The organism is Lacrimispora brassicae (genome assembly GCF_054772055.1).
The window spans coordinates 115,344-216,902 of record NZ_BRYH01000020.1; the positions used below are offsets into that span (position 1 = coordinate 115,344).

Here is a 101,559-nt window from a genome sequence, read left to right on the forward strand (position 1 = left end):
GAAGGTTTAAAAACGTGGTTTTTCCCCTTCCGTTTCTCCCTGTAAAGCCCAGCTTCCAATCCGTATCGATCTGAAAAGAAACGCGTTCAAATACGGGGCTGGGACTTCCATCGTAGGTAAATGATAAATCAGTGACTTGTATTAATGACATAGATATTCCTCCAATCAGGCAGGAAATGAAATTTTCCCACAAAAAAACGACTGCAAGAATTATTTTTCTCACAGCCGCCTGCATTAAAATAAGCCCTTTGGGCAATCTTTCCGCTTTATCTATGTCATGTTGTGACATAAAAAGGTATGAGAATGAAATAATATTCTTGCAAATACAGGCATGAAAAATAAGGGCAATATCCCCTTTTTACTCATCATGCAGTTACTTCAGCAAGAATCATTAATTCATTCTTTCACCTCATTTCGTCTCATATGTCCGTAGTCTATCATAAATATATAAAATTGTCAAATAATAAAAACGTCAAATGATTACAAATAATTACAATAATAAAAACGTCAAATAATTACCCTTTGATCAGTTTAATAAAATCCAGTGCCTCATCGGCCGGGACCATCTGGGCCGTAATTGTAACTCCCTGTTCTGACAGATACAGAAAATCTGCAATATCTTCTTCTGATACACTGACGGCTTTTTTCAGCATCCGGGTGTTCTGTTTTCCTCCCATATTTCCCACATTCACCCTATCCATGTGGAAGCCTGCATCGTAAAGCCTGCATATGGTTTTCGGATTTTTGGCAATCAGGAAGACCTTTTCCCCTTCGTAGTTTCCGGCGCACAGATTGGCGGCTGCCTTTTCTACAGTGAGAATTGACAGCTTGCACTGCTTCGGACAGGCCATCTTAAGAGCCTCCTTATTTATTGTATCCTTTACAACCTGATCATCTACCACCATAATCCTGGTTGCACCTGTAACCTGGCTCCAGACAGTTGCTATCTGTCCGTGAATCAGACGGTCATCAATCCGGACATTTACAATCTCCATCATCAAATAGTCCCCTTTCATTTGTCTTTTACGGTTATAAATACAGGTGAGGTCCAGGCGGCATCTCCATTTTTCTGCCAGATGCGAAGCCGTAAGTTTCCGCTTTGTTCCATAGGGATCTTTCTTTTTCCGGTAAGTTTATAAGAGCTTTCAGGCTGTGCCTTGCCTATGCGGATTTTATAGGCATTGTGCCACCATGGGTCATTCCGGTAATGAGTGATGTCTCCCCAATGCTCCTTTGTCAGGCAGTTCACTTCATCCCAAAGGGCCATGACTTGGGAGCTGTTAAGCATTTTCCTCACCGGAAGGAGATATTCCTTTCCATTGATGACCAGTCGCAGAACGCTGTCCACATCCGCTTCCACTTCAAAGATAAAGCCCTCTGCCACCGTCTTCTCCGACCCCATCCATTTACCGGAAGCCGGAGACTGGTATGTGGTCATGGTAAAGCTGCAGCTTCTGTCATCATTTCGAAAAATTTCCTGGCCATAATGATTCCAGCACGGTTGGGCGGAAAGCAGTTTCCCATCCGTCTCCAGACGTCCTTCCCAGTTTTTCATAAGATGGTCATGGTAAACCCTGGTATCCGGTCCCCAGCCAAGCTCCAGACGGAATTTGAACCGGATCAGTCCAACCTGCTTCTCCCGTTCCCATGTACCTGAATGCACAACCATTTCCTCTAAGACATTATCTCTTAAAATCTCCACCCTGTCTACCGCTCCGGTACCTTTTATATGAAATTCCACTTCTACTTCTTTGCCTGTTTCAATTTCAGATCCCATTGGTGCTGAATTCACATAATAGTCAACTTCAATCCTGCTCCGGGATACCCCGTAGGTTCTCCGTCTTCTCAATCCTTCCCAAATGGATTCCTTTGTACCGTCCTCAGCAAGCACACACATGCTTCCGTTTTCAAACACTCCGGGAATGCTGTGGTTATCACCTGCTGCAATGACACCGATTTTATACCCCCGGTCAAGGCCTTTCTCATAGGTCGTCTCTCCTGCCCGCGGCCCCATATGAACATGACGGTCCATGGACAGAGGCCCATCGTCATTTTCACTGGAACCGTGGCTGGAGTAAATTTCTGCTATAGGAGAAAACGTTTCGTTATGGGTATCCCAATTTTTACCTCTGGAGCCTGGCTGGTATGCCAGATGGTGAGGGATTCCAATGACCTCCTGCCCTTCATAGGCGGCGGCCAGATCCTGGTACCGCATGGGATGCTCCTGCCTCCCGTCATTGTGAAGGAAAAACACATTGTGATCTCCATCCAGCCCGGCTCCCTGCCATTCATAACCCATGAACATGGGAAATCCCTGTCTGTTGGCTTCCTCGGTAAAGCTTCTTAATAATTCCCAGTCCCTGGCAACCGCATCATCATCGTATCGGTCCTCCACCCCAAGCCCTGACGGTGTGGGGCGCATGTAAAACGGATAATAAGCCACCGGCCAGAAATCCATCTGCTTTTTTATATGTTCATACCACACCGGGAGCTCATTCATTTGCTCATGATGAATATTACTGTGCATGTCTGTCCAAAACTTATTGTATTTCATGGAATCCTCCCAACTACTCTCTTGGATTTATGAGTGTGTTTTTATCTATTTTCATGGTTGCCCATTCTTCTGGTTTTTTCGCCTGTCCCCAAGCCTTCAGCCGTCTCTGCCCGTCTCTGGCCTCCCGCTCCTGTTCAGACAGATATTTAAGCTCATTTTCACTCAGGAAGCCGCCGTTTTCTTCTATCTGTTTCATAAGCTTTTTCAATAAGCCCTCTCTGGTCATTGACAGGTCATGTTCTTCATGGGGATCTTCCTGTAAATCATAAAGACATATGGTTTCATTTCCTAACTTAACTATTTTGTATTGCCCCAGAACCACCGCTTCTGTCAGCAGCAGGCTGTCATCACTTCCCAGCATCTGCTGGATTCTTACAAACCCGGAATTTTCGTCCTGGGAACCGCTGAAATCAAGCCGCTTTCCCTGATGCCAGGAATAATCTTCTTTCCTTCCCGTCTCTTCCAGAAGCGTGCGGGATACATCCAAAAGCCCCACCGGTCTTCTTGAAATGCCTGAAGATATCCCTGTGCCTGCTGCCAGAAGAGGAATATGAACCGCAGCTTCATACATGGTCTGCTTTCCGAACAGTTTCCGTTTTCCAAGCTGCTCCCCGTGATCAGACGTATAGAGGAACAGATATTCCCGTCCGGCTTCCACAGACTGGATTTTATTATAAAGTTCCCCTACATACCGGTCCAACTGCTCCACCAGACCGCAATAGGCGGCCTTGGAGTTTCGTACATGTTCTGGCGCGCATTCCTGCAGGAGCTCTTTATAAATAGAAAGAGAAGGGATTCTTGCTTCTTTCTCACACTCCTTAACAGAAAAGCGGCTTTGGTACTTTTTGTAATCCTCATTTTTGCAAGTAAAAGGAAAATGAGGGCCATAGAATCCAATCACCAGAAACAGCGGCTTTCTATTTTCCTTTTTCTTTCTCCAATCCTCAAGAAAATCCATGGCTGACTGAAATACCATTTCGTCATAAACCATAACCGGGGAAATTCCCCCTCCAACTGCATCCAGGCAGTTTTTCCGATTCGTAGTCCCTGCATACACCCCAAAATCCAGACGGTTTTTCCCACCGGTTCCCCAGAATTGAGAGGTAATATCTCCGCAATACCGTTGATCAAATCCATGCTTCTGATCTTCCCCTTTAAAATGCATCCGGCCGGCCAGAACAGTCTGGTATCCCATACGTCCCATCTCATGAGCAATGGTAGGCACATCGCCCCCAAGTGCGGCATCATTATTAAAAATACCCAGTTGTGACGGTAATTTTCCAGTTAGAAATGACATACGGGAAGGGACACAAAGGGGCGAATTACAATAGCAGCGTTCAAACAGCAGACCTTCCTCTGCGATCTTTTTAAGACCCGGTGTATCAATCCGTTCATCTGTAAATCCCGTGTAATCCCAGCCGTGCTGGTCTGACATAATTAAGACCATATCTTTCATAAGAGAATCTCCTCCGGTCCGGTTGATTCCGGTTATACTGCAATTACATAATTCCCAGAAATACCATAACAGCCGCAAACCCGGCGATGCCGAGAATAATCTTTGTAGCGGACCATTTCTTCTTATCCATCAGATACCATACTGCCAGTGTAAGCAAAAGGGGAAGTATCCCGGGCATTATTTTATCAAAGACCTGTTCCTGTAAAGAAAGAGACATTTCACCGCTTACAAACTGGTAAATCACACTTGCTTTAACGGTAGTTGCAGCGACTCCGCCTATTACGATCAGGCCCATCATGGTCAGCCCGGTAGTAATTTTATCCGCAAGCGTCCGGTTGGTGAAAAATAAGTTTGCCGCACCGATACCCATATTATATCCTTTATGAAACAGATACCACTGCATGCCAACTACACTGGTAATCCATACTGCACAAAAGAACAAGGGACCAACCGGATTTCCGTCACTAATGCACATGCTCATGGCAATACTTAGTAGAATCGGACTATAGGTGCCGATTAACATGGAGTCTCCGATTCCGGCAAAAGGCCCCATAAGCGCATTTTTGGTATTTACAATCAGCTCTTCGCTGATATCTTCTCCCATGGCACGGGATTCCTCCATGGCAATGGTAATGCCGGGGATCAAGGCTCCCAGTTGAGGCTCTGTGTTAAAAAACTGCATGTGGCGCTGAAGGGATTTTTTGTATTCACCGGAATCATTTTTATAGAGTTTCTTTAAAATCGGTTCCAGCACATGACAAAAAGCAAGTCCCATCATACGTTCAAAATTCTGGGTTGCCTGAATAAAGAAAATATAAGACCAGGCAGCCCTGTTAATATCCTTTTTGGTAAGCAATGAGTTTTCTCTTTTATTCTTCATAACAGTCATCCTCCTCTGTGCTATGTACCGGAGCCGGTACTGCTGCTTGTGCTCCGCCCTGGGCCATAACATAGATAAATGCAATTGCAGTTGCAAATACAGCCAGTGCAGTAACAGACATGTTGGTAGATCCGATCAGAATCCAGCCCATGAGAAACAATACAAGCATCCATCTTTTTGAAAGGGACTGCTTAAGCAGCATGGCAAATCCAATGGCCGGGAGCATCTTTCCGGCCACCTCAAAAAAGTGCAGGATTCCCTGAGGCATACTGTTGATCAAAAACTCTGCCAGGGGCGTACCAAGGTAACAGATCAGCATGGCGGAGCCTGCCCGGAGAATAAAGCTTGGAACGGCTGCCAGATAAGTAGCACGGTGAATTCCGGCCCCGTCTCCCCTCTCTGCAGCCCGATCTCCCATATGAGGAAAATATGCATTAATCGTCATGATAAAGTTAAAAAGCCCAAGTCCCAGCATGCTGAGAGGAACGGATAAGGCCACTGCCTGTTCGCCGGTGCCTCCGGCTGCCAGAGCCAGCGGGATACCGATATAGGCTGCCCAGTTCACATCTGCAGGCATCGCGCCTCCGGGCGTGATCTGTCCGATAAAAAGTGCCTGAACCATAGCGCCTGCAATGACACCGTTTCTTACATCCCCCAAGATCAAACCAACAATCAAACCGGCTACAAGAGGACGTCCGATCATATTCCATCCTCCCGTCACCCCAAAAAACCATGGCGTACGTTTACTGCCCAGATAGGCAAATATCCCAATTAATAAAGCCTGTAAAAAAGTCATACCTTTTTCCTCCATTAATTATTCTTCGTAATCCCCTTCTGCTGCATCAGATTCTTCAAACTGTACCATTGCATTTTTTCCGGCAGTCAAACTCTCTGCGGCAATTGCAGAAGCACTGTCAATGGATACTCTTGACATATATCCTTCCAGTACTGCCGGAAGGTTTGCTCCGCCGATTACCGCGATTTTGTCAGGCTGTTCCATTTTCATACGGATTGAGACATTAAAAGGGGATCCTCCTGTCAAATCCGCATAAATCAAAATTCCGGTGCACAGGGAAAGCCGCCCGGCAGCCGCAGCTAATTTTCCGGTCAGAATCTCCAGGGAATCTTCCTGCAGGAAATCCACTGCCTCGTAATACTCCGGCTCTCCGGCCAGCAATTTCAGCCCGCTTGTAATTCCTGAAGCATAACTTCCATGACCGGTTACTATCATACCTACCATCTTTTACCTCCTTTCATTTTCCAAAGCTGACATAATCCTCTGGATTTTTTGAACTTGCAGCGCTGCACTCCTTTCTGTTTACTTTCCATTCTGGTTTTATTGTAATTTCACCTTTCAGAATGGGATCCTCTGTCTTTTCCTGATAAGCCAGTAACCTCTGGCTCATTTCTTTTAAAACCAAAGCGTATTCCCGGTTATATGCCAGATTATTGCGTTCTCCCGGATCATAAAGAAGATCGTAAAGAGCTTCTTCATACTTTGTCTGATTTTTCAGATCCTGCTTCTGAAAATAATCTTTTGTCAAAGATTCATCAATGTTGGACTGGTTTATTTTTAAATAAGATTTATCATAATAGCGGATATATTTATAGCGCCTTGTACGAACACAGCGGGCCGGCTCATAGGACGTGTGGAAATTGATTTCAGCAAAAACATCAGACCTGATTTCTTCCATCTCCCCTGTCAGCAGAGGAACCAGTGACCTTCCTTCCAGATATTCCGGTTTCTCCAGTTCAAGGAGCTCACAAAGTGTAGGAAATACATCCACGTGGGAGACAAGACCGTCTGCTACAATACCATTCCCCAACGCTCCCGGTGAACGAAGCATCAGACTCACTCCGATTCCGCTATCAAACAAAGTACATTTTGAAAAGGGATTTGGCAGACCGTGATCTGTTGTAAAGAGAATAATGGTATTTTCCCACAATCCCTCTTCTTTCAGACATGAAATCACCTGGCCAAAACAGGCATCCGCGCATTTAACACTCATCAGATAACCTGCAAAATCTTCCCGTGTATCTTTTGTGTCCGGAATCGGATAGGGGGGAAGGGCGTATTCAGGGCCAATATCTTCATCAATCTTATGAGGAAACCGCCGATGGGTCGCATACATCCCATAAGAAAGGAAAAAGGGCTGTTCCCTGTCGTAATTCTTCAGCCACCGGCAGACCTCATGTGCATTTTCCTTATCCCAGTCCACCAGCTCTTCCTGGGAATATCCGGAATTATCTGTGGTCAGTTCTTCCTGATAGCCAATCTCGGCCGCCCCCTGTTTCCTGTCCAGATACCAGCCTGCTTCATGCTGGATTCCGCAAAGAGCGGTATAGTAACCATTCTGGTTTAAATAGTTCACCAGATGCCTGCTGTAATCCATGACAAAGCCTCTCTGGGCCAGACCCAGCATACCATTCTGATGTGGGTACGTACTGGTCAGCATTGCCGCACGGCTGGGTGAACAAGTCGGGCCTGCGCAGTACGCATTCCGAAACACTGCTGCTGTCCTGGAAAAGGATTCCATATTGGGCGTGGGAACCTTATAACCATAAGGACTCAATACCCGGCCGGAATCATGAGTATGAATATACAATACATTTTTCACTAATTGTACCTCCTGCTGGTCAAGCGGATATTCGCAATCCGCTTCGCTGCTTGTTCATAACCGAATAGCGGCCAGGGCTGCTTGATTCGGTTGAAATGTATTTATCATTATGCAATATGTATTATCATTGTTATAAACAATATACTATAGACGCATTTTAATGTCAATACATTTTGTTTAAATTGTGTTATCATATACATACTGCAATATCTAAAATGTATTTCTCGGTTTATATATTGACTCAAAAATGTATTGTCATTTACTTCAAAGTATAATACAATTAAAGAACTGGTTTTATAAGAAAATGAGGAGATAATTATGTCAGAGAAAAGAATTGCACAATATAAACAGATTGAAAATGATCTGCTTCAAAAAATAAATTTAGGCTATTATAAAAAAGACGATCTTATTCCCACAGAGCTGGAGCTTTCCAATACCTATCATGTATCAAGGGTGACTGTCAGAAAAGCAACTGATAATCTGGTAGCAAAGGGACTTCTCACAAGGGTTGCCGGGGTGGGGACATTTGTATGTCACCCTTCTGTTACTTTAAACCCCAGCTCCATCCAGGGATTTTCAGAAGTGATGCGTGAACAGGGGATTTCCGTCCGGACAGAGGTTCCTGCCTTTATGGTCCAGAAAGCACCTTCAAATATTGCTTCCATCTTAAAGATTGAGACAGGAGAACCCATTTATTTTATTGAAAGAATCCGGTATGCAAATGATGAAATATTTCAGTTTGAAACAACCTATATGTCCAGCCGCCTATATCCTGATATCTCCATGCAGGTGTTGCAGCAGTCAAAATATCAGTACTTTGAACAGGTAAAGGGAATGAAAATTGCATACAGCGATCATACTGTAACCCCCATTCACCCCTCAAAAAATATCGCAGATATGTTTGGCATATCTTTGGATACCCCTATTCTGAGAGTTGCCAACACCACTTATCTGACTAATAATCAGATTATGGATTATACAGAATTAACCCTTAACTCACCAAAATACCAGTTGACCTACGTCAAAAGCTGATCTCCATAAGCTTTCTGATTGTCAATCTCACGAAACCAACGCCAAGAGCCAGTCTGAATGGCAGGACACCATATCAACTGGCTCTTGAATCATTTTCTCAAAAACATTTTCCCTATTATTTTCGGATGGCTGCAATCACCATCATACACATACCTTCACCGGGGACGATCCGGTATTCTCCCACCCTTGCAGGTACGATGGCCGTTTCCCCATAGTGGATTTCAAAGGGTTGGAAGGCTCCGTCTGTACTTTCGATTCTGGCGGATTCTCCCTCCACCAGGTTCATCATTTGAACGGAATCCTCCATCTTCACGGAAACCGGTTCCGTGAAGATATAACGGAATGTATTGATAAATTCCTGATTATGAAGGCCGGTCCGTTCCAGCTTCATACCCTCCCGTTCTTCCAGAGTCTGCTCCTGATGGACGATTTCCTTATAGATCCAGTCCTCATCCCGCTCCCACCGGATATTCTTTAATCCATGGTCCAGGTGAGTTGGACGGGGTATTCCATCCAAACCTACTCTTCCCCAGTCCCACAGCTTAAAGGTGAAGATGTAGGGCGTGGCGCTGATCTCCAGTACCATGGTATTCTTACCGGAACAATGAATGGTTCCCGCCGGGATCAATATATGGTCATGCTTTTTCACCGGTATCTGATTTACATACTTTTCCGCCGGAAACTGAATTTTGCCCATCTCTGCCTCACGCAGATCCCGCGCCATGGCCTCTTTGTCCACTCCCTTTTTTACACCTAAATAAACGTATGCATCCTCGTCTTCCTCAGTATCCAGCAGGTAATAACTTTCATCCTGGGTGTAGTGCATTCCAAACGTATCCTGGATATATTCCGTCAGCGGATGAACCTGAAGGGACAGATTTCCACCTCCCATGGTGTCTAAAAGATCAAAACGGATAGGAAATTCCGCACCGAAACGGCCATGCACCCGTTCTCCTAAAAGTTCTTTGGGGCAGTAGAATACCAGATCAATGGCAGGGAGTTTTACCTTTACATCTCCAAAGGCCAGATTGATGGCATTCTCTTCCGGAACCCCGTCAAAGCTCCATGCGAAATTTTCCTTCTCTTTATCCAGATTAAAGTGCTCCTGCATCCAGTGGCCGCCCCAAACCCCCGGATCAAAGTACGGCTCCAAACGGAAGGGGCGTCTGCTCAGTTCCTTTAGGCCCGCCCGGAATGCCTCACCGGTGATCAGCTTTGGATTGTCCCTTTCTTCTGTTTCCAGTATGTAATCAAAGCTTTCAAACCGTTCCTTCTTATACCGGTCGGCCAGTCTCCATTCGATGAAAAACCCTCTTTTATACTTTTCCAGATTGGGTGCATCATAATTGGTACAGTGCCAGTTAGGCATACCTTCACGGTAGCGAAGCTGGATCTCCCATCGGGTGATATCACAGTAAACCGTGATATCACCTTCTTTTAAAAGTCCTGCTCCAACGCCTGCAATCACCACAAGCCCGCTTTTATCCGTGGAAAGCTGCTGCCTGACTGTTGCCATTTTTTCCGGGTCAAAGAAATCTTCCAACCGCTTGTGGCACATGATTCCAAACACCCGGTCGTCCGTAATGAAATCATGGAATTCCCGGTTTAAGTCCTCCTCACTTTTTGCCAGTTCTTCCATATCAATGAGAACATCCGGCTTTAATTCCTTTGCCAATGCAAGGATTTCTTCCTTATTCACACCGGGATAGAAGTCAAAGCATACTACGGCAGATTCTTTTTCTTTGATATTCTGTTTCAGTTCAGATACCACCGAATGGTATTCTCCCCACCCTTGGTCATCGTACCCCTTGATCTCAGTATAGGGATGCAGTTCATAATTGTTATATTTGTTTTTAAGTTTCATATTTTGCCTCCTAAAGAATCAAGCGGAATCCAGTTGACGCCCGGTGAAGCGGGGCGCGCTGTTCACAAATTCAAGGTTGAAAGATGCTTTTCTCTCCACCTTCTTATAAGTCCACCGTATACTTGTACCGGTTTCCTGGATAATAACAGTCAGAATATTCAAATATTTCTCCATCCGCCAAAAATGTCTTTCTGACCCTCTTAAACAAAGGCAGTTGTGGATCTACCTTCAAAAAATCCTGGATTTCCTTTGTGGACAACACGGCTTCCAGGGTATCCTGTCCTCTGGCAATGATGATCCCATAGGTTTCCTGAAGATATTTATATAAGGATTCCATATAATATTCCTTTTCCATAGGCAGTTCCACGATATCCTTCAAATATGTGACAGAATAAACCATAGGGATTTTATCCACACATCTGACTCTGGTAAGGCAGTAACACTGCTTTGCCTCAGGAATTCCAAGTACCATGGCCACTTTCTTCCCTGGCCTGACTTTTTCCATTGTGCAGTAGGAGGTGCTCATGGTGATGTTATGCTGCTTCATCTCGTCTGTAAAGCTGATGACGCTCTTTAAATGTTCGTCAATTTTCTCATATATTACCGTGGTTCCGATTCCCCTGGAGCTTTTGATATACCGGTCCAGGGTCAGCGCAGCTAAAGCCTGACGTACCGTGACCCGGGATACATCGTACTCTTCCATCAGCATCTTTTCCGTGGGAAAAATATCCCCTTTATTGAATTCTCCATGCTCAATCTGCTTCTTTAAAATTGTTTCCATCTGCGAATATAAGGGCTGCGCCCCCTTTTCGTGATTCAGCATTTGCTACACTCCTTCCTTCATGGAAACAAACAGTCCCAGCATTGCCAGTCCCGATGTGTCGTCTTCCGTGAAAATCTCTATATTTCTGTCCAGGCATTCTTTTCGGATGCCATCTCCAAAGAAGGAGAAACTCTTTGATATCTGCCCTCCCATAACCAGCGCATCAGGTTTAAACCTGTCTAAAAACGGCACCATGGCGTCTTTTAAATCCTCCCCAAATGCCTTAAACGTAAGCAGCGCTTTCTCTTCCCCATGGCAGGAACGATGATAAAGCTCCTTACCGGAAATTTTGCTGCCATAAATTTCCCTGGCCAGTGCCGCCAGACCTCTGACTGATACGTAATCATCAATTACCCCGTCCCGGTACGGAGTATTGTAAAGCCAGCCATTTTCAGGCACCCCGTCCTTTTCTTCCTTCTGCACCATCTTTGCTTTTACGAAAGCGGAGCCTGCTCCAGTGCCAATACAGAGACAAATAATTTTCTCCTTGCCTGCTGCCTTTCCAAACCGGCTTTCCCCAACGGCAAATGCCTCTACATCATGAAGGAACTTAAACGGGATATCTGCCAGCCAATCCAGACGTTTTTTCAGTTGGGGAACAAGAGGAATTCCATAGATGGAATCGTACTTATCCAGTCCCTTCATCAGACTGATTCCAAAAACGTAATGGAAAGGTCCAGGAAACGCCATGGCCACGCCGGCAATGGGTCTTGCCCCGGCCAGCCTCTTCATCTCATCAATCAGGAAAGCGAAATTGTCAAAGATAACCCCGCTTTCTTCCTTTGCCAGAGCCGGAAAGCTTAACGGTCCTTTCTGAAGCAGATGTCCCGTCTGGTCTGCAACTGCGCATTTTATCAGCGTACCGCCTACATCCAGTAGTATATAACTGCATTCCGCCTTCACGTTCACCTCTCCTTTGTTAATCCGCATAGCAGGCAATCAGGCCCTCATTTTCTGCTTCACATTCTGCATACATTTCCGCCTCGCCACATGGCTCGTGAACCATCAGGGTATAGGAAAACTCATAAAATCCGCCCAGATTTACCTTAAAATTAGTCTCCCAATAGTTGTTCATCACCCAGGAATAAAGTGGGGAACGATTTCTTTCTTTATCCTCGCCGTCACATAAAACAATTGGTCTGGCTTCCAGCCCGCCAAGGCTGATGAGAGGCGCATCTTTCGTGATAATAGCAAGATTTATGGCATCTGATTTTAATACCACCCCATTCTGTATCAGATAAAAGTCCTGACAGCTTCCAGGAAGCTGGTCGATTCCCGGACGGATAATACAGCCTGTTTTATCGAAATACACCGTCGTGTCTTCTCCGGCAGTAAAGGGAAGGGCTACGTATAGGTTCTCCGGCTCCCACACACTCTGTTTATGGACTCTTACCATGGCCTCCAGCTTTGGCCGGTGCTTATACGCCTTTATGTATACGGTATAGAATCCGGTTCCTTCCAGTTGATAATCCAATTCAACCGCTGCGTAAACCGCTCCGTCTTCCACGATTCTCCGGTTCTTTAACACGCTTTTGTATCTTCTGGTGGCTGTGGATTTCCGGTTGCGTCCCATTCTCCTTCTGGTTTCACAGGCGGATCCCGTCATATCTGTCACTTCATACACACCGGCAAATGCGCCGTCCACACTGTCTTCACGGATCAGCTCCCTGTTATCCGCTTTATTTATAATGGAAACGATTCCCTTTTTCCCGTCTAAGGTAAGAATCATATGGTCTGTCTCGATCCGGTCCCCATCCACCCTGTTTTCCTTTGGGGCAAGGAGGTCCTCAATGCCTTCCGCCCCGATGTGGGCGTGATTTTCAGTGGTCTGATACTTCCGTTCATCCAGGGTGATCATCACCGTCTTCTCTTCTTTCGGTTTCATGGTGATTTCGATCTCCACCTGGGTAGCCCTGGCTATCCGTTTTACCTGGCTTGGAACCGTCCTTCCGGTTTCGCAGTCCACCACCTGGATGGGAATGGTCTCATCATAGCGTACTCCTTGGATATACTCCCAGAACTCAATGTAAAGACAGGCCTTTGTGTGCAGTGGCACATCGTGGGGATTGATGACCAGATACCGCTGAGGCTTATCCTGGCGGATTGTCACTTCTCCTTTGGCTGTCAGGATCTGATCTAAATTCTTTGCCGCATGAGTATTGGAATTAGTGGCATAAGCGCCTTTTTTCAGTTCCAACATCCCTACCAGACTTTCCCACGGTTCTGAAACGCTGGAGGAATATCCCCAGGTATGCTCCGCATACAGCATCTGCTCCTTTGCCGTCTTCTCCATCAGTTCCTGATTTCCAAGCAGGCCATGGGGATCCAGCTTCCTGCAGATATCATATTTTCTCATAGCATCGCGGTAGACCTTCACCTCAGCCGGTGTTGAGCCGATTCCGTCCGCCCACCAGTCGGTCCAGTCTCCGCGAAAGACAGGGATATCGCTGCAATGTTCCCTTACGGCATCGAAGAACTGCTCCAGGGTCACCATGCAAAAGGATATACGGCCTTCATAGATTTTGTTCAATTCATTGACCCGTCTTGCAATGCCGGCGTTTGGCGGTGCATTGTCCGTAATTGCTCCGGAAACCATGAACGGTACGATATCGTAGGGATAGCCTTCCTCATTAAGATTATCAAGATACCGCTGGATTCTGGTCTTTACGATCTTCATCTCGGTCTCGTACGTATCCTCTGGATTCTGGTTCAGAATGAAATTATTCCGGATTCCCGGTGAAAATTCATCATTTATCATGTATGTTGTTCCCCCGTGAGGAGCTAAAAACATCTCATTTCCCAAGTGGTAATGATCTCCGTTCCAGACTAATAGCTGGTTCCCTTTCGGGCTTTCCCAGTAGAACGGAAGCACTTTTTTATAGAGAGGGAACATTCCGTGATGGGGATGGAGGCAGGAGTAAAAATCCCGGATCCCATTGTCGTAAAGCGCATCGGCATATCCCCAGGCCATTCCATTGATATCAGCACACATGCCGGCCGTAACCGGGTGGCCGATTGCTTTCCCATACTGCTGGACTTTTTCTATGGCGTGTTCCAGAACCGGCATACTGACCAGCTCGGTCATATTTAAATAGTTGCCGCTTAAACCGATTTCGCCGCTTTTTACGTAGGTCTCGAATTTTTTTATGGCAGCTTCATCTGCCATTTCATAGAAATTCTCCACCTGCCAGTAATTTTCACACTGCCATACAAAGCCGTCAGCCCCTGTAATTTCCCCGCTGTGGATTCCATCCAGAATATCCATGGCCTGGCGTATGAAGTCGTAATGGTACCGTATAATCTTATCCTGGCGTTCCGTATAGCCAATATCCGTATGGGAATGCTGGATCAAATAAATATTCCATTTTTTTACCGTATTCGTATTCATTTTCGCCCTCCGCGTTTCTTTTATTTACTGGTGTAAGCCATACCTGCCTCAAAATTATTCTGAAGAAATATGAACAGGATAATGGTTGGTATGGATACCAGGATACATGCTAAAAACAGTGCCGGTGCATTTCCCTTGCTTAACATGGACATGCTTGCCATGACCGGCCTGACATGGGTTGATTTTGTAAAAGTAAGGCCAAACATCAAGTCGTTCCAGGACCAGGTAAACTGTGACAGGAACAAAATGGATAAGGGAGCCTTTGCCATTGGTACGAAAATGTGTAACAGCGTCTTCCACTCTGATGCCCCATCAATCTTTGACGATTCGCAGATCTCTTTGGAAATGCCTAAGAAAAAGTTGCGAAGCACAAACATACAGAAAGGAATACAGATCGCCGTATAGAACAGTACCATGCCCAGACTCGTATCGTAAAGTCCCAGCTTGAAGTATCCTTTATAAATAGGAATTAAATAAACCTGGAACGGAAAAATCGTTCCGCTGTAAATGAAAAGGAACCAGAACATCTTTCCCCGAATCCTCAAATGGGTAAGGCCGTAAGCTGCCAGAAGGCCGATAAAAGCGGAAAATCCAGATCCTAAAACAGCATATAAAAGGCTGGCTCCCATGGAACTTAGAATCCCGCTTTCAATCACATTTTTTATATTATCCACCAAATAGAAGCCTTCCGGAAGCTGCCAGAAGCTTCCCATGTTATATTCCTGCTTTTTCTTCACGATATTTAATACCGTAAAGATCAAAGGGGTAATCCATACAAGGCCAAGAACCGACAGTATGGCATTAACAATGACTGTTTTATGTATTTTCTGTGCCATGATGGCCTCCTTGTCTAATCTTCCTTGAATGTATTCCTGATATTAAAGTAGGATACTATGAGGATCACAATTGTAAGAACAACTGCCACCGCAGCGCCCACGCCGAAATTGTTATAAATAAAGGATTCCTCGTACATGGTAAGAGCCAGGGTCTCCGATGTCCTGTATGGACCGCCTTTGGTCATGACCCATATGCCGTCAAATACTTTAAAGCTGTTTACAAGGGCCATTAAAAGTACAACGATGATGGTCGGTTTTAAAAGCGGCAGGATCACCTTTGTGTAAAGCTTGATGGAACCTGCGCCTTCAATTTTGGCGGCCTCGATGGGAGAAGAATCCATGTTCCTGATTCCCGAAATGAACAACAGCATATTTAGGCCGATGCCCTGCCATACACCGGTCAGGATCATGATAAAGGTATTCACATAGGGAATAGCCAGCCAGTCTCTCGCCAGTTCCGGCTTCCCAAGCCATAGGAAAATCTGAGGAAGGCCATAGGTGGATAAAAGGGTAGCCATGATCAGACCTCCCACTGTGCCGGAAAGTGCGGTTGGAAAATAGAATATATTTTTAAAGAGTGTTAATGCAGAACTCCTTGTAATCAAAATCGCAAACAATAATGGAACAAGCACTGACGTAACCATGGAAGATATGACCCAGATGAGGGTATTCATCACTGAAATCTTGAAATTTTTATCCTGAAACAGATTGATATAATTGTCCAGACCTTTAAACGTCATTTTTGAAAAGCCATCCCACTCAAAGAAGCTGAGCCGGACCGTATAAATTATGGATGATACAAAAAAGATGCCGATAAAAAGGACTGCCGGAAGTATGTATAAATAATCCTTCCAATATATTTTTTTCTTCTGCGTTTCTACCGTCCTTGCCATACCATATGCTCCTTTCTGATACCAGACTCGGAGAACGGATATCCGCTCTCCGGTTCCTGATCTTTTTCTGACTATTTTCCAAATACTTCTGATGCTTTCGTCTGGATTGTATGTAATACTTCATCCACACCTGCATCGCCAAGTTCAAACTTCATCAGTTCGTCCAGCGCCACATTACGAATTTCTTCCGGTGTATTTTCGTAGTAGCGGAGAATCATCTGGTAATTGTCTGAATCTGAACTAAATGCAAGCGTATCCTGGATGCATTTGTTATCAACCTGTACTTCGCTGGTATTTACAAAGTTTGCAACTTCTGTCAGGACTGTCTGGTGCTCTTTCTTAAACCAGGACCGTAATACTTCTTTTGCAGTCTCTTTATCTGCGCTGGCCTTGGCAACGCATAATGGAGTCACTTCATAAAAGATAACCTTTTTGTGATCATTCATGGAAGGAAGGACGAATACACCGACATTTTCTCCGGCTGTCATGCCGTACTCTTTAATCAGGGAACCCACTTCATAGTTTGGCTCCAATTCCATGGCTACGGTACCTTGCGCTAAGGATTTGTCCATATCCTGAATCTTCATGGGCATGGTGAAATATCCCTTATCCAGCATGTCCTTCCAGATATTCATGACTTTTACCACATCCGGATCCGTATAGTCTTTTGTTCCATCACAGATATCCAAGTAAAGCTGCGGCTCGTATGCGCCAATCAAAGCCTGGAACCAGATAAAGCCTGCCCATGAGTCGTTCTTCAATGCGATAGGAGTGATGCCGTTGTCTTTTAATGTCTGGCAGACAGTAAGGAACTCGTCAAACGTACCGGGGACTTCCAGGTTAAACTGTTTGAAAATATCCATATTGTAAACCATGGTATTATAGATAACGCTGTATGGCACTGCATAGACCTTACCGTCCACGGTAAATGCATCTGCCAAATCCTTTGATACGCCGTTTGGAACAATCACTTCATCCCAAAGGCCTGATAAGTCTTCCAGCAGATCATTCTTGGCAAGTGTTTCTAACTGAGGGCCGCTCCACCAGGTAAATAATCCCGGTGCTTTCTTATCGCGGATGGACTGCTGCATGGCCGTCTGATATGCTGCTGTATCCGGATAAGCAATCTGTTCTACTTTAATTCCGCTTAATTCCGTGATACTGTTCATGATCTTATCCACATCAGACTTTTCCGAATTAGCAAATTTGTCGTTCCAGAATTCTACTTTCGTTCCTACTGCTGCGTTTCCTTCTGCCGCCTCTGTTTCTTTCCCCTCTGTTTTCGCCGCCCCGTTGTCAGTTTTTCCATTTGTACTGCTTCCACAGCCAGCCAATGTTCCCATAACCATGACCGCTGTCAGCGCCGCTGCTACAAACCGCTTAGATTTTAACATAACGATTGCCTCCTTATTTGCTTCCCCTGTGACTGGTGCACAGGCATGTAAATGTTATAACATTACAATATACTAATATTATTAATAAATCAATTCGTTTCAAGCAATTAGCACAATTTTAGTAATTCTATTCAATACATTTTGTGCATTTTGTACACGATTGTTTCATTACAGGCCCTAACGGTGGATAAATCCTGTATTTCCAATCATTTTTCTTTTATTTTATCCTGTAATGCCTCCTTAGATAATACATTTTGATTGGTGATTTGTAATTTTTTACACAAAAAAACAGGGGGCATACATTTCTGCAGCAAACTCCCTGTTTTCCTTTCCAGTGTCATTTCTGATATTTAAATTACAATGAGATTTAATTATGGTTTTTATATCTGCAAGCAAAAAAATCCAGCTACGGACGAATCTGTCCATTACCATAAATGATATATTTGGTGGTTGTCAGTTCCTTAAGCCCCATAGGGCCTCTTGCATGGAGCTTCTGGGTACTGATTCCGATCTCAGCGCCAAAGCCGAATTCATATCCGTCGGTAAAGCGGGTGGAGGCGTTGACATAAACCGCCGCCGCATCGATCTCATTTAAAAACTTCTGGGCATTGTTGTAATCCGATGTAATAATAGATTCGGAATGCCTGGTGCTATAACGGTTAATATGGGAAATAGCTTCCTCCACAGAACCAACAAGCTTTAAAGACAGGATATAGTCCAGGTATTCACAACCCCAATCTTCCTCAGTGGCAGGAACAAATCCCTCTGCCATGGCACAGGCTTCCTCGTCTGCGCGAATCTCAACGGATTTCTGAGAGAGCCGCTCCTTTAATAAGGGCAGGAATCCAGGGGCAATCGCTCTGTGAATGACCAGGGATTCACAAGCGTTGCAAACTCCGATTCTCTGAGTCTTTGCGTTATATATGATATCCAAAGCCATATTAAAATCAGCAGTTTCGTCGACAAAAATATGGCAGTTTCCGGTTCCTGTTTCAATGACTGGAATGGTGCTGTTATCTACAACGGTTTTTATTAATCCGGCACCGCCTCTTGGGATCAACACATCCACATATTCCCTAAGACGCATGAATTCCTTTGTCACTTCCCGGTCAACATCGGCAATGAGCTGGATGGCATCCTCCGGAAGGCCGGCATTCCTAAGGCCGGTGCGGAGCCATTTTACAATGGCTTTATTGGATTCCAGGGCATCGCTTCCACCCTTTAAAATCACGGCATTTCCCGATTTAAAGCAGAGCCCAAAGGCATCGGCGGTCACATTAGGCCTAGCTTCATATATAATACCTACAACACCCAGGGGAACCCGCTTCTGGCCAATGGTAAGGCCATTGGGGCGGACCTTCATGGAAAGTACTTCTCCCACCGGATCATCCAGTGCGGCCACGGACAAAAGTCCGTCAGCCATGGCTTCGATTCTCCCAGGAGTCAGTTCCAGGCGGTCAATCAGCCCGGCGCTCATTCCGGAGGCGGCTGCTTTTATCACATCCTCCTGGTTTGCGGTGAGGATTTCCACCTCTCCTTCCAGCAGGGCTGACGCCGCTGCCTTTAAGCCTTCATTCTTTTTTGCCGAACCCAGGATCCCAATGATTCCGGCTGCTTCTTTTGCTGTCTTTCCGATCTCAGTAATCGTCATAAAAGAGTCCTCCAATCTTTTCCTTATTATCGCCCGTGTATTTTGGGCATAAAGGTATACCCGAAGGGTGTATCCTTATTATTGCCCATGTACTTTGGGCATAAAGGAGTGATAATCCGATCCACACGTTTGTCATGAGGTTCCGTGGGAATATGGTCAAATATTTGAAAGCCGTAGGCTATGGCAATGCGGGGATGGTCTGGTTCCCTCTCAAATAGCCGGTCATAATATCCGCCCCCGTACCCGATCCTGTTTCCGATCCTGTCAAAAGCAATCCCCGGAACAATAACAGGAGCTCCCGGGTCGTGGATTCTTAAGCAGGATGGCTTTGGTTCCATAATTCCCATAACACCTTCCTCCAGATCTGTTTTTCCGGATATGGCATAAAACTCCAGTTCCTTTCCAACGACCTTTGGCACGGCTACACATTTTCCCTGCTTTACTAAAGTTTCTATAAACCTCCAGGTCCCTGCTTCCCGGTGAAAGGATACATAGCAGTAGACACAAAATGCCCTGCGGATGTCATCCATGTTTAAAAGCTGTTCACAGATGGAATCGTTCCAAAGGCTTTCAGCGGCTGACTCCAAAGACTTACGCTGCTCCTTTATAAATGTCCTGATATCATTCTTCTTTGACTTTTCCATATTTTTTACCTAAATCCGTTACGGTACCATCTTTCTCCTGAATGGAAATATTGTTTAAATTTCCTCGTAAACTATTGCGGATGGTTTCAATGTATTCCCTCCGCAAAGCAGTCTGCTCTGCCTGTTCTTCTTCCGTTAATCCTGTTGATTTTAATTTATGATAAAGTGTATTGATCCGGTCGATCTTTTCCTGATTCATAGGTATCTCCTTAATACTCGTGATTGATATAGTCCATTAAGTCAAAGTCATGGTTTGGATGAGCCAGGAATAAGGTTCCTTTTTCTTCTCCATCCACGATCTGCCCAATGACATCTACCTGGTCCCCGTTGGCAATGACCATATCGGAACCGCTGTCCGTAGCAATCCGGGCGGCTGCCAGCTTTGCTGCCATACCTCCGGTGCCCACATCGCTTCCGGAGGTGGATTTCCCCATATCAAGAAGCTTGGGTGTGATTTCCCTTACCAATCCGATAAATTCTGCGTCCGGATTTTGCCTGGGGTCATCAGAATACAGGCCGTCAATATCCGATAATAATATCAGAAGATCTGCTCCGATCAATGCGGCCACAATGGCGGAAAGCCGGTCATTATCTCCGAAATTATCAACAAGGGGAATTTCGGAAGTGGATACGGTATCATTTTCATTGACAATGGGGATGGTCCCCAGTTTTAAAAGCTCGTCAAAGGTGTTCTGGGCGTTGTAACGGTTGCTGTCATTAACCATAGTATTTTTGGTTAATAGGACCTGTGCAGCTATTTGATTGTATTCTGCAAAGAGCTTCTGGTAAACCATCATAAGCCTGGCCTGGCCTACGGCTGCGAATGCCTGCTTTTCCGATAAGGTAACAGGCCTGGTACGGTATCCCAGAGCCTGGCGTCCTGCTGCAATGGCACCGGAGGAAACCAAAACCACCTGTTTTCCCTGTCCTTTTAAATCGCTGATTACCCGGACCAGCTTTTCGATTTTCATCAGATTCAAATCCCCGGTGTAGGCGTGGGTTAAGGATGAGGATCCAATCTTTATTACAATCCTTTTTTTATCTTTTAGTTTCTCTCGTTCCTCAACGTTCATCTTCATCATCATCTGCTTTCTGGTATTCTTTTTGCTTCATATCTTACATCATTTTTGCGGTTTCGTCAATTTATAAAGAAAACCTTTCAAATCTGGAAGCAACGGCTTCCGCCACTTTCAGGCCATCCATGGCCGCAGAGGTGATCCCCCCTGCATATCCGGCACCTTCTCCACAGGGATAGATCCCTTTTATGCCGCATTCAAAGGTCTCGTCTCTGGGGATGCGGACCGGTGAAGAGGTCCTGCTTTCCACTCCTGCCAGAATGGCATCAGCCATGGAAAAGCCACGGATCCGGCGTTCAAAGGCTTCTACTCCCTCAAGGAGAGATTCTGATAAGTATTCTGGGAGAAATTCTCTTATATTGGCAAATTCATAGAGGCCTTTAAATGCAGGTTCCACACTGCCAAAGGCTTTTGAGGGCTGATTCTTTTTAAAATCTCCGTAAAGCTGGACCGGAATCTTTCCGCAGCCGCTTAAAAAGGCCGCCTCTTCCAGCCGTCTTTGATAAGCGATACCGGCAAGAGGAGATTGGCCCTCAAAATCCTCCGGCGTTACGGTGACGATCAAGGCGCTGTTGGCATTCACGCCATCCCGCTTGTGATAGCTCATCCCATTTACTGCAAGCCTTTTTTCCTCGGAAGAGGCGTTGACCACATATCCTCCGGGGCACATGCAGAAGGTATAAACCCCTCTTCCGTTTGCGCACTGATGGGTCAGTTTATAATCCGCAGGGCCAAGTATGGGGTGGTTTCCGGTTCCATACTGAGAGCGGTTTATGCTTTCCTGGGGGTGCTGGATCCTTAAGCCTACTGCAAAGGCCTTTGCTTCCATGGGGACCCCATTTTTGTTCAGAATTTCAAAGGTATCCCTGGCGCTGTGTCCGATGGCCAGCACAAGGATCTCTGCCGGGATCTGTTCCTTTTCATTGACAATGACTCCCTTAAGCCTGTTATCCTTCATTATAAAATCAGTCACAAGGCTGTTGAAACGAACCTCTCCTCCAAGGCGTATGATTTCCTCTCTCATCCTTTTTACAATACCGCTTAAAACATCGGTGCCGATATGAGGCTTATTTACATAGAGAATAGAGGGGTCTGCTCCAAATTCCACAAAAAGCTCCAACACCTTCCGATTCCTCATAAGAGGATCCTTTACAAGGGTATTCAGCTTTCCGTCGGAAAAGGTTCCTGCTCCTCCCTCTCCAAACTGTACATTACAATCCGGCCTTAATATTCCGCCCTTCCAGAATAAGTCCACAGCCGCCATGCGCTTTTCCACGGACTCTCCCCGCTCCAGAAGAAGGGGACGGTATCCGTGCCTTGCCAGCATGATCCCGCAGAAAAGTCCCGCAGGCCCGGTTCCTATGATCACCGGCCGGTGGGCCATCTTTTTTGTTCCAGGCTTTGGAAACACATATTCCTTTTTCTCCGATATCCCCATGTCCCCGCTCTTTGCTTTATGTATCACAATCTCTTCTTTTTCAACCTCCACATCAATGGAGTAAGTAAAATGAATGTCCTCTTTTTTTCTGGCATCAACAGACTGCTTTATTATTTGAATAGAGCGGATTTCATTTACCGGAATTTTTAATGCTTTCGCTGCCTTTGCCCATAGGGCCTCTGGCTTGTGATCCACCGGCAGCTTTAATTGATTGATTCTGATCATTGTTTTCCTCGTTTTCCTTATTTCTGCCCATGTTTTCCGGGCGTTCCTCTTCCTGCACAAGTACCTGCCAGTATGCCGCAAGACCAGGCCCACTGCAGGTTATAGCCTCCGCAGATGCCGTCTACGTCAAGTATTTCCCCGGCCAGGTAAAGACCCTTAATAAGTTTTGATTCCATAGTATCCGGATCAACTTCCCTTGTATCAATGCCTCCGCTGCACACCTGGGCCTGATCAAAGGAATTGGATGCAAGGATTACGGTTTTCAACCCCTTTAAGGCAGAAGCCAGTTTGTTGATCTGGGAAGGCGAGATGTCTTTGACAACGGCTTCGTTCATGATACCGGCTTCCTTTAAAAGGATCCGTGCCAGCTTATGATTTAATACACCGTTTAAAAATTCCTCTGCCGGCCGGTACCCCAACCGCTTCACCCTTTCTGAAAGGAGCTGCCGGGTACTGTTAAAATCCATGGAAGGAAGGAAATCCAGGTCCGCTGTCACCTGTTGTCCTGCATCGATTCCTCTGGCGGCGAACCGGCTAACCTGGAAAACCGGAATGCCGGAGATCCCATAATCTGTAAACTGCAGCTCTCCCCTATCGGCTGCCACTGTTTTCCCGTCTATTTTAAGGGTCACAGAAGCCTCTGTCCTGACTCCGGCCGCCTGCTTGTACCATTTTCCCCTGCACCTAAGCTGTACCAAAGCCGGCAGGGGTTTAATAATTTTGTGGCCCAAAGTCTTTGCCAGTTCATAGCCGCTGCCATCGGAGCCTGTTTTGGGGGCTGCCATGGAGCCTGCCGCTAAAATAAGGGCATCTGCCCGTTTCTTTCCCTTGGAGGTTACGAGGGATAAATCCTTCCTTATCTCCTCTACCTGACAGTCGGTAATAATGGATACTCCCAGGTGATCCAGTTCAAATAACAATGCTTCCAGGACGGAGGCAGCCTGTCCGGAATTTGGATAGACGTATCCGTTCCGGTCTGTAAAAACAAGGCCAATATCCCGGAAGAATTCCAGAGTCTGTTCCACGGTGACATTCTCCAGCACCCTTTTTATAAACGACTGCTGGCCTCCCCGGTAAGCACCCTCAGGAAGTATGAGATTGGTTAAATTACATTTCCCGTTTCCCGTGGAAAGAAGCTTTTTCCCCGGCTTGGCCGTATGTTCTAAAACGGTAACAGAAGCGCCCTGTCTGGCTGCCTGGATCGCCGCTGTCAGACCGGAAGCTCCTGCTCCTATGATGATTACCTGTTGTTTCATAAAATCCTCCTGTATCCTCAGTCAGACCTATTGTATCCAATTTTCCTCTTCATGTAAAGCGGACATTCACATTCCCCTTTCCTCCATGCTTATGAACGCAAATCCCTTCGCTCCTTATCCGTGAGGATGGTTCTTTATCAAGTCCTTCTTTAACTTGTATAGGATTCCAGGTAATTAAATACCTCGATCATGGAAGAAAACCATATGCCATCCATTAATTTCCCCCGCTCTTCCTCGGGGAAATCAGTGATCGGCATATGGGTATAAAGACAGATGGTGGTTTTATCCTGGTAGAGGACGAGCAAATATCCGTCCTCTGAAACAAGATAATATTTTTCCTTGCTCTTTGCATTTACAGGCTCGGCCTCTACCTCTTCCTGGTTTATTACGATCTGCGCTTCCGTCACAGTTTCTGTTTCTATGGTTGCCCCCGGAAGGGCCTCCTCAGGCCTTACGCTGTCCTTTGTAATGGCAAAACCTATCCCCAGGCAGATGGCGGATGCCGCTACGAACAAAAGAAAGCAGAACATATACTTCTTCATGAGATGATACCTCCTTCAAGTAAGTATAGTATCTGCTTTCTTCTGGGTTTTAATCACAAAAGATGGAATTTTCTTGCAATACCCGCCAGCTTTCTCCCGCCCGGCACGCTTAAAAGCTCTGATTCGTTCACACAACGCAGCTTTAAAAGGAGGATTCCGTAAACAACCACCGCTACTGCTATGGCGGAAAGAACACCAAATACATTGCGCTTTAAGGTTAAATGCACCACAAAATAGGTGCCGTAAGCAGCCGCTCCCATGATCCCCGATGCCAGGATGGGAAGAATGAATGTTTTTTTCATTTCCTGCCTGTAATTTAAAAATCTTCGGATCGCACCTCCGTTTAAGATACACATGGTAAACGCAAACAGGATGTTGGAATACACCACGCTGTAGATTCCCAGCCGGAATCCAAAAAGCATAACGCACAGGATTATAACATGGAGGATCAGGGAAATGATCGCATTCCTTAATGGGATCTGCATCCGGTTGATGCCCTGCAGCACTCCGTTGGTCACTGTGGAAAGGGAGAAAAATACCACTGCCACAGACCCGTACATCATCATCTTAATAAGGGCTGAGTTGTCATTCCTACTGAACAACAGATTGCAGATGGGCCCTGCCAGAACCGTAAGGCCCACCGTAGCCGGTATGGCGATGAGCATGGAAAAACGGATCACCATGGAAACCTTGCTTTTTAACTGCCCCCTCTGCCCTTCTGCCATTGCTCTGGAAAGGGATGGGATGAGGGCAGAGGAAAGGGAATTGGCAATTGCCACCGGAATATTAAAAAGAAGCTGGTACTTTCCGATAACTCCCCAGTTGGAAGCGATCTCTGATGCTCCCATGCCCATGGCTGTCATGCCGTTTCCATAGATGCTGTTGTCTATGACTGTACTGATGTTGTAGGCCACACTGCTTAAAACAATGGGAAAAACGGTCATTAAAAGGGCGCTGGAAAGCTCCCCATAGGATTCCCGGCGTCTTGTCCTGTCCCTTCTTGCCTGCCTTTTCACGATGGGTAAATAGCCAAATAAAATGAAAAGGAGAAACAACAGGGCAGCCACGGCCCCTGCTCCTGTTCCAATGGTTCCTCCCGCCGCTCCAAGGGCAAAGGAGTATTCTGTGGATCCGTGAACCAGATTGGATTTAAGTCCTGCCTGAAACAGCCTGGAAGCCGCATAGACGCTGATGACCGCATTGACGATCTGTTCAAGCACCTGGGATATGGCTGTGGGAAGCATGGTTCCGATTCCCTGGAAATAGCCCCGGAACACGCCCAGATAAGCGATCACCCAAATAGTAGGAGCCAGTGTTTTTAAGGCATAGAACGTATAAGGCATTTTTAAAAAGCGGCTGGCAAATATATCCGCCCCAAACCAGAGCACAGCAGCCCCCAGCCCTCCTGCCACGGTTCCGTAAAACAGGGCGACATTTAACACCCGTACGGAGTTACGGTACTCCTTTCTTGCCAGCCTGGTTGCGATCATTTTGGACACTGCTGTCGGCAGGCTGTAAGATGATATAATCAAAAGAAGGGAATAAATCGTAAAAGCAGAGCTGTAATAGCCGTTTCCTTCATTTCCTAAAATATCCGCCAGAGGGATACGGTAAAACATGCCGATGACCCGGACGATGATTCCTGCCACCGCAAGGATGGCACCCTGGACCAGGAAATTGGAGGTTCCCTTCTTTGTTGGTTTTCTGCTTGTCCTATTCTTTTCCATATAATTTCACATTAGGAGAATCCTGCGCGGAAACAATGCACACCCAGGTTTTTCCCTGGTTCAGGATAATCTCGTTATTCTCCATGTCGTAATAATGTGTTGGGCCGAATTCCCCATCCTTGGTCCATTTTATGGGGATGGAACGGCCTTCCGTCACGTAACAGCCATAAGAGTCATCCTGTACGTTGATGTTTAAATATTCTGTCGTTGCATAATGGGCGGAAGGACAGTACTGCAGGATGATATTTTTCACTTTGATCTGTCCGCCATCCCCCTTGTGGGGCGCCCCATACTGGTACCTGTAATAAAGCCCGTCATCCTCATGGTATTCAAACCATGGCTTGTTGAGCACATAGCCGGGGTAGACCTTATAGGCATCGCTGACGCCGTTGGCTCCTTCCAGGGTCACCTTATGGCCGTCTCTTGCAAAGCGGTAGTGGCCACGGTAAGACGGGTCGTAGGTTTCTGAATAGCCAAGCTGAAGGATGGCTTTGTTTAAACGGTCCCCGCTGGTGTAAGCATTGTGAGGGGATTTCCGGTCTTTGGAACGGAAATACGCCACTGTGCCGATGGCATCCAGCCCGTTGATATGATCCACATTGGCAAGATAAGGCTTTGCAAAGGTGCTCTGTCCGTAATGGGCATAAATAGCGTCAAATTCACGGGCAAAATATGTATAATAGGTGCGGCAGCTCCTGACAGAGCCGATCCTGTCCAGATCATCGTAATTTTCTAAAATAGCCATGTAACGGTTCATTCCCCCTTCTGCCGGCGCTTCATAAACCACTCCGGCCTGGTTGATCCCGTATTGGGGAAGAGCTTCTTTGTCATTGCTCATCATAACTGCTACCGGCCTCCGGTTCCCCATGGCAGAACTCACCATCTCCCCGGTAAGAAAGCTTCGTATCAGCCCGTCTTTTTCGGTACGTTCTTCAAAGGTATAGTATTCACCGGAATTCGCCTCCGGCTCCTGGGCCGCTTCCGTGTTGCTGTTGATTATGATCTCTTTTGTTTCCGAGGCATTGGAGGTTTCCGCCGATTGTTCCGTGACCCATACTTCCTCATATTTTTTACTGCAGCCGAATAAAAAAGCGGCAGACAGCATGACGCCAGCGAATCCTAACCATACCTTTTTCATCATCTCGTATATCCTCCCCGGCTTAAGATTTCCTCCTGCTTCTTTTCCATGATCTCACGTTCTTCTTCTTCCATGTGATCATAGCCGCATAGATGAAGCATGCTGTGAGCAACTAAAAAAGCAAGCTCCCTTGTTTGGGAATGGCCGTATTTTTCTGCCTGTTCTTCTACCTTATCTACAGATATCACAATATCTCCCAGCAAAAGCTCTCCTGTTTCCGGATGAAAGCAGTCATCTCCTGTTTCTTCCAGATGCTCAAAATCAGAAGGCCTTTCATATTCGATCATTGGAAAGGAAAGGACATCCGTAGGGCTGTCAATATTCCGGTACTCCTTATTGATCTGGCGGATATCCTCATTAGCGGTAATGAGGACATTGACCTCCGCCTCATAAGGGCAGTCCTCATAATCCAGAGATGCTTCCACCACCCTTGCAATAATATCTTCATATGGGATGTCCAGCTTTTTTTCAGCCTCATATTCAATATTAATCGTCATAATGTGCCTTTCTGCCCCCAATGGCTTTTGTCTTTCCTTCGCCGGCCTTTTTCTTTGACTCAAAATCTTCATAAGCCTGTACAATCTTCTGTACCAGAGGATGACGGACCACGTCGCTGCTGGTTAAGTGGCAGAAACCGATGTCGTCAATTCTCTTTAATATCCGGGCCGCCATGTCAAGTCCTGATACGGTACCGGCAGGCAGATCTTTTTGTGTCTGGTCTCCTGTTACGATCACCTTTGATCCAAAGCCGATTCTGGTGAGGAACATCTTCATCTGGGCCGGAGTGGTATTCTGGGCTTCGTCAAGGATGATATAGGCATTGTCCAGGGTACGGCCTCTCATGTAAGCCAAAGGGGCCACCTCAATCAGACCTTTCTCCGCATTGTGAAGATAGCTTTCCGCTCCCATGATCTGATAGAGGGCGTCATATAAGGGCCTTAAGTAAGGATCTATTTTGCTTTGTAAGTCTCCTGGAAGAAAGCCCAGCTTTTCTCCTGCCTCAATGGCAGGCCTGGTCAGGATGATCCGGCTCACCTCTCCGTTTTTAAAAGCCTGGATGGCCATTGCCATGGCAAGATACGTCTTTCCGGTTCCTGCAGGCCCGATGCCGAATACGATCATCTTTTTTCTGATCTGATCCACATACTGTTTTTGTCCGAGAGTCTTGGGCTTTACCGGTTTTCCTGTAATGGTTCTGCAGATGATGTCCTTGTCGATTTCCAGGATCTGGCTGTCGCTTTCAGAAAATGACAGAGAGAGGGCATAATCTACATTTTGCTCTGTAATGGCATTTCCCCGTCTGGAAAGCTCGATCAGGTTATTGAATACGCTTTTTGCTTTCTGGACCATCTGTTCCGGACCTATGATCTTAAGGGCTCCATCCCGTCCGATCATGGTAACATGAAGGGTCCGTTCTATTTTCTTTAAGTAGCTGTCAAATTGTCCGCATACGTTTTTCTCGTGTTCGGCTGGGATGTCTATGATTGTCTCAATTACGCTCATTTAATGATTTGTCTCCTCCGGTTCCTCTGTTCTTTGTATCTTCAGCGCTGACCGCCTGCCTACAGGCTCCTCGGTTACAAAATCTATGGCAACCTGGCATAAAGATTCATTATCTAGTATTTTAACATGATTTTCCAGAATTTGTACCCCTTTTTCTAATAAATTTTTTTTGAACCTTTCGTTCATATCCTCGGCCAACTGTTTTTTCTCTTCCTCTGTATAAGGCCGCTCATAGGATATGTATTCTTGCCCTGTTATTTTACCGACATAAATAGGGAGATAGAAATTCTCGAATAAGTGAAGCTGGTCTTCTTCCATGGTTTGTTTCCATGAGGTTCCCTCCGGCCGCGGCCGTATGAGAAGAAAGGAAACATGGAAAGCTTTTATGTAATACCCTTTCCTGCTCTTTCCTGTCTCCACGTCGACTTTCCGGAAAAGGGGCATCTGTCTGGTGAAATGATATTCCGTTCTGGCCCTTATGTCCCCGTCGGAACGAACGTAGTGGGTGTTGACCACCTCTTCGCTGTCGCCGATAATGGGAATGATTCCGCTGACCAGAACCTGACCCTGTTCTACCGTATCGCCTATGGCTACCATTGGAACGCCGCTGCGCACAATCATGGAGGTAATTATCCCGTCTTTTTCCGCTACAATGTCACAGGGGGTTTCATCCTTTGCAGGGATTTCCGACAGCACTTCATTTTCTTTTATTTTAACCAAAAGGCGGGTTCCCGATACCCTTGCCGATACCCAGGTTATTTCTGGAAATTTGGAACGAAAGGTTTCTTCCAGAACATCACAATCGATTTTTGACTTTCTCATACCATATCGGATTTCTTCCGATTCACAGAATTTCAAAAGAGTGTCGTATGTATACATCCGGTTCCCGTCAAATTCAATGTCCCAGATAAACAGGGAAAGGGAATAAAGGATCAAAAAAAAGCTGGCAAACCCTGCTGCATATAGTTTTCTCCTTTTGTTCCTGTATAAAAAAAAAGGAAGTCCAAACTTTTTTAAAATCTTAAGTCTGACCTTCGATTTACGTACAAGAGGCTTCACTTTCCGGAACCCTTGTACCGTCATGAAAAGCTGGTAGGAATGCCCGGAATTTATGACTTTCCATAATTCAATTTCATGGACGCTGCACATATTAAGAAAACGTTCCGGGGAAAAGCCGGTCATTTCTATAGAAAGATAACCGAATAAATAATGATTCAGCCAAGCAAACACGTTATTACACCTCCAGTTTCCCTTTTTATTCAAATTCCAGGGATTTGATAAAACCGTTGATTTTCATTTCTTCATTGGTGTAATATTCAATCATCAGCCTGCTTCCGCCAATGATCACGCGGCAGTTTTTGGCCTGGAGTTTGATGGAACAGTCTGTATATAGGATAATGCTTCGGTAATTTTCTATTACAACGCTATGACGTCCCAGAAAAGATACAAGCACTTCTCCCAAAACCACATCTTTGGGGAGTTTTAAGGCGGAAGCTGCTTTTTCCTTTGATTCCTCAAACATAATCCCTTTTCTGCCCTTCTCTTTATATTCCTTTATACTATATGCAAATCAGATGCGGGAAATTCGTTGCAGTTCAGCCATGCCATTCATAATTTGGCGTGCAGAACGTATTTTTAAAGGAATATAGCTCTGGCATGACTGAATTGTAACAAAATTCCACAGCCTTAAAAGTCGAAAAAACCCCCGGTCACAGGGAATGGGACCAGGGATTCATCTTTAATTATTAGTTAAATTTACGTTTTCTTGCAGCTTCAGACTTTTTCTTACGTCTTACGCTTGGTTTTTCGTAATGTTCTCTCTTACGAATTTCCTGTTGGATACCTGCTTTTGCACAGTTTCTTTTGAATCTGCGTAAAGCACTATCTAAGGTCTCGTTGTCTTTAACGATAACATTTGACATAGCTCACACCTAACCTCCCTCCAGTTGTGTACTTGTGCATAATACAACTGTTTGGGTATTTTATAGCACTGATATGATTATAGCATAATTTTGCCATACGTCAAGAAAAATTTTCATTTTTGCGTATCAGTTAAGCTGCTCAGTAACAACTTCCGCAACTTTTTCAAGGCACGCATCCACTCCTGCCGGATTCTTTCCGCCTGCCTGAGCCATATTGGGACGTCCGCCGCCGCCACCGCCGACTAAGGACGCAATGGCTTTGATTAAGTTGCCTGCATGGGCTCCCTTTTTCTGGGCTTCATCCGTAACAGCAGCCATCAGATTCACCTTATTCTCCTGAATGGAGGCGATTACAATGACTCCTTCGCCTAATTTATCTTTTAGCTGATCACCAAGATTGCGGAGTCCGTTCATGTCAACATCCAGCACTTTAGTGGCAAGGACCTTTACTCCCTTTACCTCTTTTACCTGATCCATAACATTTCCAAGAGAGTCCTTGGCAAGCTTGCTTTTTAATTTTTCATTTTCAGAATGCAGGGTCTTTATCTCATCTAAAAGAGATTCAATTTTTACTGTCAGGGCTGAAGGCGTTGTCTTGACAGCCTTTGCCGCTTCATGAAGTTCTCTTTCGGTTTCCTGATAATAATGCATCAGGCCGTCTCCTGTCAGGGCTTCGATTCTCCTGACTCCGGCTGCGATGCCGGTTTCGGACAGGATCTTAAAGGAGCCGATGACTCCCGTATTATTAATATGGGTACCGCCGCAAAGCTCCGTGGAAAAATCCCCCATCTTTACTACGCGGACCGTATCGCCGTATTTTTCCCCAAACAGTGCCATGGCACCGGATTTTTTTGCGTCATCTAAAGACATGATTTCCGTTTTTACAGGAAGCGATTCCTTGATTTTCTCATTTACAAGAGTTTCCACCTGATGGATCTCCTCAGGCGTCATAGAGGAAAAGTGGGTGAAGTCGAAACGCAGCTTGTCCCCATCAACAAAGGAGCCGGCCTGTTCCACATGACTGCCCAGAACCGCTCTTAATGCCTTCTGAAGAAGGTGGGTAGCGCTGTGGTTCTTTCCCGTATTCTGGCGGTTGCCTTCACATACCTTTAAGGTGACCGCATCTCCGGTCTGCAGCATTCCCTTTGCCATCCTGCCTACATGGCCGACCTTTCCGCCCTGTAAATGGATGGTATCTTCTACTTTGAATTCGCCCTGATCACTTACGATATAGCCTACATCGCCCTGCTGGCCGCCCATGGTGCCGTAAAATACGGTCTGCTCTGTCACAATGGTTCCTGTCTCGCCGTCGGTAAGGGCCTCTGCTAAGTCTGTCTCTGTGGTGAGAACAAGAATCTTAGAGTCACAGGTGAGTTTGTCATAGCCGATGAACTCTGTTGTAATGGCCGGATCAATGGACTGATAAACGGTGACGTCGGCGCCCATGTAATTGGTAGTCTTTCTGGCATTTCTGGCTGTTTCTCTCTGCTTCTGCATGGCAGCCTTAAAGCCTTCCTCGTCCACTCCAAGCTTCTTCTCTTCCAGAATTTCCAGAGTCAGATCCAGGGGAAATCCGTAAGTATCATATAATTTAAAAGCGTTTTCGCCGGAAAGGATGGTGACCTTATTCTTTATCATCTCCTCTTCCAGTTCCCCAAGAATAGCAAGCCCCTGGTCAATGGTCTTATTAAACTTGTCTTCCTCCTGTGTTAAAACCTTAAGGATCATGGCTTTCTTTTCTTCCAGTTCCGGATACCCATCCTTGGACAGGTCAATCACGATGGCGGATAAGTCTGCAAGGAACTTTCCTTCAATGCCCAGAAGCCTTCCATGGCGGGCAGCTCTTCTTAAGAGACGGCGGAGAACATAGCCCCGTCCCTCATTGGAGGGCATAATGCCGTCGGAGATCATAAAGGTACAGGAACGAACGTGGTCAGTGATCAGACGAAGAGATACATCCACATTAGAATCCTTTTTGTATTCTGTCCCGGCCAGGGCAGCTACACGGTTTAAAAGGGCTTTTATGGTGTCAATATCAAAAATGGAATCCACATCCTGAACGACTACGGCCAGACGCTCCAGTCCCATTCCGGTATCAATGTTTTTCTGCTTTAATTCCTCATAGTTTCCATGACCGTCATTCTCAAACTGTGTGAATACATTATTCCACACTTCCATATAGCGGTCACATTCGCAGCCAACGGTACAGTCCGGTTTGCCGCAGCCATACTTTTCTCCCCTGTCATAGTAAATCTCAGAACAGGGGCCACAGGGACCTGCACCGTGCTCCCAGAAATTGTCTGCCTTTCCAAATCGGAAAATACGCTCGGCCGCAATGCCGATCTTCTTATTCCATATTTCGAAGGCCTCATCATCTTCCAGATATACGGATGGATACAGCCTGTCCGGGTCAAGTCCGACCACATCGGTCAAAAATTCCCATGACCAGTGAATGGCCTCATCTTTAAAATAGTCCCCAAAGGAAAAGTTTCCCAGCATCTCAAAGAAGGTGCCGTGGCGGGCTGTCTTGCCTACGTTCTCAATATCTCCTGTCCTGATACACTTCTGACAGGTAGTCACCCTTCTTCTTGGCGGAATCTCCTGGCCTGTAAAATATGGCTTAAGGGGAGCCATGCCCGAGTTGATCAATAACAAGCTGTTATCATTATGCGGAACCAGGGAGAAGCTTTTCATAGCCAGATGTCCCTTGCTTTCAAAAAATTCAAGGAACATTCTCCTCAGTTCGTTCACACCGTAGTTCTTCACGTTACTGTCCTCCGTTTGCTATTTTGTCTCTTTCGTCACGGTACCGTTATTCCCGGCATCCTTGTGATCTCTGTATTTCTTGCCGCAGACGATTCCGCCCCATGCAATAAACAGAAAAAACAGGAATTTGATTGCGGTCTCCAGTAAACTTGCAACTATTGCTGTCATATTTTTTTCCTCCCGAAAATTCATATAGTATCACTCATTTTACTATCCTATCATAAGGAATTTTATTTATCAAGATGTTGCAATAGATTTTTTTTGTTCAAATCAAATATTCCTTAGCAAGCATTGCTTGCTAAAATAAAAAAGTACGACAAATACCGTACTTTTTTACTGGCCTTCTCCCAAAGAAAGGACATCCATGTATTCCGCTACCAGATCATAGGCCCTCGCCCTTGTAGACTCAGTTAAGGAAGCGGTGTATTCAAGTTCTTCCAGGCTTCCGCCGCTGTATTTTTTAGCGGCCTCCTCTGCCTTTGCGTCTCTGCTTTTGATCCATTCCTGCTGCGATGTTTCAAGTGTTTTTCTGTCTTCCTCGTTTAGTCCTTGTAAAATGGCTGCATAAATGGCATTCTGCTCTCTGTCCCAAAGCTTAAGCTCTTTATCTACCAAAGCTTTCATGGAATAGGTATTGGAGTCTCCGGATTCCTCCCGCATCTTTTTGATCTGCGCATCCAGATCCAGCAAATGCTTTTGATAGTAGGCTGCTCCTTCGGAAGGAGCGGCAGCATTATACAGCTTATTTTTGGTATCCGGACTTATGGGAGACATGACAGTTTCCTCGATGGAAGACTCTTTGACGCTTTCCGCTGCCTGGGGAACCGTGTCTGCCTGGTCAGAAGCCGGAGCACTTTTCATCCGCAGTCCTGCTTCCGCCGGCTGGGACCTGTTCTCCTGAGCGGCCTCTGCCTTTGGAACAACAGCCGGACCGGTTTTCTTTAGCTTTGCTTCCTCTCCAGTGGCAGGCGCTTCCTGGGGCACATCCATATCCGCTGAAAACAGTTCCGGTGCTCCCCCATAGGCCTTTGCTTCCTCAGGAACTTCCGGGATTTCAGAGGTTGAAAGCCCGGTAATTTCCGCAGGATCCGCAACATTTTCCTTGCTCTTCACAAAGGCGGAAGTAGCAAGGGTTATGAGGATCCCAATAACCAGAATGCTTCCGATCACAATCCAAATTCCTCTATTTTTATTCATGAAATATCATCCTAACCTGTTTTGATAAAGTTAACATATCACAAATAAAAAAGAAAGAAAATAGAAATCCGCAATTAGTAAGACATTGTAAGAGATATGTAAGTTTTTGGTATTTCTCCATATTTGGAAACTCATATCCCTTCATCCACCAGCAGGTCATCTCCGTCTGCAGCGCTTGTGGCAAGCAAGTCACACCGTTCATTCTGAGGGTGACCGGCATGTCCCTTTACCCAGTGAAAAGTCACCTGATGAGGCGCCATGGCTTTTAACATCCGCTCCCACAGATCAATGTTCTTAACGGGGCCGCTTTTGCCCCTTTTCCAGTTGTTTTTCACCCAGTTTTCGATCCAATGCTGATTAAACGCATCCGTCACGTATTTGGAATCAGAGTATAGTTCCACCTGGCAGGGCCTGGTAAGAGCCTCCAGACCTGCAACGGCTGCCATGAGTTCCATACGGTTGTTGGTAGTTTTTTTATATCCTGCCGACATGGTTTTTTCGTGGAGCTGCCCTTTGGAATCCGTAAACTGCAAAACCGCGCCATAGCCTCCCGGCCCGTCGGGGTTTCCTCTTGCAGCTCCGTCGGTAAATAATAGTACTTTCGTCACTTTCTGTTGTTCTCCTTATCTATCCCATTTATCACATAAAGAATTAATCTGATCTGCAAATTTGGCAAGATCCTTGTTGGCTCCGCCTTCGTTATGACGGATAACCTGCAAAAGCCTTTCGCCGGCAGCAAAAAGCCTTCCATAAACGCCCGCCGGCTTTTTTGAGACCTCAGGCCCTTTAACCACTGCAACGCCCTCTGTTTCACTGAGCCACCTGCCTATGGAAAGATCATAAACAGAACCGGAATAAGGAGCCTTTGCCCTGTATCCGTCCTTTTCAAGGAGCTGTTCAAAAGAGTTGCAAACCACATCATCGCCGTGTACCAGAAATACTTGTCGCGGTTTTTCTTCAAATGCGTTCAACCAGGCAATCAGTCCTTCCATATCTGCGTGGGAACTCATCCCATCCATTTGTTCTATATGGGCCTCCACCTGAATGGTTTCGCCAAACAGCCTTACTTCGCTGCAGCCCTCCACCAGGCATCTTCCCAGGGTCCCTATGGACTGATATCCGGTAAAAATGATGGTGCATTCCTGTCTCCATAAATTATGCTTTAAGTGATGGCGGATACGGCCTGCATCACACATGCCTGCCGCTGATATGATCACTTTTGGTTTTGAATTAAAATTAATGTTCCTGGATTCCTCGCTGGTAACCGACAGTTTAAGGCCTGGAAAGGATATGGGGTTAATCCCTTTCATTACCAGTTCCTTTGTTTCTTCATCATAGCAGTCTACCAGGTTATTTTTAAAAACCTGGGTCGCTTCCACTGCCAGAGGGCTGTCGACATAAACCTCAAACCCATTATGCCCGGCCACCAGATTCTCCGCCTTGATGCGGCGGAACATATAAAGGAGCTCCTGGGTTCTTCCCACTGCAAAAGCCGGTATCACCACGTTTCCGCCTCTGTCCAGGGTCTTCTGGACAATGCCTGCAAGGATGGAAACATGGTCCGGGATCACCCCGTGAAGCCGGTCACCGTAGGTGCATTCCATGACCACATAATCCGCTTCCTTAATGTACCCGGGGTCCCGGATCAGGGGTTTGTTCTTATTGCCAATATCACCGGAAAATACGATTTTTTTAGAAGTTCTTCCTTCTGTGATCCAGATTTCAATTGAGGCGGAACCAAGAAGATGGCCTACATCTATGAAGCGGATTGTAATGCCATCCTCCAGTTCTGCCTTTTCATTATAATTGTAGGAATGAAACAGCTCCAGCACGCCCATAGCGTCATTGACCCCGTACAGAGGTTCTTCTTCCGGAAGGCCCGCCCGCCTGGCTTTTCTATTCTTCCATTCCGTTTCCGACTCCTGAATGTGGGCACTGTCTTTGAGCATAATGCCGCAAAGGTCGGCGGTGGCCACGGTAGAAATCACCTGTCCCCGGAAGCCTCTTGCATAGAGGAAAGGAAGCATCCCTGCATGATCAATGTGGGCATGGGTTAATAAAACGTAATCGATTTCCGCATAACTGACCGGCAGATCCACATTTTCAAATTTATCAATCCCCTGCTCCATGCCGCAGTCCACAAGGATTTTAAAACCGGCAGCTTCCAGATAATGACAGCTTCCGGTTACCTCGCGGGCTGCGCCGATGAACATTAATTTCATATAAGCCCTCCTTTTGTACCTGTTTTTTCTATTATACCATTAATTTAGATAATAATGCAAATCATACCGCCATTACTATCGTTAATAATTTTTTGGAGGGTGTCCTGAAGTTTTATTTGACAGTCTTCCGTAAGCTGGGAAACCTTGGCCTGAATGCCGTCTTCCACGATCTGTTCAATGGATTTTCCGAAAATGTTGGTATTCCAAATACCTTCTTCGCTATCTCTTGCATTTTCTTTGATATAGGCGATCAAATCCTCTGCCTGCTGTTCGCTTCCCACAATTGGGGCAATTTCCGTCTGGATACGGGCCTTGATTAAGTTGATGGAAGGAGCCTCTGCCCGCATTTTTACGCCGTATTTATTTCCGTGCTTGATGACTTCCGGTTCATCCAGTATAATTTCTGACCGTTCCGGGGTGACGATCCCATAACCCTTGAAACGGACCTGGCTCATGGCCTGGTTGACCTTTTCGTATTCTGCCTTCATTTTAGCAAGCTCGCTTAAGGTCTGCATCAACTGATATTCTCCCTCAATAGGAAGCCCTACATAATCGCTTAAAATCTGATAGTAATAGCTGTCATCCACATCCATGGCAAGGTCAACGCTGCCGTCCGCCATATTCATTTTCTGGACTTTGATGGATCGGACACTATCTGCTGATCCGTCAAATAAGTCTGAGGATACGTCTTTCATATGGGATACCTTTTTTACCATATCCTTTGCAGCCTGGATCACCTGGGCTTTCAGCCAGTGGGTGGTAGGAAGGATTTCAAGCCATTTTGGAATGAAGAAATCCATTTCCGTCACAGGGAATTCTTTTAATACCCGATCCAGGATATTGTTTACGTCTTCCTTTTTCAACTGTTCACAGTTAATGGGCATGACTGTCACCCCATATTTCTGGCTAATATCCTTTGAGAGGGCCGTGGTTTCATCAGAATACGGCTTTGTAGAATTAAGCAGGATGATAAACGGTTTTCCCAGGCTTTTCAATTCCTGTACGGTGCGTTCTTCTGCTGCTATGTAGTTGGGACGCTTTAATTCCCCGATGGAACCGTCTGTGGTGATGACTACGCCAATGGTGGAATGGTCATTGATGACCTTTCTGGTTCCGATTTCTGCCGCTTTTGTAAAAGGAATCTCATAATCAAACCAGGGCGTTTTCACAAGCCGCTCTTCGTCGTTTTCAATGTGGCCGGCAGCACCGTCTACCATAAAGCCGACACAGTCAATCAAGCGGACTTTTGTTTCGATCTCATCTCCCAGGCGGATGGTGGCAGCTTCTTTGGGGATGAATTTCGGTTCCGTGGTCATGATGGTTTTTCCTGCCGCGCTCTGGGGCAGTTCGTCCCTTGTCTGAGTTTTCTGGTGTTCATCCTCCATGCCCGGCAGAACCATTAATTCCATAAAACGCTTGATAAAAGTCGATTTTCCTGTTCTTACCGGCCCCACAACTCCAATGTAAATTTCTCCGTTGGTTCGGGCTTTGATATCATTGTATACGTTATAATTGTCCATAAAGATTCCCCCTTCTGTGCTGTTATACTATATGCAGGGGAGAAAGGATTATTCCCTTTTCTTTTTTACGCTGTTTCCTGCATATTTCCCTGTGATTCCATTCACCTTATATAATCATATTTAAACCGGCGAAAATGGGGAAAATGAAGGATGGCAAAACCGCTTTTACGCTTCTTTTGCCATCCTTTATATACCTGTGGTCCTGATTTTTATCACTCACGTTGTTTGATGCTATCAGTGGGATTCTGTCTGGTTAAATCCATGGGAAAGAGGCTTCATCGCTTCCACCGCCGCCCGTTCAATTGCCAGCCCTTTGGTATAACGCTCCATAAATACCTCAAATCCGGCTGCATCCTTTGGATCCGGCATTACCTGATTTCCGCTCTCGCCGGAAAATACCCGGTTTTCAAGATAATGCTCCAATGTTTCCCCTTCTTCTTTGTGGATCATATAGGAAGCCAGAAGAGCAATTCCCCAGGCTCCCCCTTCTCCGGCTGTGTCCATTACGGAAACCGGCACATTCACTGCCGCTGCCATTACGCTCTGCCCCACGCCTTTCGTCTTAAACAGTCCTCCGTGACCAAACAGCAGATCCAGCTTTACTCCTTCCTTCTTAAAGAGGATATCCATTCCTGTCTTTAGTGCCCCCAAAGAAGTAAACAAGTGGACCCTGATGAAATTGGCCAGATTGAACCGGCTGTCAGGCATGCGCACAAACAGGGGCCTTCCTTCGTCAAATCCGGTTATATGCTCTCCTGCCAAGTAACCGTAAGACAAAAGCCCTCCGCAGTCTCTATCTCCTTTCAATGCCAGATTATATAATACCGAAAACATCTGCCCGGTGTCCGCCTTAACGCCCATGGCCTCCAGAAACTCTCCCAGCAAAGACACCCATGCGTTTAAATCTGAGGTACAGTTGTTGCAATGTACCATCCCTACCAGATCCCCAGCAGGGGTGGTGACCAGGTCGATTTCCTCATAAACATAGGTCAGCTCCTTTTCCAGTACGATCATGGAAAATACACTGGTACCGGCGGATACATTGCCGGTCCTTGGCCTCACACTGTTTGTAGCCGCCATGCCTGTTCCTGCATCACCTTCCGGCGGACAAAGGGGAATGCCATGTGTTAACCGGCCGGAAGGATCCAGAAGCCGGGCACCTTTTGGTGTTAAAACACCGGCATTTTCCCCGGCTGATAATACCTTCGGTAAAATATCACAAAGCTTCCAGGAATATCCCGCCTCTGCAGCCAACTGGTCAAACTGGCCAAGCATCCGGCTGTTGTAATCCCGGGTCTGGATATCAATTGGGAACATCCCGGATGCATCTCCTACTCCCAATACTTTTTGCCCGGTAAGGATCCAGTGAACATAACCGGACAAAGTCGTCAAAAACCCCATATCCTTTACATGGTCTTCCTGATTCAGCATGGCCTGATACAGATGGGCAATGCTCCATCTCTGGGGAATGGGATAAGCAAAAGTTTCCGTCAGTCTGGCAGACGCTTCTCCGGTTATGGTATTGCGCCAGGTCCGGAAGGGAGCAAGCTGCTTCCCATGGGCATCAAATACCAGATAGCCGTGCATCATGCCGCTGATTCCCAGGGAACCTAAAACAGTCAGTTCCACACCGTATGTTTTCTTTACATCCTCTGCCAGGTCCCGGTAACAGCCGGTGAGCCCTTTTTTTACTTCCTCCAGGCCGTAAGTCCAGATCCGGTCCTCAAACCGGTTTTCCCAGTCATAGCCTCCGGAAGCGAGAGGAACATGGTCTTCCCCAATCAGCACAGCCTTGATCCTGGTAGAACCAAGCTCGATCCCCAGAGAAGTTCTTCCGTTTCCAATGGCTTCTCTGATCGCAGCAATATCCAAATCCATAAGTCGCCCTCCACCCTACACGGTAAACAACGGCCAGGCCATATCAAGAGCCTCTTTGACCGCCGTATATTTTTTGAATTTCTTCAGATACAGTTTGTGCTTTTCCATATCCGGCATTACCCTTTTTTCCACATGAACCATATTTCGGGCAGCTTCTTCATAGTCTGCAAATCTTCCTGCAGCCACAGTCGCTGCCATGGCACAGCCCAATGCTCCCAATTCCTTTGCTTTGATGGTTTCAATGGGAATTCCCAGAATATCCGCAAACATCTGGACCCATACTGGAGAATTCACAACCCCGCCTGCCATACGGATGGCTTCCGGCTTCTCCCTTACTTTAAGCAGATTATCGATGTGGGTTTTATGAGAATATACGACTCCCTCATAAACAGCTCTGATAATATGGGCGTTTTTATGGTATGTAGTAAGTCCCACCAGACTTCCCTTCCCCAAGGGGTGTGCATTGGAGCTATAAAGGAAGGGCAGAAAATATACATCGCATTCTTCCGGCAAAACCGACTGGACCTGACGGTTTAAAAAGTCATATCTGATTTCCCCTTCCTGCATCCCGTTAAAATCAATCAGGTTCTCCATGCACCATTCCAAATTTCCCGCAGAGGTGGCACTGCACTCTTCCAGAAGATAATACCCCGGCATGGCAAACAGAGAATTCATGGCAACCGGGCCATGAAGCACCGGTTCTTCTGCGATAAATTCATTAATGCTCCAGGTACCTGCGATGGTGCAGAGCCGCTCCGGCTTTGTAATATCCATTGCAATGGCGCAGGCATCTATGTCAAACATCCCGCCTGCTACCGGTGTCCCTTCCAAAAGGCCGGTTCTTTCCGCCGCTTCACAAGTCAGCTTCCCGCACAGATCATAGGAGTACTTAAGAGGTGCCAGCTTTTCATACACTTCTCCGATCCCATAGGACTCCAATAGTTCTCTGTCGAAAACCTTATCCCGAACATTGAGAAGACCGGAGCCGGAAATATCGGTGGCTTCGCAATATGCTTCCCCTGTGAGCCGGAAACGGATATAATCCTTCACCGAAAATACCCACCGGATATTGTCATAAGCATCTCTGTTATGGTCTTTCAGCCAGGCAAGCAGGGCTGCCTGCTGACAGGGCATAAGCTGCTGGCATATCCGCTCATATACATGCTCAAAGACTCCGTTTTTATACCATTTCTCCGTATATTCCCAAGCCCTGGTATCAGTCGATACAATTCCCCTATAGGCCGGGCGGTCATCCCTGCCCCATGCATATAAGCCTTTGCCGTGTCCGCACACCGATACCCCAATGATATCCCCGGGACTGATACCGGCATTTTCCACTGTTTTTTTCATGCAGAGAAGGTTATTCTCCCATAACAGATCCATATCCCGCTCTGTATAACCGGATTTTGGAGTTTCTACCGGCGTGCTGGCTGAAAATGCACTGATCTGATTTCCCTTGAGATCAAATATAGCGGCTTTTGTGGCAGTCCCCCCATTATCCAGGCCCATTACATATTGATTCATATCACACCTCCCTTGCATAAGCAGCATCCAGATGCCCTTTTAAAAACAGGTTGTTTTTTTTGAGGGTCTCACGGTAATCCCCTTCGCCCGTATACCAGAATTCCGCCACGTACCGGTGGATCCCTAACTGCCTGGTCTTTTGGAGCACTTTTTCAAAATCCACCTGGCCCTCCCCATATGGAACCTCCCGGAATCTTCCCGGCAGAGTTTCCTTTAAATGAACCGAGCAGATATGGCTGCGTCCGCATTCTAAATCCCGGTATATATCATCCGTCCCGTTCCATATGTTTCCTACATCCGGGTATACTGACAGATAGGGCATTTTTGCCTGATTCACATAATACATGGCTTTTTCAACCGTATTCATAAACTCATTTTCCATTGTTTCAAACCCGACGGTAACGCCGTGGGCAGACGCATACTCCATGCATAGCTTTAAATTATTCAGAAATTTCTCCCTTGTTTCCGGTGAGGAGGTTTCTCCATAATAACAATCATACCCCTGTGCCTGGATGATCCGTATTCCCATTTTTACCGCAAAATCCACACATTTTTTAAATAGCGCCACAGATGTCTCCGCCGTCCCGTTAAGAAGGCTGCCCAGCGGAAATTTTCGCTGGGCACTAAAGCAGATGGATTCAAACCGGATGCCAATATCCAAAGAAAGGGATTGAAGCATCAGAATTCTCGCATCCCTAAAATCAAGCCGGCTGATCTTTTCTTCTGTTTCATCAATGCTCATTTCAATAAAGTCATATCCTGTTTCTTTTGCTGCCTTCAGCTTTTCTTCAAAAGGCAATTCCCCAGGCATGCTTTTTTCATACAAACCCAAACGATACACTCCACGACTGTTCATAATCCTTCCCTTATCTTAGTCAAGCGGATATTCCCGCTTGGCTACTTGCTCACAGCGTGCCCTGCTCTACCGGGCATAACCGAATAGCAGCTATTGCTGCTTATCAGGTGGAGCTTATACTCCACCTGACTGGGTCAAGTCCCCGCCGCCACTTCATGCTTTTCCCATTTGAAGTGGGGAACTTACTTGATTCGGTTAAAATTTAATTGCTACCTTAAAATCACCGTACTTACCTCCGGCATATTCAAACGCCTTTTCCCATTCTTCAATGGGGAATGTATTTCTGATGACACCGGCTGTCTTTAAATTGCCGTTCATCATGTTTTCAATGACAAAGGGATAGCAGTAAGGGCTTAAATGTGCCCCTGCAATATCCAATTCCTTCCGGTCACCGATAATGGACCAGTCTACGGTGGCAGGCTCTGCAAACACGCTGAATTCTACGAAACGTCCTAATTTTCTGATCATGGAAAGTCCCTGGACCACACTGGAGGGATGGCCGGTGGCTTCAATATAGATATCGCACCCATAGCCTTCTGTTAAATCCATAACAGCTTTCACTACATCCGTTTTCCCAGGATTCAATACCAGATCGGCACCAAATTCCTTCGCCTTTTCCAATCGGTCCTCCATCATATCCAGCACAATCAGTTTGGCAGGATTTTTCATGCGGGCATAGGTAACCATTCCAAGTCCCAGGGTTCCGGCGCCTGAGATCACAACAACATCTTCACAGCCGATTTCTCCCCGGTCCACACAATGTTTGGAGCAGGCATATGGCTCGATTAAAAGCGCATCCTCAAAGGGCATATCCTTTGGTACCTTATGCATCACAGAACCTTTTGGATATCTGACATACTCTGCCATACCGCCGTTGTTGGTATGCTGGAAACCGAAAATATCATGAGGCTGGCACATCCAGTAACGGCCGGATTTACAGAATTTGCATTCTCCACAGGGCTTGATCTGGTCGGCAGTCACCCGGTCACCGATCAGGAAATCCTTCACATTCTCTCCAAGCTCAATAATTTCGCCTAAAAACTCGTGTCCTGGAATAAAGGGCGGTTTTACCCATGAGGGCTGGACCTCATCTCCCCAGAACATGGCTGCTCCGTGACTGCATTTTAAATCTCCTGCACAGATTCCGCATCCTTCGGTTCTGATAATGATATCATCCGGACCGCATTCCGGTGTTGGATAGGCCGGTTCAAAACGGTAATCATCTTTGGAATATGCAACAAGGGCTTTCATGGTTTTCGGAATACTCATCTTAAAAATCCTCCATTCATTTTTTATACCCGGATCCGGTCCCCGGTGTTTTCATCAAACAGATGGGTCTTTTCTGAATTAAATTTCAGGTAAACCTCATCGCCTTTCTCATAATACACATCTTCTGTGGTGGTAATGCTCAGCAGGTTGTCACCTACCCGTAGACTGATCCTGCGTTCATCGCCCATATTTTCATATACGGCCACAGGAACCGGTGTACTGGTGGCCGGGTCATGGGAAATCAGCACATCCACCGGCCGGACCCCTAGAGTCACCTTCAGTCCCTCCCTGCTCACCGGCTGATACCGGTCAGGCACCAGAACCTTTAATCCGCTGTTTTCAAATGTAAAATAATATCGTCCCTCATCCATTCTGATGACCGATGGCATTAAATTCATGGGCGGCTCTCCGATAAATCCGGCTACGAATTCATTGGCCGGATCATCGTATACTTCCAGGGGCGTCCCCATCTGCTGGAGCTTTCCCTCCTTCATAATGACAATTTTATCTGCCATGGACATGGCCTCGATCTGATCATGAGTCACAATAATGGTGGTGCATTTGATTTCATGATGCATCCTCTTTATTTCCTGTCTGAGCATCTGCCGCATCTTCCCATCTAAGTGGCTTAAAGGCTCATCAAGAAGCAAAAGCCCTGGGCGCCGGATAATGGCTCTGGCAATATTGACCCTTTGCTTCTGTCCCCCTGACAAGGCAGCCGGTTTCATTTGCAGTAAGTCTTCCACCTTGAGGAGAGGGGCAACACGGCCGATCTCTTTTCTGATTTCTTCTTCCGTCTTTTTCTTTGCCCGCATATTAAACGCCAGGTTCTCATATACGGTCAGAGGCGGATATAAAGCGTAATCCTCAAATGCCAGGCCAATGCCCCGGTCCTTGGGAAGCAGATGATTGATGCATGTCTTGCCGATGTATACATCTCCGGAAGTGATCTCCTCCAGGCCTGCCAGCATCCTTAAGGTAGTGGATTTTCCACATCCGGAAGGACCTAAGATCCCAATGAATTCCCCGTCCTCACAGCGGAAAGAAAGGTCATTGACAGCATACCCGTTCGCCGGTTTCTTTTTCTCCTTATTGTCATACTGCTTATAGACATTTTTAAGCACCAGTTCTGCCATATCATTGACCTCCGTTTTGACTCTTTGCTTCATATTTCTGTCTGCCGGCTCTTGTAATTAATTCTTTTGAGGAATGATCAAAATAGAGTGCATTGGCCATATTAAATTTCAGATAAACCTCCTGGTCAATTGCAGCCCTGGTATCATTGGGCGCGACCACCTCCAATTTGTTTTCACCTGCCAGAACCGTCATGATGACCTTGTTTCCAATGGGTTCATTGGCATAAACCGCTGCCCTGATCCAGGTACTGTCCTGCTTTTCAAAGCGAAAGGCGATGTCGCTGCCCCGGATACCAATATCAATCTGCTTTCCGGCAAAGGATGAGACCCGGTCAATCACATCCGGGGTCACCTCCAGGACAGAGTCTCGTTCAAAGGCATCAATCAGTCCCTGATTTCCATTAAGCCTGAAAACACCTGGAAAAATATTGATCTCAGGTTCTCCGAACAATCTTGCAACAAACTCGTTGCAGGGGAGATAATACATTTCAACAGCACTTCCGGTCTGCACGATCCTCCCCTCATGAACCACAGCGATCCGGTCTGCCAAAGACATGGCTTCCATGTAATCATGGGTCACATAGATGGTTGTGGTATTAAAATTGCTCTGCATTTCCTTTAACTCCCGCCGCATAAAATGGCGGAGCTTGGCATCTAAATGGGCTAAAGGCTCATCCATAAGAAATACATTGGGCTTTCTTACCAGCCCCCGTCCGATGGCCACACGCTGCCGCTGTCCATTGGAAAGCTGGCTGGGTTTCCGCTCCAGCAGATGGTTGATCCTCATCATCACAGTGACCCGGTCAACCTCGGATCGAATAAAATCCTCGCTTTGCTTATAAAGCCTGCTTCTCATAGGGGAGGCAATATTGTCATAAACACTTAAATGGGGATAAAGGGCATAATTTTCAAATACCATGGACACGTTCCGGTTCATGGGCTCCACATGGTTTACGATCTTTCCGTCTATTTTTACCAGACCCTCCTGGGGGAATTCAATTCCGGCGATCACCTTGAGTAAGGAAGTCTTCCCCGCTCCCGCCGGACCAAACAATACAAAGAATTCATTATCTTTCACAGTCAGACTGACCCCGTCAACCGCTGTCTTTGACCCATACTTTTTTGTAACATCAATCAGTTCTATTTCAGCCAATCCCCTGTCCTCCTTATCCTTTTACAGCGCCGAAGCTGAGTCCTCTTACCAAATGCTTCTGAATGAACAGGCAGGCAATGATCTCCGGCAATACGGCTACGGTGGCAGCCACAGCCACCTGCCCGTAATGTACCGTTTCAGAAGAAATATACCGAAGGGATGTAATGGTAAGGGTCTGGATCCTAAACCCGCTTAAGATCAGCGGGAACGTGAAACTGTTCCATGCAAAGATAAATGCCAAAAGTCCTGAAGCAACCAGTCCCGGCTTGATTAAGGGCAGCAGGGTCTTTAGAAACACCTCATACCAGCAGTAACCGTCTAATGAAGCTGCCTGCTCCACCTCTACGCTGATATCCTCAAAATATCCCCGTACCACCCAGATGAGAAGAGGCATGGTAATTAGCTGATAAACCCATATCAAGCCAAAATATGTATCATAAAGCCCTATCTTTTGAAAGATCAGAAAAATCGGCAGGATAACCATGATCTCAGGCGCAAATTTAAAAGATAAAATCTGAAATGCAATATCATCCTTTTTCCGGAAGTCATACCTGGCCAGTGCATATGCCGCAGGTACGCCCGCCACTACCGTAAGCAGCACCGCTCCTCCGGAAACAATCATATTTTGAAAGAAAGCCCGGATATAATCCGTTCCCAGCAGAACAGCCTGATAATTGGCAAGTGTAGGCCGGAAGACAAAGACCGTATTATACATCTCCGTATCGCTTTTAAAGGTGCAGATCAGCATCCAGATCAGAGGGAACAGGGCATACAGGGCATACAGAATAAGTCCCAGATTACGTCCGGTTTCCCTGGCTGCCTCTTTCAGCCTGTTTCTTTGTTTCGCAGTTTCAATGGAATGTTCCATAACTGTCCTCCTTCCTGATTTAATATCCCTGGGCCTGCTTCGCCATCTTACGCTGTTTGTTCACCAGAAATTTGGCGGCAGCATTGACAATCACCCAAAGGGTCAGCAGATAGGGAAGTGCATACCCTAACTTCTGGAATTGAAATCCCGTAATGTAGCCTGTCAGCGAAATATTCATCAACGTGTTTCCCGGCCCCCCCTTGGTCAGCGCAAAAATAATGCCAAACTCCTGCAGTGCCGCCATCAACCGGAATAAAAGAGCGATGTACATAAACGGCTTTAACATGGGAAATGTCAGCGTTTTAAAGATAAACCACGAACTGGCCCCATCCACCTCGGCTGCTTCAAAGGGGGATTTTGGCAGAGACTGGAGCCCTGCCAAAACCAGTAACAGCACAAAGGGGGTATTTACCCAGGTATCGATCAGTACCGCAGTAAACATGGCCGTATCCTGAGAGGCTGCCCATTTAAATCCGTACACTCCAAACAGGTTTAAAAACTTTTCCAGTACGCCCACCGAGTTGGAAGTCATCAACTGCCAGATGAGCACTGCAATGGCCGGAGCCACCATCAGCGGAAAGGTAAAGACCACCTTTAGAATCCGGGTAAGCCTGGTATCCTTCCGAAGCAGGATCGCGATCACAGATCCCAGGATCATCTGAGTTCCCGTTGCAAGGAATCCATATTTGATTGTCACCCACAGGGAATGGTAAAAATCAGGGTCCTGATACACCCGAATCCAGTTGCGGAAAAAGATGAACTTGAAATTCGGATTTTTGAACGAGTAATTTGTCAGGGATAAAAATATTGCTATGGCAAATGGGATCATAATCCCGATCAGGATTAAGAGTCCCGGCGCAATGATATAGTACGGCCGCCTGCGCACATGGGCCGGAATTTCATTATAATTGATTTCCTTCGGTGTTTTTTGTGCCAAACCCTGCCCCTCCTTTATAAAATCTCACTCAGCTTATTCGTAGTCGGAGATAACAATATCTTCTACTACCTTATCCTGTTTCGCTTTCAGACTGTCCATGCCTTCCTGGACAGAGGCATAGTTCCCCGCTACCAGTTCCTGAAGGGTAGTTGCCCACAAAGTGGTTGTCTCAAAGAAATAGGGCTGAGGGGTAAAACGGATGGTCGTTGATCCAATGGTTTTTTCAAACGTATCAATATACCCATCGTGACTCTCCATCTTTTTTAAGAATTCCGGAGAATTGATTACAGAAGTACGCGCCGGGTCAAGAGCATTTTTCTCGGTCACTGCATACAGGGCAAAATCTTTGCTGGTGAAATACATCATAAAATACCATGCTGCATCCGCATTCTTTGTATCTGCATTCATAGCCATGGACCATGTCCAGAAGTTTGAATTGGGGGTATTACCTTCCTTTGCTAAAGGCATTACCGTCCATGCCAGATTGCCGGCCTCAGCCGAAGCCCCTTCCCAGTCCTGATGAATCCCGGTATTATCTGCTTCAAACATCATGGCAGCCTTGCCGGCCCCTAAGTCAGCCCCGCACTCATACCACGTATATCTGGACCATGACGGAGATCCGCCTCTCTTGATCATGTCTACCCAGAATTCGGTCATTGCCACTGCCTCCGGGGAATTTACCTTAGACACCAGGCTGTCATCTTCGATAGCAAAATCCTGTGCCCCGAAATTTGCAAAGGTGCTCATATATCCCGGATGAATGGTTCCCCAGTCTCTTGCCCCCCGGACGGTCATAGCATAAGAATCCGGTCCATTCCAGCCCTGAAGCTTGTCGCAGGCGGCCAGCAGCTCGTCATAGGTCTTAGGAACCTCAATCCCCGCCTGCTGAAAAGCCCTTTTGTTATATGCAAGGCTGTAAATCTCAATGGCCAACGGAAGACCCAACTGGGCACCGGAACCTACGGCGTGACCTGGAACTCCGTCCCATTGAAGAGCGGATACCGCACTGGGATACAAATCTGCAAAATCATACCCTGGGGCCACCTTATCCGGATCGCTTAAAAATTTATTTAAGTCAAATACATATCCCGCCGCCGAATAATCCCAAAGCTGATAGGCACCTGACATGAATAAATCCGGTTCCCCGGTCCTGCTGGCAAGCGCCGTAGATACCTTGTCAAAATAATTTGCTTCCGGTGTAATGGAATGCTCCACCTTGATCCCGGTCAATTCCTCAAATTCGGGAATCTTGGTTACAATAGCCTCAGCCACACTGTGCTGTACCATATTTACCTTCAGCGTTGTTCCTGCAAACTTCTTCCAGTCAAAGTCACCATCTGCTGTTTGGGACCCAGCCTCCGTTCCTGCTGCTGCAGTTTCCTGCGCTGCTGCTTTCCCCTGAGTTGTGGCCGAAACCTTAGCCGTCCCCGATCCGGAGCTGCTGCATCCCATCAGGGCCCCTGCCGTCATAATGCCTGTCAGGCAAAAGGATATCCACCTTTTTATGCTGCTTTTTTTCACGTTCATCAAACCTCCTCTTTTTTTATATGTAAATATTACACGAATACAGTCATTAATGAAATGAATAATTATACTATAATTAACAAATTATTTTGTGGTTTTATTAACAATCTTCCTGATGGAAGAAGCTCCTGTTTTTTTTAGAAAAATCTTACGAAAATATATAAAATGTTATTGTTACCAAAGCATAAAATAAGGGCGCCCATTTTGAAACGGCGCCCTTCCCATTCTATATACGGTTTTTAAACTCTTTACAAGTCACCCCCACGATCTCTTTAAACACCTTGCTGAAATAATAAGGACTTCCAAAGCCTACCTGTTCTGCAATTTCATATATTTTCAGATTGGATTTCAGAATCAGCTTTTTTGACATTTCAATCCGGTAATTCGTCAGATACACACTGAAGTTGATTCCTGTTTCCTGCTTAAAAATAAACGATAAGTAACTGCTGCTGATATTCACTGCTGCCGCTGCATTGTCAAGAGTAATATTCTGAGAATAATTCTCTTCAATAAAACCAATGCATTCCCTAATCAGCCCGCTGTAGGGGCTCTTCCTGTTATGTAAAAAATCCCAGATTGCCATGTACACATCCATTACATACATCTGGACATGATTCATATGGGAAATTGCATAAAGATTATGATACTCAAACTTTACCGGATTCAGTCCGGGAATATCCCTGGTATCATAATTCTCGATTAAGGATTTGGAGATTGACAAAAGATCAATAAATACCTCAGTCACCATACGATAATCTCCGGCCTCCTTCAGTTTCCGGAAAATGGAATTCATATACTCCACCAACGGTTCCTTGTCCTCTTCTTCCATCAGTTCCTTTATCTTCCGGGCACTGACCCGGATATACTCTCCCCGGGACAGCTTTAGTGGCTCATCGTATGCCCACACACTGCCGTTGTGAAAAAAGCCCTTCAGCCGTGCGGTCTCTGCCTCCTGAAACATCTGGGGGAAACGATCCTTTGTTCCGGCTCTGCTGATTCCCAGATTGATGTCCGCATTAAAATACTGCACCGTATTCTTAATGATAGATGTTCCCCTATCCTCCATCAGTTCTTTTGGATACTCATTTCTTTCATCATGATATATCACCCCAAAACAAAGAAGATCCTTTAAAATTACATACCGGGCAATGCTTTGGCAAAAAAATTTCGAAACGAGATTCATGACTGTTTCAATCAGCATACTGACCGATCCGTCTGGCAGGGAGTTGATGCTGCAGTGACCAATAATAATCATATAGGAGGCTTCACAAAACATACGGTCTGAATACGGATAATCCGAAACAGTCTCCTGTACGCCGGAGAGATTCAGCTTAAGCAACTGCTCATCCAAATATTTTTCCTCCATCTTCCTGACCGAATGTCCTTTGCCATAGGATGCTTTTGCCTCCCCCGACAGATTGACTAAAGATGACAACAGGCTGTCCGGTGAGATCTCTGACTTTAAAATATACTTTTCCGCGCCCATCTCCATGGCCCGCCTTGCAAAATTAAAATCATCATGATTCGTAAAAATAACGGACTGGATGTCCGAATATTTTGTTTTCACCTTTTCAATTAAGTCCAGTCCGTTCATCCCCTGCATCTTGATATCCGTCATCAGAATGTCAATCGGTTCATGCTCCATGATCTCCAGAGCTTCTTCTGCACTGCTGGCCTCTGCTGCGATCTCATACCCGTAAGACTTCCAGTCCAGGGTCATCTTCAGCCCCATCCGGACCAAAAATTCATCATCCACAATCAATACCCGCTTCATATTATTTTCCCGCTTCCCTAAAGACAAATAAACATGGTACAATAAGTTGATTTAGTGATTAGTATACCATAAACTTCGGAGGTATGTGATGCATATAAAGAAAATTTCAACAAAAATTTTTATCGGAGTTTTCGTTCTTTCTACATTTTTCCTAGTTTTGTCTCTGACCTTTGTCAATTATACCTTTTACAGGGAACTGAAAAAGAACGAGATACAGAACAACCTGCTGGCCAGCAATAAGATCCGTTCTCAATTTGACTTGATCATCAATCTGATCCAGGCCACCTCCACCTACCTGTATGAAAATGAAGATATTCAGGAATACTTATCCGGCCGGAATCCCCAATCAGCCGGCAAAATCAGTGAAAACTTAAATAACATACTGGAGATGCAGCCTTTTATCTCCCATATTTCACTGATGAAGCCCGATGCCACCGTATTAAGTACAGAGTCCGGATCAGAGACAGAACTGCTGACAGAACATTATGGGAGTTACATGGAAAAAAAACAGGTGATCAGCATGGAAGGCCAATGGATCAGCACGTATTTTCAGAATACTGCCAGGGATTTTACTGACAAAAAGGTCATCTCCTTTATCAGGCCGCTGATGAACCGGGAACAACAATTCATCGGACTCTTAATCATGGATTTAAACTACAATTACATACAGGAGATGTTTATGCTCAGCACGATCCTGTCCGATGAAAAGACGCTGGTTATAAATTCTGACGGTGAAATTTTATTTAATTTTCCTTATTATACATCCTACGAGCCGGTTCTTAAACAGTATCCTCAGCTTTTGGACACCTCTACCAGCTATAGTCTGGAGGGAAAAGTCTTTCAACTGGACAGTACCATTGTATCCAATCCCATCAAAATTGCAGACTGGAGTATTATCCGCATCATTCAGACCCAGCACCTGATCAGCAATACGAAAAAAATAACCTATTATGCCGTTATCATCATTATCATTTCCTGTATTACCAGTCTTATTTACGGCCTTTGGCTGACTGGCAAAATCACCCGCCCCATTAAGGTTCTCAGCGATGCCTGCAATAAGATAAAAGGCGGTGATTTTTCTCTCCGCGTACAATTGGATTCCAGAGATGAGGTAGGAAATCTGGGTGTTACTTTTAATATGATGCTGGACAAGCTGAACAGTTACTTTATCAATGAACTTCAGGAACAAAAACGCAAATCCTCACTTGAATTCAAAATACTGCAGTCTCAGATCAATCCCCATTTTTTATACAACACCCTGGACTCCATACGATGGCTGGCTACCATGCAGAATATCACAAATGTGGCTGAAATGACCAGTGACCTTACCAACCTGTTAAAATACAATCTAAAACAGGACACAACCTCTGCCCTTCTAAAGGATGAAATCGAAAGCATCCGCCGCTATATCGGAATACAGAAATACCGTTATGGAAACTACTTTGAGGTAGAATACCAGATTGCCGAAGATACGCTGGAATGCATTATCATCCCCTTTTGCATTCAGCCGCTGATTGAAAATTCCATTATACATGGCTTTGGTGATGTGGATAAAAACTATAGAATACGGATCGAAAGCTATCAAGAAGATGATAAATTATATGTAAAAATCACGGACAACGGAGCCGGTATGGAAGACTCTGTTTTGGAAGAAATTAATTCTTCTAAAGTTAAAAGCAACAAATTCAATCAGATTGGCATCAAAAATATCAAGGAAAGAATCCAGATGCAGTATGGTAAGGAATACGGATTGATTTATGTGAGTGAGCCTAATGCAGGGACAGTGGTTACGATCATCTTTCCGTATAATAAACAGGATATAATGCAGGATCATGAAAAACCAAATAAATAAAAAGAGAAAAATCCCCGGAATTTCCCGTATGCTTTATACGGGAAATTCCGGGGATCTTAAATCCGTTACAACAATATCCCATGACTATTCGCTTAGATATGCTTTCTTTACGGAGTCATTGTTCATTAATTCATTGGCATCGCCGCTTAAAACAATGGCACCCGTCTCCAGAACATAAGCGCGGTTTGCTATGGACAAAGCCTTTTTGGCGTTCTGCTCAACCAGCAGAACTGTGGTTCCTGATTTGTTGATTTCCTGAATGATATCGAAAATCTCTTTTACGTAAATCGGAGAAAGTCCCATTGACGGCTCGTCCAGGACGATCACCTTTGGATGGCTCATCAGTGCCCGGCCCATGGCCAGCATCTGCTGCTCTCCTCCGCTCAAGGTTCCTGCAGGCTGGTTTTTTCTTTCCAAAAGCCTGGGGAAACGCTTGTAAATCATCTGAAGGGTCTCTTCAATCTCGTCTTTATCCCGTCTTGTGTAAGCGCCCAGCTTTAAATTTTCATAAACAGTCAGAGCGGCAAAAACACGACGTCCTTCCGGGACATGAGCCATTCCCATGCCTACAATTTTATCGCCCCGTATCCTGGTGATATCATGGCCGTCAAACTGTATGCTTCCGGATGCGGCCTTTATAAGACCGGTTATGGTATGAAGAGTCGTGGTCTTTCCTGCACCGTTAGCACCGATTAAAGCTACGATCTCTCCTTCCTTTACTTCAAAGGATATATCCTTAAGCGCCTTAATGACGCCGTAATATACTTCCAGATTTTTTACTTCAAGTATTGCCATGCCTTAAGCCTCCTTATTCTCCCAGATATGCCTTGATGACTTCCGGATCATTGAGCACATCCGCCGTCTTACCCTGGGTAAGGACCTGGCCGAAATTCAGTACGGTCAGCCTTTCACAGATACCGGAGACAAGCTTCATGTCATGTTCAATTAACAGGATGGTCATATCAAAATTATCCCGTACAAAGCGTATGGTATCCATAAGCTCTGAGGTTTCATTGGGATTCATGCCGGCAGCCGGTTCGTCAAGGAGCAAAAGCTTGGGGCCTGTGGCAAGGGCACGGGCAATCTCCAGCTTCCTCTGCTTTCCGTATGGAAGGTTGGAAGCAAGAATATCCTTTTCTCCATGAAGATCAAATACCTTTAAAAGCTCTATGGCCTGTTCATCCATCTCTTTTTCCACTTTGTAATACTTTGGAAGGCGGAGGATCCCTGTAACCGCTCCATAGGGATAACGGTTGTGGAGGCCGGTCTTAACATTATCAAGAACGGTCAATTCCTTAAACAGACGGATATTCTGAAAGGTCCTTGCGATTCCGGCTCTGTTGATATCCACTGTTTTTTTTCCTGTTATGTTCTCCTCATCCAAAAGAATGGTACCTGCATTTGGTTTATATACACCGGTTAAAAGGTTAAAGATCGTGGTTTTACCAGCTCCGTTAGGGCCGATGAGACCATAAAGCTGCCCTTTTTCAATGGTGATGCTGAAATTATCTACGGCACGCAGGCCGCCAAACGAAATTCCAAGATTCTTGATTTCCAGTAAAGCCATGATTATCCCCTCTCCTTTTCTGCCCTGTTCTTATGGAAATACCGCTTCCTGAAATCGATCAGTTTAGGGCTCCAGTTAAATATCATCATAACGATCAGGATAATGGCATAAATCAGCATCCGGTAGGTATTTAAGCCTCTTAAAAGCTCCGGAAGCAGGGTTAAGAGGACCGCAGCGATCATGGAGCCGCGGATATTTCCGATACCTCCAAGAACTACAAATACAAGAATCATGATGGACTGGTTATAACCAAAGTTCTTCTGTGTCGCAGTGAGGGCAGAAAGGTTATGGGAATACAGGACACCGGCCACACCAGCCAGGGAGGCGGAAATGGTGAAAGCCATTAATTTGTATTTTGTGATATTAATGCCAATGGATTCTGCCGCAATGCGGTTGTCACGGACAGACATGATGGCCCGTCCGGATCTGGAATGGATCAGATTTAAAACGATCACAAGAGTGATCAGAATAAGGATCACGCCAATGGCAAAGGTGGAATTCTTAGGCGTTCCGGTAATCCCCTGGGCGCCGTTTAAGATCACTTTTCCATCTTCTGCCATATTAAGAGCCATTGCATTTTTCATGGAAAAGTGAAGCCCTTGGGCATCCTTTCCAATGTAGATCACATTTACCACGTTTTTTATGATTTCTCCAAATGCCAGAGTTACAATGGCCAAATAATCTCCCCGAAGCCTTAAAACCGGAATTCCAACCACAATGCCTGCCAGTGCAGCCGCCGCCGCTCCGATCAAAATAGCGAAAAAGAAACGGATTCCCGTGTTTGGAATGGTTTCCAGCATTGCAATGGAAAACAGGGAACTGGAAAATGCTCCCACACACATGAAGCCTGCATGTCCCAGGCTCAGTTCCCCAAGGATGCCTACGGTTAAGTTTAAAGATATTGCCATAATGGTATATATGCAGATGGGCACCAAAAGGCCTTTCATCAGACTGCTTACCTGGCCTGCGTTTACCAGAAGCTGTACGATGAAAAATGCGGCAATTACAATGCCATAAGTTATCATATTATTTCTTAAGTTCTTATTCAGACGGAATTTCATCTTCATACTTTTTTCCATATCGTCCACCTATACTTTCTCGTTGATCTTCTTACCCAAAATTCCAGTGGGCTTTACAAGAAGAACAACAATCAGAACTGCAAATACGATGGCATCGGAAAGCTGGGAGGAAATATAAGCCTTGCTTAAGTTTTCAATGACACCCAGTAAAAGTCCACCGATAAACGCACCCGGAATGGATCCGATCCCGCCAAATACGGCTGCTACGAATGCTTTAATGCCTGGCATGGAGCCGGTATAGGGGGTAAGCGTGGGATAGGCGGAGCAAAGAAGCGCACCTGCAACAGCCGCCAGAGCAGAGCCAATGGCAAACGTAAGGGCAATGGTTCCATCCACATTGATTCCCATGAGCTGGGCGGCTCCCTTATCTTCTGATACAGCAAGCATGGCCTGTCCTGCTCTCGTCTTTTTAATGAACGCAGTCAGACCGATCATGATGACGACGCAACTGATGATGGTAACAATGGTCTCACCGGAAATGGTAAGTTTTCCTCCTGAAAGCTTGAGAGCCGGAACTGTTACAACAGAAGTAAAGGATTTCGGATTGGAGCCAAAAACGAGCAGTGCGATGTTTTGAAGCAGGTAGCTCACACCGATTGCCGTGATCAGAACTGCAAGAGGACTTGCCATACGAAGAGGACGGTAAGCAACGCCCTCAATGACAACGCCAAGTACAGTGCATAAGATCACTGCAAGGAGTATGCCGGCAACCGGGCCAAGGCCCATTGTGCTGACGACTGTGAACACCATGTATCCTCCGATCATAATTACATCGCCATGAGCAAAGTTAAGCATCTTGGCAATGCCATATACCATGGTATACCCCAAGGCAATAATTGCATAAACACTGCCCAGGCTTAGACCATTAATAAAATAGGATATGAAACTCATCATACCATCGCACCTCATTCGTTGTTTATTTTAAAAGAAGAGGGTCGTCCTCTGGACGACCCTCCGTTGGGTCATTTAGCGAATTAAGGAAGTTCGATTCGCTTTGCTCACCGAACGGCTGATTTACTAAATTCAGGCTGCACTTTCCTTGCCTTCATTAAGCAAATCATGCCTCAGTAATTACATTGCGGTGTAAACACCGTTTACGATTTTAACTGCCTTAGGAGCCTTATCCGGTTCTCCATCCTTGGACCACTTCATGTTCTCGCCTGTTAAGCCGTTCATGGAAATTTCTGTCATAGATGTCTTTAAAGCGTCACAGATTGCGGAAGCATCCATGTCTGCTGTGATCCCGGACTTTTCAGCGGCAGCTTTGATGGCGTAAACCGCATCATAACCATCGGCAGCAAACTGGTTCGGTATCTCACCGTATTTCTCTTTGAATGTTGCAACAAACTTCTGTGTCAGTTCATCCTTTGCATCAGCGGCAAACGGTGTCAGAAGCATTACATTTTCAGCTAGTGCAGTATCAAAGTTTTCTACGGTCAAAAGTCCGTCAAGTCCGTCGCAGCCAAAGAACTGGGGCGCATATCCCATCTGCTTTGCCTGAGCAAGGATCAGGGCAGCCTGGGAATAGTAAATCGGAAGGAATACAAGCTCAGCGCCTGAATCCTGAGCTTTCTGAAGCTGTACGGAGAAGTTGGTATTGTTGTCTGCGGTAAATGCCTCATCAGACACAATTTCAATTCCCTGGTTAGCTGATTCAGAAAGGAATTTATCATGGATACCGGATGAATAAACATCGGAGCTGTCATAAATAACGGCAACCTTAGTAGCCAGCTTGTTCTCGCCGATGTACTGTGCGGAAGCTGCTCCCTGATTTGGATCAGAGAAACATACACGGAACTGGTTGTCGAATTTTGCGCAGTCCACTGCAGAACCGGAAGGAGTGAGCTGGAACATGTTGTCGTTACTGGATTCCGCACCTACTGCAATACAAGGAGCGGATGTAACGGTACCGACTAACATCTGCATACCCCAGTCCTTTAAGGTATTGTAAGCATTGACTGCCTTTTCTGTATCGTGTTCATCATCCTGGAAGTTGTACTCGATCTGGGCACCGTTGATTCCGCCGCCTGCGTTGATCTCGTTAATGGCCAGCTCTGCACCGCGCATAACAGCCTGTCCATAGATGGCTGCACCTCCGGTAATCGGTCCGATACCTCCGATTTTAAAGGAGCTTTCTCCAGAAGCCTTTGCTGCTTCCGTAGTCTCCCCTGATGCCGCTTTTGACTCTGCGGCAGTGGTGGTTTCTGAAGTTTTGCTGCCCCCGCATGCAGTTAAAGACGCTGCCAAAGCGACTGCCATGCCAAGACTCAGTAACTTCTTCATAGATTTTTTCATAATCCATTCCTCCTCATACAACGTTTATATATATACAGTTCCTGTGGCATGATTTACTTGATAAAGGCAGACAGTTCACAGCCGTAATCCGGTAAATCACCGGTTCGATTTCCAAGAAGCAAATCGAACTTCGTCGACGTATACATAGTCTTTATAATAAAATGGCTTTTAAAAAATGTCAACTGCTTTTAATTCAATTATGAAAAAATCAACTGGTTTCCTGATTATTTGTCCCAGGGAAGATCAGAGCTTTCAATGGTCTTATCCCTTAACATTAAATCCTTAACAGCCTCGGATGCCGGTTTGCCATCAAAGAGGACCGCATTTACCTGTTCCACGATGGGCATTGAAATTCCATATTTTACCGACAGGGCCAGGGCGGCTTTTGCGGAATAAATGCCTTCTACCACCATCTTCACTTCCTTTGTAGCCTCTTCCATGGTCTTTCCCTGGCCCATGAGGATTCCTGCCCTCCGGTTCCGGCTGTGCATACTTGCGCAGGTCACAATCAGATCCCCGGTTCCTGACAGGCCGCAAAAGGTCTGGAATTTGCCGCCCATAGCTGTTCCCAGCCTGGATATCTCGGCAATACCTCTTGTGATCAGGGCAGCTTTTGTATTGTCTCCATATCCCAATCCATCGGCAATTCCTGCGGCAAGGGCGATGACATTTTTTAAGGAGGCTCCAAGCTCAATTCCCTGGATATCAGGACTTGTGTAAACCCGGAAAACCTCGCTCATAAAAATTCCCTGGATGTATTCTGCTGTCTTTCTGGTGCGGGCACCTGCAACGCAGGTAGTTGGAAGACTTTTGCTCACCTCTTCCGCATGGCTGGGTCCGGAAAGGACTGCCACATCTGCCATTGGAAGCTCTTCTTCCAATATTTCCGACAGGGTCATAAGGGTGGACTCTTCGATTCCTTTTGCAACATTGACCACTACCTGGCCGTATCTGCAGAATGGGCTCATCTTTTTTGCCGTGGGGCGGACGTATACAGAAGGAACGGCAGTTACCAGAAGATCACGTCCTGTCATGGCTTCTTCCAGGTCTTCCGTAAAAATCATGTCCTCGGTCAGCTCCAGATCCGGAAGGGTATGGTGCCTGTGGGTCGATTTCATCTCTGAAATTTCCTCAGGAATAGCCGACCAGACAGCCACCTCATGCCCATTATTATATAGAAGAGCTGCAAGAGCAATTCCCCAGCTCCCAGATCCGATCACTCCGATTTTTGCCATTTTCTTCACCTCATTTTATTTTTTTCCTGATCCTAAGGAAATTTTATTCTCTCTGCCGCGGACAAGACGTCCGATATTGGCCCGGTGGCGCCAAAATGCCTGACCGCTTATCAGTGCTGCCACTATGTAGAATTCGGGCAATAATCCTGGATCAATGCCATATGCTCCTATTCTACCAAAGAAGATCAGCCATACTAATAAAATCGTTGCAACCACCAGAGATCCCAGTGAAACATATCTTGTAACGGCAACGATCAAAACAAATGCCGCCAGACATAAAAGAGTCATCCTTAAGTCAGCAGCTACGATCAGTCCGGCAGTGGCCGCAATGCCCTTTCCACCTTTGAAATTAAGATAGAAAGGGTAATTGTGGCCTAAAATAACGCCAAAACCTGTATACAATATCAAGAGATAAATCATCTCCGGCTGGGACCGGAACAGAACCCGGATCATCAGACAGGGAAGCAATGCTTTTAAAAAGTCACCAAAAAAGACGATTGCTCCAGCCTTTGCGCCCATGACCCTTAAAGCGTTAGTGGTGCCGGAATTTCCGCTTCCGTGATTTCGGATATCGATTTTATGAGCCTTTCCGTAAAAATAGCCGGACTGCAGGAGCCCGAATAAATAACCGGCAATAAGACAGATGATTCGTTCCATACTACTGTTCCTTTCCGCTTCTTTCTCTGTATATAAACTTAAGGGATGTTCCCTTGAAACCGAATGCTTCCCTGATCTTATTCTCCAGGTACCTGGTATAGGAAAAGTGGGTAAGTTCCTTGTCATTTACAAAGATTACAAAAGTCGGAGGCTTTACGGCCACCTGAGTGATATAATAAAGCCTTAACCGCTTGCCCTTGTCAGACGGGGGCTGCTGAAGGGCAACGGCTTCCGTCATGATTTCGTTTAAAACTCCCGTAGCTACCCGAAGGGTCTGGTTCTCCCTGACCATATCGATCACCTCGAACAGCTTATTCATCCTCTGTCCCGTTTTTGCGGAAATAAATACAAATTCTGCATAAGCCATGAAAGACAGAGTGTTTTTGATCTTGTTAGTATATTCATAAATGGTTTTGTCATTCTTTTCGATGGCATCCCATTTGTTGACCGCAACAAGGATGCCCTTTCCACGATCATGGGCAATACCTGCGATCTTCGCATCCTGCTCGGTCACGCCTTCCTCAGCGTCAATGACCACCACCACCACGTCAGCCCGTTCAACGGCCGTTACGGTGCGGATGATGCTGTAGCGTTCCAGTTCCTCTTTGATCTTGCTTTTCCTTCTGAGACCTGCCGTATCAATGAACACATATTCGGTATCGTTGTGAATGATCTCTGTATCCACTGCGTCTCTGGTAGTACCTGCAATATCTGAAACAATGACCCGGTTTTCTCCCAAAAGCTGATTTATAATAGAAGATTTGCCCACGTTGGGCTTTCCCACAATGGCAATTCTCGGTCTGTCATCCTCTTCCTCTTCTGTTTCAGAAGCGCCAAAATGCTTTGCCACCTCATCAAGAAGATCTCCAAGACCCAGCCTGGAAGCAGCCGATACCGGAACGGGATCGCCGATTCCCAGGTTATAGAACTCATACACGTCATTTCCAAACTTTTGGAAGCTGTCCACTTTATTGACCGCAAGGATGACGGGCTTTTTGGATTTCCGAAGTATGTCCGCCACCTTGGAATCCGCATCCACCAGCCCCTGGCGGACATCTACGATAAAGATGATGACATCTGCGGTGGCTATGGCGATCTCCGCCTGCTCCCGCATCTGGGACAGGATGATGTCACTGCTGTCCGGCTCAATGCCTCCTGTATCGATCAGTGTAAAATTCATATTCAGCCAGGTACAGTCTGCATAGATCCTGTCCCTGGTGACGCCCGGCGTATCCTTTACAATGGAAATGGTATCACCGGCTAAAACATTAAATAACGTAGACTTTCCCACATTGGGGCGGCCTACGATGGCAACCACTGGTTTACTCATATAATATTTCCTTTCTCCTTTTCGCCCATGTTTTCTGGGCATAAAGGTATACCCGCAGGGTGTTTCTCCTTCTTGCCCATGTTTTCTGGGCATAAAGGTATACCTGCAGGGTGTTTCTCCTTCTCGCCCATGTTTTCCGGGTGTAAAGGTATACCCGCAAGGGTGTTTAACTCATATCCTTCATAAGAAGCTTCATTCTTTTTTACCGGCCCAAGAACCGCCTGTACAAAATCCTGACCGCTTGATTTTACAATATCTACCTGTACTTGTAAAGCATTTTGTACATCCTGCCGGGTCATGTCGTCAAGAAACACCTCTTCTCCGCTTCGGAACATACACTCCGGAAGCAATAACCGTTTGCCCAGAGCCTGTCCTTTTAACTGTCCCATCAGATCCTGTCCGGTGATCAAGCCGGCCACTGTGATCTGTTCACCGAAAAAGACATTGGTAATAGGGTAAATGTGAATGACCCGCCCTGGAAACTTTTCCCGGACCAGTTTTGCATGTTTTTCAATATAAGGGGCGGCAAGCCTGCCTGTCGCTATTGAGATCTCTTCGGACTTGCTGTCTCCTTCCATGGGTTCCAGGGCAACCTTTATTTCCCCTTCCAAAAGACGAAGCATGCCCACGCCGTTTTCCAACTGAATATATCCGTCGTAACGGTCCTCTTCCGGAAAGGGCTTTCCGGCCAGAATATAAAGTTCATCGCTGGCGTGAATGAAATGGTTTCCATGTGTCTTATACAGCTTTTTCTGCCAACGTTCTATGATTTCCAAGATCTCCTTTGCATCCTCTCCCGTAAAGGGCTGTAAGGGATACAGGCCATCCCGGTATTTTGACATTCCCACAGGGACTGCAGATACGCTTTCCATGTACGGAAGGAATTTCGATAAATCCTCTATGGTCCTTTCCAGTTCCTTTCCGTCATTGACGCCCTTGCACAGCACGATCTGTCCGTTCATGGGGATTTCTGCTTCATACAGCCTTTGGATCTTATCCAGAGCCTGGCCTGCAAACCGGTTGTGAAGCATTTCACACCTTAAAGAAGGATTGGTGGTATGGACGGAAATATTAATGGGGGCCAGCTTAAACTTAATGATACGGTCAATGTCATGATCGCTCATATTGGTCAGAGTCACGTAATTTCCCTGTAAAAAAGAAAGCCTGGAATCGTCATCCTTAAAATACAGGGTCTCCCTCATTCCAGGGGGCATCTGGTCAATAAAACAGAAGATGCATTTGTTCCGGCAGGATCTGTATTCACTCATCAGTCCATTTTCAAAAGTGATCCCCAGATCCTCGTATTGGTTTTCTATTTCCAGTTCCCATTCTTCCCCATCTTTCTTTTTCACAACCATGAGGATTGACTCGCTGTTAATATAATATTCATAATCAAAAATGTCTTCCAGTTCATGACCATCTATAGACAGGACCGCATCCCCAGGCTCCACTTCCAATTGATCTGCAATGGAATCCGGATCGACTGCTTTAATAATATGTCCTCTTTTGCTCATCTTAATTTTACCTTTCCATTTACCTGCCAATGCTTTTGGGGCAGTGCCCCCCGCTTTATCGGGTGTAAAGGCATATCCGCAGGGTGTTTCTGTAGCTATCCCATATATCATAGCAAGATTGTTACTCTTTGTAAAGGAAGCCTTTTTTGTTTTTTTCCTGAAAATGCGGCTAAGGCTATTGACGCATTATGTCAATCAATGGTATAAAAGGGTGTAAGATTTAAAAGGCAGGCAGTCTTACGGCTGGCTGTTCATTTATTATGGAGGAATCTTTGTCATGGCAAATGATTATGTATTCAACGACCAACTACCTGTTGCCCCCTTAAAGATCGCAGCGCTGGAAAGCTGCCGGGAACTGGCCGGGAAAGTAAACGACCACATCGTAGGCTTCCGAAGAAATGATATCCAGGAGCTTATACGCCGGAAAGCCGATCTTCACTACCGCGGGTATGATGTGGAGTCTTATCTTCTTAAATGCGAATGCCCGCGTTTTGGAAGCGGAGAAGCAAAAGGCATTATCAGGGAATCTGTCCGGGGAACGGACGTCTTTATAATGGCGGACGTCACCAATCACAGCATAACCTATTCGGTCAATGGTTATACCAACCATATGTCTCCTGACGCTCATTTTCAGGATTTAAAAAGGATCATAGGCGCATGCAGCGCAACGGCCCACAGGGTGAATGTCATTATGCCGTTTTTATACGAAAGCCGCCAGCACAAGAGAACGAAAAGGGAGTCTCTGGACTGTGCCATGGCTTTGGAAGAGCTGGTACATATGGGAGTCAGCAACATCATTACCTTTGATGCCCATGATCCCCGTGTTCAGAATGCTATTCCCTTAAGCGGATTTGACAATTTCATGGCCACCTACCAGTTTGTCAAGGCAGTATTAAAGAAGTATCCGGATTTAAGGATTGATAAAGAGAATTTAATGGTTATCAGTCCGGATGAAGGCGCCATGGACCGCGCTGTGTATCTGGCAAACAACTTATGTGTGGATATGGGTATGTTCTATAAAAGGCGGGATTACTCCAAAGTGATAGGGGGACGAAACCCCATCGTTGCCCACGAATTCTTAGGTTCCTCCGTTGAGGGCAAAACCGTGCTCATCGTAGACGATATGATCTCCTCCGGAGAGAGCATGCTGGATACTGCAAAGGAATTAAAGGAACGCAAAGCGGATAAGGTGATCGTTTGCTGTACCTTCGGCCTGTTCACCAACGGACTGGCTAAATTTGACGAATTTTACAACCGGGGCTATATCGACTGTATCGTCACAACCAATTTAAACTACCGCCCTAAGGAATTGCTGGAAAGAGAATGGTATGTGGAGGCGGACATCAGTAAATATATTGGGGCGATTGTGAATTCCTTAAATCATGACGTGCCCATAAGCAAAGCCCTTTCTTCCACAGAAAAGATACAGAATTTATTGAAGAAATACCGGCTATAGCCATAAGCGGTGACAACAGTCTGAACAAAAGATAATATTTATATCATAAAAAGACGCCTTGAACATGGTTTTTACAAACCGGTCAAGGTGTCTTTTCAAATGGAACGCAGCCTCACTGCAGGCCATGATCAAAGGATCCTTTCTTCCCTGATTCCCAGAAACGCAGCCAGATTCCCTCTCTCATTCCCGGTCCGGCGATGAGAAAACAAATAATCAGAATTGCAATGGGTACAGATATCCGTTACCTGGATATTTTCCTGCTTCACCCCTGTTGCCAGCAGCACGATTTCATTGGCCCGCCAAAGATCCAGCAAATACTTTCCATCGTCCTTTTCCGTTAATATCTCGCCCCAATGCTTTTCATCAAACCCTTTCATAAACTCCAGGGCGACCTCGCTACCAACCTCATAGCACTCCTTACAAATGCTGGGACCAATACAGGCGATCACATCTTCCGCCCTTGTTCCAAAGGCTTCCCTCATTTTTCTTAAGGTAACCTCTCCCATGCGTTTTACAGTCCCTCTCCAGCCGGAATGGCTGAGTCCAACAGCCAGATGGACGGGATCCAGAAAATAAAGGGGGACGCAATCCGCATAAAAAGTGACCAGAGTAATTCCGGGAACATTGGTGATCAATCCATCCACGTCTTCATAATCCCGTTCCTTTGTGATCCCTTTCCCTGCGTCCTCCTCCGTCACCAGCCGGACGTTGGTGGTATGGGTCTGATAGGACAAAACCATCCGTTCCACATCAACTCCCAGGGCCTTTCCCATCCTGCTGTAATTTTCCAGGACATGGGACCGGTTATCTCCCCGGGTAAATGTGAAATTCATAGCAGCAAATTTTCCCTGACTGACGCCTCCCAGCTTCGTGGAAAATCCCTGATTCACCAGCCCGGTTTTTTCTAAAATCGGAAAAGACAAATAAGGTACCTTTTCCACTGTCTTATAATCCATTTCCTGTTCCTGAACGTTTCGTTTCCACATATCTTTCATCACACCTTTGTTTAAAATGCGTCTTTAATCAGCCGGATTTCCTGTCCCAGAATTGCCACCACATCAAACCGGCAGGGAATGCCATCCCCCAGACGGCGCCGGTACAGATACCCTTTTGCAGCATTCCTGATTTTTCTCTGCTTCAAAAAATGAACCGCTTCCGCCGGATCTCCTTTTTCCAGATTCCGCCGGTATTTTACCTCTACAAAGACAAGTTCTCTCCCATCCTTTGCGATGATATCAATTTCGCCCATTGGATCCCGGTAATTCCGTTCCAATATCACATACCCGTTATTTTCCAAATATGCGGCCGCTGCGTCCTCAAATTCCCTTCCCACTTCCCGACGATTTTTCAAAGACATCCTCCCATTCCCCGGCAGTACCCCAACATCCTATGTAAGTTTCTGAAAGGCCGGGGTTTCATTGTCCCTTAATCCACAAAGCTCTTAATAAAACTTCGCCTGTGAATGGGACAGGGACCAAATTCCTTTAATGCCTTAATATGGGCAGCCGTCCCATATCCTTTATGCTTTGCAAAACCATATTCCGGAAACAATTTGTCATACTCCTTCATCATATGATCTCTGGTCACCTTTGCCATAATGCTTGCAGCGGCAATTGACACACTTTTCCCATCTCCCTTAACAATAGGAACCTGGGAAGCCTCAATGCCCGGAATGGTGACTGCGTCATTTAAAAAGACTTCTGGCACCGCTTCCAATTTGCCGACGGCCTGTCTCATGGCTTCATAGGTTGCCTGCAGGATATTTATTTCATCGATCTTGTCTGCCCCAACCACGCCTACTGCAAAAGCGGAGGCCTTTTCCATAATCTCTTCAAACAGGGCTTCCCGCCGTTTTTCAGACAGCTTTTTCGAGTCATTTAAAAAGAGGATCTCACAGTCTCTCGGGAGGATGACCGCACCTGCTACCACCGGCCCTGCAAGTGGTCCCCGTCCCGCCTCGTCAATGCCGCAAACCAGTACATGGTCCTCATATTGGCGTTCAAACTCTTTCATCTTCTCCAGGCGTTCCAGCTCTTCCTGGAGCTTATCTGGCCTTAATTTTCTCATGTTTGCCTCCTGATGGATGCGCAGGTATGCCTGCATATCCAGTTGGTTCTCACAATTACTATTGAAAAACAGGGCTTTGCTCTTTTCCAAAAAAGCAAAACCCCATCATTTACTTCTGGCTATTGCACAGGAAATTCCAGAGTTATGCGCCCCAGCTTCCCGTTTCTAAAATCATCGATAAAAAGGTTGGAGGCCTTCATCAGATCCAGTTCTCCACCTCTTGCAAGACAAGCTCTGGTCCGTGCCACCTGCTTTAATGCCTCCAGCTCATCTTTTGTTTCCAATCCATACCGTTCAGAAAGAACCTGGGGATATTTTTTTGTCAGGAAACGGATGAGCTCCATAGCAAGGTCATCCTTATTCAATATCTGGTCATTGACCGACCCGATAAGGGCAAGGCGGATTCCTACCTGCTGGTCCTCAAATCTCGGCCAGAGAATGCCGGGAGTGTCAAGAAGTTCCAGGCTCTTATTCAGCCTGATCCATTGATTCCCTTTTGTTACGCCTGGCCTGTTTCCTGTTTTTGCACATGCTTTTCCTGCAAAGGAGTTGATAAAGGTGGACTTTCCCACGTTGGGAATCCCAACCACCATAGCACGAACCGGACGGTTTAAAATCCCTCTTCTCCGGTCACGTTCGATTTTCTCCTTACACGCCTCCTGGACTACGCCGTTGATCTGCTTAAGGCCTGCCCCGCTTTTGGAATTCACCTTAACAACGTGACAGCCCTGAGCCGTAAAATAAGACTCCCAGGCGCTGTTATAGCGTTCATCTGCAAGATCCGATTTATTAAGCAGAACAATACGTGCCTTTCCGGCCCCTAATTCATCAATATCAGGGTTCCGGCTGCTTAAAGGGATTCTCGCATCCACCAGCTCTATTATCAAATCAATTAATTTGATGTCTTCTTTCATAGCCCTTTTGGCTTTGGTCATATGACCTGGATACCATTGTATATTCATAAGATTCCTTTACTTTGAACGAATTAGTTCCATTTTTACAAAAGGCAGCATCCGGAACCATACTTTTCCCTGGATCTGGTCTCTGCTTACATTTCCAATATTGGCGAAACGGCTGTCTTCACTGCTGTCTCTGTTGTCACCCAGGAGAAAATACTCATCATCTCCTAGCTTGACCGGCTTTTCCGCAAGTCCGGCCAGAGAGATCCTGCCGGTCCCGGTCGGTTCCTTCAGCTTTTCGCCGTCAATGTAGATTTCCTCATTTTTTATCTGCACGGTTTCCCCTGGCAGGCCGATGACCCGCTTTATGTTCATTTTCTGGTCTTCTCTTTGAAATACCACTACGTCAAACCGGTCCGGATAGCCAAAATCATAAGCCAGACGGTCCATTAAAACCACATCTTCTGAGGCCAGAAGGGGGAGCATGGAATGCCCCGCGATCACGATCTGTGTTCCATATGCATAGACCAGAAACCATGCAAATGCGATCACTACAACAATGTCAACGATCCAGTTGACTATATGCCGCAGCTTATTATTATCTTCACTGTGATAGAAATCCATGTATGAAACACCCCATCTATAATAAGGAAATTCGATTTAAGCGGCTGATTTACTAAATTCATGGCGCGTTCCTGCCTTTATGGAGTAAATCATGCCAACTATGCCAAGAAAGGGACAATTTGCATTGTCCCCCTCACCTGATCCGGAATTATTTAACTGATTCTTTAACCTTAGCAGCCTTACCGACTCTGTCTCTTAAGTAATACAGTTTGGCTCTTCTTACTTTACCTTTTCTAACAACTTCAATGTTGTCTACGGAAGGGGAATGTAATGGCCAGGTCTTCTCAACACCGATGCCGTTAGAATTCTTTCTTACGGTAAATGTCTCTCTGGCGCCGCCGTTCTGTCTTTTGATAACAGTTCCTTCAAAAATCTGGATTCTTTCGCGGGTTCCCTCTTTGATCTTGTTGTATACCTTAACGGTATCGCCAACGTGGAACTGCGGAACGGTCTGCTTTAACTGTGCTGCTTCAATATTCTTAATAATTTCGTTCATTGTGTGAACCTCCTTAATATTATTTGATGTTCTTAATACTTCGAATTGGAATCCGTAACAGAGGAACATCTCCTTTTCATCACAACGTTATATATTTTATCATAATGGGACTTAGAATGCAAGTCCTTTCTTTGCCTTTGCCCATACTCTTTGGGCATTTCGCTATGCCATTCATAATTTGCCAGATAGAATCTATTTCTGAAAGGTGTATGCCCCGGGTCATTCCCGGTTTTCCAGCTCTTTTTCCAGTTTTCCTAAATATTCCGCCTCTTTTTTTGTTAAGTTGGCATCGGCTAAAAGATCCGGTCTGCGTTCCAGGGTCCGTTTAATGGACTGCTCCCTTCGCCAGACATCGATATTTTTATGGTGCCCGGATAAAAGGATCTCAGGGACACGAAGCCCCCTGTACTCTTCCGGCCTGGTGTACTGGGGATATTCCAGAAGATTGTCGTGGAAGGATTCAAATTCAGCAGAGGCATCGTTGTTTAGAACGCCGGGAATCAGCCGGGAAATGCAGTCGATCATGACCATGGCCGGAAGTTCTCCTCCTGTAAGCACATAGTCACCCATGGACAGATAATCCGTGGCAACCAGCTCCAGAGCCCTCTCATCAATTCCTTCATAATGTCCGCACAAGAAAACAAGGTCTTCTTCCTTTGCCAGTTCCTCCGCCATCTTCTGATTAAAGACCCTTCCCTGAGGAGTCATATAGATGACCCGCGGCTTTCTTCCGATTTTCTCACACAGGGCATCATATGCCTCACAGATGGGCATTGGCTGCATGACCATTCCGGCTCCGCCGCCATATGGATAATCATCCACATGGCGGTGCTTGTCCGTGGAATATTCCCGGATATCAATGGCTTCAATGGATAACAGGCCCTTTTCTGCCGCTCTCCCGATGATGCTGGTGTTTAAGCCGTTTAGGACCATCTCAGGAAACAGGGTTAATATGTGATAATTCATTGTCTATTTCCACTCCTCTATCTTAATCCAGAAGCCCATCCATGATGTGAACCGTAACAAGACCTTCTGTCAGATCCACACTTCGCACGCATTCTTTGATTACCGGAAGCAGGACTTCTTTCCCTTCCGCTGTTTTCACTTCGTAAACGTCATTGGCCCCGGTCTTGATCACATCGGTCAGAGTTCCCAATTCCTCCCCATCCTCGGTGACTACCCGAAGCCCGATTAAGTCCACAATGAAATTTTCATTCGGCCCCAGCTCTACGGCCTGGTCCCTGGTTATGAGCAGATCTTTTCCCTTATATTTTTCAATCTCATCAATGGAATCATATCCTTTAAATTTAAGGATTGCCATTTTCTTAAAAAATTTTACTCCCTGGATTTCCAGCTCTATATGCTCCTGCCCGGTATCCAGGAGCACATTCTTTAAGTCTTTAAAACGGTTCACATCATCTGTGGTTGGATAAACTTTTACTTCTCCTTTCACCCCGTGGGTGGAAGAAATTACGCCAACTCTTAACAAATTTTCCATCTGTCTCTCCATATCATGCAAAAGAAACCGGATATGACTATCCGGCTCATTAAACGGCTGAATGCTAAAAGGACCGTCGTCCCGACAGGCCGGCGGTCTTTTCCGGTTACTGGATCTCTACAGTAACCTTTTTGTCTTCTTTGGAAGCTGCTGCTTTTACAACAGAGCGGATAGCTTTTGCGATCCTGCCCTGTTTGCCGATTACCTTACCCATGTCGGAAGGTGCTACCGTAAGTTCAAGGATGATCTCATCCTCTTTTACGGTTTCAGTAACAGCAACCTGATCCGGATCATCAACCAGTGCTTTTGCAATTACTTCTACTAATTCCTTCATATGCTTCACCTCTCACTACTGGATACCGGCGATCTTTAAAAGCTTGCTTACGACTTCGGTTGGCTGAGCACCTGCTGTTAACCACTTCTTAGCGTTCTCCTCATTAAACTTGATTACGCTTGGTTCTGTGGTAGGATCATAGTAACCAACTTCTTCGATGAATCTGCCATCTCTTGGAGATCTGGAATCTGCAACTACAATTCTATAGAAAGGAGCCTTTTTCTGACCCATTCTTTTTAATCTCATTTTTACTGCCATTTTGAAATTCACCTCCTTAAACCTTGTATTCTGAAACTAATTTATAGCGAATGCAGAAATCTGCCTTGCTAACATATAAAAGTAACTTAAAACGGCAATTTCAACTTGCCCAATAATCCGCCGTGGCGTTTTCCGCCGCCCATCATGCCGGGAAGCTGTTTCATCATCTTTTTCATCTGATCAAACTGCTTTACTATGCGGTTTACCTCGCTGATGTCCACGCCTGCACCTTTTGCAACACGCTGCTTTCTGGAAGCGTTTTTCATAAGTTCCGGATTCAGCCGTTCTTTGCTGGTCATGGAAAGAATAATGGCTTCCACCCGGTCCATGGCTCTTTCATCAAGATCCATGTCCTTCATCTGTCCCATGCCCGGCATCATGCCTAAAATACTTGCCATACCGCCCATTTTCTTTACCTGGCTCATCTGGTCAAGGAAATCGTTATAATCAAATTCTGCCTTGCGCAGCTTTTGGGAGAGTTCCTTTGCCTTCTCTTCGTCCACCTGCATTTCGGCTTTTTCAATAAGAGAAAGGATATCTCCCATACCGAGTATTCGGGAAGCCATACGGTCCGGATAAAACTGCTCCAGGTCTGAAAGCTTTTCCCCCATGCCTACATAAAGGACCGGCTTTCCGGTCACCGCACGGATGGAAAGAGCCGCACCGCCTCTGGTATCACCGTCAAGCTTTGTGATAATGACGCCGTCAATGCCGATCTTATCATCGAACATTCCTGCTACATTTACAGCATCCTGTCCTGTCATGGCATCTACTACCAGAATGGTCTGATGAACCTCAACGATCTCTTTAATTTCGATCAGCTCGTTCATCATATCCTCATCAATGTGAAGACGGCCTGCTGTATCCAGAATAATAACATTCTGGTCATTCTTTGCCGCATAAGCAATAGCGGCCTTTGCTATGTCTGCCGGTTTCTGGTTTTCTCCCATAGAGAATACGGGAACTCCCTGCTTTTCGCCGTTGATCTGCAACTGTTTAATGGCTGCCGGACGGTATACGTCACAGGCAACAAGAAGAGGCTTTCTCCCCTTTGCCTTAAGCTTTCCGGCAATCTTGGCAGTGGTGGTGGTCTTACCGGCACCCTGAAGGCCTGCCATCATAATGACGGTCATGTCGCTGGCAGGCTTTAACTGGACCTCAGTGGTCTCAGATCCCATCAGCTTTACCAGTTCTTCATTTACAATCTTTATTACCATCTGTCCGGGAGTCAGGCTGTTCTGGACATCCTGTCCAATGGCCCTCTCCTGAACAGCACTTATAAACTGTTTAACAACCTTAAAGTTTACGTCGGCTTCCAACAAAGCCATCTTCACTTCTTTAAGGGCTGCTTTTACATCGGCTTCGGACAAGCGTCCTTTGCCTCTTAAGCTTTTAAATACATTCTGTAATTTATCGGATAAGCTCTCAAAAGCCATCTAACGCCCTCCTAATGAACTTCCAGCTCAATGATTTCGCCCGATATCTCCTCGATGCGATGGATCAGATTCATATCATTCGTACCGGCAAATTCTTTGGTCAAACTCTGGATCTCTCTGGCCAGTTTCTTTGTCTGTTCAAATTTTTTCACCAGATGAAGCTTTTCTTCGTAATCTTCCAGAATCTTATTACACCGTTTAATGAGGTCATGAACCCCCTGACGGCTGATTCCCTGTTCTTCTGCAATCTCACTTAAAGAAAGGTCGTAAAAAACCACATCTTCGTAAATATGCCTTTGATGCTCCGTTAAAAGAGCGCCGTAGAAATCATATAGTAAGCCTTGTCTTGCAATCTTCTCCATATCATCACCTGGGATATCATACAATATTTTTTATGAGGTGTCAAGTGTTTTTTCTTTACACCCTGTTCTGTTTTAAATAATTATTTCATGGAAGAGGTTTTTCGAGAAATTTTCTCATGAAATAATAAAGCTTTCTGCTGTGAACGATATAGCTGCCATGCCCTTCTCCCGGAAGAATCCGAAGGCTGCTGCCCTTTATCTTTGATGCGAGATAGCGGGTATGGGATTCACGGATCATGTCTCCTTCTCCTGCTAAAATAAGGGCCGGAACGGAGATACTCTCCAGCTCCTTTTGGGTGATCTGGGGTTCTTTCAGGAGCATCTGCAGCTTGTGGTCATGACTTAAGGTTTCCATCAGGGTGAAAAGTTTAAACCAGTACCACTTTAAGCCCTGGGGATAAGCATTTGCACCGCAAAGCACCAGCTTTGAAAAAAGCTCCGGGTACCGGATGGCTGCAAGGATCCCAATGATCCCTCCGTCACTGAAGCCGCAGAAATACGGCTTTTCAAGCTTCAGCTTCCTGACGAATTCCGCCACATCCTCTGCCATTTCATCATAGCTCAGGGTTTTCACTCTGGTGCTTTTTCCATGATCCCTGGAATCCAGGGCATAAACCCTATAGTCTTTTTTTAAAAGCTCTGCTGTTTCATCAAAAATCCTGTGATCCTCCCCGTTCCCATGAACAAGGAGGATCGCCGGGCCGGAGCCTGACACCTCATAAAACAACGTGATTCCATTTACCTCAATATACATGGCTTCTCCTTATCTTACGGGAACGATCTCCAGCCAGTAGCCGTCGGGATCACTGATGAAATAAATTCCCATGGCAGGGTTTTCAAAACAGATAACTCCCATTTCCTTATGCTTTTTATACCAGCTTTCGTATTCATCCGTTTGAAAAGCCAGATGAAATTCACATTCCCCCAGGTTATAAGGCTCTTTTCGTTCGGCTAAATAGGTCAGTTCCAAAGTGAAATCACTTTTTCCATCACCTAAATATACCAGTTTAAAGGAACCATCCGCCGCCGTTTTTTCCCGCACAGGGGTAAGGCCAAGGGCATCCTTATAGAATTTCAAGCTCTTTTCCAGATCAAGCACATTAAAATTAAAATGGTTAAATGTAATCATGCCGCCGTCACTCCTTTTCTTTTTCGGACCAGGTACGTTTCCCTTTTTATCAGTTACGTACCTGCATATTTCATATCCATCATACCATACTTATGATCCCACTTGTCAACTGCAACCGGACATCTTCTGAAGGAAATGTCAAAAGGCCCTATTTTACCCGGTTCCAGACGTTTGCGGCCATCTCTTCTTATAAAGAAAGGCCCGGCCTTTCAGAAAGAGCCGGACCCTGTTAAAATCATTATTGTTTCGGCACAAGTGCTTTGGTGCCGCCCATATAGGGCTGTAAATTTTCTGGAATCCTCACGGTTCCGTCTGCCTGCAAGTTGTTTTCCAGGAAAGCAATCAGCATTCTTGGAGGAGCAACTACGGTGTTGTTTAAGGTGTGGGCAAAATACTTTCTTCCGTCTTCTCCAGCAACACGGATTTTCAGCCTTCTTGCCTGGGCATCGCCTAAATTAGAACAGCTTCCTACCTCAAAATACTTTTTCTGTCTTGGAGACCATGCCTCCACATCCACTGATTTCACCTTTAAATCCGCCAGATCTCCGGAACAGCATTCCAGAGTTCTTACGGGGATATCCAGAGAGCGGAACAGGTCAACGGTATTCTGCCATAATTTTTCATACCAATCCATACTATCTTCCGGTTTGCAGACAACGATCATTTCCTGCTTCTCAAACTGATGGATCCGGTACACTCCACGTTCTTCTAAGCCATGAGCCCCCTTCTCCTTACGGAAACAGGGAGAATAGCTGGTAAGAGTCTGGGGAAGCTTTCCTTCCGGAAGGATGGTGTCAATGAACTTTCCGATCATAGAATGCTCGCTGGTGCCGATCAGATATAAATCTTCTCCTTCGATCTTATACATCATAGCATCCATTTCAGCAAAGCTCATAACGCCGGTCACCACTTCGCTGCGGATCATGAAGGGAGGAATGCAGTAGGTAAATCCCCGTTGGATCATGAAATCCCTTGCGTAGGAAATTACGGAAGAATGAAGCCTTGCAATATCGCCCATCAGGTAGTAAAAACCATTGCCGGCTACCTTTCTGGCACTGTCAAGATCAATTCCGTCAAAGCTTTCCATAATGTCCGTATGATAGGGGATTTCAAACTCAGGCACAACCGGCTGGCCGTAACGCTCTACCTCAACATTCTCGCTGTCATCCTTTCCGATGGGGACGCTTGGATCAATGATATTCGGAATGGTCATCATGATCTTTTTGATTCTTTCTTCCAGATCATGTTCCTTTTCTTCCAACTGGGCCAAATGTTCGGAAGCATCGGTTACTTGTTTCTTCATACCCTCTGCTTCTTCCTTTTTTCCCTGTCCCATTAAGGCACCGATCTGTTTGGAAAGTTTGTTGCGCTCAGCCCTTAAGGTATCCCCTTCCTGCTTTGTCCTGCGGTTCTGCTCATCAAGTTCAATGACTTCGTCAACTAACAGCAGTTTGCTGTCCTGAAATTTATTTTTAATATTTTCCTTTACAATTTCAGGATTTTCTCTTACAAACTTTAAATCTAACATGGTATTCCTCCTGGTTTTTCCTCAATATTTTCTGCGAAAGTTGTCCCGCATATTGTCTGCCGTTGATTATACTACAAAAAAGGGGCAAAGAAAAGCCCCTTTCCCAAAATTCCCCTTTCCTTTTTCCGCTCACGCTCTTTGGGCATAGAGGTATACCCGAAGGGTGTTTCCTTTTCCGCCCATGCCCATTCTTAATTCCGTATGAGCAAAGAAAGGATTTCCTCAAAGCACACTCCATTCTTTATGGGAACATGAAGCTCATCGGATTTTAAAATGCAGGCCTTCACAAAACCGGCTGCTTTTTTCACCGCCTCCGTCAACGGGGTCCCTTTCACGGTTTCCGCTGCCAGAATGCTGGAAAACACATCTCCTGTTCCCGGCCGTTCACTTCCCACATGGAGGGAGCGCAAAAAACGAGGCTCCCGGCCCTTTTCTGCCACCAGGTTGGTCACATAGCCACCTTCCCTTATGCCTGTGATCACCACAGAATCCGGCCCCATATCCCATATCCCGGCGGCCATTTCAAGAAGCTCTGAGCGCTTCCATCTCTCTGTCCGGTATTTTCTTCCGGTGAGAATACAGGCTTCCGTCAGGTTCGGAGTCACAATATCTCCAAATCCCACCAGTTCCTTCATACGGCTGCACATCCTTTCCGTATAGGTCTGGTAAGCCTTACCGTGGTCCCCCATAATGGGATCCACTAAAACCTTTGTTTCCGGTGTACTAAAATCTCTGATCATGTCAATGACAATACCGATCTGTTCCTCGGAGCCTAAAAATCCGCTGTAGATCCCGTCAAAGGTGAGATCCAGTTTCTTCCACTGTTCCACATACAAAGGCATTTTCTCCGTATAATCATCAAAAAAGTAAGTGGGGAATCCAGTATGGTTGGACAGGATGGATGTGGGGATCGGACAGCACTGAACCTTTAAGGCCGAAAGAATAGGGAGGGCCACTGTCAAGGAACAGCGGCCATATCCCGACAGGTCATGAATGGCAGCGATTTTTTTTTGATGTTTTTCTGGTGTCATATAAGCTCCTAATAAATTTTTGTAAATAATCCGGATCTGACCAGGGCATTTCGAAGGGGCATGTAAATGATGACGGAAACAATGGAGGAGGTCACGGCATTGATGGAAGTAGATGCAATGTTCCATGCCAGAGCCAGTTCTGCCGCCGGTTTTCCCAGGATCAGAAGCTTGTAATAGTAACCCACAAGGGGATCAAAAATCACGTTAAACAAAAGACCTCCTGCCACGGCTGTGATGGTCCAGGTCAATATATGCTTTTTATCGGTGGACTCATTGATCCTGCCAATCTTATGGGCCAGGAATCCGGTAATAAGGCCGATGCACAGCTTTAAAATAAAGGTCTTTGGCGCATATACCACATAAACCGGATCAAAGAGATCTCCTATGGTCATGCCGATGGCACCGCCTAATCCGCCGTATAACCCGCCTACTAAAAGCGCGCCCAAAACGCAGACCGCATTTCCAAGATGAATGGATGTGGCATCTCCTCCCGGAAGGGTGATCTTGAATTGTAAAAATGTAAATACTACGTAGGACATGGCCGCAAAAAGTCCGGTCAGTGCAATCTTATAAATCCTGTTGTTTGTTCTGCTCATTGGTAATTCCTCCCATGGTGCTTTTGTTGTTCTTTATCTTAGCACGCAAGTGGAGTGATATAAATATCCAGTTTCTATATATTAAACCATACCAGTTTAATCATGGGATTCAATGCAGATCAGGATTCCTGACTTAAAGTCGATGGCACCTTCCGTACCGGTCAGTTCATTGCTGATACAAAGGCTGGTTCCCAGGTCAATATCCTTTTCATAAAGGGGATATTTGAATCCGGTCAATGTGATCTTCTTCACCTCTCCGCTCAATGGAAGGAAGGAAATGTATTTTCCCCATAATGCTTCAGCCTGAAACGTCTTTCCCTTGTCAATCACAGTGATCCAGTTTTTTTCGTCAACAATGGCGGCTTCCACGCCTTTTTTCAGGCAGGCATAAAGAAGATGGAGGTTGCCGAGAAAATGGTCCATCCTGCCTCCCGTGGCTCCCAGCAGGACCAGCCTGGTACAGCCAAGGCCTATGGCAGTATTCAGGGCCAGCTCCGTATCGGTCTCATCCTTTTCCGGTTTGTGGATTTCCCAGGTAATCTCTTCCCGGCTGCTTTTGTATTCTGCAAGGACATCTTCTGATACTGTGTCAAAATCTCCCACAATGGCATTGGGCCTTAAATGGAGCCTGGAAAGGGCTGTAAGGCCCCCATCCACTGCGATTACTTTATCAAACCTTCTGTTTTCTAAAAATCTGCCGGCAAACCCATAATCCATGGTGCCTCCGGTAACGATCAAGCCTGTAATTTCCTTATTCTTGTCCATGATTTCCGGACATAATGGTATGCCTGTAAGGCGCTCTTCTTTCACCCTTCATATTCCTCAAATATTTTCAAAAATGCCTTAGTGTTTGCTGCTGCGTTTCCTTTAAATACGGCTGAACCAGCTACAAATACGTTCGCTCCTGCCTCAATGAGTTCTCTTACATTCTCACAGGTCACGCCTCCGTCAACCTGAATATCTGTCTCCAGATGACTCTCACTGCAAATGCGCCTTAAGGCCCGCACCTTATCCAGCGTATATGGAATGAATTTCTGTCCCCCAAAGCCTGGATTTACTGTCATGATCAAAACCATGTCCAATTCCGGCAGAATTAAATCCAAAACAGATAAGGGAGTTGCCGGATTAAGGGCTACTCCTGCCTTTAATCCGGCCTCCTTGATCTGGTTAATGGTACGGTCCAAATGGATGCAGGCCTCTGCATGGACGCAGATAAGGTCAGCTCCCGCCTCTTTAATATCATTGATATATCTTCCAGGCTCTTCTACCATCATATGAACATCAAATACCCGGTCAGTGCAGTTGCGAAGACTTCCAATCACCGGCATCCCAAATGAAATGCTGGGTACAAACGCTCCATCCATCACATCCAGATGGATGTACTGGGCTCCTGCTTCCGCTACCTCCGCTACCTGCTGTCCAAGAATTTTAAAATCCGCCGCTAATATGGAAGGGGCAAGTTTAAGCATACTAATATCTCCTTTTCTCCTTTAGTTCCTGATATAAAAGCCGGTAGTTCTCATATCGGCTCCTGTTTATTTTTCCTTCTTCCACGGCATCCTTTACGCCGCAGGTCGTTTCCCCGATGTGAACACAGCCCAGAAACCGGCAGCCTTCTTCATAGGGGTCAAACTCCGGAAAATAGTCCTTCAGCCGGCCGTATTCTATGTCTTCCATGTACATGGAGCTAAATCCCGGCGTATCCATCAAGTACGTATCCTGTCCCATGCCAAAAAGCTCCGAATGTCTGGTGGTATGCTTTCCTCTCTGGATTTTTTCGCTGATATTTGCAGTTTCCATCTCAGCCTGTGGATAGAGAAGATTGGTTAAGGAGGACTTTCCCACTCCGGAAGGTCCTGCCAGAACCGTGGTTTTCCCGCGCAGCAGCTCCCTGACCTCCTCAATTCCCTGATCGTCATAGGTGCTGGTAAAATATACGGGATAGCCTGCCGCCTCATAGATTTCTCCAAGAGCCAGTTTTTTTTCACTGCCTGTCAAATCGGTTTTATTAAAACAGATTTTTACAGGAACCTCCTGCACCTCCATCATCACCAGAAAACGATCCAGCAGATTTAAGTTAGGTTCCGGATGGGTAATGGAAAACAGCACCAGAGCCTGATCCACATTGGCTACAGCCGGACGGACCAGGACATTTTTCCTTGGCAGGATGAGGTCGATGTTTCCTTTCTTTTCCAATCGGTCCAGAACAGAAAATTCCACATCATCCCCAACCAGAGGCTTCACGTTTTTATTACGGAAAATGCCCTTTGCCTTGCATTCATAGATGTTTTCGTCCGTGCCATGGACGTAGTAAAAGCCTGCAATTCCTTTCAAAATTTTTCCTGTCATATATTGTCCCTTATGTTTGGGGAACTGGAATAAATGTGATGGAGTAAGAATTGATCACATCTCCTGTCTCCACATTCACGATCTCTACAGTTCCGCTGGTAACGCCGTAAGCACCTTCTATATTCTTAAATGATACGGGAAGCATCTGGTCACCTGTCATAGTAACAGGTCCCATAAGCTCTCTGACTTCGTCTTTTCCGTTGACTGGCTGCCTTAGCTGTATCTTTAAAGTGAGCTGCGTGCTGCCGGAGCCTGGCCCGATGATGTTCTGCAGGGAATAGGATTTGTCAATGGAAGCCAGATATTTGTATTTGGACTGCTGGGCAGTCCCGCTGCTGACCACATAATTTATGGCGGTTCCCGCTTCTACCTGTGTGTTTGCCGTTAAGGACTGGCTGATAACGCTGCCACGGGAAACCGTCTCTGAGGCCGCTTCTGTAACCGTTCCCTGTACCAGTCCCACATCAGCCAGCATCTCCAAAGCAATTTCCTCGGTCTGCCCGGCAATATTAGGAACAGTAACAGGGTTGACCAGGGCCGGGCCGCTGCTTACAATCAGGGTTACGGTCTCCCCTTCTTTTGCCTCAGTGGGGCTGTAGCTGATCACATATCCTGCCGCTATGGTATCGCTGTTCTTCTGCTCCACATTAACGGTCAGGCTGCTGCCCTCCAACGCTGCTTTTGCAGAAGCGCCATCCATCTTTTCCAGGCCAAGCTTTGTTAAGTCAATGGTTACGTATTCCGGTCCCTTGCTGACCACCACATAGACAGCAGAATACTTATCGATTACCGTATCCTCTGCCGGGTCCTGGGATACAATATCCCCTTTGTCAACGGTGTCATGAAATACATAATTGCTAACCTTCATATACAGTCCGCCGTTATCCTTTAGCTTCTGCTCTGCAATGTCCGTTGCCAATCCTACAATGCTGGGCATTTTTACCTTTTTGTCGCTTAAGGTTTCTTCCGTAGAAATCTCCGCCGTTGATTCCGTCTCTTTGGGGGATCCGGAACGGAATAAACCGCTCACTTTGGAGAATACAATGATCAGTACCACCACAATAAGGATGGCAACAACCACACCTGCAGCGGTCAAAAGCCGCTCTATTTTTGGATTGATATCATCCTCGGAATCCTGTTTTCTGGTTCTGCCGCTGCCCGTTTGCTGGTCAGGTTTTTTTTCCATGCGTCGGTCCGGTCTCTGCTCCTGGTTCCTGCCTCCATTCCGGCCGGCCACAGGATCTGCCTGTATCTTCCGGCCGGAACGGATCTGCTCCAGCTCCGGCTTTCCAATAATGACCGTCTGGGAATCATCCACCTGGGAATTATACTGGACAAAATCCCCGTCAGGATTAACAAGCGCCTTCCGTAAATCGGAGATGACCTCCTGCATACTTCCGTAACGGTACTCCGGTTTTTTCTCGGTACACTTTAAAATGATATTTTCAAGCCCTACCGGAATGCTCTCATTATAGAAGCTGGGCGGTGTAATGGGGTCTTCCAAATGGGCCAGGGCAACGGTCACCGTATTGTCTCCCTGAAACGGGACACGGCCGGCTACCATTTCATACATGGTGATTCCCAGAGAATAAATATCGCTTCTGACATCGCTGTAACCGCCTCTTGCCTGTTCCGGCGATATGTAATGGACAGATCCTACCGCAGTAGCGCTTAAGGTCTGGGAAGTAGCCGCCCGGGCGATTCCGAAATCAGCAACCTTTACCTTTCCATCTCTGGCAATAATAATATTCTGAGGCTTGATATCCCGGTGTATGATCCCCTGTTCATGGGCAGCCGCGATTCCCTGTGCAACAGAAATTGCAACGCCGATGGCCTCCTTAACATCAAGACAACTCTTTTTTGTTATATAATTTTTTAAAGTAATGCCTTCGATCAGTTCCATGACAATGTAATGGAGGGTCCCTTCGTCCACAACATCATAGATATTGACGATGTTGGGATGGGAAAGGCGGGCAGCCGCCTGGGCCTCCATTTTAAATTTGCTGACAAAGCCGCTGTCCGAACTGAACTCTTCCTTTAATACCTTAATTGCGACAGGGCGGTTTAATTTATGGCACAGGGCCTTATACACATCTGACATCCCGCCGGAACCAATCTGGTCCAGTATCTCATATCTGTCCTGTAAAAATGTCCCCGGTCTCAAGATCATAAGCTTACCTCCCTGCCAATTTGTGGTTCAATCAATACAACAGCTATGTTGTCTCTTCCCCCATTGTCATTGGCTACTGTAATTAATTTTTCTGCCTTTTCCGGCAATTCCAGTTCTGAGCAGATAATTTCTTCCATCTCAGCGTCCTCAAGCATATTACTGAGTCCATCGGAACACATGAGCACATAATCTCCCGGCTCCAGGCTGACTTCAAAAAAATCAATCTCCAGCTTATCCTCTGTACCAACCGCTCTTGTTATAATATTCTTTTTTTCCCGGTAGTCCCGGCTTCCACGTTCCAACTGGCCTAAAGATACCAGCTCTTCCACGTAGGAATGATCCTTTGTGATCTGCTGCATCCGGTTCCTTACCAGATACAGGCGGCTGTCTCCAACGTTAGCCACATACATGGTAGAGCCCTCGATCACTGCCGCCACCAAGGTCGTACCCATGCCGTTTAGTTCTGTGTTTTTCATGGATTCCTGGTGCAGCAAACCGTTGACCTTTAGGATCCCCTCCCGAAGAAGCGGAACAATTTGAGGCGAATCCGCCTGTTTTAAGTGAGCCACCAGATTTTCGGCAATGTATCTGGAAGCATAATCCCCGGCCTGATGACCGCCCATGCCGTCTGCAACCAAAAAAAGATTGGGCAGTGTACCCAAAGGATCTGTTGAGGCATAGACATAATCCTGATTGGCCGTACGGACTCTTCCGGTGTCCGTCATAGCGCAAGCCTTCATCGTTTCATTCTCACTTCCTCTTTATTTCTGTAAGCAATGAGCCAGGCGAAGGAATCTTGATTCCTGCATCCGGCAAATGCTGCAAGGGTCAATACCACCTGGTTTACTGCGGAACATTTGACTCCTGATTTAAAAAGCTCTTTCTCAACTGCCCGCAGGCGCCGTTAATATCCCGGCCCATTTCTCTTCTTATAGTAACATTTATTCCGTTTTTTTCAAGAAGATTTTTAAAGGCTTCTATGGATTTCCGGTCTGACTGTACGAAATTGCGTTCCTTAATCGGATTTACCGGAATCAGATTCACATGCCCGTGCTGGCCTTTTAAAAGGGCAGCCAGAGCGGAGGCCTCTTTTAAATTGTCGTTGACACCGCTCACCAGGCTGTATTCAAAGGTAAGCCTTCGTCCGGTCTTTTCAAAATACGTCTGGCAGGCATCCAGCACATCCTTTAGAGGAAAACGGTTCGCCACAGGCATCAGGGTTTTTCTGACCTCATCGTTTGGAGCGTGAAGAGATAACGCCAAAGTAATCTGCAGATCTTTTTCCGCCAGCTTAAGGATTCCGGGAACAATGCCGCAGGTAGATACGGTTATGTTGCGCTGGCTGATATTCAGCCCGTTTTCATCTGTAAGAAGGCCAATGAATTGAACCAGATGATCGTAATTATCCAAAGGTTCTCCAGAGCCCATGACCACCACATTGGAAACCCGTTCCCCTGTGATCTTTTGGATCCGGTATATCTGTTCAAGCATTTCAGATGGACTTAAGTTTCTTTCCAGACCGTCAAGAGTGGAAGCACAGAACCGGCAGCCCATACGGCAGCCCACCTGGGAGGAAATACAGACCGAATTTCCATGCTTGTATTTCATCAAAACGCTTTCAATCACATTCCCATCAGAAAGAGCGAATAAATATTTTCTTGTTCCATCTATTTTTGAAATCTTTTCCTCCACAACGGTAAGGGTTGTAAGCTCTGTCTGCTGAAAAAGCTTTTCCTTCAGTGAGTTAGGAAGATTGGTCATTTCATTAAAATCAGCAGCCAGTTTTTGGTGCATCCATTCATAAAGCTGTTTTGCACGGAATGGTTTTTCTCCAATGGCTACCACATAAGCAGATAACTGCTTCATATCCAAAGACTTTATATCTATCTTATCCATTCTAAATTTCCTCTATTCTGCCCATGTTTTCCGGGCAGGGCCCACCCCGCTTTATCGGGTGTAAGGGTATGCCTTAAAGGCTCTGTCTTTTCTCAAATGCCGCAATAAAGAATCCGTCACATGGATGGATTCCCGGCAAAAACTGGAGGGATTCCTGTTTTATTGCGGTCAAATTCAGCTTCTCACCCAGTTTGCCTTTCAGATCAATGCAGTCAAATGGAAAACGATCAAGAAACCACTGGGCATTTTCTTCATTTTCTTTCCTGTTTATGGTACAAGTACTGAAAATAAGCCGTCCCCCCGGCTTTACGTAAGCCTGGACGACTGACAGGATCTCCCTCTGGAGAGCAGCCAGGGATTCTAAGGCCTCCGGCGTCATACGGTATTTGATATCCGGCTTTCTTCCGATAATCCCAAGCCCGGAGCAGGGCAGATCGGCAATGACTATATCCGCTTTCCCAACAGAGTCCGGGTCAGAAACAAGGGCATCCTGAACCCTTGTGCGGATATTTGAAAAGCCGCACCTCTTAATATTTTCCTGGACCATGCTTATTTTATAGAGGCTTAGATCCCGAACCTCCACCATGCCCGTTCCGTCAAGCTTATCAGCGATATGGATGCTCTTTCCTCCCGGAGCCCCACAGACATCAATGACATAATCGCCCTTTTTCGGGTCTGCGATTTCACCTACAAAGCTGGAGCTTAGATCCTGCACCTGGATATATCCCTTTTGGAATGCCTCCAGCCCTTCCAAATAATCATATTTTTCAATGCAAAGCATTGCTTCCGAAATTCCGGACTCACTCACTTCTGCCCCCTGATTTCTAAGGCACTGCAGAATTTCTTCTTTGGAAGCCTTTGCAAAATTACAGCGGACAATCGTCTTTTTATTCTTTAAAAAGGATTCCATCATAGTGACTGCCGTTTCCCTGCCATAGGTTTCTTCCCACATAGATACGATCCAGGATGGCATGGAATAACGGATGGAATCATCGGGCCAGGTAAGGCCCTCTTTATTTCTGGAAATATTCCTCAGCACGCCGTTAATAAAGCCTTTTAATCCTGTAAACTTCCGTTTCACGGCAAGCTTCACCGCTTCGTTGCACACGGCAGAATCCGGAACACGGTCCATATAAACAAGCTGGTAAACCGACATGCGCAAAATAGTGCGTATTACCGGCTTCATCTTCCGGACCTTTGTATTGGAAAAGGAATCAATGATATAATCAATCTGAAGCAGGTATTCCACCGTTCCTTCTACGATTCTGGAAATAAAGGCCCGCTCTGATTTGTCCAGGTACTGATATTTATTTAAGGCCTGGTGCAGAATGATGTGACTGTAACCTCCCCGCTCCAGGATCTCCAACAGGATATCCAGCACGAGTTCCCTGCTGTCCGCCTCCTTAGTCATCATTCCTTCTTCCTCCGAATAAGATAACCAGCCTCAAAAGCTGAAGAACCGTGGCCGCAAGCGCCGCCACATAGGTAAGGGCAGCCGCACCCAGCACTTTTCTGGTATATCCTAATTCCTGGTCGCCTAAAATTCCTACCTGGCCAAGAAGAGTGACCGCCCGGCTGGAAGCATTAAATTCCACAGGCAAGGTAACCAACTGGAAAATAACAGCCAGGGAAAACAGGATCAGCCCCACATTAACCAGTGGAGAACCGGCTCCCCCAATGATGACACCAAGAATGATAAGGGGCAGTGCTGCCTTGGAGCCAATATTGGCTGCCGGAACAATGGCTGCCCGAAGCTTAAGGGGGATATAACCCGTGTTGTCCTGCATAACATGGCCGCATTCATGTGCGGCAACGCCGATTGCTGCCACTGACGTAGAGCCGTAAACAGAATCCGACAGATTAACAGTTTTCGTTCTGGGATCATAATGATCCGTAAGCTGCCCGCCTACAGACCTTACCTGAACATCGTAGATTCCCTGGGAATTTAACAGGCGTTTTGCAGCCTCCGCCCCAGTCATCCCGGACATGCTTCTGACTTTTGAATATTTGTTAAATGTACTGCTCACCTTTGCAGATGCCGCCATGGACAAAACTGCTCCGATGATGACCAGGATCCAGGTCGGATCCAGGTAATATCCCATCATACCGCCATAATACATAATCAGACTCCCCTTTCCTCTTTCCTGCCCACGTTTTCCGGGCATAAAGGTATGCCCGCAGGGCGTTCCTCTTTCCTGCCCACGTTTTCCGGGCAGGGTCCACCCCGCTTTATCGGGTGTAAAGGTATGCCCGCAGGGCGTTCCTCTTTCCTGCCCGCAAGGCGCTCTAAAATGGTTCCTTCCGCAATGGGATACCCGCGGAGAAACGCATCAACATCCATACATTTTTTTCCCTGCAACTGCAGCTTGCGGATGGATATGCCGCCTTTCCCTGTCTTTATGACCAGAGAATTCCGGCCCACCTCTGCCACCTGGCCCCAGGCTCCCTCATATTCCTTATCTATCACTTCTGCTTCCCACAGTTTCATCACTTTTCCATTCCAGGTCGTATAGGCGCTGGGCCATGGATTTAAGCCCCTGATAAGGCGTTCAATGGATACTGCATCCATAGACCAGTCAATATCTCCCATGGACTTTTTAATCATGCCTACGTAGCAGGTTTTGGAATCATCCTGGGGGGTGCGAACAGCAATTCCCTCTTCCAGTTTCTGAATGGTTTTTAAAATAAGCCTGCTTCCCATCCCGCTCAGCTTATCATGAAGGCTGCCAAAGGTCTCCTTTTCATCCAAAGCAACGGCTTCCTGATCCAGCATATCTCCCGTATCCAGGGATTCTGCCATCATCATGGTGGTGACCCCGCTTTCCTTTTCCCCGTTAATGACCGCATACTGTATCGGAGATGCACCGCGGTATTTGGGAAGCAGAGATGCATGGATATTCACACAGCCGTATTTAGGTATATCCAGAATGGTTTTCGGCAGGAGCTGGCCGAAAGCAATCACCACAATCAAGTCCGGAGCCATATCCCTCAGGACTTTAACAAACTCCGGATCCCTGGCCTTGACCGGCTGGTAAACGGGGATGTGGTATTCCAGTGCTTTTTCCTTAACAGGAGTCATCTGGACTTCCTTTCCTCTTCCCTTGGGTTTGTCCGGCTGGGTAACTACCGCAAGGATTTCATGCCCGGCTTCCTTTAAAGCCACAAGAGCTGAAACGGAAAAATCAGGCGTTCCCATAAATATGATGCGCATAATTATTCTTCAACCTCTCCTTCTTCCTCATCAAGGGTAACATCCTCCAGCTCGCCTTCCACCTTGTCTACGTATAAATCACCGTTTAAATGATCGCATTCATGGCAGATTGCCCTGGCTAAAAGCCCTTCCCCTTCCAGTTCATAAGGCTCCATACCAGCGTCATAAGCCTTTATTTTTACGTACTCAGGCCTTGTAACCGTTCCTGATTTTCCAGGTACGCTAAGGCAGCCTTCCGGCCCGGTCTGGCTTCCTCTTGTCTCCAGGATTTCCGGATTAATGAGAACATACTGGTTGTCATCCTCTACGTCTATCACAACGATCTGCTTTAAGACTCCCACCTGAGAAGCCGCAAGACCAACTCCATTGGAATCGTACATGGTTTCAAACATATCCCCGATCAGTTCGGTAAGCCTTGGCGTGATTTCTTTTATAGGTTTGCAGTGCTTTCTTAAAATTTCATCTCCAATGGTTCTAATCTTTCTAATTGCCATTTTCCTTTATCCTCTCATTTATGAAAAATCATACTGGACCATCACCTGATCAAACAGCGCCCGATGGCCTTCTGAAAAACTGTCGATCTGATCCCTGATTTTTATTAGTATATCATAGTTTTCCTGTTTCAAGTATAAAATTTTTCTATAGATATCATTAATTTTGTAAATGGAAGCTTCTACAGGGCCGATGACCTGTATCCCTTCCCGCTCCCCGAGGGGACCAATGAAATCCGCTGCCGCTGACGCTGCTTCGATTAAGCAGTTCTCCTGTCTGGAGGCAAATTGGACTGTTAAGAGGCCGCTTACAGGAGGGTATTTCATCAGACGGCGGTATGCCATTTCCTGATGGTAAAACGCCTCATAGTCCTGGTTTGCAGCGGTCACAATGCTGTAGTGCTCCGGGCTATAGGTTTGAATGATCACATCACCATTTCGAAAATCCCGACCGGCCCTTCCCGCCGCCTGGGTAAGAAGCTGGAAGGTCCGCTCTGCGGAACGGTAATCCGGTGTATTTAAAGACAAGTCCGCAGCCATTACCCCTACCAGGGTCACATTTGGGAAATCATGGCCCTTTACGATCATCTGAGTGCCGATGAGAATGTCCGCCTCACCCTCAGAAAAGGCAGTGAGTATCTCCTCATGGCCTCCTTTTTTTGAGGTGGTATCCAAATCCATCCGCAGGACTCTGGCGGCCGGGAACATTTTTTTGGTCATCTGTTCGATCTTCTGGGTCCCAACTCCGAAATTGGCGATGTAAGGAGAACCACAGGATGGGCAGCGGTCCGGCATGGCTATGGAATATCCGCAATAATGGCATACAAGGCTGCTGTTATTATGGAGTGTTAAGGTCACGTCACAATGGGGGCAGCGAATAGCTTCGCCGCAGGAACGGCAGGATACAAAATTGGCATACCCCCGCCTGTTGATAAACAGCATGACCTGTTCCCGCTTTTCCAGCCGGTCCTGGATCAGGGCCTTTAAGCTTCTGCTGAAAATGGATTTGTTGCCCTCCTTAAGCTCCTGTCTTAAGTCCACCACGGATACTGCCGCCAGACGGCTGTCTTTTTTCGCCCGTTCCGTCAGGCGGAAAAGCTGGTATTCTCCCCGAAGGGCTTTTGTGTAAGCTTCCAGGGAGGGCGTTGCCGAGCCCAGCACCAGGGAGGCACCCTGCATGGAGGCTCTTTTCACAGCCACTTCCCTGGCATGGTACCTTGGGGACACCTCGCTTTTATATGCTCCTTCATGCTCTTCGTCTATAAGGATCAGGCCGAGATGGGAAAAGGGAGTAAACAGAGCCGACCGGGGTCCGATCATAATATCAATATCCCCGTTTCTTGCCCGTTCAAACTGGTCATACCGTTCTCCTGCCGACAGTCTTGAATTGATGATGGACACCCGCTTTCCGAATCTTCCGTAGAAACGAAGGACCGTCTGGTAAGTCAGGGCGATTTCCGGAATGAGAACAATCACCTGCTTTCCATCCTCTATGACCTTTTGGATCAATTCCATGTAAACTTCCGTTTTACCGCTTCCTGTGATGCCGTGAATCAAATAGGTTTTTCTGATATTTTGGGAGTAATCCAGGCAAAAGCTGTCTGCGATGGCTTGCTGTTCCTCATTTAAGCACACCTCATTTCCTTCTTTTGCCTTTGTCTTAACAGGATTTCTGTAAACCTCCTCGCAGTCAAGGCTTACATATCCCTTTTCAATGACCGGCTTTAAGGTGGCGGCAGAAAGGTTCATCTGATTGACCGCAATTTCATAGGGAATTACAGGATTTTTCAAAAATGCCTGAAAGAGGCGTACTCTGGCCTTATAGCTCTTTTTTTCCGCTTCCTCTAAAGCCTTTAAAAGCTGGGAAGGGTCCAGAAGGCTTTTAAGCACCTTTTTTTCTTTGGGCTTCACCTTTTGTTTCACCGGAAGCACCGTTTTTAATGCCTGGTTCATGGTGGAGCCATACTGCTCTTTCAACCACCATGCCAGGGAAATAAGCAGAGATTCCGCCGATATGCCATCCTTTACGATCCCTGCTATCTCCTTAATCTTATCCGGATCATAATCCGCATGGGCAGCAATGCCGACCACGTATCCTTTCCGCATGGAATTCCCTTTTCCAAAAGGAATCAAAACCAGGGACCCAACGGCCACTTCCTCAAGAAGCCCGGCCGGAATCCGGTAATCAAAGGTTCTGTCAACCTTTTCATGGGAAATATCAATAATAATCCGGGCAAATCGTTCCGCCATTGCTTTCCTCTTTTCCGCCATGCTTTTTGGCATAAAGGTATACCCGAAGGGTGTTTCCTCTTTTCCGCCATGCTTTTTTGGCATAAAGGTATACCCAAAGGGTGTTTCCTCTTTTCCGCCATGCTTTTTGGCATAAAGGTATACCCAAAGGGTGTTTCCTCTTTTCCGCCATGCTTTTTGGCATAAAGGTATACCCAAAGGGTATTTCCTCAAATTCCGGGATTGTCAGTCCCTGTAAAATTTCTCTGCCACCGGGCCGAGCTTCATGCTGTTGGAGCCTTTAAACAGCACGCAGTCCCCTTCCTTTAATTCCTCTTTTAAATAAGACACCAGGGGATCCTGTTCCAGGAACTCCTTCACCAGGATATGAGGGGCATGTTCCTTCACCGCCCTGGCAATTTCCCCTGCCAGCTCTCCCAGAGTCACAACCTCATATACCGGATGTTCTGCAATATATTCTCCGATTTCATAATGATATGACCGGGTTTCTTCTCCCAGCTCCTTCATATCGGCCAGTACGGCGATTCTTCGTTCCGCCTTTGTTATGGAACCTAAAACCTCCAGTCCCGCTTTCATGGAGACCGGGCTGGCGTTGTATGTATCGTCAATGATGGTCATGCCTCCGGTATGATAAATCTGCTGCCGGTTCTTAAAACCCGTAAATTCCTCAAGGCATTTTGCGGCTTCCTCCATGGGAATCCCGCATTCAGAAGCTACCGCAAGGGATACCATGGCATTTAACACATTATGGCTTCCCATTACCGTAAGGCGCACTGGGATCCGTTTCTGGCCGAAAGCCGCCGTAAAAGCAGGAAAACCTTCTTTCAAATGGACATCCAAAGCCCTGTAATCACAATTTTCCCCTGTTCCGTAATAAATGGTCCTGCAGCCCTCTTTTGCTTTTGTGGCTTTTAAAAACTGGTCATCTCCATTTAAAAACAGAATTCCGCCTTCCGTCATCCCATCCTGGATGGTCATCTTTTCCCTGTAAATGTTTTCCTGGGTGCCAAGCTGTTCAATATGAGTCACTCCGATGTTGGTGATCACGGCCATCTGGATTTTTGCGATCCTTGCAATGACAGTCAGTTCTCCTGGCTCACTCATCCCCAGCTCAATGACTCCGATTTCATCCTCCGGTGTAATTTCCGATATGGTGATGGGTACCCCCACCTGGCTGTTATGGTTTCCAGGCGTCTTATAGACGGAATAACGGGCAGACAGGGCACAGGCTACCATTTCCCTTGTGGTGGTCTTTCCCACGCTTCCCGTAATTCCCACCAGGGGAAGGGTCAGCCGGTCCCTGTAATAGCTGCCAATATCCTGAAGAGCCTTTTTTGTGTCCTCCACCCGGATCCATGGTCTGGCTGAGTCCATGGTGTCATTCTGGCTGGTAAGGGCTGCCGCCGCCCCATTGTCAAATGCCTGCCCGATAAAGCGGTGGGCATCTTGCCTTTCTCCGATGATGGGGACAAACAGGTCATTCCCTTTCATGGTTCTGGAGTCAATGCTTATGTGCTCCAGGACCGTATCCTCACTTCCGCAAAGAAGCCTTCCGCCTGTGGCTGAAAGTATTTCCTTTACCCTCATATTTACCATTGCTTCCTCCGTTCCATGTGCGCCTGGTGCGCACATCACTTTCATCTTTCCTGCCACGCATTTTGGGCATAAAGGTATGCCCAAAGAGCGTTCCATCTGCCGTCTACCGTGGAAATGCCGAAAGCCGCATTTTTTACGGCTTCCGGCATTTCTTTTATTGTCGCTGCCTTCTATTTAAGCTTCCTTTGAAAGCTGGGCTTCCACCGCTTTTAAGACCTCTTCCCGGTCTGAAAAATGGTAGCGGACTCCGTTCATCTCCTGGTAATTCTCATGTCCCTTCCCAATAATGGCGATCATGTCGCCGGGCTGGGCATGGGTGATGCTGTAGCGGATCGCTTCCCTGCGGTCCGGAATTTCCATGAATTTTCCTCCGGTCTTTTCAAGGCTTCCCCGGATGTCTGCGATAATATCTTCCGTTTTTTCGTACCTGGAATTATCCGCAGTAATGATGGTAAAATCCGCCAGACGTCCCGCGCTGTCTCCCATGGAAATCCGCCGGTCCTTGGAACGGTTTCCGCCGCAGCCAAAGACACAGACAAGGCGTCTGGGATGATAATCCCGTAGGGTTGTAAGCAGACTTTCCATGCTGACCGCATTATGGGCATAATCTACGATCACCGTACACTTTTCAGAGGCATATACAATTTCCATACGCCCGTTCACATTTAGATGTTCCAGTCCATGACAGATATTCTCTTTGGGAAGTTCTAAAAAGCTTAAAATGCTGACCGCGGCCAGTGCATTGGCAACGTTAAAGCGTCCCGGAATATTCACCCGGACAGACAGCTCACAGGTACCCGTGATATCAAATTCCAGCCCTACAAAATCAGGCTGGGCGATGTAGCGGATGGCCTCTGCCTTAAAGTCCGTACCCTTTTTCTCCATGGAAAAGGAATAGATCCTGCAGGAGGCATCCTTTACCACTTCAGCCCAATGCTCATCATCACCGTTCATGATGCCCACTTTACAGCAGGAAAAAATCCGGGATTTATAAAAAAGATATTCCTCAAAATCATCATGCTCATCCGGTCCGATATGATCAGGAGAAATATTGGTAAACAGCCCGTAATCAAAGCAGATTCCATCCACCCGGTGCATCTTAAAGGCCTGGGAGGAAACCTCCATGACCATATATTCACAGCCTGCTTCAGCCATATGGCTGAACGCCTGGTGAAGCTCATAAGACTCAGGAGTCGTATTCATCGTAGGTGTTACATCCTGGCCAATGACAATTCCTGTGGTTCCGATCATCCCCACTTTCTTTCCGCAGGCCTCCAAAACCGTCTTGATCATGTGGGTGGTGGTGGTCTTGCCCTTAGTTCCTGTCACGCCGATGGTCACCATTTTTTTGGCCGGATAGCTGAATCTGGCGGCTGATAAGAGCGCCAGCGCTTCTCTGGCATTATGTACGAGAATGGCAGTTACGCCATCCGGGAGTTTTATCTTTCGTTCTACCACCAGAATCTGTACCCCAGCGTCCACCACTTGAGGTATGAATTCATGGGAGTCGGTTCTGGTGCCCTTCATGCAGACAAATGCAACTCCATTCCGGGCTTTCCTGGAGTCATAAATCACATCCTCCACGTCCACGTCAAGGCTTCCCTGCAATACCTCATATGTTAAGTCTTTTAGCCATTCTTTAAACTTCATAGAAACCTCCCAATCAGAATAATCCGGTGATTACTCCATCTTCATTTACGTCAATATTATCTGCGGCCGGCTTCTTTGGAAGACCTGGCATGGTCATGATGGCTCCGGTCAGAATGACCACAAACCCGGCTCCTGCGGATACATAAGCATCCCGCACGGTAATGTCAAAGCCTTCCGGCCGGCCGAGCTTGGTCTGGTCATCGGATAAGGAATATTGTGTCTTTGCCATGCACACAGGAAGATTACCAAAGCCCATTTCTTCGAATTTTTTTATGGCTTTTAAGGCTGCCGGGGCATAGGCCACCCCATCAGCACCGTAGATTTCCCTTGCAACTGTGGCAATTTTATCTTTCAGCCCCACTTCATCAGGATAAATGGGTGCAAAATTACTTTCCTTATTTTCCAGGGTATAAAGGAGCTTCTCTGCCAGCTCTATGCCGCCCTCTCCTCCTTTTTCCCACACCTGGGATAAAGCGAATTCGCATCCTCTCTTTTCACAGAACGTTTGTACAAACCGGTACTCTGCCTCAGTGTCGGTGATAAAGGAATTTAAGGTAACAATGACCGGAACGCCGTACTTCATCATATTTTCAATGTGCTTTTCCAGATTGACGATGCCTTTTTCAAGGGCCTCTAAGTTTTCTTCCTTTAACTGGTCCTTTGGAACTCCGCCGTTGTATTTAAGAGCCCTCACTGTTGCAACCAGCACAATGGCATCCGGCTTTAATCCGGCCTTCCTGCATTTGATATCCAGGAATTTTTCGGCACCCAGATCCGCACCAAACCCTGCCTCCGTCACAACGATATCAGCCAGCTTTAAGGCTGTCTTGGTGGCACGGACGCTGTTGCATCCATGAGCGATATTTGCAAAGGGGCCGCCGTGAACGATGGCGCCGGTGTGCTCCAGCGTTTGTATCAGATTAGGCTTTAAGGCATCCTTTAGCAAAGCAGCCATGGCTCCTACTGCATTTAACTGAGAGGCGGTCACAGGCTCTCCAGCATAATTATATGCCACAATGATCCTTCCCAGCCGTTCTTTTAAATCTTCCATATCATTTGAAAGGCAAAGAATTGCCATGATTTCCGATGCCACCGTAATGACAAAGTGATCTTCCCTCACAAAGCCTTCCGCTTTTGAGCCAAGACCCACCACAGTATTTCTCAGGGCACGGTCATTCATGTCAAGACAGCGTTTCCAGAGAATCTGGCGGGTATCGATTCCAAGGGCGTTGCCCTGGTGGATATGGTTGTCTAATAAGGCGGCAAGCAGGTTATTGGCCGAGGTTATTGCATGAAAATCACCGGTAAAATGAAGATTTAAATCTTCCATAGGAACGACCTGGGCATATCCGCCGCCTGCCGCTCCGCCCTTAATGCCAAAACACGGACCAAGAGAAGGCTCCCGAAGGGCGATGATGGCTCTTTTCCCCATTTTTCCCAATGCCTGGCCAAGACCTACGGTAGTGGTGGTCTTTCCCTCCCCTGCAGGGGTGGGATTAATGGCGGTCACCAGCACCAGCCTGCCGTCAGGACGGTCCTTGACCCGTTCCCACAGGCTGTCAGTCAGCTTTGCCTTGTACTTTCCGTAAAGCTCCAATTCATCCTCGCCGATCCCATAGGAAGCAGCCACGTCTTTAATAGGCAGCATTTTTGCCTCTTGGGCGATTTCGATATCTGTTTTCATTTCCCAGTCCTCCTTCTATGTAAATGATACAGTTTTATTTAATAGCCCTGGGAAATCATTTCATCAAATTCCTCCAGGCTCATCAATACCTTACGGGGCTTGGTTCCTTCCTCTTCCCCTACCACACCGGCTTCTGCAAGCTGATCCATGATCCGGGCCGCCCGGTTAAAGCCTATTTTAAACATTCTCTGAAGCATGCCGATGGATGCTTTGTCCTTTTCAATGATAAATTTTCCGGCCTGGACAAAATATTCGTCCCGGTCATTTCCGCCGCCCTTCGCCTCTCCGCCTACAGGCACAGAAGCGATCATGCTTTCCACTTCCGGATTATAATCTGCGGTCATTCCCTGCTCTGTTAAGAAATCTACTACCTTTGAAACTTCGGAATCTGATACAAAAGCTCCCTGAACCCGCATGGGCTTTGGATAGCCTGCAGGGTAAAACAGCATATCGCCTTTTCCAAGAAGCTTTTCCGCACCGTTCATATCAATGATGGTCCTGGAATCCACACCGGAAGATACTGCAAAGGCCACCCTGGATGGAACATTGGCCTTGATCAGCCCTGTTATGACATTGACCGATGGGCGCTGGGTGGCGATGACTAAATGAATTCCCGCCGCTCTGGCAAGCTGGGCCAGACGGCAGATGGAATCCTCCACTTCTCCGGGGGCTACCATCATCAGATCCGCAAGCTCGTCAATAATGATAACGATCTGAGGCATCTTCTTAGGCTTATCCTCATCCTCAATATCCTTTATGCTTTCTACCTTTTCGTTGTATCCCTTGATCTCCCTGACATTATACTGGGCAAACTTATTATAACGGTCTGTCATCTCCGCCACCGCCCAGTTAAGGGCTCCGGAAGCCTTTTTAGGATCAGTGACAACAGGGAGGAGCAAATGGGGGATCCCATTATAAACACTTAACTCCACCACCTTTGGATCCACCATGATCAGCTTCACATCCTCCGGATCCGCCTTGAAAATGATGCTCATGATCAAGGTGTTGATGCAAACGGATTTACCGGAACCAGTGGCTCCGGCGATCAAAAGGTGGGGCATCTTTGCAATATCAGTCACAACCACCTGGCCGCCGATGTCTTTGCCCACCGCAAACGCAATTTTGGAGGAATGTTTCTGAAAACCGTCCACCTCCAGAATATCCCGTAAGTATACCATTTGGTTTTCTTTATTGGGCACCTCAATGCCCACCGCCGATTTTCCCGGTATGGGAGCTTCAATCCTGATATCCGCAGCCGCCAGACTCAATTTAATATCATCTGCAAGGCTTACGATCTTACTGACCTTCACCCCCTGCTCCGGATGAAGCTCATACCTGGTTACGGAAGGTCCGCAGCTTATATTGGTAACCGTAACCCCGACGCCGAAATTCTGAAGGGTCCGCTGAAGCTTGATGGCAGTATCCTTGTATTCCCGGTCGGAAAAGACCGCTGATTTCCCTTTTTTAAGAAGAGAAAGAGGCGGAAACTTATATTCCTTCTTTACGATCTCCTGTTTTTGCTTTATTTCCTGGATAACGATTAAATCGTCTTCCTTTGCGACCTCTTCCCGTCTCTTTTCCAGTTTTTTCTGAAGGGCTTCCGTATCTGTCTCTATGATCTTTCCGGAAGCGGTGACCACCTGCTTTGGTTCCTCTGGAATGGAAAAGGTGTCATTCTCTTCCGTCGGATAGCAGTCCTCTTCCACAACCTCCATTTCCTTTAAGGTTCTCATCTCTTTCTTCATATATATGGAAGACTCTCCCAGTGTATCTGCAAATGGTACAGCTCCCCTGTCAGGATCAAAAGGAACGGTATCCTCTTCATTTTCCACGACTGGCGAAATGCTGCCCCGGAAAATGTCCGCCGGATTAGGTTCGGCCGTTTCTGCAGAGGTAACGGCAGACAGCCGGTCTGCCTGGGCCATAATATCATCTCCAAGGCTTCCTGGAAGCTCGTCAGACAGTTCTTTGGAAAGGCTTTCCTCCTGGACCGTCTCCAGCTTTGTGGCATCCAGATTGACGCCCCGAAGCTTCTGCTCTTCCCAAAGCTGCCTGCGGGCTTCCTGGCGCTTTGCATGGATCTCTATGTGCATGTCCACGTTTTCCCTGGCATGGCGGTACGCCTTTCCGCTCCCCTTTTTTACGATATCCACAAAAGATTTTTCCGTAATACAGACCGCAGATATAATAAGAAGGACTCCTATTACCAGATAAGCTCCAACAACCCCGATCACAGCGGTAAGCCCTTCGGCCAGGAGGCCGCCAATAATCCCTCCTCCTCTTCCGCTTGCAGCGGCGTCAAAATAAATGTCGGCAAGTCCCATTCCCTGGCCGGTCTTTGCTCCAAAAAGAAGCTGTAAAAATCCACACAAAGAAACCAGCGCCAATATAAAAGACGCCAGTTTAAAAGTGGCCCTGGGATTTCCCTGATTGGAGATGTAAAATGCTGTTCCTGCAAACATCAGCACAGGGGCAATATATCCCACACTTCCGAATATGCCAAGCTGCACGCTCCGCAGAAAATCTCCCACCATGCCGCACAAATGAAAGTTGCTTAAAAACAGAATGGCCGCGGCCAGAAATGACATAATGATCACTACTTCTGAATGGATGAATTCTGGTTCCGGCAAAACCACATTTTTTTTGGCGCCGGTGCTTTTTGTATTCCCGTTTTTCCCTTTTTTCGCTGTTGTCCGTTTCTTCGTTGTCTCAGGCACAATGCTTCCCCCTTCTATCCGTTGGTAACAGTATACAAAAAAATCGGGAGAATTGCAACGATTAACAGGAAGCAGTTTCCATCAGTTCATATAATTTTCTCAAAGCATCCTTGATGCCGCCCACCTCATCAATAAGGCCTTCCTTTACGGTTTCCTCGCCTACCAGTACGGTACCTAAGTCTCTGGTGAGCATTTCCGTATTCAGCATAAGGCGCTTTAACTGGTCATAAGCGATCTCTGCATGGCTGGAAACAAAGCTTAAGATCCGGTCCTGTATCATTTCAAAATATTCATAAGTCTGGGAAGCACCGATCACCATTCCCGTCATCCTCACCGGATGTACCATCATGGTTCCGGTTGGTACGATAAAGGAGTAATCCGTACAAACTGCCAGGGGAACTCCAATGGAATGGCTTCCTCCAAGGACCAGGGATACGGTTGGAATGCTTAAGGAAGCGATCATTTCCGCAATGGCCAGGCCGGCATCCACATCACCGCCGGAGGTGTTTAAGAGAACCAAAAGCCCTTCCACCGAATCGTCATCTTCAATCTCAGCCAATTTCGGAAGGATGTGGTCATATTTTGTTGTCTTGCTGTTGCCGGACAGGTTCTCATGGCCTTCCACCTCTCCAATAATGGAAATCAGATGGATTTTCCGCTTCTTCGCATTGTCATCCAAAGTCATCTGGCCATATTCTTCCAGCTTTTCATCCTCTTTTTGTTCAATATCTTTTTCCGTCTTTTTTTCATCAAGGGTTTCCTTGTTTGTATTGCCGGAAGACTCATTCTGCTTATTATCCGGCTCTTCATTCTTCCGGTTGTTGTTGTACTGATGCTCTCTCACCTTAAAGACCTCCTGTTTTACTCTAAATTTGGTATTCTCTTATAATGTGGAGGAAACCATAAAAATATGCTTGAAAATCTTAAAACCGGTTTTTCCATTCTCATATAACAGGTCAGTCGCCCTCCTAATGCAATAACAATATTTTAGTTGTGATTATAACAAGTTATTGACTTTGATACTTTTCCATGGTAAACTACCAAACAACATAAAAAAAGTCACATTCTTGCCAATGGAGGCAGCGCCGGAGAGATCCTTTTGCGCTGCTTTTCTATAAACGGATACTTGCTCTTACGGCTGTGGCTTAACTAAAAAAAGGAGAGATTGTCCCATGAATAACTTTTTTATCGCACAAACCTTTGGCAAATCCTCAAATTTCACGGATATTCCAAACCACTTATTTAAGGAACACAATGTAAAAAAAGGACTCCGCAACGAAGACGGCACCGGGGTCCGGGTTGGCCTCACCCGTGTATCTGACGTAGTGGGCTATGAAATTCAAGACGGGAAAAAGGTCAATGTTCCCGGCAAGCTCTATTACCGCGGAATCGAGATCGGCGATCTGGTAAGCGGAAAGAATAATGAGCGTTACGGGTTTGAAGAGACTTCTTTTTTGCTCCTTTTTGGCTATCTTCCATCCAGAAAGGAATTAAAGGAGTTTACATCCACTCTCAGCCAGAACTACCTTCTTCCTGATGAGTTTCTGGAAAAAAATATGCTTCGCACCCCTTCCCGCAATTTGATGAACAGCCTTCAGCGGAACATCCTGGCCCTTTACGATTATGACGAGGAGCCGGATAATGTGGATCCCTATGAGACACTTTTAAAGGGAATCAACATCCTGGCAAAGCTTTCTTCCCTTTCCGTCTATGCATACCAGAGCAAGGTTCATCACTATGACAGAGACAGCCTGATCATACATTATCCGAAGCAGGAATATTCCATGGCAGAAAATATCCTCTACATGCTGCGCAGGGATGGGGCCTTTACCCAGCAGGAAGCAAATTTACTGGATGTGATGCTGATGATCCACGCAGACCATGGCGGCGGAAACAACTCTACTTTTACCAATGTGGTAATATCTTCCACCGGAACCGATATTTATTCGGCCATTTCCGCTTCCATCGGCTCTTTAAAAGGACCAAAGCACGGCGGCGCCAACATCTGCTGCAGTGAAATGATCAAAGCCATTGAAAAGGAAATCGGGTTAAAGGCAACGGAAACCCAGATGAAGGGTGTGATCCAGAAAATCCTTGCAAAGGATTTTTATGACAATTCCGGCCTTGTATACGGGCTTGGCCATGCGGTTTATACGATCTCCGATCCCAGAGCGGATTTATTAAAGGTCTGCTGCGAAAAGCTTGCCAAACAGAAAAACAGGGAAGATGAATATGAATTCCTGACAAAATTTGAGAAGGTTGCCAAAGCCTGCCTGGCTGGCAACGGAAAAACCCTGTCAAACAATGTGGACTTCTACAGCGGTTTCGCTTATAATATGTTACAGATACCGGAAGATATGTATACGCCTCTGTTTGTCTGCTCTCGTATGGCAGGCTGGCTGGCGCACAATATCGAAAACAAGCTGTACGACGGAAGAATCATGCGTCCGGCAACAAAATACGTAGGAGAAACCATTTCCTACAAAAAAAGAGAGGAAAGATAGCATATGGTGAAATTGTATGACGGCGGAGCTTATCTTGTTCATGGAAGGGAACTGGTTCCGGAACAGGAAGCTTTAAAAGTGGCTGCCCTTACAGGAAAGGCTGCAGATCAGGCTGAGGCCAAAAAGGGAACCATCGCCTATTCCATTCTAAAGGAACACAATACTTCGGATGACATGGATCATTTAAAGCTCCGTTTTGACTCCATGGCCTCCCACGACATTACATTTGTAGGGATTATCCAGACCGCCAGGGCATCAGGGCTTAAGGAATTCCCTATTCCATACGTTATGACCAACTGCCATAACTCCTTATGCGCAGTTGGCGGCACCATTAACGAGGATGACCACGTATTCGGACTTTCTGCCGCAAAAAAATACGGCGGGATCTTTGTTCCGCCACATATTGCTGTCATCCATCAGTACATGCGGGAAATGATGGCCGGCTGCGGGCGCATGATCCTTGGCTCTGACAGCCATACCCGGTACGGAGCCCTGGGAACAATGGCTGTGGGAGAAGGCGGCGGAGAACTGGTAAAACAGCTTCTCCAGGACACTTATGATGTGTCTTATCCAGGGGTTGTGGCCATTTATCTTACAGGAAGCCCATCTCCTTCGGTTGGTCCTCATGATGTGGCCCTGGCCATTATCGGAGCTGTTTTTCAAAGCGGCTATGTAAAGAACAAGATCATGGAATTTGTAGGACCTGGAGTTTCTTCCATGGATACGGATTACCGGAACGGCGTGGATGTCATGACAACGGAAACCACCTGCCTTTCTTCCATCTGGAGAACTGATGAGGATACAAAGGCCTATCTGGACCTTCATGGACGGGGAGATTCCTACAAGGAACTGAATCCTGGGGAAGTGGCTTACTACGACGGAGTCGTCTATGTGGATTTAAGCACCATCAGGCCCATGATCGCACTGCCCTTCCACCCAAGCAATACTTATGAGATCAACGAGCTGAACGAAAACCTGGGCGACATTCTCCGGACTGTGGAAAAAGAAGCGGCACGCATTGTGGGAAGTTCCAAGGCAATCCTTTCCCTCACCGATAAGATCGTGGATGGAAAGCTGATGGTCCAGCAGGGAGTGATCGCAGGCTGCGCCGGAGGCAACTACTCCAACGTCATGGCCGCGGCTCATATTCTGACGGGTAAAAACTGCGGAAATGACTTCTTTAATTTATCTGTGTATCCTTCTTCCCAGCCGGTATACATGGATCTGGTGAAAAAGGGAGCCATCTCAGAACTGATGGCAGCCGGAGCAACCGTTCGTACAGCCTTCTGCGGCCCATGTTTTGGCGCAGGGGATACGCCTTCCAACAATTCCTTAAGCATCCGCCACACCACAAGAAACTTCCCCAACAGGGAAGGCTCCAAGCCGGGAAGCGGACAGATTTCCTGTGTCGCCCTTATGGATGCCCGCTCCATTGCAGCAACGGCAGCAAACGGCGGTTATCTGACCTCTTCGGAAGGCTATGGAGAGGATTACCGCGTTCCCGCTTACGAGTTTGACCTTTCTTCCTATGAAAGGCGGGTATATCAGGGCTTTGGAAAGGCCCAGCCTGAGGTTCCCTTAATTTACGGCCCCAATATCAAGGATTGGCCGGCTATGAGCGCTCTGACAGAAAACATTATTTTGCGGGTATGCTCAAAGATCATGGATCCTGTTACTACCACCGATGAGCTGATCCCTTCCGGGGAAACCTCTTCCTACCGTTCCAACCCTCTTGGCCTTGCGGAATTTACACTGTCCCGCCGTGACCCGGAATACGTGGAACGTTCAAAAAAAGTAAATGAACTGGAGCAAATAAGAAAAGCCGGAAACAGCCCCTTAAAAGCCGATCAGCCGCTGGAATCCGCATTTAAAGCACTGAGCGCTTACTTGGACCAGGCGGAGCTGAATGCAGGGGAAACAGAGATCGGAAGCATGATGTATGCGGTAAAACCGGGAGACGGTTCCGCCCGGGAGCAAGCAGCAAGCTGCCAAAGAGTGCTGGGCGGTCTCGCCAATATTGCCAATGAATATGCCACAAAACGTTACCGTTCCAATGTCATGAACTGGGGAATGCTCCCCTTCCTTCTGGATGAGGAACCGGATTTTGAAGTAGGGGATTTCATCTATGTGCCTGGAATCCGCACCGCTCTTGACGGCGATATGAAGCACATTCCCGCTTATGTGGTAAAAAATAAGGAAGGGAATCCCATTGATGAAATAAAACTGCACATTGCTGATATGACCCCGGAAGAACGGGAAATCGTAAAGGCCGGATGCCTGATCAACTATAATAGAAATAAAAACCAAAAGCAGT

Annotated in this window: 92 protein-coding genes (1 of these 92 cut by a window edge); 5 read left to right on the forward strand and 87 right to left on the reverse strand. The window is 46.4% G+C overall.

Going from position 1 to position 101,559, the window contains the following annotated elements; genetic code table 11:
- From abc-f to ACYVD3_RS09760, 8 genes are all read right to left on the reverse strand, one after another.
- Window positions 1–151 carry the beginning of a ribosomal protection-like ABC-F family protein gene (gene abc-f / locus ACYVD3_RS09725; RefSeq protein WP_460642306.1) on the reverse strand. The gene continues 1,364 nt to the left of window position 1, outside the view, so the window shows 151 of its 1,515 coding nt (coding positions 1–151); the start codon lies at window positions 149–151; the stop codon falls past the left edge of the window.
- A gap of 364 nt (window positions 152–515) precedes the next feature.
- Window positions 516–998, reverse strand: a complete 483-nt coding sequence (locus tag ACYVD3_RS09730) for a PTS system mannose/fructose/N-acetylgalactosamine-transporter subunit IIB (protein WP_460642307.1) — start codon at window positions 996–998, stop codon at window positions 516–518.
- 14 nt (window positions 999–1,012) lie between these two features.
- Window positions 1,013–2,554, reverse strand: coding sequence for a PHP domain-containing protein (locus ACYVD3_RS09735; RefSeq protein ID WP_460642308.1), 1,542 nt, complete (start codon window positions 2,552–2,554; stop codon window positions 1,013–1,015).
- Window positions 2,555–2,567: 13 nt separating this feature from the next.
- Window positions 2,568–4,010, reverse strand: a complete 1,443-nt coding sequence (locus tag ACYVD3_RS09740; protein ID WP_460642309.1) for a sulfatase-like hydrolase/transferase — start codon at window positions 4,008–4,010, stop codon at window positions 2,568–2,570.
- Window positions 4,011–4,053: 43 nt separating this feature from the next.
- On the reverse strand, window positions 4,054–4,890 hold the full coding sequence (locus ACYVD3_RS09745) for a PTS system mannose/fructose/sorbose family transporter subunit IID (protein WP_460642310.1): 837 nt from the start codon (window positions 4,888–4,890) through the stop codon (window positions 4,054–4,056).
- Window positions 4,880–5,686: a PTS mannose/fructose/sorbose/N-acetylgalactosamine transporter subunit IIC gene (locus ACYVD3_RS09750; protein ID WP_460642311.1), complete on the reverse strand. Its 807-nt coding sequence runs from the start codon at window positions 5,684–5,686 to the stop codon at window positions 4,880–4,882. Before ACYVD3_RS09750 ends, ACYVD3_RS09745 begins: the two co-directional genes overlap by 11 nt.
- Before the next feature lie 18 nt (window positions 5,687–5,704).
- A complete protein-coding gene (locus ACYVD3_RS09755) occupies window positions 5,705–6,130 on the reverse strand; it encodes a PTS sugar transporter subunit IIA domain-containing protein (RefSeq protein WP_460642312.1) in 426 nt (141 codons plus the stop codon).
- A 13-nt stretch (window positions 6,131–6,143) separates the two neighbouring features.
- A complete protein-coding gene (locus tag ACYVD3_RS09760) occupies window positions 6,144–7,508 on the reverse strand; it encodes a sulfatase family protein (RefSeq protein WP_460642313.1) in 1,365 nt (454 codons plus the stop codon).
- Between the two features lie 318 nt (window positions 7,509–7,826).
- Between ACYVD3_RS09760 and ACYVD3_RS09765 the strand changes: the two genes are divergently transcribed.
- Window positions 7,827–8,540 (forward strand): GntR family transcriptional regulator, encoded by a 714-nt coding sequence (locus ACYVD3_RS09765; RefSeq protein WP_460642314.1) that lies wholly within the window; start codon window positions 7,827–7,829, stop codon window positions 8,538–8,540.
- A gap of 115 nt (window positions 8,541–8,655) precedes the next feature.
- Here the strand turns inward: ACYVD3_RS09765 and ACYVD3_RS09770 are convergent, their stop codons facing one another.
- From ACYVD3_RS09770 to ACYVD3_RS09950, 37 genes are all read right to left on the reverse strand, one after another.
- Entirely contained in the window at window positions 8,656–10,404 is a 1,749-nt protein-coding gene (locus tag ACYVD3_RS09770) for a class I mannose-6-phosphate isomerase (protein ID WP_460642315.1), read from the reverse strand.
- Between the two features lie 103 nt (window positions 10,405–10,507).
- Window positions 10,508–11,227: a GntR family transcriptional regulator gene (locus tag ACYVD3_RS09775; RefSeq protein ID WP_460642316.1), complete on the reverse strand. Its 720-nt coding sequence runs from the start codon at window positions 11,225–11,227 to the stop codon at window positions 10,508–10,510.
- Between the two features lie 3 nt (window positions 11,228–11,230).
- Window positions 11,231–12,130, reverse strand: coding sequence for an ROK family protein (locus tag ACYVD3_RS09780; RefSeq protein ID WP_460642317.1), 900 nt, complete (start codon window positions 12,128–12,130; stop codon window positions 11,231–11,233).
- A 16-nt stretch (window positions 12,131–12,146) separates the two neighbouring features.
- On the reverse strand, window positions 12,147–14,615 hold the full coding sequence (locus ACYVD3_RS09785) for a glycoside hydrolase family 38 N-terminal domain-containing protein (protein ID WP_460642318.1): 2,469 nt from the start codon (window positions 14,613–14,615) through the stop codon (window positions 12,147–12,149).
- A gap of 20 nt (window positions 14,616–14,635) precedes the next feature.
- A complete protein-coding gene (locus ACYVD3_RS09790; protein ID WP_460642319.1) occupies window positions 14,636–15,451 on the reverse strand; it encodes a carbohydrate ABC transporter permease in 816 nt (271 codons plus the stop codon).
- A gap of 14 nt (window positions 15,452–15,465) precedes the next feature.
- Window positions 15,466–16,344 (reverse strand): carbohydrate ABC transporter permease, encoded by an 879-nt coding sequence (locus tag ACYVD3_RS09795; RefSeq protein WP_460642320.1) that lies wholly within the window; start codon window positions 16,342–16,344, stop codon window positions 15,466–15,468.
- A gap of 71 nt (window positions 16,345–16,415) precedes the next feature.
- Window positions 16,416–17,738 (reverse strand): ABC transporter substrate-binding protein, encoded by a 1,323-nt coding sequence (locus tag ACYVD3_RS09800; RefSeq protein ID WP_460642321.1) that lies wholly within the window; start codon window positions 17,736–17,738, stop codon window positions 16,416–16,418.
- Window positions 17,739–18,144: 406 nt separating this feature from the next.
- Complete coding sequence (locus ACYVD3_RS09805; protein WP_460642322.1) at window positions 18,145–19,389, reverse strand: glutamate-5-semialdehyde dehydrogenase; 1,245 nt, start codon at window positions 19,387–19,389, stop codon at window positions 18,145–18,147.
- A 26-nt stretch (window positions 19,390–19,415) separates the two neighbouring features.
- Window positions 19,416–20,033 carry a 5-formyltetrahydrofolate cyclo-ligase gene (locus tag ACYVD3_RS09810; protein WP_460642323.1) on the reverse strand — a complete coding sequence of 206 codons (618 nt, stop codon included), beginning with the start codon at window positions 20,031–20,033 and terminating at the stop codon, window positions 19,416–19,418.
- A complete protein-coding gene (locus tag ACYVD3_RS09815) occupies window positions 20,011–20,232 on the reverse strand; it encodes a DUF896 domain-containing protein (protein WP_460642324.1) in 222 nt (73 codons plus the stop codon). The genes ACYVD3_RS09810 and ACYVD3_RS09815 overlap by 23 nt, the downstream gene beginning before the upstream one ends.
- A gap of 10 nt (window positions 20,233–20,242) precedes the next feature.
- Window positions 20,243–21,106, reverse strand: coding sequence for a glutamate 5-kinase (gene proB / locus ACYVD3_RS09820; protein WP_460642394.1), 864 nt, complete (start codon window positions 21,104–21,106; stop codon window positions 20,243–20,245).
- 70 nt (window positions 21,107–21,176) lie between these two features.
- Window positions 21,177–22,772, reverse strand: a complete 1,596-nt coding sequence (locus ACYVD3_RS09825; RefSeq protein ID WP_460642325.1) for an NAD(P)/FAD-dependent oxidoreductase — start codon at window positions 22,770–22,772, stop codon at window positions 21,177–21,179.
- A 17-nt stretch (window positions 22,773–22,789) separates the two neighbouring features.
- Window positions 22,790–24,028: a BaiN/RdsA family NAD(P)/FAD-dependent oxidoreductase gene (locus tag ACYVD3_RS09830; protein WP_460642326.1), complete on the reverse strand. Its 1,239-nt coding sequence runs from the start codon at window positions 24,026–24,028 to the stop codon at window positions 22,790–22,792.
- Between the two features lie 149 nt (window positions 24,029–24,177).
- Window positions 24,178–24,570, reverse strand: a complete 393-nt coding sequence (locus ACYVD3_RS09835) for a hypothetical protein (protein WP_460642327.1) — start codon at window positions 24,568–24,570, stop codon at window positions 24,178–24,180.
- Between the two features lie 53 nt (window positions 24,571–24,623).
- Window positions 24,624–26,297 carry a putative polysaccharide biosynthesis protein gene (locus ACYVD3_RS09840; protein WP_460642328.1) on the reverse strand — a complete coding sequence of 558 codons (1,674 nt, stop codon included), beginning with the start codon at window positions 26,295–26,297 and terminating at the stop codon, window positions 24,624–24,626.
- Window positions 26,284–27,438, reverse strand: a complete 1,155-nt coding sequence (locus ACYVD3_RS09845; RefSeq protein ID WP_460642329.1) for a DUF3048 domain-containing protein — start codon at window positions 27,436–27,438, stop codon at window positions 26,284–26,286. Before ACYVD3_RS09845 ends, ACYVD3_RS09840 begins: the two co-directional genes overlap by 14 nt.
- Window positions 27,435–27,932, reverse strand: a complete 498-nt coding sequence (gene ybeY, locus ACYVD3_RS09850) for an rRNA maturation RNase YbeY (RefSeq protein WP_460642330.1) — start codon at window positions 27,930–27,932, stop codon at window positions 27,435–27,437. The genes ACYVD3_RS09845 and ybeY overlap by 4 nt, the downstream gene beginning before the upstream one ends.
- Window positions 27,922–28,938, reverse strand: a complete 1,017-nt coding sequence (locus tag ACYVD3_RS09855) for a PhoH family protein (RefSeq protein ID WP_460642331.1) — start codon at window positions 28,936–28,938, stop codon at window positions 27,922–27,924. The genes ybeY and ACYVD3_RS09855 overlap by 11 nt, the downstream gene beginning before the upstream one ends.
- Entirely contained in the window at window positions 28,939–30,168 is a 1,230-nt protein-coding gene (gene yqfD / locus ACYVD3_RS09860) for a sporulation protein YqfD (protein ID WP_460642332.1), read from the reverse strand.
- 25 nt (window positions 30,169–30,193) lie between these two features.
- Window positions 30,194–30,460 (reverse strand): YabP/YqfC family sporulation protein, encoded by a 267-nt coding sequence (locus ACYVD3_RS09865; protein WP_013272738.1) that lies wholly within the window; start codon window positions 30,458–30,460, stop codon window positions 30,194–30,196.
- 223 nt (window positions 30,461–30,683) lie between these two features.
- Window positions 30,684–30,860: a 30S ribosomal protein S21 gene (gene rpsU, locus ACYVD3_RS09870; protein WP_004613829.1), complete on the reverse strand. Its 177-nt coding sequence runs from the start codon at window positions 30,858–30,860 to the stop codon at window positions 30,684–30,686.
- A gap of 126 nt (window positions 30,861–30,986) precedes the next feature.
- A complete protein-coding gene (alaS, locus tag ACYVD3_RS09875) occupies window positions 30,987–33,593 on the reverse strand; it encodes an alanine--tRNA ligase (protein ID WP_460642395.1) in 2,607 nt (868 codons plus the stop codon).
- A 51-nt stretch (window positions 33,594–33,644) separates the two neighbouring features.
- Window positions 33,645–33,794, reverse strand: coding sequence for a hypothetical protein (locus ACYVD3_RS09880; RefSeq protein WP_460642333.1), 150 nt, complete (start codon window positions 33,792–33,794; stop codon window positions 33,645–33,647).
- Between the two features lie 165 nt (window positions 33,795–33,959).
- The gene (locus ACYVD3_RS09885) at window positions 33,960–34,823 is read right to left on the reverse strand and encodes a lysozyme inhibitor LprI family protein (RefSeq protein WP_460642334.1); all 864 of its coding nucleotides are present in this window, start codon (window positions 34,821–34,823) and stop codon (window positions 33,960–33,962) included.
- 131 nt (window positions 34,824–34,954) lie between these two features.
- On the reverse strand, window positions 34,955–35,431 hold the full coding sequence (gene rnhA, locus ACYVD3_RS09890; RefSeq protein WP_460642335.1) for a ribonuclease HI: 477 nt from the start codon (window positions 35,429–35,431) through the stop codon (window positions 34,955–34,957).
- Window positions 35,432–35,446: 15 nt separating this feature from the next.
- Window positions 35,447–37,045 (reverse strand): MBL fold metallo-hydrolase RNA specificity domain-containing protein, encoded by a 1,599-nt coding sequence (locus ACYVD3_RS09895; protein ID WP_460642336.1) that lies wholly within the window; start codon window positions 37,043–37,045, stop codon window positions 35,447–35,449.
- Window positions 37,046–37,089: 44 nt separating this feature from the next.
- Entirely contained in the window at window positions 37,090–38,565 is a 1,476-nt protein-coding gene (spoIVA, locus tag ACYVD3_RS09900) for a stage IV sporulation protein A (RefSeq protein ID WP_460642337.1), read from the reverse strand.
- Between the two features lie 234 nt (window positions 38,566–38,799).
- A complete protein-coding gene (locus ACYVD3_RS09905; protein WP_460642338.1) occupies window positions 38,800–40,443 on the reverse strand; it encodes a xylulokinase in 1,644 nt (547 codons plus the stop codon).
- 15 nt (window positions 40,444–40,458) lie between these two features.
- Window positions 40,459–41,967, reverse strand: coding sequence for an FGGY-family carbohydrate kinase (locus ACYVD3_RS09910; protein WP_460642339.1), 1,509 nt, complete (start codon window positions 41,965–41,967; stop codon window positions 40,459–40,461).
- Window position 41,968: 1 nt separating this feature from the next.
- The gene (locus tag ACYVD3_RS09915; protein ID WP_460642340.1) at window positions 41,969–42,823 is read right to left on the reverse strand and encodes an L-ribulose-5-phosphate 3-epimerase; all 855 of its coding nucleotides are present in this window, start codon (window positions 42,821–42,823) and stop codon (window positions 41,969–41,971) included.
- Window positions 42,824–43,018: 195 nt separating this feature from the next.
- A complete protein-coding gene (locus ACYVD3_RS09920; protein ID WP_460642341.1) occupies window positions 43,019–44,092 on the reverse strand; it encodes an alcohol dehydrogenase catalytic domain-containing protein in 1,074 nt (357 codons plus the stop codon).
- Window positions 44,093–44,115: 23 nt separating this feature from the next.
- The gene (locus ACYVD3_RS09925; RefSeq protein WP_460642342.1) at window positions 44,116–45,261 is read right to left on the reverse strand and encodes an ABC transporter ATP-binding protein; all 1,146 of its coding nucleotides are present in this window, start codon (window positions 45,259–45,261) and stop codon (window positions 44,116–44,118) included.
- Window positions 45,230–46,381, reverse strand: a complete 1,152-nt coding sequence (locus ACYVD3_RS09930) for an ABC transporter ATP-binding protein (protein WP_460642343.1) — start codon at window positions 46,379–46,381, stop codon at window positions 45,230–45,232. Before ACYVD3_RS09930 ends, ACYVD3_RS09925 begins: the two co-directional genes overlap by 32 nt.
- A gap of 13 nt (window positions 46,382–46,394) precedes the next feature.
- A complete protein-coding gene (locus ACYVD3_RS09935) occupies window positions 46,395–47,249 on the reverse strand; it encodes a carbohydrate ABC transporter permease (protein WP_460642344.1) in 855 nt (284 codons plus the stop codon).
- 19 nt (window positions 47,250–47,268) lie between these two features.
- Window positions 47,269–48,186 carry a carbohydrate ABC transporter permease gene (locus ACYVD3_RS09940; protein WP_460642345.1) on the reverse strand — a complete coding sequence of 306 codons (918 nt, stop codon included), beginning with the start codon at window positions 48,184–48,186 and terminating at the stop codon, window positions 47,269–47,271.
- A gap of 33 nt (window positions 48,187–48,219) precedes the next feature.
- A complete protein-coding gene (locus ACYVD3_RS09945; protein ID WP_460642346.1) occupies window positions 48,220–49,713 on the reverse strand; it encodes an ABC transporter substrate-binding protein in 1,494 nt (497 codons plus the stop codon).
- A 223-nt stretch (window positions 49,714–49,936) separates the two neighbouring features.
- Complete coding sequence (locus tag ACYVD3_RS09950) at window positions 49,937–51,484, reverse strand: response regulator transcription factor (RefSeq protein ID WP_460642347.1); 1,548 nt, start codon at window positions 51,482–51,484, stop codon at window positions 49,937–49,939.
- Window positions 51,485–51,572: 88 nt separating this feature from the next.
- Here ACYVD3_RS09950 and ACYVD3_RS09955 point away from each other — a divergent pair, with 88 nt between their 5' ends.
- Complete coding sequence (locus ACYVD3_RS09955) at window positions 51,573–53,336, forward strand: cache domain-containing sensor histidine kinase (RefSeq protein WP_460642348.1); 1,764 nt, start codon at window positions 51,573–51,575, stop codon at window positions 53,334–53,336.
- 84 nt (window positions 53,337–53,420) lie between these two features.
- Here the strand turns inward: ACYVD3_RS09955 and ACYVD3_RS09960 are convergent, their stop codons facing one another.
- The 9 genes from ACYVD3_RS09960 to ACYVD3_RS10000 form a co-directional block, all read right to left on the reverse strand.
- Entirely contained in the window at window positions 53,421–54,131 is a 711-nt protein-coding gene (locus ACYVD3_RS09960; protein WP_460642349.1) for an ABC transporter ATP-binding protein, read from the reverse strand.
- Between the two features lie 13 nt (window positions 54,132–54,144).
- Window positions 54,145–54,903: an ABC transporter ATP-binding protein gene (locus ACYVD3_RS09965; RefSeq protein ID WP_460642350.1), complete on the reverse strand. Its 759-nt coding sequence runs from the start codon at window positions 54,901–54,903 to the stop codon at window positions 54,145–54,147.
- A gap of 2 nt (window positions 54,904–54,905) precedes the next feature.
- The gene (locus ACYVD3_RS09970; protein WP_460642351.1) at window positions 54,906–55,982 is read right to left on the reverse strand and encodes a branched-chain amino acid ABC transporter permease; all 1,077 of its coding nucleotides are present in this window, start codon (window positions 55,980–55,982) and stop codon (window positions 54,906–54,908) included.
- Window positions 55,983–55,991: 9 nt separating this feature from the next.
- A complete protein-coding gene (locus ACYVD3_RS09975; RefSeq protein WP_460642396.1) occupies window positions 55,992–56,873 on the reverse strand; it encodes a branched-chain amino acid ABC transporter permease in 882 nt (293 codons plus the stop codon).
- 180 nt (window positions 56,874–57,053) lie between these two features.
- The gene (locus tag ACYVD3_RS09980) at window positions 57,054–58,277 is read right to left on the reverse strand and encodes an ABC transporter substrate-binding protein (RefSeq protein WP_460642352.1); all 1,224 of its coding nucleotides are present in this window, start codon (window positions 58,275–58,277) and stop codon (window positions 57,054–57,056) included.
- Window positions 58,278–58,501: 224 nt separating this feature from the next.
- The gene (locus tag ACYVD3_RS09985) at window positions 58,502–59,512 is read right to left on the reverse strand and encodes an NAD(P)H-dependent glycerol-3-phosphate dehydrogenase (RefSeq protein WP_460642353.1); all 1,011 of its coding nucleotides are present in this window, start codon (window positions 59,510–59,512) and stop codon (window positions 58,502–58,504) included.
- Window positions 59,513–59,527: 15 nt separating this feature from the next.
- Window positions 59,528–60,169 carry a glycerol-3-phosphate 1-O-acyltransferase PlsY gene (gene plsY / locus ACYVD3_RS09990; RefSeq protein ID WP_460642354.1) on the reverse strand — a complete coding sequence of 214 codons (642 nt, stop codon included), beginning with the start codon at window positions 60,167–60,169 and terminating at the stop codon, window positions 59,528–59,530.
- A 1-nt stretch (window position 60,170) separates the two neighbouring features.
- Window positions 60,171–61,499, reverse strand: coding sequence for a ribosome biogenesis GTPase Der (gene der / locus ACYVD3_RS09995; RefSeq protein WP_460642355.1), 1,329 nt, complete (start codon window positions 61,497–61,499; stop codon window positions 60,171–60,173).
- The gene (locus ACYVD3_RS10000; RefSeq protein WP_460642356.1) at window positions 61,496–63,013 is read right to left on the reverse strand and encodes a DUF512 domain-containing protein; all 1,518 of its coding nucleotides are present in this window, start codon (window positions 63,011–63,013) and stop codon (window positions 61,496–61,498) included. The genes der and ACYVD3_RS10000 overlap by 4 nt, the downstream gene beginning before the upstream one ends.
- 277 nt (window positions 63,014–63,290) lie before the next feature.
- Here ACYVD3_RS10000 and ACYVD3_RS10005 point away from each other — a divergent pair, with 277 nt between their 5' ends.
- The gene (locus tag ACYVD3_RS10005) at window positions 63,291–64,469 is read left to right on the forward strand and encodes a ribose-phosphate pyrophosphokinase (RefSeq protein WP_460642357.1); all 1,179 of its coding nucleotides are present in this window, start codon (window positions 63,291–63,293) and stop codon (window positions 64,467–64,469) included.
- Window positions 64,470–64,597: 128 nt separating this feature from the next.
- Here ACYVD3_RS10005 and pgeF read toward each other — a convergent pair whose 3' ends face one another.
- From pgeF to ACYVD3_RS10170, 33 genes are all read right to left on the reverse strand, one after another.
- Window positions 64,598–65,455, reverse strand: a complete 858-nt coding sequence (gene pgeF / locus ACYVD3_RS10010) for a peptidoglycan editing factor PgeF (RefSeq protein ID WP_460642358.1) — start codon at window positions 65,453–65,455, stop codon at window positions 64,598–64,600.
- A gap of 20 nt (window positions 65,456–65,475) precedes the next feature.
- A complete protein-coding gene (locus ACYVD3_RS10015) occupies window positions 65,476–65,826 on the reverse strand; it encodes a YraN family protein (protein WP_460642359.1) in 351 nt (116 codons plus the stop codon).
- A gap of 68 nt (window positions 65,827–65,894) precedes the next feature.
- Window positions 65,895–66,578, reverse strand: a complete 684-nt coding sequence (locus ACYVD3_RS10020; protein WP_460642397.1) for a ribonuclease HII — start codon at window positions 66,576–66,578, stop codon at window positions 65,895–65,897.
- A 77-nt stretch (window positions 66,579–66,655) separates the two neighbouring features.
- Complete coding sequence (gene ylqF, locus ACYVD3_RS10025; protein WP_460642360.1) at window positions 66,656–67,498, reverse strand: ribosome biogenesis GTPase YlqF; 843 nt, start codon at window positions 67,496–67,498, stop codon at window positions 66,656–66,658.
- Between the two features lie 9 nt (window positions 67,499–67,507).
- Window positions 67,508–68,059 carry a signal peptidase I gene (gene lepB, locus ACYVD3_RS10030; RefSeq protein WP_460642361.1) on the reverse strand — a complete coding sequence of 184 codons (552 nt, stop codon included), beginning with the start codon at window positions 68,057–68,059 and terminating at the stop codon, window positions 67,508–67,510.
- 148 nt (window positions 68,060–68,207) lie between these two features.
- Window positions 68,208–68,555 carry a 50S ribosomal protein L19 gene (gene rplS / locus ACYVD3_RS10035; RefSeq protein WP_460642362.1) on the reverse strand — a complete coding sequence of 116 codons (348 nt, stop codon included), beginning with the start codon at window positions 68,553–68,555 and terminating at the stop codon, window positions 68,208–68,210.
- Between the two features lie 219 nt (window positions 68,556–68,774).
- Complete coding sequence (gene trmD / locus ACYVD3_RS10040) at window positions 68,775–69,521, reverse strand: tRNA (guanosine(37)-N1)-methyltransferase TrmD (protein WP_460642363.1); 747 nt, start codon at window positions 69,519–69,521, stop codon at window positions 68,775–68,777.
- 22 nt (window positions 69,522–69,543) lie between these two features.
- On the reverse strand, window positions 69,544–70,053 hold the full coding sequence (gene rimM, locus ACYVD3_RS10045) for a ribosome maturation factor RimM (RefSeq protein WP_460642364.1): 510 nt from the start codon (window positions 70,051–70,053) through the stop codon (window positions 69,544–69,546).
- Window positions 70,054–70,159: 106 nt separating this feature from the next.
- Window positions 70,160–70,387: a KH domain-containing protein gene (locus tag ACYVD3_RS10050; RefSeq protein ID WP_460642365.1), complete on the reverse strand. Its 228-nt coding sequence runs from the start codon at window positions 70,385–70,387 to the stop codon at window positions 70,160–70,162.
- Window positions 70,388–70,402: 15 nt separating this feature from the next.
- Window positions 70,403–70,645: a 30S ribosomal protein S16 gene (gene rpsP / locus ACYVD3_RS10055; protein ID WP_013272775.1), complete on the reverse strand. Its 243-nt coding sequence runs from the start codon at window positions 70,643–70,645 to the stop codon at window positions 70,403–70,405.
- 86 nt (window positions 70,646–70,731) lie between these two features.
- On the reverse strand, window positions 70,732–72,081 hold the full coding sequence (gene ffh / locus ACYVD3_RS10060; protein ID WP_460642366.1) for a signal recognition particle protein: 1,350 nt from the start codon (window positions 72,079–72,081) through the stop codon (window positions 70,732–70,734).
- A gap of 11 nt (window positions 72,082–72,092) precedes the next feature.
- Window positions 72,093–72,443 (reverse strand): YlxM family DNA-binding protein, encoded by a 351-nt coding sequence (ylxM, locus tag ACYVD3_RS10065; RefSeq protein WP_460642367.1) that lies wholly within the window; start codon window positions 72,441–72,443, stop codon window positions 72,093–72,095.
- An 85-nt stretch (window positions 72,444–72,528) separates the two neighbouring features.
- Window positions 72,529–73,197, reverse strand: coding sequence for an alpha/beta fold hydrolase (locus tag ACYVD3_RS10070; RefSeq protein WP_460642368.1), 669 nt, complete (start codon window positions 73,195–73,197; stop codon window positions 72,529–72,531).
- Window positions 73,198–73,206: 9 nt separating this feature from the next.
- Window positions 73,207–73,572: a VOC family protein gene (locus ACYVD3_RS10075; protein ID WP_460642369.1), complete on the reverse strand. Its 366-nt coding sequence runs from the start codon at window positions 73,570–73,572 to the stop codon at window positions 73,207–73,209.
- 238 nt (window positions 73,573–73,810) lie between these two features.
- A complete protein-coding gene (serS, locus tag ACYVD3_RS10080) occupies window positions 73,811–75,100 on the reverse strand; it encodes a serine--tRNA ligase (protein ID WP_460642370.1) in 1,290 nt (429 codons plus the stop codon).
- A gap of 191 nt (window positions 75,101–75,291) precedes the next feature.
- Window positions 75,292–76,131, reverse strand: coding sequence for a pyridoxamine kinase (locus tag ACYVD3_RS10085; RefSeq protein ID WP_460642371.1), 840 nt, complete (start codon window positions 76,129–76,131; stop codon window positions 75,292–75,294).
- 8 nt (window positions 76,132–76,139) lie between these two features.
- Entirely contained in the window at window positions 76,140–76,727 is a 588-nt protein-coding gene (locus ACYVD3_RS10090; RefSeq protein ID WP_460642372.1) for an ECF transporter S component, read from the reverse strand.
- Window positions 76,728–76,823: 96 nt separating this feature from the next.
- Complete coding sequence (locus ACYVD3_RS10095; RefSeq protein WP_460642398.1) at window positions 76,824–77,492, reverse strand: thiamine diphosphokinase; 669 nt, start codon at window positions 77,490–77,492, stop codon at window positions 76,824–76,826.
- Window positions 77,493–77,533: 41 nt separating this feature from the next.
- Complete coding sequence (rpe, locus tag ACYVD3_RS10100; protein ID WP_460642373.1) at window positions 77,534–78,196, reverse strand: ribulose-phosphate 3-epimerase; 663 nt, start codon at window positions 78,194–78,196, stop codon at window positions 77,534–77,536.
- 1 nt (window position 78,197) lies between these two features.
- Entirely contained in the window at window positions 78,198–79,076 is an 879-nt protein-coding gene (gene rsgA / locus ACYVD3_RS10105) for a ribosome small subunit-dependent GTPase A (RefSeq protein ID WP_460642374.1), read from the reverse strand.
- Between the two features lie 10 nt (window positions 79,077–79,086).
- Window positions 79,087–81,246: a Stk1 family PASTA domain-containing Ser/Thr kinase gene (gene pknB, locus ACYVD3_RS10110; RefSeq protein ID WP_460642375.1), complete on the reverse strand. Its 2,160-nt coding sequence runs from the start codon at window positions 81,244–81,246 to the stop codon at window positions 79,087–79,089.
- A complete protein-coding gene (locus ACYVD3_RS10115) occupies window positions 81,243–81,986 on the reverse strand; it encodes a Stp1/IreP family PP2C-type Ser/Thr phosphatase (RefSeq protein WP_460642376.1) in 744 nt (247 codons plus the stop codon). Before ACYVD3_RS10115 ends, pknB begins: the two co-directional genes overlap by 4 nt.
- A gap of 103 nt (window positions 81,987–82,089) precedes the next feature.
- Window positions 82,090–83,142 (reverse strand): dual-specificity RNA methyltransferase RlmN, encoded by a 1,053-nt coding sequence (rlmN, locus tag ACYVD3_RS10120; RefSeq protein WP_460642377.1) that lies wholly within the window; start codon window positions 83,140–83,142, stop codon window positions 82,090–82,092.
- Window positions 83,143–83,215: 73 nt separating this feature from the next.
- Complete coding sequence (gene rsmB / locus ACYVD3_RS10125; protein WP_460642399.1) at window positions 83,216–84,553, reverse strand: 16S rRNA (cytosine(967)-C(5))-methyltransferase RsmB; 1,338 nt, start codon at window positions 84,551–84,553, stop codon at window positions 83,216–83,218.
- Window positions 84,546–85,262 carry a zinc metallopeptidase gene (locus ACYVD3_RS10130; protein WP_460642378.1) on the reverse strand — a complete coding sequence of 239 codons (717 nt, stop codon included), beginning with the start codon at window positions 85,260–85,262 and terminating at the stop codon, window positions 84,546–84,548. Before ACYVD3_RS10130 ends, rsmB begins: the two co-directional genes overlap by 8 nt.
- Window positions 85,263–85,264: 2 nt before the next feature.
- A complete protein-coding gene (fmt, locus tag ACYVD3_RS10135; protein WP_460642379.1) occupies window positions 85,265–86,353 on the reverse strand; it encodes a methionyl-tRNA formyltransferase in 1,089 nt (362 codons plus the stop codon).
- A 2-nt stretch (window positions 86,354–86,355) separates the two neighbouring features.
- Window positions 86,356–86,847: a peptide deformylase gene (def, locus tag ACYVD3_RS10140; RefSeq protein ID WP_460642380.1), complete on the reverse strand. Its 492-nt coding sequence runs from the start codon at window positions 86,845–86,847 to the stop codon at window positions 86,356–86,358.
- Window positions 86,848–86,865: 18 nt separating this feature from the next.
- A complete protein-coding gene (priA, locus tag ACYVD3_RS10145; protein ID WP_460642400.1) occupies window positions 86,866–89,094 on the reverse strand; it encodes a replication restart helicase PriA in 2,229 nt (742 codons plus the stop codon).
- Between the two features lie 225 nt (window positions 89,095–89,319).
- Window positions 89,320–90,690 (reverse strand): UDP-N-acetylmuramoyl-tripeptide--D-alanyl-D-alanine ligase, encoded by a 1,371-nt coding sequence (locus ACYVD3_RS10150; RefSeq protein ID WP_460642401.1) that lies wholly within the window; start codon window positions 90,688–90,690, stop codon window positions 89,320–89,322.
- Window positions 90,691–90,864: 174 nt separating this feature from the next.
- Entirely contained in the window at window positions 90,865–92,340 is a 1,476-nt protein-coding gene (locus ACYVD3_RS10155) for a UDP-N-acetylmuramoyl-L-alanyl-D-glutamate--2,6-diaminopimelate ligase (RefSeq protein WP_460642381.1), read from the reverse strand.
- A gap of 13 nt (window positions 92,341–92,353) precedes the next feature.
- On the reverse strand, window positions 92,354–94,024 hold the full coding sequence (locus ACYVD3_RS10160) for a formate--tetrahydrofolate ligase (protein WP_460642382.1): 1,671 nt from the start codon (window positions 94,022–94,024) through the stop codon (window positions 92,354–92,356).
- A 38-nt stretch (window positions 94,025–94,062) separates the two neighbouring features.
- Complete coding sequence (locus ACYVD3_RS10165) at window positions 94,063–96,741, reverse strand: FtsK/SpoIIIE family DNA translocase (protein WP_460642383.1); 2,679 nt, start codon at window positions 96,739–96,741, stop codon at window positions 94,063–94,065.
- Window positions 96,742–96,802: 61 nt separating this feature from the next.
- Window positions 96,803–97,585: a ClpP family protease gene (locus ACYVD3_RS10170; protein ID WP_460642384.1), complete on the reverse strand. Its 783-nt coding sequence runs from the start codon at window positions 97,583–97,585 to the stop codon at window positions 96,803–96,805.
- A 328-nt stretch (window positions 97,586–97,913) separates the two neighbouring features.
- Between ACYVD3_RS10170 and ACYVD3_RS10175 the strand changes: the two genes are divergently transcribed.
- Both ACYVD3_RS10175 and ACYVD3_RS10180 read left to right on the forward strand, forming a co-directional pair.
- A complete protein-coding gene (locus ACYVD3_RS10175) occupies window positions 97,914–99,245 on the forward strand; it encodes a citrate synthase (protein ID WP_460642385.1) in 1,332 nt (443 codons plus the stop codon).
- Between the two features lie 3 nt (window positions 99,246–99,248).
- A partial coding sequence (locus ACYVD3_RS10180) for a hydratase (protein WP_460642386.1) occupies window positions 99,249–101,559 on the forward strand: 2,311 nt, incomplete at its 3' end.

Excerpts from the sequence above, each read along its gene's own strand:
- rsmB (WP_460642399.1), bottom strand. The coding sequence starts at position 84,553 with ATGACTAAGGAGGCGGACAGCAGGGAACTCGTGCTGGATATCCTGTTG.
- ACYVD3_RS09835 (WP_460642327.1), bottom strand. The coding sequence starts at position 24,570 with ATGAAGAAGTATATGTTCTGCTTTCTTTTGTTCGTAGCGGCATCCGCC.
- ACYVD3_RS10050 (WP_460642365.1), bottom strand. The coding sequence starts at position 70,387 with ATGAAGGAATTAGTAGAAGTAATTGCAAAAGCACTGGTTGATGATCCG.
- ACYVD3_RS09735 (WP_460642308.1), bottom strand. The coding sequence starts at position 2,554 with ATGAAATACAATAAGTTTTGGACAGACATGCACAGTAATATTCATCAT.
- ACYVD3_RS10175 (WP_460642385.1), top strand. The coding sequence starts at position 97,914 with ATGAATAACTTTTTTATCGCACAAACCTTTGGCAAATCCTCAAATTTC.
- ACYVD3_RS10075 (WP_460642369.1), bottom strand. The coding sequence starts at position 73,572 with ATGATTACATTTAACCATTTTAATTTTAATGTGCTTGATCTGGAAAAG.
- ACYVD3_RS10160 (WP_460642382.1), bottom strand. The coding sequence starts at position 94,024 with ATGAAAACAGATATCGAAATCGCCCAAGAGGCAAAAATGCTGCCTATT.
- ACYVD3_RS10090 (WP_460642372.1), bottom strand. The coding sequence starts at position 76,727 with ATGAGCAGAACAAACAACAGGATTTATAAGATTGCACTGACCGGACTT.
- ACYVD3_RS09880 (WP_460642333.1), bottom strand. The coding sequence starts at position 33,794 with ATGACAGCAATAGTTGCAAGTTTACTGGAGACCGCAATCAAATTCCTG.
- ACYVD3_RS09830 (WP_460642326.1), bottom strand. The coding sequence starts at position 24,028 with ATGAAACAACAGGTAATCATCATAGGAGCAGGAGCTTCCGGTCTGACA.
- ACYVD3_RS09865 (WP_013272738.1), bottom strand. The coding sequence starts at position 30,460 with ATGTTTGAGGAATCAAAGGAAAAAGCAGCTTCCGCCTTAAAACTCCCC.
- ACYVD3_RS10005 (WP_460642357.1), top strand. The coding sequence starts at position 63,291 with ATGGCAAATGATTATGTATTCAACGACCAACTACCTGTTGCCCCCTTA.
- rsgA (WP_460642374.1), bottom strand. The coding sequence starts at position 79,076 with ATGACAGGAAAAATTTTGAAAGGAATTGCAGGCTTTTACTACGTCCAT.
- ACYVD3_RS09825 (WP_460642325.1), bottom strand. The coding sequence starts at position 22,772 with ATGATCAGAATCAATCAATTAAAGCTGCCGGTGGATCACAAGCCAGAG.
- ACYVD3_RS09905 (WP_460642338.1), bottom strand. The coding sequence starts at position 40,443 with ATGGATTTGGATATTGCTGCGATCAGAGAAGCCATTGGAAACGGAAGA.
- ACYVD3_RS09945 (WP_460642346.1), bottom strand. The coding sequence starts at position 49,713 with ATGAACGTGAAAAAAAGCAGCATAAAAAGGTGGATATCCTTTTGCCTG.
- ACYVD3_RS09915 (WP_460642340.1), bottom strand. The coding sequence starts at position 42,823 with ATGAACAGTCGTGGAGTGTATCGTTTGGGTTTGTATGAAAAAAGCATG.
- pknB (WP_460642375.1), bottom strand. The coding sequence starts at position 81,246 with ATGATCTTGAGACCGGGGACATTTTTACAGGACAGATATGAGATACTG.
- ffh (WP_460642366.1), bottom strand. The coding sequence starts at position 72,081 with ATGGCTTTTGAGAGCTTATCCGATAAATTACAGAATGTATTTAAAAGC.
- ACYVD3_RS09980 (WP_460642352.1), bottom strand. The coding sequence starts at position 58,277 with ATGAAAAAATCTATGAAGAAGTTACTGAGTCTTGGCATGGCAGTCGCT.
- ACYVD3_RS09815 (WP_460642324.1), bottom strand. The coding sequence starts at position 20,232 with ATGAATCAGGAAAAGATCGACCGGATCAATACACTTTATCATAAATTA.
- ACYVD3_RS10000 (WP_460642356.1), bottom strand. The coding sequence starts at position 63,013 with ATGAGCAAAAGAGGACATATTATTAAAGCAGTCGATCCGGATTCCATT.
- ACYVD3_RS09740 (WP_460642309.1), bottom strand. The coding sequence starts at position 4,010 with ATGAAAGATATGGTCTTAATTATGTCAGACCAGCACGGCTGGGATTAC.
- priA (WP_460642400.1), bottom strand. The coding sequence starts at position 89,094 with ATGGCGGAACGATTTGCCCGGATTATTATTGATATTTCCCATGAAAAG.
- rimM (WP_460642364.1), bottom strand. The coding sequence starts at position 70,053 with ATGGAAAATTTGTTAAGAGTTGGCGTAATTTCTTCCACCCACGGGGTG.
- ACYVD3_RS09790 (WP_460642319.1), bottom strand. The coding sequence starts at position 15,451 with ATGGCACAGAAAATACATAAAACAGTCATTGTTAATGCCATACTGTCG.
- ACYVD3_RS10015 (WP_460642359.1), bottom strand. The coding sequence starts at position 65,826 with ATGTCTTTGAAAAATCGTCGGGAAGTGGGAAGGGAATTTGAGGACGCA.
- ACYVD3_RS09755 (WP_460642312.1), bottom strand. The coding sequence starts at position 6,130 with ATGGTAGGTATGATAGTAACCGGTCATGGAAGTTATGCTTCAGGAATT.
- ACYVD3_RS09845 (WP_460642329.1), bottom strand. The coding sequence starts at position 27,438 with ATGATGAAAAAGGTATGGTTAGGATTCGCTGGCGTCATGCTGTCTGCC.
- spoIVA (WP_460642337.1), bottom strand. The coding sequence starts at position 38,565 with ATGGACAATTATAACGTATACAATGATATCAAAGCCCGAACCAACGGA.
- ylqF (WP_460642360.1), bottom strand. The coding sequence starts at position 67,498 with ATGAATATACAATGGTATCCAGGTCATATGACCAAAGCCAAAAGGGCT.
- ACYVD3_RS09910 (WP_460642339.1), bottom strand. The coding sequence starts at position 41,967 with ATGAATCAATATGTAATGGGCCTGGATAATGGGGGGACTGCCACAAAA.
- ACYVD3_RS09955 (WP_460642348.1), top strand. The coding sequence starts at position 51,573 with ATGCATATAAAGAAAATTTCAACAAAAATTTTTATCGGAGTTTTCGTT.
- ACYVD3_RS10130 (WP_460642378.1), bottom strand. The coding sequence starts at position 85,262 with ATGTATTATGGCGGTATGATGGGATATTACCTGGATCCGACCTGGATC.
- ACYVD3_RS09855 (WP_460642331.1), bottom strand. The coding sequence starts at position 28,938 with ATGAGCGTAATTGAGACAATCATAGACATCCCAGCCGAACACGAGAAA.
- ACYVD3_RS09750 (WP_460642311.1), bottom strand. The coding sequence starts at position 5,686 with ATGACTTTTTTACAGGCTTTATTAATTGGGATATTTGCCTATCTGGGC.
- ACYVD3_RS09895 (WP_460642336.1), bottom strand. The coding sequence starts at position 37,045 with ATGAAATTAATGTTCATCGGCGCAGCCCGCGAGGTAACCGGAAGCTGT.
- ACYVD3_RS09745 (WP_460642310.1), bottom strand. The coding sequence starts at position 4,890 with ATGAAGAATAAAAGAGAAAACTCATTGCTTACCAAAAAGGATATTAAC.
- lepB (WP_460642361.1), bottom strand. The coding sequence starts at position 68,059 with ATGGATTTCTATCACAGTGAAGATAATAATAAGCTGCGGCATATAGTC.
- ACYVD3_RS09795 (WP_460642320.1), bottom strand. The coding sequence starts at position 16,344 with ATGGCAAGGACGGTAGAAACGCAGAAGAAAAAAATATATTGGAAGGAT.
- fmt (WP_460642379.1), bottom strand. The coding sequence starts at position 86,353 with ATGCGCATCATATTTATGGGAACGCCTGATTTTTCCGTTTCAGCTCTT.
- ACYVD3_RS09965 (WP_460642350.1), bottom strand. The coding sequence starts at position 54,903 with ATGGCTTTACTGGAAATCAAGAATCTTGGAATTTCGTTTGGCGGCCTG.
- alaS (WP_460642395.1), bottom strand. The coding sequence starts at position 33,593 with ATGTTCCTTGAATTTTTTGAAAGCAAGGGACATCTGGCTATGAAAAGC.
- ACYVD3_RS09765 (WP_460642314.1), top strand. The coding sequence starts at position 7,827 with ATGTCAGAGAAAAGAATTGCACAATATAAACAGATTGAAAATGATCTG.
- ACYVD3_RS10155 (WP_460642381.1), bottom strand. The coding sequence starts at position 92,340 with ATGAAGTTTAAAGAATGGCTAAAAGACTTAACATATGAGGTATTGCAG.
- ybeY (WP_460642330.1), bottom strand. The coding sequence starts at position 27,932 with ATGACGATTAATATTGAATATGAGGCTGAAAAAAAGCTGGACATCCCA.
- rplS (WP_460642362.1), bottom strand. The coding sequence starts at position 68,555 with ATGAACGAAATTATTAAGAATATTGAAGCAGCACAGTTAAAGCAGACC.
- serS (WP_460642370.1), bottom strand. The coding sequence starts at position 75,100 with ATGTTAGATTTAAAGTTTGTAAGAGAAAATCCTGAAATTGTAAAGGAA.
- ACYVD3_RS09985 (WP_460642353.1), bottom strand. The coding sequence starts at position 59,512 with ATGGCAAAAATCGGAGTGATCGGATCTGGGAGCTGGGGAATTGCTCTT.
- ACYVD3_RS09785 (WP_460642318.1), bottom strand. The coding sequence starts at position 14,615 with ATGAATACGAATACGGTAAAAAAATGGAATATTTATTTGATCCAGCAT.
- def (WP_460642380.1), bottom strand. The coding sequence starts at position 86,847 with ATGGCAATTAGAAAGATTAGAACCATTGGAGATGAAATTTTAAGAAAG.
- pgeF (WP_460642358.1), bottom strand. The coding sequence starts at position 65,455 with ATGTGGAAACGAAACGTTCAGGAACAGGAAATGGATTATAAGACAGTG.
- ACYVD3_RS09730 (WP_460642307.1), bottom strand. The coding sequence starts at position 998 with ATGATGGAGATTGTAAATGTCCGGATTGATGACCGTCTGATTCACGGA.
- ACYVD3_RS09770 (WP_460642315.1), bottom strand. The coding sequence starts at position 10,404 with ATGAAACTTAAAAACAAATATAACAATTATGAACTGCATCCCTATACT.
- ACYVD3_RS09920 (WP_460642341.1), bottom strand. The coding sequence starts at position 44,092 with ATGAGTATTCCGAAAACCATGAAAGCCCTTGTTGCATATTCCAAAGAT.
- rlmN (WP_460642377.1), bottom strand. The coding sequence starts at position 83,142 with ATGGATAAGATAGATATAAAGTCTTTGGATATGAAGCAGTTATCTGCT.
- ACYVD3_RS10070 (WP_460642368.1), bottom strand. The coding sequence starts at position 73,197 with ATGTATATTGAGGTAAATGGAATCACGTTGTTTTATGAGGTGTCAGGC.
- rpsU (WP_004613829.1), bottom strand. The coding sequence starts at position 30,860 with ATGTCAAATGTTATCGTTAAAGACAACGAGACCTTAGATAGTGCTTTA.
- ACYVD3_RS09775 (WP_460642316.1), bottom strand. The coding sequence starts at position 11,227 with ATGCTGAATCACGAAAAGGGGGCGCAGCCCTTATATTCGCAGATGGAA.
- der (WP_460642355.1), bottom strand. The coding sequence starts at position 61,499 with ATGAGTAAACCAGTGGTTGCCATCGTAGGCCGCCCCAATGTGGGAAAG.
- ACYVD3_RS09925 (WP_460642342.1), bottom strand. The coding sequence starts at position 45,261 with ATGAAGCAAAGAGTCAAAACGGAGGTCAATGATATGGCAGAACTGGTG.
- ACYVD3_RS09975 (WP_460642396.1), bottom strand. The coding sequence starts at position 56,873 with ATGAGTTTCATATCCTATTTTATTAATGGTCTAAGCCTGGGCAGTGTT.
- ACYVD3_RS10085 (WP_460642371.1), bottom strand. The coding sequence starts at position 76,131 with ATGACACCAGAAAAACATCAAAAAAAAATCGCTGCCATTCATGACCTG.
- ACYVD3_RS09800 (WP_460642321.1), bottom strand. The coding sequence starts at position 17,738 with ATGTTAAAATCTAAGCGGTTTGTAGCAGCGGCGCTGACAGCGGTCATG.
- ACYVD3_RS09805 (WP_460642322.1), bottom strand. The coding sequence starts at position 19,389 with ATGACGATTACTGAGATCGGAAAGACAGCAAAAGAAGCAGCCGGAATC.
- ACYVD3_RS09935 (WP_460642344.1), bottom strand. The coding sequence starts at position 47,249 with ATGGAACATTCCATTGAAACTGCGAAACAAAGAAACAGGCTGAAAGAG.
- ACYVD3_RS09970 (WP_460642351.1), bottom strand. The coding sequence starts at position 55,982 with ATGGAAAAAAGTATGAAGATGAAATTCCGTCTGAATAAGAACTTAAGA.
- trmD (WP_460642363.1), bottom strand. The coding sequence starts at position 69,521 with ATGAATTATCACATATTAACCCTGTTTCCTGAGATGGTCCTAAACGGC.
- rpsP (WP_013272775.1), bottom strand. The coding sequence starts at position 70,645 with ATGGCAGTAAAAATGAGATTAAAAAGAATGGGTCAGAAAAAGGCTCCT.
- ACYVD3_RS10115 (WP_460642376.1), bottom strand. The coding sequence starts at position 81,986 with ATGAAGGCTTGCGCTATGACGGACACCGGAAGAGTCCGTACGGCCAAT.
- ACYVD3_RS10150 (WP_460642401.1), bottom strand. The coding sequence starts at position 90,690 with ATGGTAAATATGAGGGTAAAGGAAATACTTTCAGCCACAGGCGGAAGG.
- ACYVD3_RS09885 (WP_460642334.1), bottom strand. The coding sequence starts at position 34,823 with ATGAATAAAAATAGAGGAATTTGGATTGTGATCGGAAGCATTCTGGTT.
- proB (WP_460642394.1), bottom strand. The coding sequence starts at position 21,106 with ATGAACGTTGAGGAACGAGAGAAACTAAAAGATAAAAAAAGGATTGTA.
- ACYVD3_RS09950 (WP_460642347.1), bottom strand. The coding sequence starts at position 51,484 with ATGAAGCGGGTATTGATTGTGGATGATGAATTTTTGGTCCGGATGGGG.
- ACYVD3_RS09840 (WP_460642328.1), bottom strand. The coding sequence starts at position 26,297 with ATGGAAAAGAATAGGACAAGCAGAAAACCAACAAAGAAGGGAACCTCC.
- ACYVD3_RS10095 (WP_460642398.1), bottom strand. The coding sequence starts at position 77,492 with ATGGACAAGAATAAGGAAATTACAGGCTTGATCGTTACCGGAGGCACC.
- ACYVD3_RS09960 (WP_460642349.1), bottom strand. The coding sequence starts at position 54,131 with ATGGCAATACTTGAAGTAAAAAATCTGGAAGTATATTACGGCGTCATT.
- ylxM (WP_460642367.1), bottom strand. The coding sequence starts at position 72,443 with ATGGAGAAGATTGCAAGACAAGGCTTACTATATGATTTCTACGGCGCT.
- plsY (WP_460642354.1), bottom strand. The coding sequence starts at position 60,169 with ATGGAACGAATCATCTGTCTTATTGCCGGTTATTTATTCGGGCTCCTG.
- rpe (WP_460642373.1), bottom strand. The coding sequence starts at position 78,196 with ATGCTTAAACTTGCCCCTTCCATATTAGCGGCGGATTTTAAAATTCTT.
- ACYVD3_RS09810 (WP_460642323.1), bottom strand. The coding sequence starts at position 20,033 with ATGGAAAAGTCAAAGAAGAATGATATCAGGACATTTATAAAGGAGCAG.